This is a genomic window from Micromonospora sp. NPDC049497 (assembly GCF_044465805.1).
In the GTDB taxonomy this organism is placed as follows: domain Bacteria; phylum Actinomycetota; class Actinomycetes; order Mycobacteriales; family Micromonosporaceae; genus Micromonospora.
This window is the reverse complement of record NZ_JBITMC010000002.1, coordinates 193,874-306,194: the sequence shown is the minus strand read 5'-3', so window position 1 is coordinate 306,194 and position 112,321 is coordinate 193,874. Positions and strand designations below refer to the sequence as shown.

Annotated in this window: 103 protein-coding genes, 1 tRNA gene, 1 other RNA gene and 6 pseudogenes (1 of these 111 only partly in view); 49 read left to right on the top strand and 62 right to left on the bottom strand. The window is 73.1% G+C overall.

What is annotated here, in order from left to right:
- Nucleotides 1-5, bottom strand: partial view of a glycine cleavage system aminomethyltransferase GcvT gene (gcvT, locus tag ACIBR0_RS04695; protein WP_396712699.1) — the beginning only. Its footprint begins 1,120 nt before the window's first position; 5 of the gene's 1,125 nt are visible here — the first part of the coding sequence; it begins with the start codon at nt 3-5; the stop codon falls past the left edge of the window.
- Nucleotides 6-165: 160 nt separating this feature from the next.
- Between gcvT and ACIBR0_RS04690 the strand changes: the two genes are divergently transcribed.
- A complete protein-coding gene (locus tag ACIBR0_RS04690; protein ID WP_396712698.1) occupies nt 166-1,737 on the top strand; it encodes a leucyl aminopeptidase in 1,572 nt (523 codons plus the stop codon).
- A gap of 51 nt (nt 1,738-1,788) precedes the next feature.
- On the opposite strand, the gene ACIBR0_RS04685 is transcribed toward ACIBR0_RS04690, so the two are convergent.
- Complete coding sequence (locus ACIBR0_RS04685) at nt 1,789-2,118, bottom strand: hypothetical protein (RefSeq protein WP_357040396.1); 330 nt, start codon at nt 2,116-2,118, stop codon at nt 1,789-1,791.
- Nucleotides 2,119-2,295: 177 nt separating this feature from the next.
- On the opposite strand from ACIBR0_RS04685, the gene lpdA reads away from it, so the two are divergent.
- The 5 genes from lpdA to ACIBR0_RS04660 all read left to right on the top strand — a co-directional run bounded on the left by lpdA (nt 2,296) and on the right by ACIBR0_RS04660 (nt 8,677).
- On the top strand, nt 2,296-3,687 hold the full coding sequence (gene lpdA / locus ACIBR0_RS04680; RefSeq protein ID WP_396712697.1) for a dihydrolipoyl dehydrogenase: 1,392 nt from the start codon (nt 2,296-2,298) through the stop codon (nt 3,685-3,687).
- Between the two features lie 72 nt (nt 3,688-3,759).
- Nucleotides 3,760-5,619, top strand: coding sequence for a 2-oxoglutarate dehydrogenase, E2 component, dihydrolipoamide succinyltransferase (sucB, locus tag ACIBR0_RS04675; protein ID WP_396712696.1), 1,860 nt, complete (start codon nt 3,760-3,762; stop codon nt 5,617-5,619).
- Nucleotides 5,620-5,747: 128 nt separating this feature from the next.
- Nucleotides 5,748-7,079, top strand: a complete 1,332-nt coding sequence (locus tag ACIBR0_RS04670) for a low temperature requirement protein A (RefSeq protein WP_396712695.1) — start codon at nt 5,748-5,750, stop codon at nt 7,077-7,079.
- Nucleotides 7,080-7,185: 106 nt separating this feature from the next.
- Nucleotides 7,186-7,671 (top strand): hemerythrin domain-containing protein, encoded by a 486-nt coding sequence (locus ACIBR0_RS04665; RefSeq protein WP_396712694.1) that lies wholly within the window; start codon nt 7,186-7,188, stop codon nt 7,669-7,671.
- 67 nt (nt 7,672-7,738) lie between these two features.
- On the top strand, nt 7,739-8,677 hold the full coding sequence (locus ACIBR0_RS04660) for a TIGR03621 family F420-dependent LLM class oxidoreductase (RefSeq protein ID WP_396712693.1): 939 nt from the start codon (nt 7,739-7,741) through the stop codon (nt 8,675-8,677).
- Here the strand turns inward: ACIBR0_RS04660 and ACIBR0_RS04655 are convergent.
- Nucleotides 8,659-8,800 (bottom strand): annotated as a pseudogene (locus ACIBR0_RS04655) (MerR family transcriptional regulator); the annotation flags it as partial. The gene ACIBR0_RS04660 and the pseudogene ACIBR0_RS04655 overlap by 19 nt on opposite strands.
- 65 nt (nt 8,801-8,865) lie before the next feature.
- On the opposite strand from ACIBR0_RS04655, the gene ACIBR0_RS04650 reads away from it, so the two are divergent.
- On the top strand, nt 8,866-9,876 hold the full coding sequence (locus tag ACIBR0_RS04650; RefSeq protein WP_396712692.1) for an aldo/keto reductase: 1,011 nt from the start codon (nt 8,866-8,868) through the stop codon (nt 9,874-9,876).
- 278 nt (nt 9,877-10,154) lie between these two features.
- Nucleotides 10,155-11,054, top strand: coding sequence for a TIGR01777 family oxidoreductase (locus tag ACIBR0_RS04645; RefSeq protein ID WP_396712691.1), 900 nt, complete (start codon nt 10,155-10,157; stop codon nt 11,052-11,054).
- Between the two features lie 92 nt (nt 11,055-11,146).
- On the opposite strand, the gene ACIBR0_RS04640 is transcribed toward ACIBR0_RS04645, so the two are convergent.
- Nucleotides 11,147-12,373 (bottom strand): alpha/beta hydrolase family esterase, encoded by a 1,227-nt coding sequence (locus ACIBR0_RS04640; RefSeq protein ID WP_396712690.1) that lies wholly within the window; start codon nt 12,371-12,373, stop codon nt 11,147-11,149.
- A gap of 231 nt (nt 12,374-12,604) precedes the next feature.
- Here ACIBR0_RS04640 and ACIBR0_RS04635 point away from each other — a divergent pair, with 231 nt between their 5' ends.
- The 5 genes from ACIBR0_RS04635 (at nt 12,605) to ACIBR0_RS04615 (ending at nt 17,217) form a co-directional block, all read left to right on the top strand.
- Nucleotides 12,605-14,425, top strand: a complete 1,821-nt coding sequence (locus ACIBR0_RS04635; protein ID WP_396712689.1) for a DUF2079 domain-containing protein — start codon at nt 12,605-12,607, stop codon at nt 14,423-14,425.
- Nucleotides 14,426-14,463: 38 nt separating this feature from the next.
- A complete protein-coding gene (gene lipB / locus ACIBR0_RS04630; protein WP_396712688.1) occupies nt 14,464-15,105 on the top strand; it encodes a lipoyl(octanoyl) transferase LipB in 642 nt (213 codons plus the stop codon).
- 110 nt (nt 15,106-15,215) lie between these two features.
- Nucleotides 15,216-15,920, top strand: a complete 705-nt coding sequence (locus ACIBR0_RS04625; protein ID WP_396712687.1) for an SRPBCC domain-containing protein — start codon at nt 15,216-15,218, stop codon at nt 15,918-15,920.
- Nucleotides 15,917-16,591: a DUF4166 domain-containing protein gene (locus tag ACIBR0_RS04620; protein ID WP_396712686.1), complete on the top strand. Its 675-nt coding sequence runs from the start codon at nt 15,917-15,919 to the stop codon at nt 16,589-16,591. The genes ACIBR0_RS04625 and ACIBR0_RS04620 overlap by 4 nt, the downstream gene beginning before the upstream one ends.
- 14 nt (nt 16,592-16,605) lie before the next feature.
- Nucleotides 16,606-17,217, top strand: coding sequence for a TetR/AcrR family transcriptional regulator (locus tag ACIBR0_RS04615; RefSeq protein ID WP_396712830.1), 612 nt, complete (start codon nt 16,606-16,608; stop codon nt 17,215-17,217).
- A gap of 120 nt (nt 17,218-17,337) precedes the next feature.
- On the opposite strand, the gene aspS is transcribed toward ACIBR0_RS04615, so the two are convergent.
- Nucleotides 17,338-18,522: an aspartate--tRNA(Asn) ligase gene (gene aspS / locus ACIBR0_RS04610; RefSeq protein ID WP_396712685.1), complete on the bottom strand. Its 1,185-nt coding sequence runs from the start codon at nt 18,520-18,522 to the stop codon at nt 17,338-17,340.
- A 404-nt stretch (nt 18,523-18,926) separates the two neighbouring features.
- On the opposite strand from aspS, the gene lipA reads away from it, so the two are divergent.
- Nucleotides 18,927-19,979 (top strand): lipoyl synthase, encoded by a 1,053-nt coding sequence (gene lipA / locus ACIBR0_RS04605; RefSeq protein ID WP_357040168.1) that lies wholly within the window; start codon nt 18,927-18,929, stop codon nt 19,977-19,979.
- Between the two features lie 64 nt (nt 19,980-20,043).
- Nucleotides 20,044-21,645 (top strand): hypothetical protein, encoded by a 1,602-nt coding sequence (locus ACIBR0_RS04600; RefSeq protein WP_396712684.1) that lies wholly within the window; start codon nt 20,044-20,046, stop codon nt 21,643-21,645.
- 203 nt (nt 21,646-21,848) lie between these two features.
- Here the strand turns inward: ACIBR0_RS04600 and ACIBR0_RS04595 are convergent, their stop codons facing one another.
- Nucleotides 21,849-24,980, bottom strand: coding sequence for an ATP-binding protein (locus ACIBR0_RS04595; RefSeq protein WP_396712683.1), 3,132 nt, complete (start codon nt 24,978-24,980; stop codon nt 21,849-21,851).
- Nucleotides 24,977-25,183 carry a hypothetical protein gene (locus tag ACIBR0_RS04590; RefSeq protein ID WP_396712682.1) on the bottom strand — a complete coding sequence of 69 codons (207 nt, stop codon included), beginning with the start codon at nt 25,181-25,183 and terminating at the stop codon, nt 24,977-24,979. The genes ACIBR0_RS04595 and ACIBR0_RS04590 overlap by 4 nt, the downstream gene beginning before the upstream one ends.
- Nucleotides 25,184-25,342: 159 nt before the next feature.
- Here ACIBR0_RS04590 and ACIBR0_RS04585 point away from each other — a divergent pair, with 159 nt between their 5' ends.
- The gene (locus ACIBR0_RS04585; RefSeq protein ID WP_396712681.1) at nt 25,343-26,032 is read left to right on the top strand and encodes a DUF4191 domain-containing protein; all 690 of its coding nucleotides are present in this window, start codon (nt 25,343-25,345) and stop codon (nt 26,030-26,032) included.
- Nucleotides 26,033-26,129: 97 nt separating this feature from the next.
- Here the strand turns inward: ACIBR0_RS04585 and ACIBR0_RS04580 are convergent, their stop codons facing one another.
- Complete coding sequence (locus ACIBR0_RS04580) at nt 26,130-26,537, bottom strand: RDD family protein (protein ID WP_396712680.1); 408 nt, start codon at nt 26,535-26,537, stop codon at nt 26,130-26,132.
- A 291-nt stretch (nt 26,538-26,828) separates the two neighbouring features.
- Here ACIBR0_RS04580 and glnA point away from each other — a divergent pair, with 291 nt between their 5' ends.
- From glnA to ACIBR0_RS04565, 3 genes are all read left to right on the top strand, one after another.
- Complete coding sequence (gene glnA, locus ACIBR0_RS04575; RefSeq protein ID WP_357039741.1) at nt 26,829-28,253, top strand: type I glutamate--ammonia ligase; 1,425 nt, start codon at nt 26,829-26,831, stop codon at nt 28,251-28,253.
- A gap of 560 nt (nt 28,254-28,813) precedes the next feature.
- On the top strand, nt 28,814-29,179 hold the full coding sequence (locus ACIBR0_RS04570) for a PadR family transcriptional regulator (RefSeq protein ID WP_396712679.1): 366 nt from the start codon (nt 28,814-28,816) through the stop codon (nt 29,177-29,179).
- Nucleotides 29,176-30,159 (top strand): hypothetical protein, encoded by a 984-nt coding sequence (locus ACIBR0_RS04565; RefSeq protein ID WP_396712678.1) that lies wholly within the window; start codon nt 29,176-29,178, stop codon nt 30,157-30,159. The genes ACIBR0_RS04570 and ACIBR0_RS04565 overlap by 4 nt, the downstream gene beginning before the upstream one ends.
- Before the next feature lie 43 nt (nt 30,160-30,202).
- Here the strand turns inward: ACIBR0_RS04565 and mptB (ACIBR0_RS04560) are convergent, their stop codons facing one another.
- A complete protein-coding gene (mptB, locus tag ACIBR0_RS04560) occupies nt 30,203-31,687 on the bottom strand; it encodes a polyprenol phosphomannose-dependent alpha 1,6 mannosyltransferase MptB (RefSeq protein ID WP_396712677.1) in 1,485 nt (494 codons plus the stop codon).
- 17 nt (nt 31,688-31,704) lie between these two features.
- Nucleotides 31,705-33,123, bottom strand: a complete 1,419-nt coding sequence (gene mptB, locus ACIBR0_RS04555) for a polyprenol phosphomannose-dependent alpha 1,6 mannosyltransferase MptB (protein WP_396712676.1) — start codon at nt 33,121-33,123, stop codon at nt 31,705-31,707.
- Nucleotides 33,124-33,145: 22 nt separating this feature from the next.
- Here mptB (ACIBR0_RS04555) and ACIBR0_RS04550 point away from each other — a divergent pair.
- A pseudogene (locus ACIBR0_RS04550) lies at nt 33,146-34,800 on the top strand (hypothetical protein).
- 98 nt (nt 34,801-34,898) lie between these two features.
- Nucleotides 34,899-35,540 carry an SAM-dependent methyltransferase gene (locus tag ACIBR0_RS04545; RefSeq protein WP_396712675.1) on the top strand — a complete coding sequence of 214 codons (642 nt, stop codon included), beginning with the start codon at nt 34,899-34,901 and terminating at the stop codon, nt 35,538-35,540.
- A gap of 33 nt (nt 35,541-35,573) precedes the next feature.
- Here ACIBR0_RS04545 and ACIBR0_RS04540 read toward each other — a convergent pair whose 3' ends face one another.
- Nucleotides 35,574-38,585 (bottom strand): bifunctional [glutamine synthetase] adenylyltransferase/[glutamine synthetase]-adenylyl-L-tyrosine phosphorylase, encoded by a 3,012-nt coding sequence (locus ACIBR0_RS04540; RefSeq protein ID WP_396712674.1) that lies wholly within the window; start codon nt 38,583-38,585, stop codon nt 35,574-35,576.
- Nucleotides 38,585-39,352, bottom strand: coding sequence for a type 1 glutamine amidotransferase (locus tag ACIBR0_RS04535; protein WP_396712673.1), 768 nt, complete (start codon nt 39,350-39,352; stop codon nt 38,585-38,587). Before ACIBR0_RS04535 ends, ACIBR0_RS04540 begins: the two co-directional genes overlap by 1 nt.
- 53 nt (nt 39,353-39,405) lie before the next feature.
- Between ACIBR0_RS04535 and ACIBR0_RS04530 the strand changes: the two genes are divergently transcribed.
- Together ACIBR0_RS04530 and ACIBR0_RS04525 are read left to right on the top strand one after the other, a co-directional pair.
- Nucleotides 39,406-40,335: an LD-carboxypeptidase gene (locus tag ACIBR0_RS04530; protein ID WP_396712672.1), complete on the top strand. Its 930-nt coding sequence runs from the start codon at nt 39,406-39,408 to the stop codon at nt 40,333-40,335.
- 246 nt (nt 40,336-40,581) lie between these two features.
- A complete protein-coding gene (locus tag ACIBR0_RS04525) occupies nt 40,582-41,016 on the top strand; it encodes a hypothetical protein (protein WP_396712671.1) in 435 nt (144 codons plus the stop codon).
- A 130-nt stretch (nt 41,017-41,146) separates the two neighbouring features.
- Here ACIBR0_RS04525 and ACIBR0_RS04520 read toward each other — a convergent pair whose 3' ends face one another.
- The 3 genes from ACIBR0_RS04520 to ACIBR0_RS04510 all read right to left on the bottom strand — a co-directional run bounded on the left by ACIBR0_RS04520 (nt 41,147) and on the right by ACIBR0_RS04510 (nt 45,979).
- A complete protein-coding gene (locus tag ACIBR0_RS04520) occupies nt 41,147-44,146 on the bottom strand; it encodes a carbohydrate binding domain-containing protein (RefSeq protein WP_396712670.1) in 3,000 nt (999 codons plus the stop codon).
- Nucleotides 44,147-44,373: 227 nt separating this feature from the next.
- Nucleotides 44,374-44,754, bottom strand: coding sequence for a VOC family protein (locus tag ACIBR0_RS04515; RefSeq protein WP_396712669.1), 381 nt, complete (start codon nt 44,752-44,754; stop codon nt 44,374-44,376).
- A gap of 226 nt (nt 44,755-44,980) precedes the next feature.
- Nucleotides 44,981-45,979, bottom strand: a complete 999-nt coding sequence (locus ACIBR0_RS04510; RefSeq protein WP_396712668.1) for a zinc-binding alcohol dehydrogenase family protein — start codon at nt 45,977-45,979, stop codon at nt 44,981-44,983.
- 88 nt (nt 45,980-46,067) lie between these two features.
- Between ACIBR0_RS04510 and ACIBR0_RS04505 the strand changes: the two genes are divergently transcribed.
- Nucleotides 46,068-46,490, top strand: a complete 423-nt coding sequence (locus ACIBR0_RS04505) for a MarR family winged helix-turn-helix transcriptional regulator (protein ID WP_396712667.1) — start codon at nt 46,068-46,070, stop codon at nt 46,488-46,490.
- Nucleotides 46,491-46,580: 90 nt separating this feature from the next.
- Here ACIBR0_RS04505 and ACIBR0_RS04500 read toward each other — a convergent pair whose 3' ends face one another.
- From ACIBR0_RS04500 to ACIBR0_RS04490, 3 genes are all read right to left on the bottom strand, one after another.
- Nucleotides 46,581-47,273: a helix-turn-helix transcriptional regulator gene (locus ACIBR0_RS04500; RefSeq protein ID WP_396712666.1), complete on the bottom strand. Its 693-nt coding sequence runs from the start codon at nt 47,271-47,273 to the stop codon at nt 46,581-46,583.
- 35 nt (nt 47,274-47,308) lie between these two features.
- On the bottom strand, nt 47,309-47,734 hold the full coding sequence (locus tag ACIBR0_RS04495) for a DUF350 domain-containing protein (protein ID WP_396712665.1): 426 nt from the start codon (nt 47,732-47,734) through the stop codon (nt 47,309-47,311).
- Between the two features lie 91 nt (nt 47,735-47,825).
- On the bottom strand, nt 47,826-49,175 hold the full coding sequence (locus ACIBR0_RS04490; protein WP_396712664.1) for a glutamine synthetase family protein: 1,350 nt from the start codon (nt 49,173-49,175) through the stop codon (nt 47,826-47,828).
- Between the two features lie 229 nt (nt 49,176-49,404).
- On the opposite strand from ACIBR0_RS04490, the gene ACIBR0_RS04485 reads away from it, so the two are divergent.
- The 3 genes from ACIBR0_RS04485 (at nt 49,405) to ACIBR0_RS04475 (ending at nt 52,802) form a co-directional block, all read left to right on the top strand.
- Nucleotides 49,405-51,165, top strand: a complete 1,761-nt coding sequence (locus tag ACIBR0_RS04485; protein ID WP_396712663.1) for an NAD+ synthase — start codon at nt 49,405-49,407, stop codon at nt 51,163-51,165.
- A gap of 146 nt (nt 51,166-51,311) precedes the next feature.
- On the top strand, nt 51,312-52,157 hold the full coding sequence (gene panB, locus ACIBR0_RS04480) for a 3-methyl-2-oxobutanoate hydroxymethyltransferase (RefSeq protein ID WP_396712662.1): 846 nt from the start codon (nt 51,312-51,314) through the stop codon (nt 52,155-52,157).
- A 126-nt stretch (nt 52,158-52,283) separates the two neighbouring features.
- A complete protein-coding gene (locus ACIBR0_RS04475; protein WP_396712661.1) occupies nt 52,284-52,802 on the top strand; it encodes a hypothetical protein in 519 nt (172 codons plus the stop codon).
- A gap of 132 nt (nt 52,803-52,934) precedes the next feature.
- On the opposite strand, the gene npdG is transcribed toward ACIBR0_RS04475, so the two are convergent.
- Both npdG and ACIBR0_RS04465 read right to left on the bottom strand, forming a co-directional pair.
- A complete protein-coding gene (npdG, locus tag ACIBR0_RS04470) occupies nt 52,935-53,633 on the bottom strand; it encodes an NADPH-dependent F420 reductase (RefSeq protein WP_396712660.1) in 699 nt (232 codons plus the stop codon).
- Between the two features lie 67 nt (nt 53,634-53,700).
- Nucleotides 53,701-55,134, bottom strand: a complete 1,434-nt coding sequence (locus tag ACIBR0_RS04465; protein WP_396712659.1) for an RNB domain-containing ribonuclease — start codon at nt 55,132-55,134, stop codon at nt 53,701-53,703.
- Between the two features lie 96 nt (nt 55,135-55,230).
- Between ACIBR0_RS04465 and ACIBR0_RS04460 the strand changes: the two genes are divergently transcribed.
- On the top strand, nt 55,231-56,046 hold the full coding sequence (locus tag ACIBR0_RS04460) for a hypothetical protein (RefSeq protein WP_396712658.1): 816 nt from the start codon (nt 55,231-55,233) through the stop codon (nt 56,044-56,046).
- Between the two features lie 58 nt (nt 56,047-56,104).
- Here the strand turns inward: ACIBR0_RS04460 and ACIBR0_RS04455 are convergent, their stop codons facing one another.
- The gene (locus tag ACIBR0_RS04455) at nt 56,105-56,308 is read right to left on the bottom strand and encodes a hypothetical protein (protein WP_357038854.1); all 204 of its coding nucleotides are present in this window, start codon (nt 56,306-56,308) and stop codon (nt 56,105-56,107) included.
- 210 nt (nt 56,309-56,518) lie between these two features.
- Here ACIBR0_RS04455 and ACIBR0_RS04450 point away from each other — a divergent pair, with 210 nt between their 5' ends.
- Genes ACIBR0_RS04450 through ACIBR0_RS04440 form a run of 3 tightly spaced genes read left to right on the top strand, consistent with a single transcriptional unit; the run spans nt 56,519 to nt 59,173 of the window.
- A complete protein-coding gene (locus ACIBR0_RS04450) occupies nt 56,519-57,784 on the top strand; it encodes a M48 family metallopeptidase (RefSeq protein ID WP_396712657.1) in 1,266 nt (421 codons plus the stop codon).
- Nucleotides 57,785-57,843: 59 nt separating this feature from the next.
- A complete protein-coding gene (locus ACIBR0_RS04445) occupies nt 57,844-58,401 on the top strand; it encodes an NUDIX hydrolase (protein ID WP_396712656.1) in 558 nt (185 codons plus the stop codon).
- Nucleotide 58,402: 1 nt separating this feature from the next.
- A complete protein-coding gene (locus ACIBR0_RS04440; protein ID WP_396712655.1) occupies nt 58,403-59,173 on the top strand; it encodes a nucleotidyltransferase domain-containing protein in 771 nt (256 codons plus the stop codon).
- Between the two features lie 9 nt (nt 59,174-59,182).
- Here ACIBR0_RS04440 and ACIBR0_RS04435 read toward each other — a convergent pair whose 3' ends face one another.
- Together ACIBR0_RS04435 and ACIBR0_RS04430 are read right to left on the bottom strand one after the other, a co-directional pair.
- Nucleotides 59,183-60,157: a hypothetical protein gene (locus ACIBR0_RS04435; protein WP_396712654.1), complete on the bottom strand. Its 975-nt coding sequence runs from the start codon at nt 60,155-60,157 to the stop codon at nt 59,183-59,185.
- Complete coding sequence (locus tag ACIBR0_RS04430; protein WP_396712653.1) at nt 60,151-60,483, bottom strand: PadR family transcriptional regulator; 333 nt, start codon at nt 60,481-60,483, stop codon at nt 60,151-60,153. Before ACIBR0_RS04430 ends, ACIBR0_RS04435 begins: the two co-directional genes overlap by 7 nt.
- Nucleotides 60,484-60,559: 76 nt before the next feature.
- Here ACIBR0_RS04430 and ACIBR0_RS04425 point away from each other — a divergent pair, with 76 nt between their 5' ends.
- Nucleotides 60,560-61,393: an endonuclease/exonuclease/phosphatase family protein gene (locus ACIBR0_RS04425; protein ID WP_396712652.1), complete on the top strand. Its 834-nt coding sequence runs from the start codon at nt 60,560-60,562 to the stop codon at nt 61,391-61,393.
- Nucleotides 61,394-61,396: 3 nt separating this feature from the next.
- On the opposite strand, the gene ACIBR0_RS04420 is transcribed toward ACIBR0_RS04425, so the two are convergent.
- Complete coding sequence (locus ACIBR0_RS04420) at nt 61,397-62,263, bottom strand: helix-turn-helix domain-containing protein (RefSeq protein ID WP_396712651.1); 867 nt, start codon at nt 62,261-62,263, stop codon at nt 61,397-61,399.
- A gap of 97 nt (nt 62,264-62,360) precedes the next feature.
- A complete protein-coding gene (locus tag ACIBR0_RS04415) occupies nt 62,361-62,741 on the bottom strand; it encodes a VOC family protein (RefSeq protein ID WP_396712650.1) in 381 nt (126 codons plus the stop codon).
- Nucleotides 62,742-62,858: 117 nt separating this feature from the next.
- Here ACIBR0_RS04415 and ACIBR0_RS04410 point away from each other — a divergent pair, with 117 nt between their 5' ends.
- A complete protein-coding gene (locus ACIBR0_RS04410; RefSeq protein WP_396712649.1) occupies nt 62,859-63,548 on the top strand; it encodes a VOC family protein in 690 nt (229 codons plus the stop codon).
- A gap of 8 nt (nt 63,549-63,556) precedes the next feature.
- Here ACIBR0_RS04410 and ACIBR0_RS04405 read toward each other — a convergent pair whose 3' ends face one another.
- The 6 genes from ACIBR0_RS04405 to ACIBR0_RS04380 all read right to left on the bottom strand — a co-directional run bounded on the left by ACIBR0_RS04405 (nt 63,557) and on the right by ACIBR0_RS04380 (nt 67,877).
- Nucleotides 63,557-64,018, bottom strand: coding sequence for a DUF1707 domain-containing protein (locus ACIBR0_RS04405; RefSeq protein ID WP_396712648.1), 462 nt, complete (start codon nt 64,016-64,018; stop codon nt 63,557-63,559).
- A gap of 35 nt (nt 64,019-64,053) precedes the next feature.
- Complete coding sequence (locus ACIBR0_RS04400; RefSeq protein ID WP_396712647.1) at nt 64,054-64,530, bottom strand: GNAT family N-acetyltransferase; 477 nt, start codon at nt 64,528-64,530, stop codon at nt 64,054-64,056.
- Between the two features lie 51 nt (nt 64,531-64,581).
- On the bottom strand, nt 64,582-65,514 hold the full coding sequence (locus ACIBR0_RS04395; RefSeq protein WP_396712646.1) for an NAD-dependent epimerase/dehydratase family protein: 933 nt from the start codon (nt 65,512-65,514) through the stop codon (nt 64,582-64,584).
- 111 nt (nt 65,515-65,625) lie between these two features.
- Nucleotides 65,626-66,309, bottom strand: coding sequence for a DUF1345 domain-containing protein (locus ACIBR0_RS04390; protein ID WP_396712645.1), 684 nt, complete (start codon nt 66,307-66,309; stop codon nt 65,626-65,628).
- A 446-nt stretch (nt 66,310-66,755) separates the two neighbouring features.
- Nucleotides 66,756-67,268, bottom strand: coding sequence for an NUDIX domain-containing protein (locus tag ACIBR0_RS04385; RefSeq protein ID WP_396712644.1), 513 nt, complete (start codon nt 67,266-67,268; stop codon nt 66,756-66,758).
- A 378-nt stretch (nt 67,269-67,646) separates the two neighbouring features.
- Complete coding sequence (locus tag ACIBR0_RS04380) at nt 67,647-67,877, bottom strand: hypothetical protein (protein WP_396712643.1); 231 nt, start codon at nt 67,875-67,877, stop codon at nt 67,647-67,649.
- 222 nt (nt 67,878-68,099) lie between these two features.
- On the opposite strand from ACIBR0_RS04380, the gene ACIBR0_RS04375 reads away from it, so the two are divergent.
- The gene (locus ACIBR0_RS04375) at nt 68,100-69,422 is read left to right on the top strand and encodes an IS110 family transposase (protein WP_396712642.1); all 1,323 of its coding nucleotides are present in this window, start codon (nt 68,100-68,102) and stop codon (nt 69,420-69,422) included.
- A gap of 21 nt (nt 69,423-69,443) precedes the next feature.
- Here the strand turns inward: ACIBR0_RS04375 and ACIBR0_RS04370 are convergent, their stop codons facing one another.
- The 3 genes from ACIBR0_RS04370 to rnpB all read right to left on the bottom strand — a co-directional run bounded on the left by ACIBR0_RS04370 (nt 69,444) and on the right by rnpB (nt 72,341).
- Nucleotides 69,444-69,794 carry a hypothetical protein gene (locus ACIBR0_RS04370; RefSeq protein WP_396712641.1) on the bottom strand — a complete coding sequence of 117 codons (351 nt, stop codon included), beginning with the start codon at nt 69,792-69,794 and terminating at the stop codon, nt 69,444-69,446.
- Between the two features lie 431 nt (nt 69,795-70,225).
- A complete protein-coding gene (locus ACIBR0_RS04365; protein WP_280841131.1) occupies nt 70,226-71,416 on the bottom strand; it encodes a low temperature requirement protein A in 1,191 nt (396 codons plus the stop codon).
- A 509-nt stretch (nt 71,417-71,925) separates the two neighbouring features.
- Nucleotides 71,926-72,341: RNase P RNA component class A (rnpB, locus tag ACIBR0_RS04360), an RNA gene on the bottom strand.
- Nucleotides 72,342-72,463: 122 nt separating this feature from the next.
- On the opposite strand from rnpB, the gene ACIBR0_RS04355 reads away from it, so the two are divergent.
- Nucleotides 72,464-73,054 carry a GNAT family N-acetyltransferase gene (locus ACIBR0_RS04355; protein ID WP_396712640.1) on the top strand — a complete coding sequence of 197 codons (591 nt, stop codon included), beginning with the start codon at nt 72,464-72,466 and terminating at the stop codon, nt 73,052-73,054.
- A gap of 22 nt (nt 73,055-73,076) precedes the next feature.
- Nucleotides 73,077-73,838: a sulfite exporter TauE/SafE family protein gene (locus ACIBR0_RS04350; protein ID WP_396712639.1), complete on the top strand. Its 762-nt coding sequence runs from the start codon at nt 73,077-73,079 to the stop codon at nt 73,836-73,838.
- A 98-nt stretch (nt 73,839-73,936) separates the two neighbouring features.
- Here the strand turns inward: ACIBR0_RS04350 and mctP are convergent, their stop codons facing one another.
- The 7 genes from mctP to ACIBR0_RS04315 form a co-directional block, all read right to left on the bottom strand.
- Entirely contained in the window at nt 73,937-75,583 is a 1,647-nt protein-coding gene (gene mctP, locus ACIBR0_RS04345; protein WP_396712638.1) for a monocarboxylate uptake permease MctP, read from the bottom strand.
- Nucleotides 75,583-75,840 carry a DUF3311 domain-containing protein gene (locus ACIBR0_RS04340; RefSeq protein ID WP_396712637.1) on the bottom strand — a complete coding sequence of 86 codons (258 nt, stop codon included), beginning with the start codon at nt 75,838-75,840 and terminating at the stop codon, nt 75,583-75,585. Before ACIBR0_RS04340 ends, mctP begins: the two co-directional genes overlap by 1 nt.
- Nucleotides 75,841-75,998: 158 nt before the next feature.
- A complete protein-coding gene (locus tag ACIBR0_RS04335; protein WP_396712636.1) occupies nt 75,999-77,213 on the bottom strand; it encodes a bifunctional RNase H/acid phosphatase in 1,215 nt (404 codons plus the stop codon).
- A 3-nt stretch (nt 77,214-77,216) separates the two neighbouring features.
- The gene (locus ACIBR0_RS04330) at nt 77,217-77,954 is read right to left on the bottom strand and encodes a C4-type zinc ribbon domain-containing protein (RefSeq protein WP_357038619.1); all 738 of its coding nucleotides are present in this window, start codon (nt 77,952-77,954) and stop codon (nt 77,217-77,219) included.
- A complete protein-coding gene (locus tag ACIBR0_RS04325) occupies nt 77,951-78,781 on the bottom strand; it encodes a Nif3-like dinuclear metal center hexameric protein (protein WP_357038631.1) in 831 nt (276 codons plus the stop codon). The genes ACIBR0_RS04330 and ACIBR0_RS04325 overlap by 4 nt, the downstream gene beginning before the upstream one ends.
- Before the next feature lie 127 nt (nt 78,782-78,908).
- Nucleotides 78,909-79,484, bottom strand: a complete 576-nt coding sequence (locus ACIBR0_RS04320) for a flavoprotein (RefSeq protein WP_396712635.1) — start codon at nt 79,482-79,484, stop codon at nt 78,909-78,911.
- A gap of 16 nt (nt 79,485-79,500) precedes the next feature.
- On the bottom strand, nt 79,501-80,730 hold the full coding sequence (locus ACIBR0_RS04315; protein WP_357038625.1) for a helix-turn-helix domain-containing protein: 1,230 nt from the start codon (nt 80,728-80,730) through the stop codon (nt 79,501-79,503).
- Between the two features lie 239 nt (nt 80,731-80,969).
- Here ACIBR0_RS04315 and ACIBR0_RS04310 point away from each other — a divergent pair, with 239 nt between their 5' ends.
- Both ACIBR0_RS04310 and ACIBR0_RS04305 read left to right on the top strand, forming a co-directional pair.
- The gene (locus ACIBR0_RS04310) at nt 80,970-81,650 is read left to right on the top strand and encodes a bifunctional DNA primase/polymerase (protein WP_396712634.1); all 681 of its coding nucleotides are present in this window, start codon (nt 80,970-80,972) and stop codon (nt 81,648-81,650) included.
- 104 nt (nt 81,651-81,754) lie between these two features.
- Entirely contained in the window at nt 81,755-81,916 is a 162-nt protein-coding gene (locus ACIBR0_RS04305; protein ID WP_396712633.1) for a hypothetical protein, read from the top strand.
- A 112-nt stretch (nt 81,917-82,028) separates the two neighbouring features.
- On the opposite strand, the gene ACIBR0_RS04300 is transcribed toward ACIBR0_RS04305, so the two are convergent.
- Genes ACIBR0_RS04300 through ACIBR0_RS04280 form a run of 5 tightly spaced genes read right to left on the bottom strand, consistent with a single transcriptional unit; the run spans nt 82,029 to nt 88,359 of the window.
- The gene (locus tag ACIBR0_RS04300; protein ID WP_396712829.1) at nt 82,029-82,748 is read right to left on the bottom strand and encodes an FAD:protein FMN transferase; all 720 of its coding nucleotides are present in this window, start codon (nt 82,746-82,748) and stop codon (nt 82,029-82,031) included.
- Nucleotides 82,749-82,794: 46 nt separating this feature from the next.
- On the bottom strand, nt 82,795-83,376 hold the full coding sequence (locus ACIBR0_RS04295; RefSeq protein ID WP_396712632.1) for an FMN-binding protein: 582 nt from the start codon (nt 83,374-83,376) through the stop codon (nt 82,795-82,797).
- A gap of 14 nt (nt 83,377-83,390) precedes the next feature.
- Nucleotides 83,391-84,869, bottom strand: coding sequence for a ferric reductase-like transmembrane domain-containing protein (locus ACIBR0_RS04290; RefSeq protein WP_396712631.1), 1,479 nt, complete (start codon nt 84,867-84,869; stop codon nt 83,391-83,393).
- A complete protein-coding gene (locus tag ACIBR0_RS04285) occupies nt 84,866-86,230 on the bottom strand; it encodes a DUF1501 domain-containing protein (protein ID WP_396712630.1) in 1,365 nt (454 codons plus the stop codon). The genes ACIBR0_RS04290 and ACIBR0_RS04285 overlap by 4 nt, the downstream gene beginning before the upstream one ends.
- Before the next feature lie 20 nt (nt 86,231-86,250).
- Complete coding sequence (locus ACIBR0_RS04280; protein WP_396712629.1) at nt 86,251-88,359, bottom strand: DUF1800 family protein; 2,109 nt, start codon at nt 88,357-88,359, stop codon at nt 86,251-86,253.
- 450 nt (nt 88,360-88,809) lie between these two features.
- Here ACIBR0_RS04280 and ACIBR0_RS04275 point away from each other — a divergent pair, with 450 nt between their 5' ends.
- Nucleotides 88,810-89,067, top strand: a complete 258-nt coding sequence (locus ACIBR0_RS04275) for a DUF3040 domain-containing protein (protein WP_396712628.1) — start codon at nt 88,810-88,812, stop codon at nt 89,065-89,067.
- Nucleotides 89,068-89,080: 13 nt separating this feature from the next.
- On the opposite strand, the pseudogene ACIBR0_RS04270 reads toward ACIBR0_RS04275, so the two are convergent.
- The 4 pseudogenes from ACIBR0_RS04270 to ACIBR0_RS04255 form a co-directional block, all read right to left on the bottom strand.
- A pseudogene (locus ACIBR0_RS04270) lies at nt 89,081-89,320 on the bottom strand (hypothetical protein); the annotation flags it as partial.
- 77 nt (nt 89,321-89,397) lie between these two features.
- Nucleotides 89,398-89,998, bottom strand: a pseudogene (locus tag ACIBR0_RS04265) (SWIM zinc finger family protein); the annotation flags it as partial.
- Nucleotides 89,995-92,136, bottom strand: a pseudogene (locus ACIBR0_RS04260) (DEAD/DEAH box helicase); the annotation flags it as partial. The pseudogenes ACIBR0_RS04265 and ACIBR0_RS04260, both read right to left, overlap by 4 nt.
- Before the next feature lie 71 nt (nt 92,137-92,207).
- Nucleotides 92,208-93,162 (bottom strand): annotated as a pseudogene (locus ACIBR0_RS04255) (ATP-dependent helicase); the annotation flags it as partial.
- A 63-nt stretch (nt 93,163-93,225) separates the two neighbouring features.
- Here ACIBR0_RS04255 and ACIBR0_RS04250 point away from each other — a divergent pair.
- Both ACIBR0_RS04250 and ACIBR0_RS04245 read left to right on the top strand, forming a co-directional pair.
- Nucleotides 93,226-94,098, top strand: coding sequence for a carbohydrate kinase family protein (locus ACIBR0_RS04250; protein ID WP_396712627.1), 873 nt, complete (start codon nt 93,226-93,228; stop codon nt 94,096-94,098).
- Nucleotides 94,099-94,253: 155 nt separating this feature from the next.
- The gene (locus ACIBR0_RS04245; protein WP_357034396.1) at nt 94,254-94,460 is read left to right on the top strand and encodes a hypothetical protein; all 207 of its coding nucleotides are present in this window, start codon (nt 94,254-94,256) and stop codon (nt 94,458-94,460) included.
- Nucleotides 94,461-94,483: 23 nt separating this feature from the next.
- Here the strand turns inward: ACIBR0_RS04245 and ACIBR0_RS04240 are convergent, their stop codons facing one another.
- Together ACIBR0_RS04240 and ACIBR0_RS04235 are read right to left on the bottom strand one after the other, a co-directional pair.
- Nucleotides 94,484-95,635, bottom strand: coding sequence for a polysaccharide pyruvyl transferase family protein (locus tag ACIBR0_RS04240; protein WP_357034398.1), 1,152 nt, complete (start codon nt 95,633-95,635; stop codon nt 94,484-94,486).
- A gap of 72 nt (nt 95,636-95,707) precedes the next feature.
- Nucleotides 95,708-96,289 (bottom strand): TetR/AcrR family transcriptional regulator, encoded by a 582-nt coding sequence (locus ACIBR0_RS04235; protein WP_396712626.1) that lies wholly within the window; start codon nt 96,287-96,289, stop codon nt 95,708-95,710.
- A gap of 76 nt (nt 96,290-96,365) precedes the next feature.
- On the opposite strand from ACIBR0_RS04235, the gene ACIBR0_RS04230 reads away from it, so the two are divergent.
- Together ACIBR0_RS04230 and ACIBR0_RS04225 are read left to right on the top strand one after the other, a co-directional pair.
- On the top strand, nt 96,366-96,944 hold the full coding sequence (locus ACIBR0_RS04230) for a dihydrofolate reductase family protein (RefSeq protein WP_396712625.1): 579 nt from the start codon (nt 96,366-96,368) through the stop codon (nt 96,942-96,944).
- A gap of 41 nt (nt 96,945-96,985) precedes the next feature.
- Nucleotides 96,986-97,909, top strand: a complete 924-nt coding sequence (locus ACIBR0_RS04225) for a phosphotransferase family protein (protein ID WP_396712624.1) — start codon at nt 96,986-96,988, stop codon at nt 97,907-97,909.
- Between the two features lie 28 nt (nt 97,910-97,937).
- On the opposite strand, the gene ACIBR0_RS04220 is transcribed toward ACIBR0_RS04225, so the two are convergent.
- The 5 genes from ACIBR0_RS04220 to ACIBR0_RS04200 all read right to left on the bottom strand — a co-directional run bounded on the left by ACIBR0_RS04220 (nt 97,938) and on the right by ACIBR0_RS04200 (nt 102,498).
- Nucleotides 97,938-98,942 (bottom strand): CehA/McbA family metallohydrolase, encoded by a 1,005-nt coding sequence (locus ACIBR0_RS04220; RefSeq protein ID WP_396712623.1) that lies wholly within the window; start codon nt 98,940-98,942, stop codon nt 97,938-97,940.
- 60 nt (nt 98,943-99,002) lie between these two features.
- Nucleotides 99,003-99,800, bottom strand: coding sequence for an alpha/beta fold hydrolase (locus ACIBR0_RS04215; RefSeq protein WP_396712622.1), 798 nt, complete (start codon nt 99,798-99,800; stop codon nt 99,003-99,005).
- Between the two features lie 34 nt (nt 99,801-99,834).
- Nucleotides 99,835-100,449, bottom strand: coding sequence for a dihydrofolate reductase family protein (locus tag ACIBR0_RS04210; RefSeq protein WP_396712621.1), 615 nt, complete (start codon nt 100,447-100,449; stop codon nt 99,835-99,837).
- A 292-nt stretch (nt 100,450-100,741) separates the two neighbouring features.
- Nucleotides 100,742-101,518, bottom strand: coding sequence for an ABC transporter permease (locus tag ACIBR0_RS04205; RefSeq protein ID WP_396712620.1), 777 nt, complete (start codon nt 101,516-101,518; stop codon nt 100,742-100,744).
- Between the two features lie 53 nt (nt 101,519-101,571).
- On the bottom strand, nt 101,572-102,498 hold the full coding sequence (locus ACIBR0_RS04200) for an ABC transporter ATP-binding protein (RefSeq protein ID WP_396712619.1): 927 nt from the start codon (nt 102,496-102,498) through the stop codon (nt 101,572-101,574).
- A gap of 373 nt (nt 102,499-102,871) precedes the next feature.
- On the opposite strand from ACIBR0_RS04200, the gene ACIBR0_RS04195 reads away from it, so the two are divergent.
- Both ACIBR0_RS04195 and ACIBR0_RS04190 read left to right on the top strand, forming a co-directional pair.
- On the top strand, nt 102,872-104,128 hold the full coding sequence (locus ACIBR0_RS04195) for a sensor histidine kinase (protein ID WP_396712618.1): 1,257 nt from the start codon (nt 102,872-102,874) through the stop codon (nt 104,126-104,128).
- A complete protein-coding gene (locus ACIBR0_RS04190) occupies nt 104,125-104,829 on the top strand; it encodes a response regulator (protein WP_396712617.1) in 705 nt (234 codons plus the stop codon). The genes ACIBR0_RS04195 and ACIBR0_RS04190 overlap by 4 nt, the downstream gene beginning before the upstream one ends.
- Nucleotides 104,830-104,945: 116 nt before the next feature.
- Here the strand turns inward: ACIBR0_RS04190 and ACIBR0_RS04185 are convergent.
- The 5 genes from ACIBR0_RS04185 to ACIBR0_RS04165 form a co-directional block, all read right to left on the bottom strand.
- Nucleotides 104,946-105,020: transfer RNA gene (locus ACIBR0_RS04185), tRNA-Val, on the bottom strand.
- An 89-nt stretch (nt 105,021-105,109) separates the two neighbouring features.
- The gene (locus tag ACIBR0_RS04180; RefSeq protein WP_357034415.1) at nt 105,110-105,577 is read right to left on the bottom strand and encodes a peroxiredoxin; all 468 of its coding nucleotides are present in this window, start codon (nt 105,575-105,577) and stop codon (nt 105,110-105,112) included.
- Nucleotides 105,578-105,658: 81 nt separating this feature from the next.
- Nucleotides 105,659-106,096 carry a DUF3052 domain-containing protein gene (locus ACIBR0_RS04175; protein ID WP_357034416.1) on the bottom strand — a complete coding sequence of 146 codons (438 nt, stop codon included), beginning with the start codon at nt 106,094-106,096 and terminating at the stop codon, nt 105,659-105,661.
- 111 nt (nt 106,097-106,207) lie between these two features.
- Nucleotides 106,208-108,613, bottom strand: a complete 2,406-nt coding sequence (locus ACIBR0_RS04170; protein ID WP_396712616.1) for a thiamine pyrophosphate-dependent enzyme — start codon at nt 108,611-108,613, stop codon at nt 106,208-106,210.
- Nucleotides 108,614-108,669: 56 nt separating this feature from the next.
- Nucleotides 108,670-109,149, bottom strand: a complete 480-nt coding sequence (locus ACIBR0_RS04165; RefSeq protein ID WP_396712615.1) for a MarR family winged helix-turn-helix transcriptional regulator — start codon at nt 109,147-109,149, stop codon at nt 108,670-108,672.
- A 93-nt stretch (nt 109,150-109,242) separates the two neighbouring features.
- Between ACIBR0_RS04165 and ACIBR0_RS04160 the strand changes: the two genes are divergently transcribed.
- The 4 genes from ACIBR0_RS04160 (at nt 109,243) to ACIBR0_RS04145 (ending at nt 112,200) form a co-directional block, all read left to right on the top strand.
- On the top strand, nt 109,243-109,827 hold the full coding sequence (locus ACIBR0_RS04160; RefSeq protein WP_396712614.1) for an NADPH-dependent FMN reductase: 585 nt from the start codon (nt 109,243-109,245) through the stop codon (nt 109,825-109,827).
- 205 nt (nt 109,828-110,032) lie between these two features.
- Complete coding sequence (locus ACIBR0_RS04155; protein WP_396712613.1) at nt 110,033-110,512, top strand: GbsR/MarR family transcriptional regulator; 480 nt, start codon at nt 110,033-110,035, stop codon at nt 110,510-110,512.
- Nucleotides 110,505-111,416, top strand: a complete 912-nt coding sequence (locus ACIBR0_RS04150; RefSeq protein WP_357034428.1) for an ABC transporter ATP-binding protein — start codon at nt 110,505-110,507, stop codon at nt 111,414-111,416. The genes ACIBR0_RS04155 and ACIBR0_RS04150 overlap by 8 nt, the downstream gene beginning before the upstream one ends.
- A complete protein-coding gene (locus tag ACIBR0_RS04145) occupies nt 111,403-112,200 on the top strand; it encodes an ABC transporter permease subunit (RefSeq protein ID WP_396712612.1) in 798 nt (265 codons plus the stop codon). The genes ACIBR0_RS04150 and ACIBR0_RS04145 overlap by 14 nt, the downstream gene beginning before the upstream one ends.
- The last annotated feature ends 121 nt before the right edge of the window (nt 112,201-112,321 follow it).

Genomic DNA, 112,321 nt, shown 5'->3' with positions numbered 1-112,321 from the left:
GTCATGGGTGGCAACTTACCGGGACCTGAACGGCTGGTTAGCATCGGCGGGACCCGCCGAAGAAGTCGGCGGGACAGCCAGACGTCCGGCAGGTACCGTCCGCCGGAGACCTTCACCGCCGGTACGCGACGACGCGACCGGCCCGGCCCGCCCGGAGTAGCTTCAGTGACATCGCCCAGCACCACCCTGAGCCTGGTCGACAGCGACCCCGCCGAGCTCGCCGTCGACGCCATCGTGATCGGCGTGCACAGCCAGACCGGAGAGCAGGACGCCACCAGCGGCCTCGCCGGGACCCTTCTGCTGGCCAGCGGCGCGGAGAGCATCGCCGCCGCCTTCGACGGCCGGCTGACCGAGACGCTGGCGCTGCTCGGCGCGACCGGCGGCCCCGGCGAGGTGATCAAGCTCGCGACCCTGGGCACCGTCACCGCTCCGGTCATCGCCGCGGTCGGCCTCGGCCCCGAGCCGACCGGCGCCGCACCGGCGCCGGAGACCCTGCGCCGGGCCGCCGGCGCCGCCGTCCGCGCCCTGGCCGGCGCCGGCCGGGTGGCGCTCGCCCTGCCGCTGCCCGACGACACCGACGCCCCCGCCGCGCTGCGCGCGGTGGCCGAGGGCGCGCTGCTCGGCGGGTACCGCTTCGCCGGCTACAAGACCCGCCCGCAGCCGGCCCGGCGGGAGCCGGTCGCCGAGGTACTGGTGGCCGTGCCGGACGTCGCGGACGCCACGGCGACGGCCGAGGTCGCCCGGGCCAGGGCCGTCACCGACGCGGTCCGGCTCACCCGGGACTGGGTCAACACCGCCCCGAACGAGCTGCGCCCGCCGGCGTTCGCCGACGCCGTGGCCACCGCCGCCCGGGAGGCCGGGCTGGACGTCGAGGTGCTCGACGAGGCGGCCCTGGCCGCCGGCGGCTACGGCGGCATCATCGCCGTCGGGCAGGGCTCGGAGGCCCCGCCGCGCCTGGTGAAGCTCAGCTACACGCCGGCGGGTGGCGGCACCGGCAAGCGGGTCGCGCTGGTCGGCAAGGGGATCACCTTCGACACCGGCGGCATCTCGATCAAGCCGGCGCAGGGCATGTGGGAGATGAAGTCCGACATGGGCGGCGCCGCCGCGGTCGCCGCCACCATGCTGGCGGTCGCCGCGCTGAAGCCGTCGGTGCCGGTCACCGCGTACCTGCCGATGGCCGAGAACATGCCGTCCGGCTCGTCGTACCGGCCGGGAGACGTGATCAGCATGTTCAACGGCAAGAAGGTGGAGGTGCTCAACACCGACGCCGAGGGCCGCATGGTCCTGGCCGACGCGATCGCGCGGGCCTGCGCGGACGGCTGCGACTACCTCTTCGAGACCTCCACCCTGACCGGCGGCCAGGTCGTCGCGCTCGGCAAGCGCATCGCCGGCGTGATGGGCACCCCGGAGGTCTGCGAGCGGGTCCGGACGGCCGGCGACGCGGTCGGCGAGCCGGCCTGGCCGATGCCGCTGCCGGATGACGTGCGCAAGGGCATGGAGTCCGACGTCGCGGACATTTCCCAGGTCAACGCGGGGATGGACCGGGCCGGGCACATGCTCCAGGGCGGGGTGTTCCTGCGCGAGTTCGTCAGCGAGGACGTGGCGTGGGCGCACATCGACATCGCCGGCCCGAGCTACCACTCGGGTGAGGCGACCGGCTACTGGACCAAGGGCGGCACCGGCGTCCCGGTCCGCACGCTGCTCCAGCTGATCGACGACGTGGTCGCCAACGGCTGAGGCGTACGCGGAACGGACGGGGCGCCCCTGCCGGGCGCCCCGTCCGCCGTTTCAGAACAGCTCGGGGCGGCGCTTGCGGCGTTCGTTGTAGTCCCGCATGCGTTGCGGGTACCCGACCAGGCGTACGTCGTAGACCGGGATGCCCACCCGGTACGCGAAGCGCCGCGCCCCGTCCGGCCCGTCGACGCGGCGGCGGGTCCACTCCCCGTCGTCGGCGATCAGCATGACGGTGGTCTCGGTGACCGTGGTGCGGGGTTCGATGAACGCCTCGACGCCCCGTCGGGTCCGGACGAAGGTCTCGAGGTGGTCCAGATCGGCACGGTCGGCCGCCCGGTCCAGGCTGACCGCGCCCGCCTTCTTCCGTCGTCGGAACAGTCCCACCGGTCGTCTCCCCACACACCGCGTCATCGAAGCCGGTGACAAGCGTACGTGTCGACGACGTGTCGTTGGGCACCTCGGTACGCGGGCTGCGGCCGGTGGTGACAAGATGACCGAGGTGGGGTGTGTCTGTTACTCCGCCGTAACCCCCGATGCAGCGACGCGACCTGGGAGTTGGACGTGAGCGAGCCGAACGAAGCGACCTTCGACATCGTCATTCTCGGAGGTGGCAGCGGCGGCTACGCGGCGGCGCTGCGTGCCGCCCAGCTGGACCTCTCCGTGGCCCTGATCGAGAAGGGCAAGCTCGGGGGCACCTGCCTGCACAACGGCTGCATCCCCACCAAGGCGCTGCTGCACGCGGCGGAGATCGCCGACCAGACCCGCGAGTCGGAGCAGTTCGGCGTGAAGGCCGAGCTGCACGGCATCGACATGACCGCCGTCAACTCGTACAAGGACGGCGTGGTCGCCCGTCTCTACAAGGGCCTGCAGGGCCTCGTCGGCGGCGCGAAGAACATCACCTTCGTGGCCGGCGCCGGCAAGCTGGTCGCCAAGAACACCGTCGAGGTCGACGGCAAGCGCTACACCGGTCGCAACATCATCCTGGCCTCGGGTTCGTACGCGAAGAGCCTGCCCGGCCTGGAGATCGACGGCGAGCGGATCCTGACGAGCGACCACGCCCTGACCCTGGACCGGGTCCCGGCGTCGGCGATCGTGCTCGGCGGTGGCGTGATCGGCGTCGAGTTCGCCAGCGTGTGGAAGTCCTTCGGCGTGGACGTGACGATCGTCGAGGCACTGCCCCGGCTGGTCGCCGCCGAGGACGAGGAGTCGTCGAAGGCGCTGGAGCGGGCCTTCCGCAAGCGGAAGATCAACTTCAAGGTCGGCAAGCCGTTCGAGAAGGTCGAGAAGACCGACAACGGCGTCCGGCTGACCATCTCCGGCGGCGAGACGGTCGAGGCCGAGCTGCTGCTGGTCGCGGTCGGCCGGGGCCCGAACACCGCCAACCTCGGGTACGAGGAGCAGGGCGTCAAGATGGACCGCGGCTACGTGCTGACCGACGAGCGGCTGCGCACGAGCGTGCCGAACGTCTACGCCGTGGGCGACATCGTGCCCGGCCTCCAGCTCGCCCACCGCGGCTTCCAGCAGGGCATCTTCGTCGCCGAGGAGATCGCCGGCCAGAACCCCGCCGTGATCGACGAGGCCGGCATCCCGCGGGTCACCTACTCCGACCCGGAGCTGGCGTCGGTCGGTCTGACCGAGGCGAAGGCCAAGGAGCAGTACGGCGCCGACAAGATCAAGACCTACAACTACAACCTGGGCGGCAACGGCAAGAGCCAGATCCTCAAGACCACCGGCTTCGTGAAGCTGGTGCGCGTCTCCGACGGGCCGGTCGTCGGCGTGCACATGGTCGGCGCCCGGGTCGGTGAGCAGGTCGGTGAGGCCCAGCTCATCTACAACTGGGAGGCGTACCCGGCCGAGGTGGCGCAGCTCGTGCACGCCCACCCGACGCAGAACGAGGCCCTGGGCGAGGCGCACCTGGCCCTCGCCGGCAAGCCGCTGCACGCGCACGCCTGATCGAGAACTGATTCCGCGGCGTCCGGCGGCAGACGGGCGAGATCGCACCAGGGACTGAAGGAGTTTTGGAAGATGCCGGTATCGGTCACCATGCCCCGGCTCGGCGAGAGCGTCACCGAGGGCACCGTCACGCGCTGGCTCAAGCAGGAGGGCGACACCGTCGAGGTCGACGAGCCGCTGCTCGAGGTGTCGACCGACAAGGTCGACACCGAGATCCCGTCCCCCGCGGCCGGCGTGCTGACCCGGATCGTGGTGGGCGAGGACGAGACCGCCGAGGTCGGCAGCGAGCTGGCCGTCATCGACGGTGAGGGCGGCGCGGCCGGCGGCGGCGAGGCCCCGCAGGAGGAGCCGGCCGAGCAGGTCGAGCCGGCCGCGGAGCCGACGGCCGCCGCCGAGGGCACCGCCGACCAGGTCGCGCAGGACGAGGCCCCCGAGGCCCCGAAGGCCGAGGCGCAGGCCGCTCCGACGCCGTCGGGCGGCGGCACCCCGGTGACGATGCCGGCCCTCGGTGAGAGCGTCACCGAGGGTACGGTCACCCGCTGGCTGAAGCAGGTCGGCGACACCATCGAGGTGGACGAGCCGCTGCTGGAGGTCTCCACCGACAAGGTGGACACCGAGATCCCGTCGCCGGTCGCGGGCACCGTTCTCGAGATCAAGGTTCCCGAGGACGAGACCGCCGCGGTCGGCGCCGAGCTGGCCGTCATCGGCGCCGCCGTCGCGGCCCCGGCCGAGGCGAAGCCCGAGCCCAAGCCGGAACCGAAGCCCGAGGCGAAGCCGGAACCGAAGCCCGAGCCCAAGCCGGAGCCGAAGGCCGAGGCGAAGCCGGAGCCGTCGGTGTCCGAGCCGACCCCGGGCCTGTCGTACAACGAGCCGGCCGCGGAGGCCGAGGTCGCCGCCGAGCCGGTCAAGGCCGAGCAGGCCGCCCAGCCGGCCGCGCCGACCACGACCCCGCAGCGCCCGACCGCCCCGGTCTCCGGCGGTGGCGAGGAGGCCGCCGGCTACGTGACCCCGCTGGTGCGCAAGCTGGCCGGCGAGCACGGCGTCGACCTGTCGTCGGTCAACGGCACCGGCGTCGGTGGCCGGATCCGCAAACAGGACGTGCTGGACGCGGCCGAGAAGGCCAAGGCGGCGAAGGCCGCCCCGGCGCCGCAGCAACCCGCCGCGGCGGCGGCCCCGGCCCAGCCGGCGGCGAAGCCGCAGCCGAGCACCAAGCGCGGTACGACCGAGAAGCTGCCCCGGATCCGTGCGGCCATCGCCAAGCGGATGCACGAGTCGCTGCACGAGATGGCGCAGCTCACCACGGTCGTCGAGGTGGACGTCACCAGGATCGCCAAGCTGCGGGCGCGGGCGAAGGACTCCTTCGTGCAGCGGCACGGCGTCAAGCTGTCCTTCCTGCCGTTCTTCGCCCTCGCCGCCGTCGAGGCGCTGCAGACCCATCCCATCGTCAACGCCCGGATGGACCTGGCGGGCGGGACCATCACCTACCCGGAGGCCGAGCACCTCGGCATCGCGGTCGACACCGAGCGCGGTCTCCTGGTGCCGGTCATCCACAACGCCGGCGACCTCAACCTCGGCGGCATCGCCAAGCGGGTCGCCGATCTGGCCGAGCGCACCCGGACCAACAAGATCAGCCCGGACGAGATCGCCGGCGCGACCTTCACGCTGACCAACACGGGCAGCCGGGGCGCGCTCTTCGACACCCCGATCGTGCCGTCGCCGCAGTCGGCGATGCTCGGCACGGGTGCCGTGGTGAAGCGGCCGGTCGTGGTCAACGACCCGGACCTGGGTGAGGTCGTCGCCGTCCGGTCGATGATCTACCTGGCCCTGTCGTACGACCACCGCCTGATCGACGGCGCCGACGCCGCTCGTTTCCTGTCGACGATCAAGGAGCGCCTGGAGGCCGGCAACTTCGAGGCCGAGCTGGGCCTGTAGCACCGCGTACGACAAGAGGGGCGTCCCGGACGGGGCGCCCCTCTCGCGTACCCGGTCAGGACCCGAGCGTCTCCACCGGCTGACCCGATTCGGGCCCACCCCGCGCGACCCGCTGAGAGAGTGGGTCGGTGGGCGGTCTCCGGTGGCGCAGTCGGCTGGGGCCCGCCGTCGCCGTCGCCCCCGGCGCCCGGGTGGACAAGTTCGAGGTCTTCTTCGACCTGGTCTTCGTCTTCTCGTTCTTCATCATCACGCGGGCCACCGCCATGGACATCAACGGCCGGCAGCTCCTGCACGCGATGCTGGTGCTCGCCGTGCTCTGGTGGTGCTGGGTGATCCACAGCGTGGTCGCCACCCGGGTCCGGCTCGGCGTCGGGTTCGTGCCGGTGCTGATGGTGATCGGCATGGCGGCGCTGTTCTGCTTCGCGCTCGCCCTGCCCCAGGCATTCGGTGACCCGCGCGCGGGGGCGGCCGGGCCGGCGGTGGTGGCGATCAGCTACGTGGTGATCCGCGCCGTGCACCTCGTGCTCTACCTGCACATGGTGCAGGACAGCCCGGACGAGCGCCGGCAGCTGCGCCACTTCACCCCGGAGATCTTCGTCAGCACCCTCCTGCTGGCCGCGGCGGCGCTGGTGCCCCCGCGGATCGACGATCCGGGCCAGGCCACCATGGTCCGGGACATGCTGTGGCTGGCGGTCGTGGTGCTCCAGTACGCCACCGGGCTGATCGCCGGCACCTGGGGCTGGGGGATCACCTCGGCCGAGCACTGGACCGAACGGTACGACCTCATCCTGATCATCGCCCTGGGCGAGTCGGTCATCTCCGTCGGCGTCGGCAGCAACCTCCTCGGCCAGCCACCCACCTGGTCGGCGGTCACCGCGGCCGTCCTCGGCATCGTCTTCACCGCCGCCCTCTGGTGGGCGCACTACGACATGATCGGGCCGGCCGCGCGGATCGCCCTGCACGCCGCGGAGGGCCGGCCACGGGTGGCGATGGCCCGCGACGCGTACGCCTACCTGTACCTGCCGATGATCGCCGGCATCATCCTGTTCGCCCTGGGCGCCGAGGAGATCGTGCACGAGATCGCCGACCCGAAGATCCCGATCGCCGAGCCGGCACACGGGCCGGCCGTGCCGCTGCTCTTCGGCGGGGTGGCCTGCTTCCTGTCGGCGAACATGCTGTTCCAGCTGCGCACCCTGCGGACGGTGTCGTGGACCCGGGTCGTCACGGTGCTGCTGCTCCTCGCCGCCATCCCGGTCGGCATGCACCTGCCGGGGCTCGCCACCCTCGGCCTGCTCACCGCGATCTGCGTCGGGCTCGTCGCGGCGGAGGTGGTGGTCTTCGCCGAGGGGCGGCGGGCCCTGCACGCGGTCGTCTTCGAGGAGCGGACCACCCACGAGACGCACGAGGCGGCGTGGCGCGCGCGCTGGAAGGAGAAGCCCCCCGAGGACCCCTCGACCTGACGCCCCCACCGTCGGGGCGTGCTCGCGTAGGTTGGCGGAAGCGTCGCGGTGTACCCGGCACGGAGACCGCCGAGGGCACGGAGGCGCGCGACCGCATGGGAACCACATGCCACCACCCCCGCCGTACGGGCGCCTGCGCGCCCTCGGCCACCACCTCGTCGAGATCCACCTCTGGCTCCGCGAGGAGCTGGACCGCATCCGCGACAGCCTGGACGGGGACGGCCCCGGCGTACGCCCTCGGGAGCTGCGGGCCCACTGCCTGGCCTTCTGCGCGAGCCTGACCCGGCACCACACCGGCGAGGACACCGGGGCGTTCCGGGTGCTCGCCGCGCAGGTGCCGGAGCTGCGGCCGGTGCTGCGCGAGCTGGAGGCCGACCACCGGCTCGTCGAGGCCGCGCTGCGTCGGGTCGAGGACCTGCTCGGCTCCCGCCACCCGGTCGAGGAGGTCCGCAACGAGCTGGACACGCTCGCCGCGCTGCTGGAGACCCATTTCCTCTACGAGGAGAAGAAGCTGACCGCGGCCCTCAACGCGCTGGAGGACGGCCGCACCGAGGAGCTGCTCGGGGTCCCGCTGCCACCCGAGGACCGCTGATCTGCCGGTAGCAGAAACGGCCCGCGCGGGCTCGCCGCCGGACCGCGCCGACGGCAGGCTGGGACGGGTGACGACCTTCTCGCTCCAGGCCTCCCCCACCGACGCCGCCGACTGGCTGGACCTGGCCCGCCGGGCGGAGGCGGCCGGCTTCGACGCCCTGTTCGCCGCCGACCATCCGGGGGCGGTGGCGTCGCCGTTCGTCACCCTCGCCGCCGCGGCGGCGGTGACGAGCAGGCTGGGCCTCGGGTCGTACGTCTCGAACGCCGGCGTCCGTGAGCCGGCCCTGCTCGCCGCGGACGTCGCCACGCTCGACCTGGTGTCCGGGGGGCGGGCCCGGCTGGGTCTGGGCGCCGGGCACACCCCGGCCGAGTGGCGGGCCGTCGGCCGGGAGCGCCCGGACGTGGCGGGCCGCGTACGCCGGTGCGTGGCCGTGGCCGAGGCCGTGCGCGCCCTGCTCGACGGCGAGGAGGTCACCGTCGACACGCCGGACCTGGTCATGCGCGGCGCACGGCTGGACCGGCCCCGGCCCGTCCAGGCCCGGATCCCGCTGACCATCGGCACCGCGAACTCCCGGCTGCTGCGGTGGGCGGGGGCCCACGCCGACGTCGTCGGGCTCGCCGGTCTCGGGCGCACGCTCCCCGACGGGTACGCCCACGAGGTCCGCTGGCGGGAGGCCGACACGGAGGCGCAGGTGGCGCAGGTGGCGGCGGGCGCGGCGGGCCGGGCCACCCCGCCCGTGCTGGAGGCCCTGGTGCAGCAGGTGGTGGTCACCGACGACGCCGAGGCCGCCGCCGCATCCACCGCCCGGGACACCGGCCTGACGGTGGAGGAACTGCTCGCCACGCCGTACGTGCTGATCGGCACCGAGGACGAGATCGTCGCGGCCGTCGCCGCGCACGAACGCCGCTGGGGCATCACCCGTTTCGTCGTACGCCGCGACGCGCTCGATCCGCTCACCCCGGTCCTCGGCCGCCTCGCCGCGGACGCTCAGGCGAGCCGCTCGTAGAAGCGGATCTTCTCCCGGAGGTGGTCGTACTGGCGCTCGAGCAGGCGCATCTGCTCCTCCACCCGGGCGGCGTGCCGTTCCAACAGGGGCCCGGCGGTCGGCGCTGGTGTGCTCGCCCTCCCGGCGTGCGTACATGTCCGCAGGCTAGTGCTTGACCTGGAGCGCACTCCAGGCTGAAGGCTGTACGCATGAGGACGACACGGACACTGGGACGCAGCGGCATCGAGGTCAGCGCGCTCGGCATGGGTTGCTGGGCGATCGGCGGACCGTTCTGGGAGGGTGACCAGCCGCTCGGCTGGGGCGAGGTCGACGACGACGAGTCGGTGCGCACCATCCACCGGGCGCTCGACCTGGGGGTGACCCTCTTCGACACGTCCAGCAACTACGGCGCGGGGCACAGTGAGCGGGTCCTCGGCCGCGCCCTGGCGGGACGCCGCGACCGGGTGGTGATCGCCACCAAGTTCGGCTACCCGACCGACGAGGCCACCCGTCAGGCCACCGGCACGGACGCCAGCCCCGAGTACGCGCGGCGGAGCCTGGAGGGTTCGCTGCGCCGGCTCGGCACCGACCACGTCGACCTGTACCAGCTGCACGTCAACGCGCTGCCGGCGCCGCAGGCGCTCGACCTGGTCGACACGTTGGAGGACCTGGTCGCCGAGGGCAGCATCCGGGCGTACGGCTGGAGCACCGACGACCCGGAGTCGGCGCGGGCGTTCGCGGCAGCGGGACGGCACTGCGCCGCGATCCAGCACGACCAGTCGGTGCTGAGGGACAACGCGGCGATGCTCGCCGTCTGCGACGAGTTCGACCTGGCCAGCCTCAACCGGGGACCGCTGGCCATGGGCCTGCTCACCGACCGGTACCAGGGCTCTCCGGCGGTCCGGGGCCGTGACGACGTGCGCGCGGTGGCCCCCGAGTGGTTGCCCTGGTTCACCGACGGCGTGCCGGACGCCGAGTGGGCCGACCGGGTGGCGCGGGTCCGCGAGGTCCTCACCGCCGACGGGCGCACCCTCGCCCAGGGCGCGCTCGGTTGGCTGCTGGCGCGCAGCCCGCGGACGCTGCCGATCCCCGGCTGCCGCACGGTGGCCCAGGCGGAGGAGAACGTCGGCACGCTGGCGTACGGTCCGCTGCCGGAGGCGGCCTTCGCCGAGGTGGAAACACTCCTCGCCGACCTGCGCGCCGCCCCGGCGACGGCCTGACCGCGCGAGGGTGCCCGCCGGCCGCGGCCCGACGCCCGGCGAGGGGCGTCCGGACCCGGCGTCCGCCCGCGCCCTGAGGAGACTCGGCCCTACCGACCGGCGGACGCCACCGGTGAGTGGAACACCATGGCTGTCTCCGCAGCGCCTTGACGTGCATGGTGTTCCACTCACCGCCGCCACCGGCCGACCGCCGCCGACGGCCGCCGGACGCAGGCGACAGGTGGGTGCTCATGCCGCGCACCGCATCCAAATCCGGCCGGGTGGCCGAAGATAGGGGCATGCGGATCCTCATGGCCGGCGCGTCCGGCTTCCTCGGCACCCGGCTGGTCGACCGGCTCACCGCGGACGGGCACCACGTCGTCCGGCTGGTCCGGCGGGCACCGCGCACTCCCGACGAACGGCAGTGGAACCCGTCCGCCGGTCAGCTCGACCCGGCGGTGGTCACGGAGGCCGACGCCGTGGTCAACCTGGCCGGCGCGGGTGTCGGCGACAAGCGGTGGACCGACGAGTACAAGCAGCTCATCCGGACCAGCCGGGTCGACACCACCACCACGCTGGCGGTCACGATCGCGGGCCTGCCGGCCGCCGACCGGCCGACGGTGCTGCTGAACTCCTCGGCGGTGGGTTGGTACGGCGACACCGGTGACCGGTCGGTCGAGGAGGACGCCCCGGCGGGCGAGGGTTTCCTCGCCGACGTGTGCCGGGTGTGGGAGGCCGCGACCCGGCCGGCCGAGGACGCGGGCGTACGGGTGGTGCGGCTGCGCACCGGCCTGCCCCTGCACCGCGACGGCGGGCTGCTCAAGCCGCAGCTCCTGCCGTTCCGGCTGGGCATCGCCGGGCGGCTCGGCAGCGGCCGGCAGTGGCTGCCCTGGATCTCGATGACCGACTGGCTGGACGCGACCCGGTTCCTGATCGACCGGGACGACCTGGCCGGCCCGGTCAACATGGTGGGGCCCGCACCGGTGACCAACGCCGAGTTCACCAGGGAACTGGCTCGACAGCTGCACCGGCCGGCGGTCATCCCGATCCCGGCCCTGGCGTTGAGGGTGGCGCTCGGTGGCTTCGCGCAGGACGCCCTCGCGAGCACCCGGGTGCTGCCGGGCGTGCTGACGAGGGCCCGCTTCGCCTACCGCCACCCCGACCTGTCCAGCGCCCTGCACGCCGCCCTGACGGAGTAAGGAAGGGCCCCCTGTTAACGCCTGGCGTAGAGCAGGGGGCCCTTCTTAACAGCACCCGACGATGGGACGCCGCGCCGGGTCGGTGTGGTGGGTCAGCAGCCGATCACCCAGTAGCCGGGGCCGGTCTGCTTGAGGGTGCTGGTGTAGAAGGTGTTGTAGAGGCCCATCCGCTGGTTGGAGCCCTTGGCGTACGCGTAGCCGCCGGAGGCGTACGCGCGGCCGGCGGTGACGTGCGCGTAGTTGCTGGCGGTGACGCACGTGGGGCTGGTCGTCGGGGTGGGGGTCGGCGACGCGGTCGGGGTGGGCGTCGGGCTGGTGGTCGGCGTCGGGGTGGGGTTGGTGCCGCCACCGTTCAGGCCGAAGAAGACCGCGTCGTAGTACGTCGAGCAGATGGTGTCCAGGATGTACGCCCCGGCGGTGCCGCACTGGTCCTGCGCCGAACCCGGGTCGACCGGCGTGCCGTGGCCCATCCCGGAGACGCGGTAAAGCCGCACGTCGTTGTTGCCGTACACCTCCAGGCTGGTGCTGGCGGGCAGCGACGCGGTGCTGGTGGGGGTCTGCGACACGCCCCGGACATTGGTCCACTGGTCGCGCAGTTCGGTGGCGTTGGCGGGCACCACGACGTAGTCCGACGTGCCGTGCCAGATCGAGACCCGGGGGTACGGGCCGGTGTAGCCGGGGTAGGCGTTGCGTACCAGGTCACCCCAGGCGGCCGGGGTCTTGTCCACCCCGCTGTACTGGCAGGTGGAGGTCGTGGCCGGCGGCGAGCAGCGGTACGGCAGGCCGGCGATGACCGAGCCGGCGCGGAAGACGTCCGGGTAGGTGGCGAGCATGACCGCACTCATCGCCCCACCGGCGGAGAGCCCGCTGACGAAGACACGTCCCGCGTCGGTGCCGTAGTTGGTCTTGGCGTAGTCGACCATCTGCTTGATCGACAGCGCCTCGCCCTGGCCGCGCTTGATGTCGCCCTCGACGAACCAGTTGAAGCAGGAGTTGCCCTGGTTGGCGCTGGACTGCTGGGCGACGAGGACGGTGAACTTCCACTGGTCGGCGTACTTCTGCCAGCCGGTGCCGTTGAAGTAGCCGGGGCCGTTCTGGGTGCAGCCGTGCAGGAGCACCACGGCGGGGGCGTTGGCCGGCAGGTTGTCGGGGCGGTAGGCGTACAGGGAAAGGTTGCCGGGGTTCGAACCGAACCCGGTGACCTGGGTCAGGCTGGCGGCCTGGGCGGGGGCGGACACGGCGACGACCGCCGCGGCGGCCAGGACGAGCCCGGCTGCCGCGCCGGCCAGCCGGGCGAAGATGGTGGGGTTGCGGCGCACGGGGGCCTCCTGTCGGGGAATGTGAACTGGGTCACCCGCGAGTTGCCGCGACGTTACGTCGGCGTGTCAGTCATGTGACATGGGCCACGGTCACACATTCGTCGTTGTCGAGGTGTGCGTGCGGGTCCGGCGGGTTAAGCGGGGGCCCTTCCACAACGCGAGGCGTTAACGGCGGGCCCTTCCTTGCACGTCTGCCGGGCGTGTCCAGATCCGGTTGGTAACGTCCGCTGCGTGCCGACCTCCCCGTCCCTGGCTCCCTCGCCGGCCTCCGTGCCCCGTGCCGTCCGCGACCGCCGGGCCGACCTGGTCGTGGTGCTGGCCGCGCTGGCCCTGGCCGTCTGGGTGACGAGCGGCCTCTGGCGGGACCCGAACGGCCGCGCCATCACGGTCAACTCCAGCGACCAGGCGCTCTTCGAGTGGCTGCTGGCGTTCGGCGGCCACGCGCTCACCCACGGCGAGAACCCGCTCTTCACGTACCTGATCAACGTCCCGGACGGGGTCAACCTCGCGGTCAACACCTCGATCACCGTGTACGCGGTGGTCTTCGCGCCGCTGACGTACCTGATCGGGCCGCCGGCCACCTTCCTGGTGATCCTCACCCTCAACCTCGCCGCCACCGCGCTGGCCTGGTACTGGCTGCTCTCCCGGCAGTTCGGCCTGGGCGGGCTCGCCGCCGGGGTGGGCGGGCTGTTCATCGGCTTCTCCCCCGGCATGGTCTCGCACGCCAACGCCCACCTGAACTGGACCGCCGGCTGGCTGGTGCCGCTGCTGATCTGGCGGGTGTTCGCGTTGCGCCGCCCGGAACACCGGCTGCGCGACGGGGTGATCCTCGGCGTGCTGGTCGCGGTCGCGTTCTCCATCGCGGCCGAGGGGCTCTTCTTCACCGCCCTGGCGCTCGGCGTCTTCGTCGCCGTGTGGGCGCTGCACCCGGCCACCCGGGATGAGGCGCGGGCGGTGCTGCCCGGCTTCCTGGGCGGGCTCGCGGTGACCGCCGTGACCGCCGGCGTGCTGCTGGCGTACCCGCTGTGGCTGCACTTCGCCGGCCCGCAGCGCTTCCACGGCACCGGCTTCGACGCCGTGATCCACTCCGAGGACGTCGCCGCGTACGGGGCGTTTCCGAGCCGGTCCCTCGCCGGCGAGGCCGGGCTGGGGACCCAACTCGCCCCGAATCCGACCGAGGAGAACTCGTTCTTCGGCTACCCGCTGCTGGTGCTGACGGTCGCCTCCTTCGTGCTGCTGTGGCGCCGGGCCGCGCCCGGCCGTCGGGCCACCCTGTGGGCGTTGGGCGTCGTCGCGGTGACCTTCGCGGTGCTCTCCTTCGGGCCGGTGGCGAAGGTCGAGGGCCGCCGGGTCGACCTGCCGCTGCCGTTCGACCTTCTCGGGCACCTGCCGGTGGTGAACGCCGCCCTGCCCGCCCGGCTGGCCCTCGTGGTGGCACCGGTCATCGGGGTGCTGCTGGCGTACGCGGTGGACCAGCTCCGCGCCCACCCACCCCGGCGGCGGCCCGCGCGGCTGGCGTGGGGCGCGGGGTTCGCGGCGGCGCTGCTGCCGCTGCTGCCGATGCCGCTGCTGACCGTCGAGCGCGAGCCGATCCCGAAGTTCATCACCTCCGGCACCTGGACGGAGTACGTCTCCCCGGGCGGCGTGCTCACCCCGCTGCCCCTGACCCTGGACGTGTACCCGGACGGGCAGCGCTGGCAGGCGTACGCCCTCGCGCACCAGCAGGGCGAGTTCACCATCCCGGCCGGGTTCTTCCTCGGCCCCGGCGGCCCGGACGGCCGGGGCCAGATCGGCCCGCCGCGCCGGCTGCTGAGCGACCTGATGGACCAGGCCGGCCGGACCGGCCTGGTGCCCATCATCACCGCCGGCACGGTCGCCGTGGTCCGGGAGGACGTGCGCCACTGGCGGATCGAGACGCTGGTGCTCGCCGACGAGGTGCACGGGGCCAAGTGGCCGGTCGACGAGGACGCGATCCGGCGTACCGCCACCGTCCTGTTCGGCGAGCCGCAGCGGGTCGAGGACGTGTGGGTGTGGCGGGTACCGCAGTCGTGAGCAGGGGTGACCGGCCGGTACGGGTCTAGGCTTGCAGCGTGACCGCCACGACCTCCGGCCTGACGGCCGTCCGCGCCGGTGTCCTCGACTACCAGGCCGCCTGGGACGAGCAGCGACGGCTGCACGAGTCCGTGGTGGCCGGCGAGCGCGGGGACACGGTGCTGTTGCTGGAGCACCCGAGCGTCTACACCGCCGGCAAGCGCACCGAGCCGTGGGACCGTCCGATGGACGGCACGCCCGTCGTGGACGTGGACCGGGGCGGCAAGATCACCTGGCACGGTCCGGGTCAGCTGGTCGGCTACCCGATCCTGCGGCTGCCCGACCCCGTCGACGTGGTCGCCTACGTCCGGCGCACCGAGCAACTGCTGATCGACGTGTGCGCCGAGTTCGGGCTGACCGCCGGCCGCGTCGAGGGGCGCAGCGGCGTGTGGGTGCCCGAGGACGACCGGGGCCCGGCCCGCAAGGTGGCCGCCATCGGCATCCGCGTCGCCCGGGGCGTCACCCTGCACGGCTTCTCCCTCAACTGCGACTGCGACCTCGCGTACTTCGACCGGATCGTGCCCTGCGGCATCCGCGACGCCGGCGTCACCTCGCTCACCGCCGAGCTGGGCCGGCCGGTCACCGTCGCCGACGCGCTGCCGGTGGTCGAGCGGCACCTGCCGACCCTCGTCGAGGGCTGAGAAGAAATCCCCTCGCGGATCCCGCCGGGCGGGCCCGCGCCCCCTATTGAGCGATCGCTCAAATGCCGCTAGCCTCCCTCTTGAGCGATCGCTCAAGAACGGGGGCCGGCATGCGCGCCATCTATGTCGAGACACGTGTCGACGCACCGATGGAGCATGTCTGGCGAGCGACGCAGGACCCCGGGGCCCACCGTCGGTGGGATGCCCGCTTCGGCCGGATCGACCCGGTCCCCGGCAGCACGCCGGCCCGGTTCCGGTACGCGACGACGGTGGTTCCCGGGGTGTCGGTCGGCGGCTGGGGGGTGCACGCCGGGGAGCGGTCCCGCCCGGACGGCACCCGCACCTCCGCGCTGCGCTTCGGCTCGGACGACCCGCGCTCGCTGATCGCCGTGGGCTCGGGTTACTGGCGCTACGTGCCCGGCCCGGCCGGGGTGCGGTTCCTGACCGGCTACACCTACACCCCCCGCTGGGGACCGGTGGGCCGCCTGGTCGACCTCGCCTTCCGTCCCGCGTTCGGCTGGGTCACCGCCTGGTCGTTCGACCGGCTCCGGCTCTGGCTGGAGCACGGTGTACCGCCCGAGCGGGCCCGGCGCAACGCGGTCCGGGAGGTCGCCGTACGCCTGCTCGGCGTGGTGTCCGTCGGCCTGCTGGCCGGCGGGGCCGGTCGCACCCCGGCCGCCGTCGCGGTCCTCGCCGCCTCGCTCGTCGTGGCGGTGCTGCCGCCACACCCCCACACCCCGGCCGCCCGCCGCTGCCGGCGCCGCCCGCCGGACCGTCTCGCCGCCCGTCCCCCCGCGCTGTTGGAGAAGCTGTGACCTCGGTGTTCCGTCGCGCCCTCGGCGCCGACTTCGACCGGCTGCACCCGGAACTGCAACGCCGCTTCGGCGTCGACGGCGCCACCCACGTCGGGTGCGTGGGCACCGGCGTGATGGAGCGCGTGTGGCGGGGCGCCGCGTTCACCGCCCCGTTCCTGCACCTGGGCACCCTGCGGCACGTCCTGTTCCCGGAGACCGGGGAGCACGTGCCGTTCACCATCGAGAACTACGCCTACACCGACTCGTACGGCCGGCCCACCCTCACCTTCGTCCGCACCTTCCAGGTGTCCCCGCACCGCCGTCGCCGCTTCGACGCCACCATGGTGTGGAGCGAGCAGCGCGGCGTCCTGGTCGACTACCTCGGCACCCACCAGCATCTCGCGGTGGACCTGCACCTCGGCGTCGACGTCACCGGCGCGCTCACCATCCGCAGCGGCGCCTACCGCTCCCGGGGCGGCCTGCGCTGTCCTGCGACGCTGACCGGCGAGGCCCGCCTGCGCGAGTGGTACGACGAGGGCACCGGCCGCTTCGGCATCCGGGTGGCGGTCACCAACCACCGGTTCGGGCCGCTGTTCGGCTACACCGGCAGTTTCACCCTCCGGTACCTGCGCCCGGACCGGGCACCGGTGCCCGCCGCCGTACGACCGCTGCGGGAGAATCCTCGGGAATGACCGAAGGGACCCGCATGGCCGCCACCCGCGACAAGCTGATCGACGGCGCGCTCGCCGCGATCCGGACCCACGGCATCGCCGGGGTGTCGGCCCGGACCATCGCCGCCGCCGCCGGGGTCAACCAGGCCCTGGTCTTCTACCACTTCGGCAGCGTCGACGACCTGCTCACCGAGGCGTGCCGCAGCGCGACCGCCGCCCGCGTCGCCGTCTACCGCGAACGCTTCGCGGACGTACGCTCGCTGCGCGAACTGCTCGACCTCGGGCGCACGCTGCACGAGCAGGAGCGCGCCGAGGGGAACGTGGCGGTGCTGGCCCAGATGCTGGCCGGCGCCCAGACCGACCAGCGGCTCGCCGAGCCCACGGCGTCGGCGCTGCGGCTCTGGACGGCGGAGATCGAGACCGTGCTGCGGCGGCTGCTGCGCGACTCCCCGCTCGCCCCGGTCACCGACCCGGCCGGGCTGGCCCGTGCGATCTCCGCCGCCTTCGTCGGCCTGGAACTCTTCGAGGGCGTCGACAACGCCGGCGCGCGGGACGCGTTCGACGCCCTGGAACGGCTGGCCGTCCTGGTCGAGGTGGTCGACGACCTGGGCCCCCTGGCCCGCGCCAAACTCCGCCCCCCAACCTGACCCCCACCCCCTCCCCCACCCCCACCCCCTCCCCACCCCCACCCACGCCGACCGGCGTTGATCAAGGGGTTTGCGTCAGGATCCGCGCGCGATCCGGCGCAAACCCCTTGATCAACGGGGTCATGGTGGGGAGGGGGTGGGAAGGGGGGGGGGGGGGGAGGGGCCCGCGTACGGCTCGACCGGCTCGCCCCGGGCCGCGAGCACCGCCAGGTAGTCGGCGTGCCGGTGCAGCCGCTGCCCGCCGGTGACCAGCTCCAGGCCGCGGAAGAGCAGGTCGAAGCCGTTGGAGTACGCCGGCCGCGCCGGGTCGGGGTGGGTGTAGAAGGGGCGTTTCGCCATCGGGTACCCGGTGACGAAGAGGAAGTCCGAGCCGTGCTCGGCGCGCGCCCACTCCCCCAGCGCCCGCTCGTGGACCGGGGCCAGGTCCGGCTCGTCGGCGGGCGCGCCGGCGATCTTCAGCGCCTCGGTGAAGTGCACGGCGGGGATCTCCGCCGGCACCTCCGGCACCGCCACGTCCAGCGTCGCCAGCGCGGCGCCCGCCCGGTCGGCGACGGTGTCGAGCATCCCGGCGAGGGTGTCCCGGAGCACCGCCATGACGTCCCGGTGGTCGGTGACGAAGCCCAGCTCGGCGTCGAGCGACGTGTACTGCGCCAGGTGCCGGACGGTGTCGTGCGGCTCGGCCCGGAACACCGGCCCCACCTCGTACACGCGCTCGAAGACGCCGACCATGAGCTGCTTGTAGAACTGGGGCGACTGGGCCAGGTAGGCGGGCCGGCCGAACCAGTCCAGCGCGAACACGTTCGCCCCGCTCTCGGTGGACGAGCCGACCACCTTCGGGGTGTGGATCTCGACGAAGTCGCGGGCGTCCAGGGCGGCCCGGAAGCCGGCCACCGCCGCCGCGGAGATTCGCAGTGCGGCGGACCGGGTCGGGTGCCGCAGTGCGACGGGCGCGTTGTCGAGCTGGGTGGGCAGGGTGGCGGTGAGGGCCGGCCGGTACAGGTCGAAGGGCGGTGGCTCGGCGGGTGCGCCGAGTGGTCGTACCGTCGGCGCGGTCAGCTCGACCCCGGCGGGCGCCGTCGCGTTGACGACGACCGTGGCGACCACCTCGACGACGGTCTCCTCGGGCAGCGTCTCCACGGCCGCGCGCACGGCGGCGTCGGTGACGACGACCTGGGCGAGCCCGGCGGCGTCCCGCACGATCAGGAAGGCCACCGACTTGAGCAGCCGGCGGCGGTGGACGTGACCGGCGATCCGCACGGTCTCGCCGACATGGGCGGTGAGTTGGGAGGACAGGATGCGTTGCACGGCGGTTACCTCCTTGATCAATCGCAACGCGATCCCCAGGGAGGTGTGGGCGAGCGGGAACCTCGCGGTGCCACCACACCTTCGCCCCCGCCGGAGCGGGAGCCTCGTTCGTCGCCTTTTCACCGGGGCCGGCCGGGCGGGGTCTACTGGGCGTTAAAAGGGGGCCCTTCCTCTACCGGAGGCGTTAAGAAGGGGCCCTTCCTTACCGTTCTTCCCGCAGCTCGGGAGGGTCTTCACGCACCGGCGCCAGACCGCCTCGCAGCAACCGGCGGCTCTCTTGAAACTGGCGTCCCGGTGCCCTACTCGGCTCCGTCACAGCTCTGCGGCGCACGCTAGCACCCCCGGGGCCGTCGGTGTGACGGGGTTTTTTCGCCCCCGGTGTCCGGCGTCACAAGATTCGGGGCGTGACGGCGGTCGCCCGACGTGCATCGACCACGGCCGACGGGCGTAGGCTCGGTTTTGTGACGATCGAGCACTCCGCGCCGACGACCGGCCAGGCAGCGCGCCCCGCGACCGCCGCCCCCGAGGGGCGACGGCTGCTGCGGATCGAGGCGCGCAACGCCGAGACGCCGATCGAGCGCAAGCCGCCGTGGATCAAGGTCAAGGCCAAGATGGGGCCGGAGTACACCCAGCTGCGCGGGCTGGTCTCGCGCGAGGGGCTGCACACCGTCTGCCAGGAGGCCGGCTGCCCCAACATCTACGAGTGCTGGGAGGACCGGGAGGCGACGTTCCTCATCGGTGGCGACCAGTGCACCCGGCGCTGCGACTTCTGTCAGATCGACACCGGCAAGCCGGCCGAGTTCGACGCCGACGAGCCCCGCCGCGTCGCCGAGTCGGTCGTGTCGATGGGCCTGCGCTACGCCACCATCACCGGTGTCGCCCGGGACGACCTGCCCGACGGCGGCGCCTGGCTCTACGCCGAGACGGTCCGGCAGATCCACGCCCTGCAGCCCGGCTGCGGCGTCGAGCTGCTGATCCCCGACTTCAACGCGGTTCCCGAGCAGCTCGCCGAGGTCTTCGGCGCCCGGCCGGAGGTGCTGGCCCACAACGTGGAGACGGTGCCGCGGATCTTCAAGCGGATCCGGCCGGCGTTCCGCTACGAGCGGTCCCTCGACGTGATCCGGCAGGCCCGCGCGGACGGCCTGGTCACCAAGAGCAACCTCATCCTCGGCATGGGCGAGGAGCGCGCGGAGATCTCCCAGGCGCTGCGTGACCTGCACGACGCCGGCTGCGAGCTGATCACCATCACGCAGTACCTGCGCCCCACCCCCCGGCACCACCCGGTCGAGCGCTGGGTCAAGCCGGAGGAGTTCGTGGAGCTGCGCGAGGAGGCCGAGGAGATCGGCTTCGCGGGCGTGATGAGCGGCCCGCTGGTGCGCTCGTCGTACCGCGCCGGCCGGCTCTACCGGCAGGCCCTGGACGCCCGCGAGGCCACCCCGGTCGGCACCGCCGGCTGAGGAAACCCGCCGCCGCACCGGCACCGCGCCACGCGGGCCGACGGCCGGGTGCCATGATCGGCCCATGACCGCCGGGGTACGCCAGGAGCGACGCCACGCGCTGCGCGCGCTCCCGGTTTCCTGGCCCCGGCTGCCCACGCTGCTGACCGTTCTCGCGATCGTGGCCGGTGTCGCGTACCGGCTCGGGCTGCTGCTCTCCGACACGCCGCAGACCAACAGCGACGAGGCCACGATGGGGTTGGCCGCCCTGCACATCGCGCAGGGGCGGGACTTCCCCGTCTGGTTCTACGGCCAGCGGTACATGGGGACGCTGGAGGCGTACCTGGCCGCACCGGTGTTCGCCCTCGCCGGCCCGTCGACGGTCGGCCTGCGGCTGCCCACCCTGGCCCTGTACGCGATCTTCCTGATGCTCGCCTGGCGGCTCGCGCTCCGGCTCACCGCCGACCGCTGGTTCGGCCTGCTGGTCGTGGTGGTTCTCGCCCTCGGCTCCGACCGGGTGGTCAAGAACCAGCTCATCGCCGGGGGCGGCTACCCGGAGATGAACGCCGCCGGGATGGCGCTGGCCGTCCTCGCGTACGACCTGGCGACCGGCCGGCCCGGGCGCCGACTCCCCCGGTGGCTGGGCTGGGGCCTGCTGGCCGGACTGCTGCTCTGGGTGGACCCGCTGGTGCTGCCGTACGTGGCCGGGATCGGGGCGGTGCTGGTCGCGTACCGGTGGCGGGAGCTGCGCGGCCGGGCCGGGGCGCTGCTCGGGCTCGGCGCGCTGGTCGGGGCCGCCCCGCTGCTCGGGGACGCCCTCGCCGCCGGCCGCAACCCGCTCGACGCGGTGCTCGCCGCCGCCGGTTCCGGCCAGTCCGCCGGGTGGGCCGACCGGCTGCACGGTGCGCTCGTGCTCGGGCCGCCGCTGGGCATGGGCTTCTGCTCCCCCGGGCGGTGCGCCGGGTGGCAGCTCTGGTGGGCGCTGGCGCTTCCGGTGCTCCTGCTCGTCGCCGGCCTCGCCGCCCGGCGTGCCCTGCGGGTCTCCCCCACACCGACCGCGCCGGCCCCGCCGGTGCGGGCCGCCCTGTCGCTCGCCCTGGTCGGGGCGGCGGTCGCCACCCTGGCCGTGTACGCGGGCAGCAGCGCGTCCGGCCGTACCCCGATCGAGAGTTCCCGGTACCTGTCCTGCCTGCTGATCTCCGTACCGGTGCTGCTGTGGCCGCTGTGGGACGCGGCCCGGCGGCGGCCCGCCGAGCCCGGCCGGGCAGCCACCGTGCGCCTGGTCGCGGCCGGGGTGCTCGTGGCGGTCCTCGGCACCGGGGCCGTCGCGACGGCCGGTGCGATCGCCACCGCACCGGCCGCCCGGGCCGAGCAGGCCCGACACGACGCCCTGGTGGCGGCCCTGCGCGAGCGGGGCGTCCGGCACCTGTACGGCGGCTACTGGACCTGCAACCGGCTCACCCTCGCCAGCGGCGAGGACGTCGTGTGCGCGGTGGTGGACGACGACCTGAGCCCCGGCCACGACCGCTACCGGCCCTACCGCACGACCGTCGGGTCGTCCCCGGGCGCGGTGTGGCTCGCCCGGTCCGGCTCACCGCTGCACGACCGCCTGCGGACCGACCCCCGCTTCCACGAGGCACTCACCCTCCCCGACTGGCACGCCTACCTCCCCAGCGCCAACCCCTGACCCGCCCCCGCCCCGCCCCGCGGCGCGCCGCCCCGCCCCGCGCCGCCCCGCCCCGCGCCGCCCCGCGCCGCCCCGCGCAGTTTCGGGGAAAGAGTGGCTTCACCGGCTCGAATGGCCACTCCTTCCCCGAAACTGCGCGGCGGAGCGGGGGAAGGGCGAGTGGGGCGCCGGTGGGTGGGTGGGTGGGTGGCGGTCAGTGGGGGTCAGTGGGGGTCGGAGAGCAGGTTCAGGCGGTGGGCCAACGCCGCCGCCTCGACACGGTTGTGCACGTCGAGCTTCGCGATGATCCGGGACACGTGCACGCTGGCCGTCTTCGGCGAGATGAAGAGCTGCTCGGCGATCCGGCTGTTGCTGTGCCCCTCGGCGACCAGCCGCAGCACCTCCCGCTCACGGGCGGTCAGCAGGTCGGCGCCGGGACGACCCCGGGTGGCCCCGCGCAGGCCGACGCGGCGGGCCAGCGTGGCGGCCCGCCCGGCCAGCGGGGTCGCGCCGAGCCGGCCGGCCAACGCCGTCACTTCGGCGACCGCCTCGGCCACCTCGTCCCGCTCCCCCTTCGCGGCCGCGGCCTCCGCGAGCGCGAGCAGCGCCCGGCCGAGCGGCCACGGCTGGCCGTCCACCCGCCACGCCGCGACCGCCGTACGCCACGCCGCCAGCTCGTCGTCGCCCGGCGCGACACTCGCCGCGACCTGTGCCGCGTGCGCCCGCTCGGCGGGGAACCGGACCGGTACGGCGGCGGCGAGCGCGGCGACCCGGCCGGCGAGCCGGTCGTCGCCGAGGTGCCGGGCGACCCGGGCGAGGGCGGTCAGCAGCGGCCATCCGTAGCGGGGGCAGTCGACGAGGCTGGTGTCGGCGAGAGCCGTCTCCGCCGCACGCCGGGCCTCGGCCTCGTCGTCGGCGGCGAGGGCCGCCTCCAGGCGCAGCTCGATCAGCGGCAGCCGCTGGTTCGGGTGCAGGTAGGGTTTGGACAGGAAGCTCAACGCCCGGCCCACCGACTCGTCCGCGCCCGGGTGGCCCTGGGCCAGTCGCAGGCCCGCCCGCAGTTGCTGCCAGTGGGAGCCGGTGACGCCGGGGGGGTCGATCCGCGCGGCCTCCGCGCAGATCTCCTCGGCCTCCGTCCAGCGGCCCAGCGCGAGCAGCGCCTCGGCCCGGTTGGAGAGCAGGTACGCGCCGGTGGACCGGCTGATCCCCACCCGACGGGCCTCGCTCACCCCGTCGCTGGCGGCCCGGGCCGACTCCTCGTACCGGCCCAGCTCGAAGAGCACGTCGGAGATGTGGACCAGGACGCTCACCAGGGCCGGCACCGTGTCGGTGGCCCGGGCCAGCGCCTCGCAGCGGCGTAGCTCGGTCAGGCCCAGGTCGGGCTCGCCGTCCCGCCGGTTCGCGACGGCGAGCTGGATCGGCAGTTGCGCGCCCAGCCCGGCGGCCCGCGCCACGGCGGTCACCTCCGCGGCGATCCGGGCCCCCTCGGCGCGGTCCACCCGGCCCAGGTGGGCGGCGACGTCGGCGAGCAGCCGCAGCCGCTCCGGGCCCTCCGGCCCCTGGTTCGCCAGCCGGTACGCCTCCCGCAGCTCGGCGGCACCGTCGCTCTTGCCGAGGATGGACAGCATCCGGCCGCGCCGGTCCAGCAGTCGCGCCGCGCGCAGTGGTTCGGCGCCGGTGTCCACCTCGGCCAGTGCCGCCCGGGTCAGGGTGAGAGCCCGCTGGTAGTCACCCGCGGTGGTGGCCGCCGCCAGGGTCTCCTCCAGTACGGCCAGGTGGTCCATGTCGAGCCGGTCGGCGGCGTCGGGCACCAGCTCCCACAGCTCCAGCACCCGTTCCAGCAACCGGCTCTGCTCGGCGTACGCGTACCGGTCGGCGGCCGCGCAGGCGGCGGTGCGGGCGGCCACCAGGGCACGGGGGTGGTCGTGTGCGGCGTACCAGTGGTGGGCGATCTCGGCCGGCGCGCGCCCGGCGGCGACGAGGTACGGCTGGGCCTCGATGGCGGCGGCGTAGCGGGCGTGCAGACGGGCGTGCTCGCCGGGGAGCAGCTCGTCGTGGACGGCCTCGCGGACCAGCGCGTGCCGGAACTCGTAGTCGCCGTCCGGGTCGGCCACCACGAGTTGGGCGGCGACGGCGGCCCGCAGCGCGTCCTCCAGCTCCGCCTCGGGCAGCCCGGCGACCTCGGCGAGGAGCTGGTGGGCAAAGCGGGTGCCGCCGGCGGCGGCCATCCGCAGCACCCGTTGGGCCGCGTCGGGCAGCCGGTCCACGCGGGCCAGCAGCAGGTCGCGCAGGGTGTCCGGCAGCACCGCACAACCGACCGGGTCGCCGGCGGCGGCCAGCTCCTCGATGAAGAGCGGGTTGCCCTGGGTGCGGTCGTGGACGTCGTCGACGGACCGGGCGGCCGGCTCGGCACCGAGCAGGTCGGCCAGGATCGCCGCGGTGCCGTCCCGGTCCAGTCGGCCCACCTCCACCCGCTCGACCCCACGGGCGCGGTCCAGCTCGGCGATGAACGGGCGCAGCGGGTGGCCCCGGTGCAGCTCGTCGGTGCGGTACGTGCAGACCAGCAGCAGGCGGTCGGTGCGCGCCGCGCGGACCAGGAAGCCGATCAGGTCCCGGGTGGAGCGGTCGGCCCAGTGCAGGTCCTCGATCACCAGTACCAGTGGCTGCTCGGCGGCGAGCCGGCCGAACAGCTGCGCGACCAGGTCGAACAGGTACCCGCGCGGGGCGTCGGAGACACCGGCGGCGGCCGGTGCGGCGGCACCGAGCGGTCCCCGGGCCAGCTCGGGGAGGAGGCGGGCGAACTCCGCCTCGTACCCGTCGAAGGCGCCCGGGCCGTCGTGCCGCAGCACCTCGCGCAGCGCCGCCGCGAACGGCGCGAAGGGCAGGCCCGCCTCGCCGAGTTCGAGGCACTGCCCGACCAGCAGCCGGGCCTCACCGGCGCCGGCCCGGTGGCCGAACTCCTCCAGCAGCCGGGTCTTACCCACCCCGGCCTCACCGCCGACCAGGACGGTGGTCGGTTCGCCGTCGCGGGCCCGGGCCAGGGCGTCCCGCAGGGCCGCGAGCTCGCGCTGGCGGCCGACGAGAACGGTGCGGGCGGCGCGTGCGGTCACGGCACCGAGCATGCCACGCCGCCCGTCGTGCCCCTGCCCGCCGGTCGGCCCGTCCCCGGCGGTACCGCCGGGCCGCTCCCGGTCCCCGGCGGTACCGCCGGCCGGCTTCCCGTCGCGGGACGCGTCGCCGGAGAGGCGACCGGCCCCGGACACGTCGCCGGAACGCATGCCGGCCCCGCCGCCCGGGTCGGGCTGCGGGGCCGGGTGTCGCTCGACGGTCGCCGCCGTCGGACCGGGGGCGGTCACCGGGCGGCTGCGTCGCCGCGGCCGGCGTGGTGGCGGCGACTGAGCCAGCCGCGCGCCGACCGGCGGGGCAGCGTCCGGGCCAGCCGGTCCGCGGCGGCCTCCGCGCGCAGCTCGGAGGCGTGCGTACGGTGGACGCTGAGCAGGTACTCGGGGTCGGTGGTGAACATCTCGGGCTCCTCGCGGTCGTCGTTCTCTGCCGACACCGACTCTCCGCCCGAAGGTGCCCACCCGGCATGGGTGCGCTGCCTGATCTTCGTACGCCGCACCTCCTTACCGGCCACCCCGGGAGGGCGTACGGCGGCGTAAGGTACTCAGCCGCCCGCGGATCACCCTGCGCGCGGGGCACCACTAGACTCTGGGTCATGGCAAAGCCCCAGGAGAAGGTCTCGTTCGGCCAGCGGCTGAAGCAGATCGGGATGGTGTTCCGGTTCACCGCCAAGCAGGACAGGTGGTTCGCGCCCCTGGCCTTCGCCGCGGTGGTCATCCCGCTCGCGCTGACCGTGGTCGCGTTCCTCGCCTGGGGCTGGATCTGGATCCCGCTGGGCATCCTGATCACGCTGCTCTGCGTGCTGATCGTGCTCAACCTGCGGTCGAACCGGGCGATGATGAACGCCGCGGAGGGGCAGCCCGGCGCCGCGGCGCAGATCATGGAGAACATGCGCGGCGACTGGCGGGTCACCCCCGCCGTCACCTCCACCACCCAGATGGACATGGTGCACCTGGTCATCGGCCGGCCCGGCGTGATCCTGCTGGCCGAGGGCAACCCGCAGCGGGTGCGCGGCCTGCTCGGTCAGGAGAAGCGCCGGCTCGCCAAGGTGATCGGCAACGCCCCGCTGCACGACTACGTGATCGGCACCGAGGAGGGTCAGCTGCCCATCCGGAAGCTGCGGATGACCCTCATGCGGCTGCCCCGCAGCCTCAGTGGCAAGGACGTCAACTCCCTCGACAAGCGGCTGAAGGCCCTCACCGCCCGCCCGCAGCTGCCGAAGGGCGCGATCCCGAAGAACATGCGGCCGCCGCGCGGCGCGTTCCGCCAGTCGCGGGGCCGCTGACCCCGCAGGCGTACGCACGAGAGCCGGGCCCCGCGAGCGGGGCCCGGCTCTCTCCGTTCCGCCGCCCTTGCGATCTTGCGCGGGCGACGGGGAGCGTTCAGGCGGCGCGGCGGGGGGCGTCGACCATCACCGAGCCGGTGAGGCGGTCGTGCAGGCCGCGACGCTTGTCGTCCATCAGCAGGGCGGGCACGACCAGCGCCAGCAGCAGGCCGCGCAGCAGGCCACGGATCACGCCGATGCGACCGCCGTCGGTCCACGAGACGCAGCGGACCTTCGTGATGTACATGCCGGGGGTCTGCGCGAAGAGGCCGAGGAAGAAGCCGTACTCCAGGATCAGCACCAGGACCGGGGCCCAGCCGTCGGTGACCGGGTCGGCGAAGCCACGCGCGACGAGCAGGCAGAGCACCCAGTCGATGATCAGCGCGCCGAACCGCCGGCCCAGGGTGGGCGGCGTGAAGGTCGGATCCGAGGCGGGCGGTCGGGGGCGTTCCTGCGGCGTGGTCACAGCGGTCAAGGGTATCCAGGGCGCCGGGACGCTCCGGAACAGGAGTGGAGGATGCGCGTCCGCGCCGGGTGCGGCCGTGCCGAGGACGCAAAAAGGGGCCAAACAGAGCAAGTGTCCCTAGAATGGCACAGCCGGCGGCGTCCCGCCGGGCGGCCGGGACCGGCCAGAAGGGCGCGGATGACGCTCCGCGAGGGACGTAACACGGCAGAAACACTCAAGACACGGCCGGGCAACCGCCTGGCCATAGCGTCGCCAGGAGCCTAGCCACCCGTGGACGTGCCAGGAGGACGTGTGTTCGCCAATTCCGAGGAACTCCTGCGATACCTCAAGAACGAGGACGTGAAGTTCGTCGACGTACGTTTCTGTGACCTGCCCGGCGTGATGCAGCACTTCAACATGCCGGTCGAGTCCGTCGACGACGCTCTCCTCACCGAGGGCCTCGCCTTCGACGGCTCCTCGATCCGCGGTTTCCAGGCGATCCACGAGTCGGACATGCTCCTGCTCCCGGACGTCGCCACCGCGTTCATCGACCCCTTCCGGGCCCAGAAGACCCTCGCCCTCAACTTCTTCATCCACGACCCGTTCACCCGTGAGGCGTACTCCCGGGACCCCCGGAACGTGGCCAAGAAGGCCGAGGCGTACCTCGCCGCCAGCGGCATCGCCGACACCGCCTACTTCGGCGCTGAGGCGGAGTTCTACATCTTCGACTCGATCCGCCACGAGACCTCGGCGCACCAGTCGTTCTACTACATCGACTCGATCGAGGGCGCGTGGAACACCGGCCGCGAGGAGCCGGGCGGCAACCGCGGTTACAAGACCGCCTACAAGGGCGGCTACTTCCCGGTGCCGCCGGTGGACCACTACGCCGACCTGCGCGACAGCATGGTCCGCCGCCTGGTCGACGCCGGGTTCACCGTGGAGCGCTCGCACCACGAGGTGGGCACCGCCGGCCAGTCGGAGATCAACTACAAGTTCTCCACCCTGCTGCACGCGGCCGACCAGCTCCAGCTCTTCAAGTACCTCATCAAGAACGAGGCCTGGAACGCCGGCAAGACCGCGACCTTCATGCCGAAGCCGCTCTTCGGCGACAACGGCTCCGGCATGCACACCCACCAGAGCCTGTGGCTGAACGGCGAGCCGCTGTTCTACGACGAGACCGGCTACGCCGGCCTGTCGGACACCGCCCGCTGGTACATCGGCGGTCTGCTGCACCACGCGCCGTCGCTGCTGGCCTTCACCAACCCGACGGTCAACTCGTACCGCCGCCTGGTGCCGGGCTACGAGGCTCCGGTCAACCTGGTCTACTCGCAGCGCAACCGCTCCGCCTGCACCCGCATCCCGGTGACGGGCAGCAACGCCAAGGCCAAGCGGGTCGAGTTCCGGGTGCCGGACCCGTCCAGCAACCCGTACCTCGCCTTCTCGGCGATGATGATGGCCGGCCTGGACGGCATCAAGAGCAAGATCGAGCCGCCGGCGCCGATCGACAAGGACCTGTACGACCTCCCGCCGGAGGAGTGGGGCGACGTCAAGCAGGTGCCGGGCTCGCTGTCGGCGGTGCTCGACTCCCTCGAGGCCGACCACGACTACCTGCTCGACGGTGGCGTCTTCACGCCCGACCTGATCTCGACCTGGGTCGAGTGGAAGCGGACCAACGAGGTCGACCCGGTGCGTCTGCGCCCGACCCCGCACGAGTTCGCCATGTACTTCGACTGCTGAGCCTGATCAAGGCTCTGACCTGGACCAACAGGATCGCTACTGATCTTGGGTACAGGTTGGGTACAACGTCGCGGACGGCGGTCATGCCCGGCTCACAGCCGGCGTGGCCGCCGTTCCGTGTTGTCCGAGCGCGCCGTCAATGAGCAGCCGGGTCCGGTCGAGCACGTCCGGCCACTCGTGGACGTAGGTGTTGAGTGTGACGGTGGGCGTGCTGTGCCCAAGCGAGAGTTGGACCGTCTTCACCGAAGCCGAGGCAACTCGCAAGGCAGCGTTGCAAAGCCCAGCGCCACCCTTATCGGCGGCACTGGGCAATCAGCCTGAGCGTGCACAGCGGAACTACGGCGCAGCGACTGATGGACTGCTGACCGGGCAGGCGACAACAAGGAAGGCCCCGGCTTCGTCCGGGGCCTTCCTTGTTGTCGGGTCACTCCGCGACCCACACGGTCGGTGGAACACCATTGCTGTTATGACCCTGCGGTGACAGCGATGGTGTTCCACTCGCGCCGAGCCGCCCGCCTGGATGACCCCCGCAATACCTTCGCGTCCGATATATTGCCGGTGTGGACACGCCACTGCGGGAACCGACGTTCCTCATCCTGACCGCGCTCGCCCGCGAGCCGATGCACGGCTACGCGATCATCGGCGAGGTCGCCGCCCTCTCCGACGGGCGGCTCTCCCTGCGCCCCGGCACCCTCTACGGCGCCCTGGACCGGCTTACCGACGCGCACCTCGTCGAGGTGGACCGGGAGGAGACCGTCGACGGCCGGCTGCGCCGCTACTACCGCCTCTCCCCCACCGGCGAGGCCGTCCTCACCGCCGAGACCGAGCGCCTGCGCCGCAACGTCCAGGCCGCCACCGCCCGGCTGGGCGCCCGCTCGCGCGCCGCCCGGCCGGTGGCACCGCGTACCGCCGGAGGGCTGGCATGAGCGACCTGGAGCGCCGCTACCTGCGCCTGCTGCGCGCGTACCCGGCGGACTACCGCCGCGAGCGGGGCGACGAGATCGTCGGGACGTACCTCGACCTGGCCGGACCGGGACGGCGCCGGCCCTCGCCCGCGGACGCCGCGGACCTCGTGCGCGGCGGCCTGCGCCAGCGGCTGCGGGCCGCCGGCGCCACCGACCTGGCCCCCGGCGTACGCCTCGCGGCGGTGCTCGCCCTGGCCACGGCCACGTTCCTGGCCGGCTTCTGGATGATCAACGAACTCCGGCCGCCACCGGCGGACTGGGGGGTGCCGCGATTCGGGCCGTTCGTGTCGGTGGGCGTCATCGCCTGGCTGGGATGGCTGACGGTGCCCGCGCTGGCGCTCGTCGCGCCGGGCCGGCCCACCCGTGCGGTGACCGCCGTCGCGGTGCTGGCGACCGCGGCGGTGCCCGTGGTGAGCGTGCTCACCGGGTCTCCCCGGCCGCCGCTGTACGCGCTGGTGCCGCAGGTCGCCCTGGGCATGCTGGCGCTCGCGGTGGACGCCCGCCCGGCGCTGCCGGCTCGCGCTCTCCCCGGCGCGGCGGCGATCGGCGGTGCCGCGGCGGCGGACGTCACGACCTGGCACGGCTCCTACTGGGGCTGGGACGAATACGGCACCGAGCAGCTTCTTCCCTGGGCCGGCGGGACACTGCTCGTGGTAGCCATGCTGCTCGCCGTCGGTCTGGCCATGCGTCACGACGGCCGGGGCGGCTGGGCAGCCCTCGCCCTACTCACCCCCGTCGGCCTACTCGGCGTGCACCCGCTCGCCGGCGCAATAGACGGCCTCGACGGTGCGCCCCAGCCGACCTATCCGACCATGCTCGGCACCGCCGTCGTCATCGGCCTGCTCGGGCCGCTGATCCTGCCCCTCACGGTGGTCCTGCGCCGCCGCCGGCGGCCGGCCGCACCGGCCCGCTCCTGCCCGACCTGCGGCGCGCAACGCTGACACCCGGCCGGGCCCACCGCCCCAGGCATCTCAGCGGAACGGGTCAGCGGGCATCGCCAGAGGGTGATCCGGCGCGACGCAGGCGGGGTAGACCCCACACCGCCACGGCAATGACCAGGGCCGTCATCGCCACCGCACCCGGTGCCTTGGTCAGGCGCGCCAGGTTCGTGCCGTCGGGCAGCGCGAGGAAGGTCGCCACCGCGGCGGGCACCACGAACCACGTGGTGCGCCGGGCGGCGACGGCGAGCAGGGCCAGCGGCCAGGTCGCGTACCAGGGGTGGAAGACCGGGGCCAGCACGACCGTGGCGGTCAGCCCCAGCCCGGCGCCGAGCAGGGCCACCCGGGGGCGGGCCGCCTCCAGGCGGGTCACCCGCTGCCGGACGTCGTTGAGCCCGCGCAGCGCCGACCAGGCGCGGCACCACAGCAGCACCAGCAGCACGGCGAGCAGCACGAGCGCCACCGCACGGGCGACCGGCACCGCCGGCCGGTCCCACCCGACCAGCTCACCGAGGTAGTCGACGACCATGCCGACGGCGGTCGGCGGCGACGTCCACTGCTGCGTGTCGCCGCTGCGGTGCAGGCCGGCGACCCAACCCAGCCCCAGGCCGGAGAGCAGGGAGGCGCCGAGGAGGGCGACCAGCACCCCGCCGGCCAGCCAGCCGCCGTCGCGCAGCAACGCACGGACGGTGTAGCGGCCCAGCACGGCGGCCAGCGCCGCGAACGGCAGCACCACCACGGCGGTGGCCTTCACCGCCACCGCCAGCCCGAGCAGCACCCCGGCCACCACCAGCGCGCGGGGCCGGCCGGGGAAGCGGACCAGCACCAGCAGGCCGAACAGGAGCAGGCCGAGCATCACCGCGTCGTTGTGCGCGCCGGCCACCAGGTGTACGCCGACCAGCGGGCTGGCCAGCGCCAGCCAGGCCGCCCGCCGGGTCGGTACGCCGGCCGCGCGGGCCAGCCCGGGCAGGCAGAGCGCGGCCAGCAGCACCCCGAGGGTCGCGACGGCCCGCAGCAGGACGACGGTGGCGGTCAGGCCGCCGCCGACCGTCGCCGCGAGCGCCGCGAGCACCACGAACACCGGCCCGTACGGTGCCGGGGTGTCCCGCCAGATCGGCGCGACCGCGTCCACCCAGGGACACCCGGCCCCGGCCACCCCGGTCGCGTACGGGTCGACGCCGTTCGCGTACGCCCAGCCCTGGCACGCGTACGAGTAGACGTCCCGGCTGCCCAGGGGCGGGGCGACCAGCATCGGCGCCGTCCACAGCCCGGCGGTCAGGTACGCCCACCGGGTCGACGGCGCGCCCCGGCGCAGCGCCCACCAGGCCCCGGTCAGCAGCAGCGTGCCGGCCAGCCACAGCGCCACGGTCAGCGGGCCGTCCCCGGAGTTCCACACCTTGGTCGCCGTGGCACCGGGCAGCGCACCGCCGACGTACCCGGCGACGGCGAGCAGCACCGCGCCCGCCAGCCCGGCCCAGCGGGCGAGGCCGGCGGCCCTGGGTGGTGTCTCCGGCGCGTCGGGGTGCGTCACCGGCGTACCGGGTCGGATCACCGGTGCGCGTCTCCCGCCTCGACGGTGGCCGGCCGGCGGCGGGCCCGGGCCGACCGTACCAAGCGGACCGTCACCACGATGACCAACAGCGTCATCAGCGGCGCGCCGGCGGTCTTCGTGTACCGGGCCAGGCCGGTGCCGTCCGGCAGCAGCAGGAACGAGGAGATCAGGGTGACCAGCGCGAACCAGCCGGTGCGCCGCGCGGTGGCCGCGAGCACGGCGAGCGGCCACATCCAGTACCAGGGGTGGAACAGCGGGGCCATCGCCACCGTGGCGGTCAGCGCCAGGCCGGCGTGCCACAGCGGCTCGCGTGTCCGCGCCCGCCACCAGAGCCACACCAGCAGCAGCGCGAGCACCGCCATGCCGATGCCCCGGGTGGCCGGGAGGGCGTCGACATGCCAGCCGAACGGCAGCGCCAGGTACCCGACGGTCTGCCCGACCGCGGTCGGCGGTGAGGTCCACGCGATCACGTCGCCGCCCTGGGCGAGGCCGGTGATCCAGCCGAAGTCCAGCCCCGCGCCGAAGGTCGCGCCGACCACGGCCGCGAGCGCGCCGCCGGCCACCCACCCGCCGTCGCGCACCAGCGCCCGCACCGAGTACGCCCCGGCGATCGCGGCCAGGGCCGCGAACGGCACCACCACCAGCGCGGTCGCCTTGAGCGCCCCGGCCAGGCCGAGGATCACGCCGGCCGCCAGCAGCGGACCCGGGCGACCCGGCCGGGACGCCACCAGGGCCAGCCCGGCCACCAGCAGCCCGACCATCATCGCGTCGTTGTGCGCGCCGGAGACCAGGTGCACCCCGACCAGCGGGGAGCCCAGCGCCAGCCAGAGCGCCCGGCCCTCGGGGATCCCGCAGCGGCGGGCCAGCACCGGCAGGCAGGCCGCCGTCAGGGCCAGCCCGGCCAGGGCGAGCAGACGGAACAGCACGATGCTGCCGACCAGCGACCCGGTGATCTTCACCACCGCGCCGGCAAGCAGCACGAACAGCGGCCCGTACGGTGCCGCGGTGTCCCGCCAGATCGGCGAGACCGTCTCCAGCCAGGGGCAGGGCAACGCCGACACGCCCTGCTCGTACGGGCTGAACCCCGCGGCGTAGGTGGCGCCCTGGCAGGCGTACGCGTAGACGTCCCGGCTGCCCAACGGCGGCGCGACCAGCAGCGGGACCAGCCAGAGCCCGACGGTGACCAGGGCCCAGCGCGCGGACGGCACCCGGTCGCGCAGCGCCCACCACGCGTAGCCCATGAGGCCGAGGCCGACCGACCAGATCGCGATCAGCAGCGGCCCGTTCGGGCCCTGCCAGATGCTCAGCGGGTTCACTTTGTGCGGCGACGAGGGCAGGGCTCCGCCGACGAATGCGGCGACGGCGAGCAGGGTCGATCCGGCCAGGCCGGTCCAGCGCGCGAGGTGGAGGGGCACGGAAGGACATGCTGCCAGTACGGTGGTCGCGGTACGGAGGTGGGCATGCGGCACGGTCGGGTGGTGGCGGTGGCCGCGGGTTTCGCCGCGGTGCTGGCAGCGGCGTACCTGATGCTGCCCCCGACGGGCTCGGACCTCGCCGCCCAGGTCGCCCGGGCGGACTTCTTCGCCGCCCACGGATTCTCTCCGGTGGACCTGCGCTGGTACGGCGGGGTGCAGCAGTTCGGCTACAGCCTGCTGTCCCAGCCGTTGATGGCGACGCTCGGTGTGCGGGTCGTCGGGGCGCTGGCGCTGGTGGCGGCGGCGAGCGCTTTCGCCGCCCTGCTGGTGCGTACGCGGGTGCCCCGCCCGCTGCTCGGCGGCCTCGTCGGGGTGGTCACGATCGCCGGCAACCTGGTCTCCGGCCGGGTCACGTACGGCCTCGGGGTGGCCTTCGGGCTGGCCGCCCTCCTCGCGCTCACCCTGCCTGCCCGGGGCGTCCGCCGGCCGCCGGCCCGGCTGGTGCTGGCGGCGCTCGGCGCGCTGCTCGCCTCGGCCACCAGCCCCGTCGCCGGGCTCTTCGTCGGCCTGGCCGGCGCGGCCCTGCTGCTGTCCCGCCGGTACGCCGACGGCCTGACCCTCGGGGTCGCGACGGCGCTGCCGCTCGGCGTCACCGCGCTGCTGTTCGGCGACGGCGGGTGGATGAACATCAGCCGCACCGACACGCTCCGCGCGGTGGTGGCCAGCCTGCTGGTGGCGGCGCTGGTGACGTACCGGCCGGTGCGGGTGGGTGCGCTGCTGTCGGCGGGCGGGGTGCTGGCGGCGGCGCTGGTGCACACCCCCGTCGGGCTCAACGCGACCCGGCTGGCGGTGATGTTCGCGTTGCCGCTGCTCGCCGCCGCAGCGCGGCTGCCGGCCGGCGCCGCGTCGATCGGCGCCCGGAGCCGGCCGGCCGGCGCCGGCGCCGCGTTAAGAGGGGGCCCTTCCTCTACGGCAGGCGTTAAGCGGGGGCCCTTCCTTGCACTGCTCGCGCTGCTGGTGGGGGTCGCGTGGTGGTTGCCGCCGGTGCCGCCGGCGGACCTGCGCAGCGTCGGCGACCCGACCAACCGGCCGGCCTACTTCGCGCCGCTGCGGGACTTCCTCGGGGGGCAGCGGCTCACCGGCCGGGTGGAGGTCCCGCCGACGCGGAACTACACCGAGGCCGCCGCGCTGGGCGAGGTGCCGCTGGCGCGGGGCTGGCTGCGGCAGGCCGACATCGACCGGAACCCGCTGTTCTTCACCACCGTCCCGGGGGCGGCCGGTACGGGTGTCCCGCTGACCGCCGACACGTACCGGGCGTGGCTGGCCGACAACGCGGTGCAGTACGTCGCGGTGCCGGACGCCCCGCTGTCCTGGGTGGGGCGGGCGGAGGCGGAGCTGGTCCGGGGCGGCCTGCCGTACCTCACCCCGGTCTGGTCCGGTCCGCACTGGCAGGTCTGGGCGGTGGCCGATCCGACGCCGGTCGTCGGCGCCCCCGGCGAGCTGGTGCGGGCGGACGGGGCGTCGGTCACCTTCCGCACGGCGCAGGCCGGCACGGTGCCGGTCCGGGTGCGGCACAGCCGGTGGCTGCGCGCGTCCGGCGGGGCGACGGTCGCCGCCGACGGTGACTGGACGACGGTCACCGTCCCGCGCGCCGGGGAGTACACCCTCGGCAGCTGACGTTGCCGCTTTGGCAACGGCGCTTGCCGATCGCCACGTCACCGGCCCACCATCGTCGTCGACGGGCCGACCGGACGCCCACCACCGCAGGAGGAACCGTGCACGACAGCCACGACCACACGGAGACCGCCCGGTTCTGGGACGACCTCTACGGACAGCGCGGACAGCTCTGGAGCGGACGGGCCAACCCGCACCTGGTCGACGTCGCCGGCCCGCTGCCCGCCGGCACCGCCCTGGACCTCGGCTGCGGCGAGGGCGGCGACGCGATCTGGCTGGCCGGGCAGGGCTGGCAGGTCACCGCCGTGGACGTCTCGGCCGTCGCCCTCGACCGGGCCCGGGCCGCCGCGACGGACGCGGGCGTGGACTCCCGAATCGAGTTCCGCCGGCACGACCTCACGCGCGGCTTCCCCACCGGCACCTACGACCTGGTCTCGGCGCAGTTCCTCCAGTCGCCGCTGGACTTCCCGCGTCTGGACGTGCTGCGCGCGGCGGCGCGGGCGGTGGTGCCCAGGGGCCGGCTCCTCGTGGTCGAGCACGGCGCACTGCCGCCGTGGGCCAGCGCGGACCACCACCACGCCGCCCACCACTTCCCCACCCCGCAGGAGACCCTCGACGGCCTCGACCTGGAGCCCGGCGGATGGGAGACCGAGCGGCTCGACGCGCCGCGCCGGACCGCCACCGGCCCGGACGGCGAGACCGGCGAACTGGTCGACCACCTGGTGCTGGTCCGCCGTCGGTAGGGCGGGATGAGCCGCGGCCCGGCGGCGCGCGGGTCAGCCCTCCAGCACCCGTTCCGTCGCGGCCCGGGAGCGGCGGCCGGTGCGCAGGTACTCGTCGAGGAACTCCCCGGGGTCGTCCCGCCCGAGCAGCCGGACCACGCCGGCCAGCTCCACGCCGTGCCGGGGCAACTGGTCGCCGGCCCGGCCGCGGACCAGCATCAGCGCGTTGCGGACCTGCGCGGCCAGCGTCCAGCCGGCCGCCATCTCCGCGGCGTCCGCCGGGTCGACCAGGCCCGCGTCCCGCGCGGCGATGAGCGCGTCGAGGGTACGCGTGCCGCGCAGCTCCGGGTACGCGCCGGCGTGCCGGAGCTGGAGCAGTTGGGCCGCCCATTCGACGTCGGCCAGGCCACCCCGCCCGAGCTTGGTGTGGGTGGCCGGGTCGGCGCCGCGGGGCAGCCGCTCGGTCTCCACCCGCGCCTTGATCCGCCGGATCTCGATCACCTGCTCGCGGGTCAGCCCGTCGGCCGGGTACCGGACCGGGTCGACAAGCGCCACGAACTCCGCGCCGAGGTCGGCGTCACCGCACACGAACCGCGCCCGCAGCAGCGCCTGCGCCTCCCACACCCGCGACCAGCGGGCGTAGTACTGGGCGTACGCGGCGAGGCTGCGGACCAGCGGACCCTGCCGGCCCTCCGGCCGCAGGTCGGCATCCACGCCCAGCGGCGGGTCGGGGGCCGGCATGCCGAGCAGCCGGCGCAGCTCCTCGGCGATGCCCTGCGCGGCGGCGCTGGCCGCGCTCTCCGGGGCGCCCTCCGGCGGGTCGTACACGAAGAGCACGTCGGCGTCGGACAGGTAGTTCGACTCGTACCCGCCGAGGCGGCCCATGCCGATGACGGCGAACCGCAGGCCGGGCATGTCCGGCTGCGTCGCCCGGGCGGCCCGGAGGGCGGCGGCCAGGGTGGCGTCGGTGACGTCGGCCAGGGCGGCGCCGACCGCGGTCACGTCGGCGAGGCCGAGGGCGGCCCGCCCGTCGCCCCGGGGCAGCGACGGTGCGAGGGAACCGGCGCGGCTGAGCAGGTCGGCGCAGGCGAGCCGGACCAGCTCGCGGCGGCGCAGCGCGCGGACCGCCCGGGTCGCCTCGACCGGGTCGGCGTGCCGGGCCGCCGCCGCGGCGAAGCCCTCGCAGAGCACCTCCCGGGGGCGGGGCGTCAGCTCGCTCTCCTCGGCCAGCAGCCGCAGCGCCTCCGGCTCCCGCGCCAGCAGGTCGGCGGCGTACCGGGAGGAGGAGAGCACCCGGGCCAGCCGGCGGGCGACGGGGCCCTCGTCGCGCAGCAGCCGCAGGTACCAGGGCGTGCTGCCCAGCTTGTCGGAGACCTGGCGGTAGTTGAGCAGTCCCCGGTCCGGCTCCGGCGCGTCGGCGAACTCGCTGAGCAGCACCGGCAGCAGCGTGCGCTGGATCGCCGCGGTGCGGCTCACGCCGCCGGTGAGGGCCTGGAGGTGGCGCAGCGCCCCGACCGGGTCGGCGAAGCCGAGGATCTCCAGCCGGTGCCGGGCCGCCTCCGGGGTCAGCCGCAGCCCGTCGGCGGGGACCCGGGCCACCGACTCCAGCAGCGGCCGGTAGAGGAGCTTGGCGTGCAGCCGGCGTACGTCGGTGGCGTGGGTGACCCACTCGGCGCGGAACGCCTCGACGGCGCTGCGCCCCGGCGAGGCCGTGTAGCCGAGCGCGCCGGCCAGCCACCGCAGCGCGGTGGGATCGGTGGGCACCGTGTGGGTGCGGCGCAGGCCCTGGAGCTGCAGGCGGTGCTCGACGCCGCGCAGGAAGCGGTAGCCGCGCAGGAGCGCCTCGCCGTCGGCCCGACCGACGTAGCCGCCGGCGACCAGCGCGCGCAGCGCCGGGATCGTGCCGGGCACCCGCAGCGACTCGTCGCCGCGGCCGTGCACGAGTTGCAGCAGCTGCACCGCGAACTCGATGTCGCGCAGCCCGCCGGAGCCGCGCTTGATCTCGCGTTCCTGCTCCTTCGGCGGGATGTTGTCGATGATCTTGCGCCGCATCGCCCGGACGTCCTCGACCGCCTCGGGACGCTCGGCGGCCCGCCACACCAGGGGGGCGAGCTGGTCGATCCACTCCTGGCCCAGGTCCAGGTCGCCGGCGGCCGGCCGGGCCTTGAGCAGCGCCTGGAACTCCCACGTGCGGGCCCAGCGCCGGTAGTACGCCAGGTGGCTGGCGAGCGTCCGCACCAGCGGGCCCCGGTTGCCCTCCGGGCGCAGCGCGGCATCGACCGGCCAGGCGACCAGGCCGCAGACGTGGATCAGCCGGGTCGCGACCGTGGTGGCGGCCGCGAGGTCCTCGTCGGCGGCGCCGACGAAGATGACGTCGACGTCGGAGACGTAGTTCAGCTCGTCCCCGCCGCACTTGCCCATCGCCACCACCGCCAGGCGCGGCCGGGGCGTACCCTCGGGCAGCTCGTCGAGGGCGATGTCGTACGCCGCCGCCAGGGTGGCGTCGGCCAGCGCGGACAGCGCGGCCATGGTCTGCTCCAGGCCCCGGCCCCCGGTCAGGTCGGCCGCCGCGATCCGCAGCAACGCCAGCCGGTACGCCCGCCGCAGCACCGCCACCGCCGGGCCCTCGCCGGACAGGTCGAGCCGCCCGTCGGCGGCCGGCGCCAGCCCGTCCGACGCGGTCCGCAGCGCCGGCCACTGGTCCGGGTTGGCCACCAGGTGGTCGCCGAGCGCCGACGAGGCGCCGAGCACCGCGAACAGCCGGCGGCGCAGCCCCGGGTCGTCGTGCAGGGCGTCCAGCAGCGTCGGACCGCCGTTCGCATCGGCCCGGCGTTCCGCCTCGACGATCCGGTGGAGCTGGCGCAGCGCCAGGTCCGGGTCGGCGGCCCGGGACAGTGCGGACAGCAGCTCCCCGGCCCGCTCGTCGGTGGGCTCCTGCTCGTCCGGGCGCCACAGCCCCAGCCCGTCCGGGCCCAGCAGGTCGGCCGCGCGGGACCCGCCGTCGCCCTCCGCGCCGCCGAAGCCGTACCGGGCGAGCCTGCCGGGCCCCCTGGTCGGTCGGCTCATCAGTGTCCGAGCAGGGGCAGGCTGCGGCGGGTGGCGTCGTCGTCCAGCTCGCCGAGGGCCAGCGCGGCGAACCGGGCGGCGAACGGCTGCCAGACCTCCTCGACGTCGACCATCACCGCGTCGCAGGCGGCCACCACCAGCGCCGGGTCGTAGCCCAGCTCGGCCAGCAGCTCGGAGCCGCTGGCCCAGTCGGCGATCATCGCGGTGTCGCACTCGATGTGGAACTGCAGACCCCACGCGCGGTCGCCGAGGCGGAACGCCTGGTGCGGGTAGCGGGTCGAGGCGGCCAGCAGGGTGGCGCCGGCGGGCAGCTCGGTGATCTCGTCGGAGTGCCACTGGAGCACGTCCGGGATCAGCGGAACGTAGCGGAACAGGGGGTCCCGCTCGGCGGCGTCGCGCCGGCCCACCACGCCGGGGCCCACCTCGGGCCCGGACCGGCTGCGCTCGACGGTCCCCGCGTGCGCGGTGGCCAGCAGCTGCGCACCGAGGCAGACCGCGAGGGTGGGGACGCGGTGCCGGACGGCCTTGCGGAGCAGCCCCTCCAGGGCCGGGAACCAGGGCGCGCCGGGCGAGCCGTCGGCCCGCGGGTACGCCTGCTGGTCGCCGCCGAGCACCACCAGCGCCGACCAGCCCTCCAGGTCGGCGGGCAGCTCGTCCCCGGCGTGCGGGCGGACCACCCACAGGTCCAGGCCGGCCTCGGCCAGCCACTCCCCCAGCCGGCGCAGGTCGTCGGTCGGGTCGTTCTCGATCACCAACGCGGTTGCCACGACGTCGAGGCTATCCCCTACCCGCGGCCGGGAGCTGACTAGGCTCGTCGGCTGTGATCACCGACGAGGTCCTCCGCCCGCCAGCGCTGCGCCCCGGCGACACGGTGATGCTGGTGTCCCCGTCCGGGCCGACCAACCCGGAGCGGGTGGCCCGGGGCGTGGAGCTGCTGACCGGCTGGGGCCTGCGGCCGGTGCCCGCCCCGCACGCGTACGCCCGGCAGGGCTATCTGGCCGGCGCGGACGAGCTGCGCGCCGCCGACCTGAACGCGGCCTTCGCCGACCCGGACGTGCGCGGGGTGATCTGCACGCGGGGCGGCTACGGGGCGCAGCGGGTGGTGGACGCGATCGACATGGCGGCGGTCCGGCGGAACCCGAAGGTGGTGGCCGGCTTCTCAGACATCACCGCTCTCCAGTTCGCGCTGTGGCGGGGCGCCCGGCTGGCCACCGTGCACGGACCGGGTGCCGCCTGGCGGGACGAGCGGACCCCGCTGGACTCGGCGGAGTCGCTGCACCGCGTCCTGACCGTCGCCGAGCCGGTGACCGTTCCCGCCATGGACGGGCAGGAGACCTCGGCCGTACGCGTGCCGGGGCGGGCGGAGGGGCGCCTCCTCGGCGGCAACCTGTGCCTGGTGGTGGCCTCCCTGGGCACCCCGGACATGCCCGACCTGACCGGGGCGGTGCTGCTCGTCGAGGACGTGCAGGAGCCGCCGTACAAGGTGGACCGGATGCTCACCCAGCTGCGCCGGGCCGGCGTCCTGGACGGGGTGGCCGGGGTGGCGGTCGGCCAGTTCACCGGCTGCGCCGACGGCTGGGCGGTCGACGTGGCCGACGTGCTCACCGACCGCCTGGGCGACCTGGGCGTACCGGTGCTGGGCGGCCTGCCGATCGGCCACGGCCCCGGCCAGCTCACCGTGCCGGTGGGCACCGGGGCCGTCCTCGACGCCGACGCCGGCACCCTCACGGTCTCCCCCGCCGTCCGCTAACCACCCCCGTCCCACCCCACCCCGCCCCGCCAGAACAGGGTTGATCAAGAGGTTTGCGTCAGCGGAGGGCTCGCCCGTGACGAAAACCCCTTGATCAACGGGAGGGGAGAGGGGGTGTGGCCGGTTTGCCCCTGTCCTCGGGTCGAATTGCCAGCTCGCTGACAGGGTCGCCACGGGTTTCCTCCAGCCGCGCTGGTCACCGTCGGTGAGGTCATCGCACCACCCACCGACGATCCGGAGGACGACATGTCCCGCATGATGACGAAGAAGCGCCTGCTGGTCGGGCTCGCCGCGGCTGGCGTGCTCGGCGTGGGCGTCGCGGCGCCGACCGTCGCAATGGCGGCCGACAACGGGACCCCGTCGCCGAGCGCCAGCGCCGGCGAGGGCACCGACCGGGAGCAGCGGCACGCCGAGCGGCACGCGGCGTTCGCCGAGGCCCTCGCGAAGGAACTGGGCGTGGACACCGACAAGGTCACCGCCGCGCTGGAGAAGGTCCGCGAGCAGCAGCGGGCGGACCGTCCGGAGCGGCCGGACGCCGCCGACCGGAAGGCCGCGCTCGCCGAGCGGCTCGACCAGGCCGTCGAGGACGGCAAGCTGACCCGGGAGCAGGCCGACGCCATCACCGCGGCGGCCGAGGCCGGCGTCCTCGGCGGCGGCCCCGGCGGCCACCGCGGCAAGTGACCCGGTGAAAGGAAGGGCCCCCCGTTAACGCCTGGCGTTGTACAGGGGCCCCTTCCTAACGCCGCACGCCGCACGCGGCACGCCGCACGCCGTCCGCCCCGGCCACGCTGCCGGGGCGGACGGCCGCGTCTCACCTCAGGTACGGCCCGGCGGTGCCGATCTTGCCGGGCGCCGGGTTGCCGGGCAGGTTCAGCACGTAGACCCGCAGGTTGCCCTTGCCGCTGACCGAGGCGGTGAGGGTGCCGTTGGTGACGGTCCGGGTGTCCCCGGTGACCGCGTCGGTGTAGACACCGTTGGGGATGCCGCTGAACGTGGCGCCACCGGACACGGTCACCAGGGCGAAGCTGTCCATCCCGCCGGAGGTGAACCGGCGCTTGAACGCCATCGCGCCGCCGCTGATCCCCTGGGTGGAGTACTGGCCCTTCTGCAACGCGGGGATGGCGCGTCGGATCTGGTTCAGCCGCTGCACGTGCCGGACCAACGGCTGGTCCAGCGTGGTCGCCACCGCTCCGGTGGCGCCGCCCACCACACCGAAGTCCGGGGCGGTGACGGTCCCGGCGAGGTGACCGCCGTAGTAGGCGCGGCCGGTCGTCGCCAGCGGGCAGGTCGGCCCGCAGTCGATCTTCGCGCCCTTCTGGAACTCGATCTCCGAGCCGTAGTAGAGCGTCGGGATACCGCGGAACGTCCACATCAGGCTCATGTTCTCCGCCCAGGCGTCGGTGCCCTCGGCGTAGCGCACCGAGGACTTGTTGGGCCCGTAGTCGTGGCTGTCGACGTACACGACGTTGTAGGTAGCGTCGTTGTAGCTGTCGTCGGAGTCCCGGCCGTTGCCGAAGGCGTTCGTCGCGTCACCGAAGTTCATGTGCATCCGCATGTCGATGACGTTCATGCCCGAGAACCGCGAGTGGTCCGGCACGTGGTAGTCGTTGCCGCGCAGGAACGCGTTGTCGCTGGTCGGCTGGCCGTTCGGGCCGAGCAGTTGCTCGTGGTCGTACTGCTCGATCGCGGCGCGCACGTCGTCGGGGCTGTACTCCTTCCGTTCCTTCCAGGTGAAGAACTGCGCGGAGTGGTTGACCGAGCCGCGGTTCCACTTGTCGTTGACGAACGCGGCGACCTCGCCGAAGACGTAGAAGTTCTTCCCCTTCTCGCCGTGCCGTGCGACCGCGTGCTGCTGGATGGCCGGCAGGAAGCGGCGGTTCCAGGTGACCCGCGGGATGTGCACGGCGGTGTCGATGCGGAAGCCGTCGACGCCCATGTCGATGTACCGGTTGTACGCGTCGATCAGGTACTTCTGCACGGTCGCGTTCTCGGTGTTGAAGTCGGCCAGGTCCTCGTGCAGCCAGCAGCTGCGCGAGTCCTCGCCCTCCCAGTTGCCGATCCAGCACTGGTGGTAGAGGTCGGCCGGGAACAGGCCGCTGGTCGGGGTCGGCCACTGGCAGTGGTGGACCGTGTAGCCCTCCTGGCTGTACGACCCGTTCGGGGTGCCCCAGCGCAGGCAGCGGTTGCCGGCCGGGGCGGTGGACGACCACAGGTCCCCGCTGTACGGCCGGCCCTTGGCCTTCGCGTTCTGCGCCGCCGTCAGCGTCGGGTCGTTCCCCTGGTGCTCGACCATCGGGTCGTACTCACGGCCGGCCTGCGGCTGGTCGTAGTACCAGGTCCACTGCTCGTCGCGGACGCCGTACACGGTCGGGGTGAAGAGCCCGCGGGCGCCCCACCGCGAGCTGTGGTTGTAGACCACGTCCTGGAAGATCTTGATGCCCCTGGCGTGCGCGGCGTTGATCAGGTCCTGGTAGCTGGCGCCCGGGCTCTCCAGTCGTGGGTCGATCCGGTGGAAGTCCCAGCCGTGGTAGCCGTGGAAGTCGTAGTCGGAGCGGTTGAGCACGACCGGGGTGATCCAGAGGGCGGAGAAGCCCAGACCCTTGACGTAGTCGAGCTTGTCGATCAGCCCCCGGAAGTCGCCCCGGAACATCGGGTCGTCGTTGGCGGCGTTTCCCGACTTCACGTGCTGGCTGCCACCCCGATTGTTGCCGCTGTCGCCGTCGGCGAAACGCGCGGTCATGACGAAGTAGATGCTGTCCTCGCGGGGGTCGCCGCCGAGCGGCGAACCCCCCACCGGCGGGGCGGTGCCGGTGATCGCGGTCGCGGGGGCACTCGCCGCCGACCGGTTGCCGGCCGCGTCGAGGGCCTGCACGGCGAAGGTGTACGCGGTGGACGGCACGAGACCGTACGCCACGTACCGGGTGCCGGTGGCGGTGACCGTGGTGGCGCCACCGGTGCCTCCGGTGCGGGTCAGCTCGTACCCGGTGACGCCCCGGTCGTCGGTCGACGCGGACCACTCCAGTGTCACCGACAGCCCGTCGGCGGTCGTGGTGAGCCCGGCCGGCACGGACGGCGGCGTGGTGTCCGGGCTGACCGGCGCGCACGGGTCGACGGCGTCGGCGGTGACCACCCCGCCGGAGACGGTGCTGCGGCCGGCGCCGAGGGTGTAGTCGGCGCCGTTGTTGTTGTCCCAGGAACCGGCGTTGTTGAATGCGGCGGTGAGGCCGGTCGCTGCACCGAGGTCGACCACCTTCTTCGCCCAGCCGGCGCAGGCGGCCTGCATCGCGACGCCCGGGACGGTCGTCCACGCGCCGCCGGTGGGCCGGTAGTGCAGGTTCGCGGTGGACCAGCCGCGCGGCGTGAGGTGGTAGTACACCTCGGCGATGGCGCCACCCGGAGCCGGCGTGGGGGACGGAGTGCCGGTCGCGCACGGGTCGCCGGAGCTGATCCGCCCGGCGGCGACGGTGATCGCGCCGGTGCCGAGCCGGTAGTTGGCGCCGTTGTTGTTGTCCCAGACGCCGGTGCCGTTGGTGAAGACGACCTGGAGCCCGGTCGCGGCTCCGAGGTCGATGGTCTTCCGGCGCCAGCCGGTGCAGCCGGCGTCCATCGCGACTCCCGGCACGGCGGTCCAGGCCGCGCCGTCGACGCCGTAGTGGATGTTGACCGAGGTTCCCCAGGCGGTCGGTGGTTGGTAGTGGACGGTGACGGTGTTGGCCGCGGCGGCCGCCGTGAACGGCAGCAGGGCGACGGCCGTGCCGGTGGCGAGCGCGATGGCGCCCCAGCGGCGACGGGTGGTGGTGGTCCGCCTCATGACAGGTCTCCTGACACCCACGCCCGTCGGGGCGGGCGCAAGTCACTGAAGGCGTTGCAAGAACTTGCGAACGTGGTGCCAGGAAGTTACCAGCTTCGATGGGCCGAAACCAGGGGTTCACAATCGACAGACGGGAAAGAGTTCGGGCTTCCGATCTGGAAAAGTTTGCACCGGCGGAAACGTCTTCCGGGGACGATCGCCGACGACCGCCCCCGGAGCGAGCATCGTCAGGCGTCGGCCGGCGGTGCCGCGAAGACGCCGAAACGGTTCCCGGCCGGGTCGGCCAGGTGGGTCAGGGTGAGCCCCGCGGGGGTGGTGGTCAGCGGCGCCAGCACCGTCCCGCCGGCCGCCTCGGCCTGCCGGCATGACTCGGCCACGTCGACCACCTGCACGTAGAACACCGCGTAGTTCGGGCCCACCCCGCCGGTCGCCCGGACCGCACCCTGGATCGACCCGTCCGGCCCCGGCTCCACCACCCGGTACGACGCCTCCGGCGTGCCCTCCTCGGCGAACGCCCAGCCGAACACGTCGGCGTAGAACCGCTCGGTCTCCACCGGCCGGTCCGTACCGACCTCGAACCAGGTGACCGCGTTGCTGATCGTGGACATGTGGCGCCTCCCGTTCCGCGCCGGCCGGTCGGCCGGCGTCGTCAGGAGTCAGCCTCGACCACGTCCGCGACACCGTCCTGTCGGTGTTTCCCGGCGTTCTCACACGCACCGGCCTCCAGCGACGCAGCCAGGCCGACGCCCGCCGCGACGCGTTGCCGTGGATCGCCTTCCACGACCACCGTCGACGCCACTCCGCACGCGGCCACCTCAGCCCGAGGGTTCGGTCCTATCCGACCTTGAGGGCCAGCTTCCCGACATAGTGATCATTCAGGGCGCGATGCGCATCCTCGACGCGCTCCAGCGGGAAGGTCTGGGCGACGTGGACCGCGAAGGAACTCGCCTCGATGATCGCGTTCAGCCGATCGGTGGCGGTGCGGCTCCGATCCCCGTCGTAGTAGGACACCGTCGCGCCCGGCGGCGTCACGGGCACGGGCAGGACACCGTTCGGCCAGGCGATCCGCCCCGATTTCTTGATCGCGCGAAGAGACCGTTCGGCAGTCTCGCCTCCCGCGGTTACCAGCGCCGCATCGAGCCCGCCTGGCGCAAACTCGAATGCCGCAGCCAACACATCGTCTCTACGGCCGTCGATGGCCTTGTCGGCTCCCAGCCGACGGGCCAGCGCGACACCGTCGTCACCGGAGGCCACGGCAAACACTCGGATGCCGCTGTGCCGCGCCAACTGCACGGCCAGGTGCCCGATGCCGCCGCCGGCCCCGAAGACCATCAGTGTCTCGTCCGGCCGCAGGCCGAGCAGATCGAGGCCGCTCAGTGCGGTCAGGGCATCCCACGCCATCGCACCGGCCTGTTCGGTCGGCACCCGGTCGGGCACGCGCGCCACGAACTCCGCCTCAAGGACGCCGTACTCGGCGTAGAAGCCGCCACGCGGCACTGGCATCGTCGCGGCATAGACACGCTCGCCCACGTCGAACCGGGTGACGTTTCGCCCGACCGCGGCCACCGCGCCTGCCGCGTCCCAGCCGAGGACGTAGGGGAAGGTCGACGCGACGCCGAAAGCGCCGTCGTAGTCCCCCTCCCGCTCGGCCGCGTCCCAGGACCCGACCCCCGCGAACTCCACCCGGATGAGGACATCGTCGTCGCCGACCTCGGGGAGCGGTATCCGTCGCGACGAGAGTTCGTCGACTCCGCCGAACCGGTCGAGGACGACCGCGTTCATCTGCGGCACCGCGATCGCGCCGCCCGCCGTGCGCTCAACTCTGCCGGCCATCTGAGCCTCCTCGCGTACTTGATTGGATCAAGGATTATTCGATCACAGCTGTTTGAGCGGATCAAGTAATCTCTCTAGACTGGGCGCCATGGCACTGCCGAACGGACCCGTGACCACCTCGTCCGAGGCCGAGGCCGTCTTGTTCGACCTGGTCGACGTGTACGACCGCGCCTACGAGGCGGCCGCGGCCGAGCTGTCACTCAGCCCGGCGCAGGCATGTGTGCTCGGGCGACTCGATGAGCGACGCGGCATGGGCGCCTTGGCCGAGGAGCTCGGCTGCGATGCCTCGAACATCACCCAGATCGTCGTGCGTCTCGAAGCGCTCGGCCTCGTGACCCGCGAACCACATCCCCGGGACCGCCGCGCGCGCCTCGTCGCGCGGACCCCCCGAGGAGACGAGATCAACCGCCGATTCGAAAGAGCCTTCACATTCGCCCGCACGGCGGTCGGACGACTGTCACCCGACGAACAGGACCAGTTGACGGCGCTGCTGCGCAAAGCACTTGGCTGACACGTACCCGCAGCCCACCCGCCCAGCCCGCTGTGTCTCCACCTGGGCCTGATCGACAACCTCTCAGAAACGCTCTGAGCGCAAGGTTGCTCACACCAGGCTGAGCGGGCGCACCCGCTCCTGCGGGATGTCCATGTCCTCGGGACGCAGCTCGCGCCGCACCTCCTCGCCCAGCGGCACCACGCCGAGGATCCGGTCGGTGCGGAAGCAGCGCAGCTCGTCGCGCAGCCGGCACCACGCCAGCAGGTACCAGTGCCGGGAGTTGCCGAGGTAGCCCAACGGCTCCACCTCGCGTCGGGACGAGGAGCCGTCGCGGTCGGCGTACGACAGGCGGAGCACCCGGCGCGCGGACACCGCGTCGGCGACGGCGGCCGGGACGGACGTGCCCGGCCCGTCGCCGATCAGGTGCACCCGGCCGGCGAGGTGGTGCGCCTCGGCGGCGTCGGCGGCCGGCATGACCGCGAGCACCTTGCGCAGCGCGGTGCCGGCCGCGGCGGCGAACGGGGTGCCGCGCAGCCGGTGCAGGGCGACGGCCATCGCCACCGCCTCCGCGGCGGTCAGGTTGACCGGCGGCAGGGTGCGGGCGCGATCCACCACGTAGCCGCCGGCGCGACCCGACTCGGCCCAGATCGGCACGCCGGAGCCCTGCAACGCGGCGATGTCCCGCTCGATGGTGCGGGCACTCACCTCGAAGCGCCCGGCCAGCCAGCGGGCGCTGCGCGGCCGTGGCGACACGGCGCGCAGCTCCTCCACCAGGGCGTAGAGACGGTCCGTGCGGTTCACCCCCGGACGCTAACCCGGGGGTACGACGACGGCGCTCAGGCGATGCAGGCGCAGACGATCAGGGCTGCCCCGAAGTGGGTGGCGGCGCTGACCCGGGCCGCCGGGTGCGGCTCGTCCGAGCAGATGATCTCGCCGAGCTTGCCGGGGGTCAGCAGGTCCAGCACGAAGAAGGCCAGCGCCATGATGAACAGGCCGATCAGCCCGAAGATCACTGTGGACGCGAGACCCTTGCCGAAGTCGCTGTAGCTGGTCAGGATCGCGGTGAACACGATCCCGGCGATGCCGAGCTGGTTGGCGGCCAGCAGCAGCGCGGCGTTGCCGTTGCGCCGCACCCAGATCAGCTCCCGCAGCCTTCCCGGCGTGAGCAGGTCGACCAGCAGGAACCCCGCCGCCATCAGGCCCACCCCGACGACGCCGAACACGACGCTCTGCCATGCTCCGCTGAACAGGTCCTCCAGCACCGATCGCCTCCCGGGCTCCACCGCCCGACGGGGGTGCCGGCGCGGGTGATCGAGACGATAGCGGTCCCGCGCCAGCCCGGCGATCCCCCGATCAGAGCGAGAGGTAGCGCTGCCGCTCGTACGGGGTGACCTCGCGGCGGTACTGCTCCCACTCGGCCCGCTTGTTGCGCAGGAAGAAGTCGAAGACGTGCTCGCCGAGCACCTCGGCCACCAGCTCCGAGCCGGCCATCACGTCGATCGCCTCGGCAAGGTTCTCCGGCAGCGGCTCGTACCCCATGGCCCGGCGCTCGGCGCTGGTCAGCGCCCACACGTCGTCCTCGGCGCCCGGGGGCAGCTCGTAGCCCTCCTCGATGCCCTTGAGTCCGGCGCCGAGCAGCACCGCGAAGGCCAGGTAGGGGTTGGCGGCCGAGTCGGGCGAGCGGACCTCGACCCGGGCCGAGTTCGGCTTGCCGTACGCGGGCACCCGCACCAGCGCCGACCGGTTCAGGTGACCCCAGCAGACGTACGCGGGGCTCTCGGTGACCCGGTCGGGCAGGTGCTGCGGGAACAGGCGCTTGTAGGAGTTGACCCACTGGTTGGTGACGGCGGTGTACTCCCGGGCGTGCACCAGCAGACCGGCGATGAACGCACGGGCCACCTTCGACAGCTTCATCGGGTCACCGGCGTCGTGGAACGCGTTGCGCTCGCCCTCGAACAGCGACAGGTGGGTGTGCATGCCGCTGCCCGGCTGGTCGGTGAAGGGCTTCGGCATGAAGGTGGCCTGCACGCCCGTGGAGAGCGCGACCTCCTTGATCACGTGCCGGAAGGTCATGATGTTGTCGGCGGTGGTCAGCGCGTCGGCGTACCGCAGGTCGATCTCCTGCTGGCCCGGGGCGACCTCGTGGTGGCTGAACTCGACCGAGATGCCGATCCGCTCCAGCGCCAGGACGGCCTGGCGGCGGAAGTCCCGGGCGACGGCGTGCGTGGTGTGCTCGAAGTAGCCGCCGGTGTCCACCGGGATCGGCACCGAGCCGTCCATCGGGCCGTTCTCCAGCAGGAAGAACTCGATCTCCGGGTGGGTGTAGAAGGTGAAGCCCTTCTCGGCGGCCTTCGACAGCGCCCGGCGCAGCACGTGGCGCGGGTCGGCCCAGGAGGGCCCGCCGTCGGGGAGCAGGACGTCGCAGAACATCCGGGCGCTCTCGCCGCTGACCCCGCCCTCGAACGGGAACACCTGGAAGGTGGTCGGATCGGGCATGGCCACCATGTCCGACTCGAAGACCCGGGCGAAGCCCTCGATCGCCGAGCCGTCGAAGCCGATGCCCTCCTCGAAGGCCGCCTCCAGCTCCGCCGGGGCCACCGACACGCTCTTGAGCGTGCCCAGCACGTCCGTGAACCAGAGCCGGACGAACCGGATGTCCCGCTCTTCCAGCGTACGGAGGACGAACTCCTGCTGACGGTCCACTTCCACTCCTCGCGACACCTTGTCCGCCTTGGTCCGGTTCTACCGGCCTGACCGACCAGTTTCCACCGGCCCGGTTACGCCGACGTTACGCGACCGCCCCGCGCGCGTCCCGTCCTGTCCCGGGTGCGGGTCCTCCCGGCGCGGGCGACCCGGCGGCGCCCGGACGGGGTGGCGGCCGTCTCGCCCGGGCCTCCGTGTCCACGCCCGGACGCTGGGGCAAGATGAGGACATGCCCACCCTGCGTCTCGCCCTGTGCCAGGTGAACCCGACGGTCGGAGACCTGACCGGCAACGCCGAGCTGGTCCGGGCCTGGACCCGCCGCGCCGCCGACGCCGGCGCCCAGCTCGTCGCGTTCCCGGAGATGATGCTGACCGGTTACCCGGTCGAGGACCTGGTCTTCCGCCGGTCCTTCGTGGCCGCGTCGAAGGCCGCCGTCGCGCGGCTCGCCGCCGACCTGGCCGCCGACGGCCTGGGCGGGGTGCCGGTGCTGGTGGGCTACCTGGACGCCGACGGTCCGCCGCAGGTCAGCGGTGACGCCGAGCCGGGCCGCGGGGCCCGCAACGCGGCGGCGCTGCTGCACGACGGCGCGGTGGTCGCCACCTACTTCAAGCACCACCTGCCCAACTACGGGGTCTTCGACGAGGACCGGTACTTCGTGCCCGGTGACATGCTCACCGTGGTCCGGATCGGCGGCGTGGACGTGGCGCTGACGATCTGCGAGGACCTGTGGCAGGCCGGCGGCCCGTTCGCCGCCGCCCGGCAGGCCGGCGTCGGCCTCGTGCTCAACATCAACGGCTCGCCGTACGAGCTGAACAAGGACGACATCCGGCTGCCGCTGGTCCGTCGCCGGGCCGCCGAGGCCGGGGCCACCATCGCGTACGTCAACATGATCGGCGGCCAGGACGAGCTGGTCTTCGAGGGCGACTCGATGATCGTGGGCGCGGACGGCGAGCTGCTCGCCCGGGCCCCGCAGTTCGTCGAGCACCTGCTGGTGCACGACGTGGACCTGCCGGCCGCCGCGTCCGCCGCGGGCGACGGCGCCGAACTGGCCGACGGGTTGCGGGTGGTCCGCGCGGCGGTGCCGGGCGACCTGCCCACCCCGGACGGTCCGGCCGTCACCGGCGGGGTCATGGAACCGGTCGCCGACGAGGCCGAGGTGTGGCACGCGCTGGTGCTCGGGTTGCGGGACTACGTCGACAAGAACAAGTTTCCCTCGGTGGTGATCGCCGTCTCCGGCGGCATCGACTCGGCGGTCGTGGCCGCCCTCGCCGTCGACGCCCTCGGCCCGCAGCGGGTGGTCGGGGTGTCGCTGCCCAGCCAGCACTCCTCCGAGCACTCCCGGTCCGACGCCGCCGACCTGGCCAAGCGCACCGGTCTGGACTACCGGGTCGAGCCGATCCAGCCCATGGTGGACACGTTCCTGGCCAACATGTCGCTGTCCGGCGTGACGGTGGAGAACCTCCAGGCCCGGGTGCGCGGCGTCATCCTCATGGCCCTGTCGAACCAGGAGGGCCACCTGGTGCTGACCACCGGCAACAAGAGCGAGCTGGCCGTCGGCTACTCGACGCTCTACGGCGACTCGGTCGGCGGTTTCAACCCGGTCAAGGACGTCTGGAAGACGCTGATCTGGCGGCTGGCGAAGTGGCGCAACGCCGACGCCACCCGGCGCGGCGAGACGCCCCCGATTCCGGAGAGCTCGATCAGCAAGCCCCCGTCGGCCGAGCTGAGCCCCGGACAGCTCGACAGCGACACCCTGCCCGAGTACGACGTGCTGGACCCGATCCTGATCGGCTACGTCGACGGCGACCTGGGCCGCGACGGCCTGGTCGAGTCCGGCCACGACCCGGCCGTGGTCGACCGGGTGCTGCGGATGGTGGATACCGCCGAGTACAAGCGCCGCCAGTCCGCCCCGGGCACGAAGATCTCCATGAAGGCGTTCGGTCGGGACCGGCGGCTCCCCATCACCAACCGGTGGCGCGAGGACGGCTGAGCCGGTGGCACGGCGCGGCCTCGACACCGTCAGGTCGCGTCGGGAGTGAAATCCTCCACTCCGCCCTGCCGTCGCGCCGTCGGGTGGTGCGACGATCGCGACGGAACCCGGGGACCGCGTACGCGGCCTCGAGGAAGGAGAGAACCATGGTGGAGTCCACCCCGTCCGAGGTGACCGCCCTCTACGGCGGTCCGGCCACCCGACGGGTACGCACCCGTGATCTGATCGCCGCCAAGGAGCGCGGCGAGAAGTGGTCGATGCTCACCTCGTACGACCAGTACACGGCGGCGATCTTCGACCAGGCCGGCATCCCGGCGCTGCTGGTCGGCGACTCGGCCGCGAACAACGTCTTCGGCTACGAGACGACCCTGCCGGTGACCGCCGAGGAGCTGCTGCCCCTGGTCCGCGCGGTGGTCCGGGCGACGAAGCAGGCGCTGATCGTCGGCGACCTGCCGTTCGGCTCCTACGAGGAGGGCCCGACGCAGGCGCTGCGGACCGCGGTGCGGTTCATGAAGGAGGGCGGCTGCCACGCGGTGAAGCTGGAGGGCGGCCGGCGCTGCGCCGAGCAGATCGCCGCGATCGTCGGCGCCGGCATCCCGGTGATGGCGCACATCGGTTTCACCCCGCAGAGCGAGCACACGCTGGGCGGGTACCGGGTGCAGGGGCGTGGTGACACCGCCGAGGAGGTGGTCGCCGACGCGCGGGCGGTGGCTGAGGCCGGCGCCTTCGCGGTGGTGCTGGAGATGGTGCCCGGCGAGGTCGCCAAGCGGATCACGCACGAGCTGTCGATCCCGACCGTCGGCATCGGCGCCGGACCGGACACCGACGCGCAGGTGCTGGTCTGGCAGGACATGGCCGGTCTGCGGACCGGGAAGGCACCGCGTTTCGTGAAGCGCTACGCCGACCTGGCCGGCGCGCTGACCGAGGCGACCCGCCGCTTCGCCGACGAGGTCCGCGACGGCGAGTTCCCCGCAGCGGAACACACCTTCTGAGGTGAAAGGAAGGGCCCCCTCTTAACGCCTCGTGTAGAGGAGGGGGCCCCTCTTAACGCCACCACCAGCCGGGGCGGCCGCCCGCCGGTGCGGAGCGTCCGGGGGAAGCGGCTAACGTACCCGCCCGTGACTCGTTCTCGTCTTCTTCCGGTCGTCCTGGCCTGCGTCTCCCTGATGGCCCTCGCCGCCTGTGGTGGCGAGGAGACCGGCACGACGGTCGGGGCAGCGCCGTCGGCCACCGCGCCGTCCGCCACCGCGCCGTCCCCGACGCCAGCCCTCCCCTCCCCCTCCGCCGCCGTGTCGACGACGGCGACCGTCAGCGACAAGAAGCTCTGCGAGACGGCGAAGAAGGCCAGCGCCGACATGAAGGGCGCCCTCACCGCCGCCCTGAGATCCGGCGAGGCACCGTCGCCGGCCCTGTTCGGGAAGGTCCTGAGCGGGCTGGAGAAGAACATGACCGCGGCCGCCGCCACCGGCAACCCCGCGAGTCCGGTGACCGCTGCCCTGACCGCGTTCAGCGCCGAGGCCGGCGAAGCGGCGAAGGCCGCGGATCCGGCGACGGCCGCAGCCGACCCCGCCTTCGAGAAGGCCGGCACGACGCTCTCCGCCGCCTGCAAGAAGGTCGGCGTCACCGTCACCTTCTAAGCCTCAGCCCGTCCGCCAGGCCCCCCTGCCCCGGCGATCTTGCACTTTCGGTCGCGGCATATACGACGAAAGCCGCAGATCATCGACCCAAAGTGCAAGATCGCGGGGCGGGGCGGGGCGGCGAGCGCCGCGTCAGAGGTCCGTGACGCGGATGCCGGCGTGGGCCTTGTAGCGCTTGTTGATGGCGATCAGGTTGGCCGTGAACGCCTCGATCTGGTGGGCGTTGCGCAGCCGGCCGGCATAGATGCCGCGCATGCCGGGGATGCGGGCGGCCAGCGCGCCGACCACGTCGACCAGTTCCCGGTCCTCGGTGCAGATCAGCACGTCCAGCTCGATCCGGTCGATTTCCGGGTCGGCCAGCAGCGGGGCACTGACGTGGTTGAACGCGGCGCACACCCGGGAGTCGGGCAGCAGCGCGGCGGCCTGCTGCACGGCGCTGCCCTCCTCGACGCGCAGCGCGTACGGGCCCTGCTTGTCGAAGCCGAGCGGGTTCACGCAGTCGACCACGATCTTGCCGGCCAGCGGCTCGGCGAGCGCGGCGACGGTCGCGGCGTGCCCGTCCCACGGGACGGCGATGACGACGACGTCGCTGCGGCGGGCCACCTCGTCGTTGTCCGCCCCGGTCACCACGACTCCGGCGGGCACCCCGGGAAGGGCCGTGATCTCCTGCGCCGACTGCGCGGCACGCTCGGCGGACCGGGACCCGATCAGCACCGTCTGGCCGGCCCGGGCGAACCGGTAGGCGAGACCTCGCCCCTGGTCACCGGTGCCACCGATGATGCCGACGGTGAGCCCGGAAACGTCGGGCAGTGTGCTCGCGTCGTATGCCATACGCCCATCCTCGCAAAACCGCCGCACCGGCAGCAGTATCGGGCGCTGTGACAAACCCCGCCCGAGGTCAGGCGCGTTCGAAGGCGACCGACCGGGCGGACGGGTCGGCGGTGACCAGGCGGACCCGGATCCGCTCCCCCAGTGGCAGGTCGCCCAGGCAGCGGGCGCGTACCGGCGGGTCGTCCAGGGCGACGGTGCCGCCGGGGCGGCGGCCCGGCCGGGACCGGGGGTAGGGCGGCGAGTCGACGTCCACGACGGCCGCGTCGAAGACCTCACCGACCCGGTGCTCCAGCAGGACCGCTTCGGCGAGTTCGATGGCGCCGCGGGTGGCCGTCGACGCGGTCCGGTCGGTCGCGGCCATCACCTCCGGCAGTTTCGGCAGCGCCGCCCGGGCCCAGTCGGGTATCTCCCGGCCGTCGTGCAGGGCCAGGCAGACCTCGGTCGCGTACCGGTCGGCCAGGCGCCGCAACGGCGCCGTGACATGGGCGTACGCGGCCGCGACCCCGCCGTGCGCGGACTGCTCGGGCAGCGTCCCGTCGAAGGCGGTGTACGCCGCCCCGCGCATCAGCTCGGCCGCCTGGTCCACGAAGGCCGCCGCCCGGGGGTGCGCCGGGTCCAACCCCGCGATGACCGCACCGGGGCCGGCCCCGTCCGGCCAGTGCACGCCCAGCGGGGCGGCGGCGGCGCGGAGCCGCTGCACCGCCTCCGGCTTCGGCGCGGGCATCGTCCGCAGCAGGCCGATCCGGCCGGCGAGCAGGATGTCGGCGGCGGCCATCCCGGTGAGCAGGGAGATCTGGGCGTTGTGCTCCTCCATCGGCACCGGGCCGCGCAGCACCAGCCGCCAGCCGTCGCCGTCGGGCTCGACGTCCTGCTCCGGCAGCGGCAGGTTGATCGCGCCGCGGCGCAGGCCCCGGGCGGTGAGCAGCGCGCCGATCTCGGGCAGCAGGGCGAGGGGCTCGGGCAGGCGACCGGCGTCGGCATCCGCCTGCACCGTGACGTAGTCCAGTTGGGCCCGGCTGCGCACCAGCGCGCGCTGGAGATCGACGGCGACGGTCGCGCCGTCGGCGTCCAGGTCGATCGTCCACACCACGGCGGCCCGGTCGACGTCGGGCAGCAGGCTGGCCGCGCCCTCACTGAGCGTCTTCGGGTGCAGCGGCACCGTGCCGTCGGGCAGGTAGATGGTCTGCCCGCGCCGCCAGGTCTCCTCCTCCAGCGGGCCCCCGGGGCGTACGTGGGCGGCGACGTCGGCGATCGCGTACGTCACCCGGAACCCGCCACCCGGACGGCGCGCGAGGTGCATCGCCTGGTCGAGGTCCCGCGAGCCGGTGGGGTCGACGGTGACGAACGGGACGTCGGTGCGGTCGACGGCCGGTCGGGGCGGCGCGGACGCCGCCTCGTCCGCCTCCCGCTGCGCGGCGGCCGGGAAGCTCTCGGCCAGGTCCAGTTCGCGGCGCAGGGCGCCGAAGTCGATGCGGGGGGCGAGGACGCGTCTGATCACCACGCCGCCCATCCTGACAGCGCGGCGCACGATCCGCCCTCCGACGACGCGCCGGTCCTCGACCGCCGGCACGTCCCGCGGAGCGGCTCGGGTCAGCCGGTGGCCTTGCGGGCGGTCGCGCGTACGCCCCGGGGCGTGGTGGCCCGTGCGGCGACCGGCCGGGCCGGGGTCTTGCGGGCGGTGACCTTCTTCGCGGGGGTCTTCGCGGCGACGGTCTTCTTCGCGGGGGCCTTCTTCGCGGTGGCCTTGCGGGCCGTGGCGTTCGACGTCGCCTTCCGCGCCGGGGCCTTCGTGGCGGTGGCCGTGCCGCCGGGGCGGGTCGCGGGGGCCTTCCTGGCCGGTGCCTTCTTCGCGGGCGCCTTCTTGGCGGCGGTCTTCTTCGCCGTCGAGGTGACCTTGCGGGCGGCCGTGGAGGTCTTCGCGGGGGCCTTCTTCGCCGCCGTGGTCTTCTTCGCCGTCGCCGTCTTCTTCGCCGCGGCCGTCTTCTTCGCCGCCGTCGTCTTCGTCGCGGCGGTCGTCTTCTTGGCGGTGGCGGTGGCCTTCTTCGCGGTGGCGGTGGCCTTCGTCGCGGCCTTCTTCGCGGGCGCCGTCGCCGCGGTCGTCTTCTTCGCGGCGGTCGTCTTCTTCGCGGCCGTGGTCTTCTTCGCGGCGGTCGTCTTCTTCGCCGCGGTCGACTTCGCCGCGGTGGTCGTCTTCGCGGTGGTGGTCTTCTTCGCGACGGGGGACTTCTTCGTCAGGGCACGGCCGGCGGAACCGGCCGCCTTCGTGGCCGGCGCCCGCTTCGCTGAGATGGAGGTGGACGGGCGGGTCGCGCCCGCGGTTCGCTCCGCCGCGGCGGTCTTCTTCGCGGTGCTGCGCCGGGCGGCCGGGCGGGTGGTGGCCTGCTGCGCTTCGGCCATCTCGGTTCCCTCCTAGGGGCGTGCTTCGCCCTCGCGGAGCACGGAGTACCTCGGCGCGGGCCGTCCCGCGCCGCCTATCTGCCCTCCCCGGCCCAGCGGGCGTCCTCGGCGTCCCATGCCTCGTTGCGCTCCCGCACCTGCTGGAGCGCGTTCTCCGCGTCCGCCGGTGAGGCGTACGGGCCGAGAACGTGCCGGGCGGGGCACACGTCGGCATCGGTCTCGACCCGGTGGTGTCGGGTGCACCAGTAGTAGTGGCCACCGCTTCCGCTGTCACTCATGCGATCACTGTGCACCGCGACGCACCCGGACGCCACCGGAACACCGCAAGCGCCGATGATCTCCACAGTAGAGGCGCTCCCGGCGGTAGGGGGCGCGAACAGCGAAAACGGTTGAAGGCGACGTCCGGATGACGCCGGTGCACGCCGGAGCCGGAGGTCGGCTGAACGGCCACTTCCGATCGGTGGGCGATCTCACAAGAGTCGACCCTCATGATCGACACAGAGGCGGGCAGCCGGCTCTGCCCGGCCTGCAGCACCGCGACGGTCTCGCAGCTCGACGCAGTGCCCTGGTGTCCCGCGTGCGAGTGGAACCTCGACGCGTACGACGCCGACCGGACGGGGCCGCTGTTCGGCTGGGCGTGGCTGGACCGGTGGACGCACCGTCTCGGGTACCGGATGATCCGGCGCCAGTTCGAGCGACTCCTGGGGCGCCCACTCGGCACGACGGGTGCCGACCTCGCGACGGTGTTCGTCCTGCTCGCCTCCGCCCTGCTGCTGACCTCGGTCGTCACGCTCGGGGTCACCGGGCTCTGGCTGGTCGTCGCGTTTCCCTTTCCGAGCCCGCAGACCGTGCTCGGTGTGCCGCTGATCGCGCTCGCGATCGGGCTGCGTCCCCGGTTCGGACGGATCGGCCCGGACGTCGAGGTGCTGTCCCGCGACCGGGCACCTGAACTGTTCGCCCTGGTGGACGAGGTGGCCTCGGTGACGGGTGCGCCCGTGCCGCACGTCATCGGGGTGAGCGACGACCTCAACGCGTACGCCGGGACGTTCGGCATCCGGCGACGGCGGGTGCTCTGTCTGGGACTGCCGTACTGGGGCGCACTGGGGCCGCAGGAACGTGTGGCCCTGCTCGGTCACGAACTCGGCCACTTCGTCAACGGCGACCCGCGTCGGATGCTGCTCACCCAACCCGCCTTCACCATTCTCGGCTCGGCGGCGGACCTGGTCCGACCGGTGCAGACGATCCGGGGTGGCCTGCTGGAGACGGTCGGCGCCGCCCTGGGAAAGATCTTCCAGTGGATCCTCGCCCGGTTGCTCTTCGCCCTGCACCTGGCCCTGGTGTGCGTCGCCCTGCGGGACAGCCAGCGCGCCGAGTACCTCGCCGACGAGATGGCCGCGAAGGCGGCGGGCTCGACGGCGGCGACCGACCTGCTGGACGGTCTGCTGCGGATGGAGTCGCTGCACCAGACCGTACGCCGGGAGGCCCGCAACGGACACGGGCCGCAGCGATGGCGGACCGCGGTGGCTGAGGCTCGGAGTGCCGCCGCCGCCCGGCTGCCCCAGCTGCGTCAGCTGTCGCTGCGCGAGGAGGCGTCACTGTTCTCCACGCACCCGCCGACGGGGCTGCGCCGGCTCATGCTCGAGCAGAGGGGGTGGCAGGGGGCCCTGGTCACGCTCACCGAGGCCCGCTCCGCGCGGATCGACGACGAGCTGACGAAGGAGTACGAGCGGGTGCGCCTGACGCTGGTCTGGTGAGCGGCGATCCCGTCGGCCGCACGGCGGGGCGTGCCCTCGGGCCCGCATAGGATCGCCGGATGGCCGTACCGGAGTACATCCACCGCATCCGCCGGCACGTCGGCACCGAGCTGCTCTGGCTTCCGAGCGTCAGCGCCGTCGTCCGCAATGACGCCGGTGAGCTGCTGCTAGGGCAGCGGGCAGACGACGGGCGCTGGTCGGTCGTCAGCGGCATCGTCGAGCCGGGTGAGCAGCCGGCCACCGCCGTCGTGCGGGAGGTCCGGGAGGAGACCGGCCTGGAGGTCGAGCCGGCCCGGCTGAGCAGCGTCGTCGCCCGCCCGCACACCTACCCCAACGGGGACCGCTGCGAGTTCCTCAACATCGGCTTCCTCTGCCACCTGCTCGGCGGCACGGCCCGGGTGAACGACGACGAGTCGGTGGCCGTCGGGTGGTTCCCGCCGGACGCGTTGCCGACGCTGGACCGGCACGCCCGGGTGGTCATCGCGCACGCGCTGGGCATCACCGAGAAGGCGCTGGAGGCCGGGGAACACCGGCCGGCCCCGGCCGCGTCGGACGGGGGACGGCCGGCCTGGTTCCTGCCCGCCGGCACCGCCTGGTCCGAGTCGCCGGAGGACTGACGTGGACCAGGCCGTTCAGGACTACCTCGCCGCGCTGGTCGTCCGGGCCCGCGCGGTGCTCGGCGACGACCTCGTCGGGGCGTACGCGGCCGGTTCGGTGGCGCTGGACGCGTACGAGCCGGGGCGCAGCGACGTCGACGTGGCCCTGGTCTGCGCGGCGGCCCTGGACGACGGGCGGAAGCGCGCACTGGTGGGCGCACTGCGGCACGAGGCGTTGCCGTGCCCCGCACGCGGCCTGGAACTGGTCGTCTACCGCCGGGACGTGGCCCGCTCCGGCACCCCGGAGCCCGGCTTCGAGGTCGAGCTGAACACCGGGGCCCGGATGCCGTTCCGGGTCACCTGGTCGCCGGGCGAGCGGCCCGTCGAGGACGGCCGCTTCTGGTACGGGCTGGACCGCAGCATCCTGCACCAGGGCGGGCACGCCCTGCTCGGCCCGCCGGCGGCGGAGGCGTTCGCCGACCTGTCCCCCACCGACCTGCGGGCCCTGCTGGTCGACGCGTTGCGCTGGTGGCTGGCCCTGCCGCTGCCATCCGGCGACGAGCCGGCTCCCGGCGCCGAGGACGCGGTGCTCGGCGCGGCCCGCTCGCTGGTGCGGGTCCGCCACGGCGAGTGGCTGTCGAAGGTCGACGCCGGCCGGCGGCTGGTCGCCGACGGATGGCCCGCCGACCTGATCGACCGGTCCGTCGCGGCGCGCACGGGCGGACCGCCGCCGAGCGGTCCGGAGGCCCGCGCCTTCCAGCGCCGCGTCCTGGCCGAGGTCCTGGCCGGCTGACCCCGGTGCTCAGGGGGCCAGGACGGCCGGGGCCGCGACGGCGAGGCCGGGCTCCCGGCGGCGCCGGGCCGCGCGGATCACCCAGGCCAGCGCGTACGGGGTGGCGGCCAGGAAGAACAGCGGTTCCATCAGCACGTCGTCGGTGATCAGGAAGATCTCCCATTCGGTGGGGCGCGGCAGCCCCAGGGACGAGTTGGTGTAGACGGCGAACAGCCACAGCGGCGCCGAGACCGGATCGATGGTGTCGCCCTGCGGCACCCCGTCCACGACGCTCTTGGGGCCGGTCGGGACATCGCCCAGCACGGCGAGCACCACGGCGAGGTCGGCGACGACCAGCGCGCCGAGCACGCCGGCGACCCACGCCGCACGGATGCGTCCCCGCTGTGCAAGGGCCGTCGCGGTGCGCAGCACCACCGCCAGGGCGGCCAGCCAGAACATCAGGACGAAGGCGATGTCCAGGAGCTGGTCGGAGCTGTTGCTCAACGCGTACGCGATGAGCAGGGCGGTGGCCGCGAGCGGTGCCGTCACCGCGGCGACCGCGCGCCACCCGCCCGCCGGGCCTCCGCGGCGGGCGAGCCGATCGGCGAGGATGGCCGGGCCGACCGCCGCCGCCGCCGCCATGGTGCTGGCGATGGGCAGTTGCATGTCGAAGGCCCAGGCGCCCGTCCACGCCAGGGTCTCGACCACCAGGTTCATCACCGTCAGCGCGGCGAGCACGATGGCGGCGCACGCCGTCGGCGCGAGCAGGAGCGGCAGCGCGGTGCGCAGCACGCGCCGGCCGAGTGGCGCGCGGTCGGCGGCCGGGACACCCGAGCGGCGGGCGGCCAGGCTGGCGGCGAAGAGCAGCATCCGGGCCCGCCGCCCGTCCGACGCCAGGACGTGCAGCTCGGCCTCCCACTCCCGGTGCAGCTCGTCGCGCAGGTCGACCGGCCAGCGGCGGCGGGCGAGCGCGAGCAGCAGCCCGGCGATCCGGCGGGTCACCACGCCGGTGCCTCGCCGGGCCGGGCGCCGCCGAGGCCCGGACGCTGGTCGGCCGCGAGGGCCCGCAGCTCCGCGAGCGCCCGCCGGGCCTCGACGACGCCCTCGGCCGTGAGCCGGTAGTAGCGCCGCGCCGGCCGACCCACGGTGGACGGGTCGACCGCCTCCCACTCGGCGGCCAGCCAGCCGGCCCCCCGGAGCCGGTGCAGCACCGGGTAGAGGGTGCCGCTGGGCAGGTCGGTCGTCGCCATGAGGTCCAGCCCGTAGTGCTCGGTCTCCGGCTGGGCCAGCAGCGCGGCGAGCACCCGCGCGACCGGGATGGTGATCCGCATCCCGGGACTATATCGGAACTCTACATAGGGGGGTGTCCCGTTCCGCCTCCCCCGGGCGGGGGTAACTCCGTACGGCATGGAACACGACCTACGCGTGGTGACGATGAACCTGTTCGCCCCGGACAACGCCGACTGGGACCGCCGCCGGCCGGTGCTGGCCGACGGGCTGGCCCGGCTGCGACCCGACGTCGTCGCACTTCAGGAGACCGTCTGGGGCAACGGCTACGACCAGGCGGTCGACCTGCTCGGCGACGGCTGGCACGTCGCCCGGCACAGCGGACGGTCCGCCGACGGCGTCGGCGCGGCGCTGGCCACCAGATGGCCGCTGGGCACCGTACGCGAACTGGACCTGCACGTCACTGAACGCGTCGACCTTCCCTGGTCCGCCGTGGTGGTGGCGGAGGCCGAGATGCCGCCACCGGTCGGGACGGTGCTGGTCGTCCACCACAAGCCGGCACACCAGATCGGGTACGCCCACGAGCGCGAACTCCAGGCGGTGGCGGCCGCCCGGTTCGTCGAGCGGCTGCTCGGCGGCCGGGACCTGCACGTCGTCCTCATGGGTGACCTCGACGACACCGACGACTCCGCCAGCGTCCGGTTCTGGACCGGCCGGCAGTCCCTGCACGGCTTCAGCGTCGCCTACCAGGACGCCTGGGCTGCGGTCCACCCGCACGACCCGGGTCACACGTTCACCCCGGTCAACCCGCTCCAGCGGACCGGCACGATGCCGCTGGAGACGGGCCGCCGGATCGACTACGTCATGGTGCGCTGCGGCACCCACGGGCCGAGCCTGGAGGTGGTCGACTGCCGGCGGATCTTCGACCGGCCGGTCCACGGCGTGTGGGCGAGCGACCACTTCGGTGTCCTCGCGGACCTGCGGGTCCCCGCCCGCCGCCCCGGTGACGGCTGAGCATCAGATGGGTACCCGCTCGACCGGGATCCACAGCTCGGCGTCCGCGTGGGTGCCGTCGGCCGAGACCCGCGTACGGGAGATCTCCGGTCCGGGCCGGCTGCGGTACGGGTTGGACGGGAACCACTGCGTGAACACGTCCCGCCACAGGTGCTGCACCGCCTCCGGGAACGCCCCGGAGGTCTCGAACACCGCCCAGTTGCCCGCCGCCACCGGCAGGGCGTCCAGGTCGTCCGGTGCGTCCGCGCCGGTCACCACGCCGTACCAGTAGTCCAGTTCGGTGCCCTCCTCGCGGCTGCCGGTCAGGCCGTCACTGACGTTGACGACGCCCCGCGGCTCCTGGTCGGACAGCGCCTCGATCCGTCCCTTCGTCTCCGGGTCGAGGCCCCGGACGAAACTGACGATCGCCGGGTTCATGCCCTCGTGCACGAGCGGAACCCGGGCCTTCCGGCCGACCAGCCGGAACCCGTCCTTCTGCACGATCCGGTATCGCATGCTGCTGCTCCCTTCGACGATGAGTCGGAAGGACATCCGGGGCTGGGAGCGCAGTGCCGCCCCCGTACGCCTGGCCTCTCCCGGGCCCACGCCGTGCACGGCCTGGAACGCGCGGGCGAACGCCTCGGTGGAGCCGTAGCCGTAGCGGACCGCGATGTCGAGCAGCGTCCGCTCCCCCGCGAGCACCTCCGCGCCCGCGACCGTGAGCCGCCGGCGACGGACGTACTCGGACAGCCCGACGCCGGCCAGCGCGGAGAAGAGCCGCCGGAGGTGGTACTCCGACGTCATCGCGATCCGCGCCAACTCGGCCACGTCGACCGGCTGGCCGAGGTGCCGCTCGATGTGGTCCATGACCTGGTTCAACCGCTCCAGCACCCGGACCTCCTTCCCTGTCGCCGACCACGCTAGGTCGGCGGGAGGGTCCGAGACCCGACATGCCGTGCCCGCTCCGGTCGGGTGGTGGCTGCCCCGGTCAGGGCCAGGTGCGCGCGTCGGCGTCGAAGACCTCCGGCGGCGTCTCCTGGGGCAGGACACAGAGCAGGTGCCCGCCCGGCGCCCGGAGTACGCGGCACTCCTGCCACCGGGCCACCTGGACAGCGCCGAGGGCGAGCAGCCGGGCGGTCTCCGCCTCGACGTCGTCGGTCTCGATGTCCAGGTGGAACCGGGGTGCGTCGTCGACCGCCTGGACGGCGGTGACGATGCCCGGCAGGGCCTCGTGCAGGCTGGTGAACTGGGGCTCCGGCGCGTACGGCTCGGCCCGGGCACCGAGGGCGGCGGACCAGAAGGCCGTCGCCTGCGCGGCCTCGTCGGTGGGGGCGTCGATGATCAAGGCGAACACGCGGCTTCGATGCATGCCGCGCAGAGTATCGACGGCTCTTCCTCCTTGCGATCCCGACAGAGGGTGTCGGGAACCGGGGTGACACTCGTCCGGGGGGTGCCGCACGGGCACCCCGGATCGGAGGGCGGAGACGTGACCGAGGTGGCGAGCGGTACGACCGGACGGCTCACGCCGGAGCAGTTCCACCAGGCGTCCGGTGTCGAGGACTGGCGGGTGGTGGGTGAAGGCGCGTGCGCGTGCTTCCGTACCGGATCCTTCCCGGTCGGCGCGCGGCTGGTCCAGGCGATCTCCGGGCTGTCCGACCTCGACGCCCACCATCCCGACGTCGACGTACGCCACGACGCCGTCACCGTCCGGCTGGTCACCATCACACCCGACCATTACGGACTGACCGGACGCGACGTGGAGCTGGCACGACGGATCTCGGCGGCGGCCCGGGACCTCGGGATCCCCGCCGACCCGTCGGCCGTGCAGACCGTCCAGGTCACCGTCGACGCTCTCGTCGGGCCCGACGTGCTGCCGTTCTGGCGTGCCCTGCTCGACTACACCGACCGCCCCGACAGCACAGAGGATCTGATCGACCCGCGCGGCCGTGGCCCGATGCTGTGGTTCCAGACGATGGACGCGCCCCGCCCGCAGCGCAACCGGATGCACATCGACGTCTGGGTCCCGTACGACCGGGCCGGGGCGCGGATCGCGGCGGCGCTGGCCGCCGGTGGCCGACTGGTCAGCGACGCGGCGGCGCCGTCGTTCTGGGTGCTGGCCGACGCCGAGGGCAACGAGGCGTGCGTCGGTACGGCCGGCTGGATCGGTCCGTCGTGACGTGTGTGTCAGTCCTGTTCGCTGCTCTGGATCGGTGCTCGGGGCGGCTGACGCAGATGTTCGACGTAGGTCATCGCCACCGTCACCGCCACCGGTACGGCAAGGGCCCACCAGGTGCCGTAGGCGAACCCGAGCACGACGGCCACCGGCAGGCCCAGCCCCAACGTCAGGCAGCCCGCCACCGCGACAGCGGGGATGTCGATGTCCTGGTCGGCTTCGGTCGGCGGAACGGTGGACGACGGCAGCTCCGGGTGGGGCGCGGGAAGGTCGGCGAATATCCGGGACAGCTCCGCCTGGTTACGTGCGTGCTGGCACGCCTCCACCCGCCGCTCGAACTCGTCGGGGTCCAGGCGCTTCTCGCTGAGGTGGACCTCGAGCGCGTCCTCCGCCGCCCGACGTTCCGGGGTGCCGATTCGAACATCCTGCGAGGGGCCGCTCGGGTCCGTGTCGTGGTCGTCGTGGCTGTTCACGGCAGGAGCCTAGCCACGAGCCGGACGACGCGGCATCAGAGTTCCCTGCCGTACCAGACCTCCATGTACGGACCGGTGCAGTAGGCCGGGATCTCGGCGTATCCGTGGCGGACGTACAGCGCGCGGGCCTCGGTCAGGTCGAGGCGGGTGTTGAGGACCATCCGACGGGCGCCGAGCGTGCGCGCGTACTCCTCCAGCAGCTTCAACAGGAGGCCGGCGCCCTGTCTCCCACGGAAGGCCGGACGCACGTAGACACGGGTGAGTTCGGCGCGCTCGGCGTCCAGCATCAGCACCCCGCCGCAGGCCGCGGCCTCGCCGGCGTAGCGGCCGACCACGAACTGGCCCGTGGGCGGGGTGAGCAGTTCGGCACCGTCCCCGGTCAGGCCCTGTGCGATCTCCCGCGCGGTCGCGGGCCGCTTCCAGTACCGGCTCGCGACCTCGTCGTAGTAGTCACGGCGCAGGCTGCTGGCGGCGGGCGAGTCGAAGGCTTCCGGGGCCAGGGTCCAGGTCATGCCGCTTTCTACCGTCGGGCAACATGCCATGACCACCGAGTTCCGACGGTGTCAGCTGAACAGCTCGCGGAACCCCTCCCGCCATGACGGGTACGCGAGGCTCAGCCCCAGCTCAGCCTTGGCCCTGGCGTTGCTGGCCGCCCGGAGCTGGGTGCCGTAGTACACGGCCTGAACGCCGATCTGCTCCTCGGCCTCCTCCTCGGACATGCGCCGCGGCGGAGGGGCGTCCAGGATCTCGGCCAGGTAGGGCAGCCACTCGGCCTGGGGGGCGGGCTCGTCCCCCACGACGTTGTAGATGCCGGGGCTTCCCCGGTCGACCGCCTGCACGGTGGCCGACACCGCGTCGCGGACGTGAACGAACGGATACCGGCCGGCGCCCTCGCCGACGATCGGCAGGTCGCCCGACCCGACCCCGGTCGCCCATTCGCCACCCGGCCCGATCGCGGTACCCGGACCGTAGAGAAACCCGTAGCGCAGGACGACTCCGTCGATTCCCGGTGTGCCCAACACCAGGGCCTCGGCCGCGACGTTCGCCTGGACGTGGCTTCGGATCGGCTCCGGAGCCTCCAGGTACAGCGGCGCCGACTCGTCCGTGGGCCCCGATCCGACCGGCTGGGTCATGAAGCTGGCGCTCTGCGCGACGACCCGACGGGTGCCGGCTTCACGGGCCGCCGCCATCAGCGACCTGGTGCCCTCGCTCCGCAGCCGGTTGGTCACCTCCAACCACTTCCCGTAATCCCTGGACGGTGCGGAGAGCGCCGTGATCTGGTTGACGACCACCTCGGGTTCGGCCCCGAGGATGGCCTGCCGCACCTCGGCATCGTCCAGCCCGTTCATCAACGCCGGCCGCGCCCCGAGCGCCTCCACGACGGAGAAGTTCTCGCTCCGATGGGTGCTGGCCGTGACCTCGTGGCCGAGTTCCACCAGCGCCTCGACGAGGGGCCGACCCACGACCCCTGTTCCCCCGGCGACGAAGATCCGCACCACCGTCTCCCTACTGCCGCGGCCTGCTCGTCGCCGACGGTCGTCGAGTGACCGTACCGCCGGTCCCGCGTCCGGCGGCGTGACCTCGCCTCCGGTGCGCCGAAAGGGGATTCAGCGGGCCAGGTCGGCGACGAGGTTGACGGAGCCCGCCACGATCACCACACCGAAGACGTACGACAGGACGGCATGGGACAGCACGCTGCCCCGGATCCGCGGATCGCTGATGGTCGTGTCCGACACCTGGTACGTCATGCCGATCGTGAAGGCGACGTAGGCCAGATCGCGGTAGGTGGTCGGCCCCCGCTCAGACTGGCCGCCGAAGCCGATCCCCCCGGTCGTCGACCCGAACTGCAGGTCGGCGTAGCGCAGGGTGAACACGGTGTTGACGACGGTCCACGACAGCAGGACGGTCAGCATTGCGACGCCCACGAGCAGCATCCGGAGTGAGCCGCCCTGCCGGCCGGCGAGGCTGAGAGCGAGGCCGACACCCAGCAGGCTGATGACGCCCGCCCCGACCAGCAGCACTGCTGCGGTCACCCGCGTCTCGTCCTCACGCATGGCGAGCATCTCGGTGTGGGAGCTGTCCGCTCGGAGGATGACCGGCCAGATGGTGACGAGGAAGGCCAGTGCGGCGGCGTCCCAGCCCCCGACCGCGGCCAACTGCCACGTCATGAACGGCAGGAGCGCGAGTGCGACGACGAGCCCGATGGAGGCGACGATGACGGCTCGCCGCAGGGCAGGGGCGTGCCAGCCCAGGCATCGGTGATACCACGTCTCCGGGGGCATTCCGGTCATTGCCCGAGTTTCCCCCACCGCGCCGCCTGGGCGTACGCAAAGCCGCGCACGCGAGCCCGTTCGTCACCTGGACGACCGACTGATCCGGCAACGGCATGCCTCTGGGCGCCGTACGCGACAATCAGGGCGGCCCGCGCCGGCCGGGCCCCCGCCTACGGTGACCTCCTGCGACCCAGCCGCCCTGAAGGGGGACGGTCGGGGACTGTCCGACGACGAGACGGAGGAAGCGTGACAGCGCTCGCTGACGCGGGAGTTCCCTACCAGGCATCCGGTCTCGCCCTCACCTGCCCCCTGGTCATGACAGCCGCGTCGTGGCTCGTCGCCCATCGCCTCGTGGGTCAATTGGAAGACCTACTCCGCGAGTGGACACGAGGACAGGGTGGTCGTTGCGATCGCCCCCTCAGCACTGCCCATTCGGACAGCCAGCTGGCCGGGCTGCCGGGTGTCTAGTCCCACCACCTGCTTGACGAATCCGTCCCAGCACATGCACGACAGTCGGCCTTGGTTTCTCGGTCGTCCTGGTTACAGTCGGTTACATCTGAGTGCCTGCGGGCGCACTCAAACTCAGGCAGAGAACGAACCATTGCCGCCAAGACGCCATGCACGAGGGGAAGGCCGCCCAGCTCGCTGATCCCGACCCATGCGATGTCGTCATGCTCGTCAGGTGCACGGTTGGTCGGAGAGCCAACCCAGTCTCCAATTTGCCAGACGCCCACGTGAACGGCGTCCTCACCACTGCCGGCATGCAAGACGCCCAACCGTGAAGCGGACTCCGCCACAATGTGAACACCGAGCTCCTCGTGCATCTCACGCGCGAGGGCTTGTAGTTCCGACTCACCCGCTTCGACTTGTCCCCCAGGCAGATCCCATACGTTCGGGTATGCCCGTTTGGTCGGCCTGCGGTGTACTAGCAGGACCGTGTCGTTTTCAACGAGTGCGCCTGTGACGACGACATGCATGGCGGGATTAGAGCAGAGGGATAGGACAAGCTCGCTCCAGCCAGAGGGGACGCCCAGACGTCCGGCTCTGCAGCGATCCGATCACTACGGGGCGTGGCAGCCCATGGCAGCCCATCACCGGCGGTCCGGCCATGCCGCGATGCGCGCCGTGTCGCGGACCGTGAAGGCTTCCGCAGCGCCCCTTGAGGATCATGTCGGGCATCAGGTGGGACGTGAGCGTCAAGTATGTCCCGTGACAGGACAGAGAAGTTGCTCGCACCACTGCCGAATTAGCCTCTTAAGGATCAAGGCGCCGCGCGAGCGCGGCGCACCGCGCCCGCTCGCGCCAGCCTGCTGGCGACCTCCGGCCGGCATCGGCCGGCGCGGCGGGCCGCACCCTCAAGCGTCGCTGTGACGAGGCTCCGACAGCGGCGATGCCGGACCGTGATCGCCGACGAGCCGCCGTTTCACGCCGAGCTTCGTCAGCAGCAGCAGCGAGACCAGCGCCGACGAGCCGATGAATGAGGCGGTCGACCCGTCGATCCAGTCGTGCCACATCGCCAGGCCGCAGATGAGCCACACGGCCCACGCCGTGGCCACGATGCTGCGCCAAGTGATACGACCCACCATGAGTTCAGTAAAGCATCGGCGAGCCGGGCCGTGTCGTTGCGGTGCCTCCGGCGGGAGCACTTCGGGCTTCTGGGATGCGGGCCATCCCGACCACCGCCGACCCAGGCGGAGCCGAGCAGACCTGCCCTGCGGTGACAAGGTCGTTCCTTAGGGTTTCTGCGTCTGGATGGTGTTCCGGGCCGCCGGGCTGGTTGGGTGTGGCTCAAGGTCGTTTGCCGTCAGGTGGCCATGGACGAGCGGCCGCCCAGCCAGCTCAGGGCGCCTTGGCCGCTGATTGAGATCTGCGAATTGTCGCTTGCTAAGGAACTGCTGGCGGGGTCGTCCGAGGTGACCTGGATCTGGGTGCTTCGGGAGGACGGCTTGGTGCAGGTATGGGTGGGCGTCGACGCGGGCAAGCAGGCTCACCACGCTGCGGCTGTTGACGTGGCCGGGCGGGTGCTGTGGTCGACGCGGGTGGCCAATGATCAGCAGGCGATCGCTGACCTGGTCGACCGGGTCGGCGCGGATGACGAGGTGGTGTGGGCAGTTGACCTGGTCGGCTGCGAGACCGCGCTGCTGCGGGCCATGTTGGCGCTGGCCGGGCAGCGGGTCGTCTATATCCCGGGCCGCACGGTCAAGACGATGGCTGCTGGGTTCGCCGGCGAGGCCAAGACCGATGCGCGTGACGCGGTGGTCATCGCGAACACCGCGCGGATGCGGCGTGACTTCCTGCCGGTGGAGACTCCGACGGAGCTGATCGCCAGGCTGGCGCTGCTGGTGGCGCACCGCGCCGACCTGGTTGAGGACTGGGTCCGCACCGTGAATCGGCTGCGCCGGCTGATGCTGGGGATTTCCCCGGTGTTGGAACGGGCGCTGACGTTCACCAACCACGCAACGTTGGTCCTGATCTGCGCGTATCAGACGCCCGAGCAGATCCGTGCCGCCGGACGCGACCAGCTCATGGCTCATCTGCGCCGGCACCGGGCTGTGAACGCCGCGAAGGTCGCCGATCAGGCGTTGGCTGCCGCGGCTGAGCAGGATCTCATCCTGCCAGGGCAGGACACCGCTGCTGCTCTCGCCGCCGAGCTGGCCAGCCACCTGCTGCAACTGCACGAGCGTAAGAAGAACACCGACAAGGCCATCGAGCAGGCGTTCGCTGCGCACCCGCAGGCCGGCGTCATTCGCAGCCTCCCAGGCATGGGGGCACTGGCGGCGGCGGAGTTCGTCGTCGCGGTCGGGGACCTGTCGACCTTCGCCAGCCCTGATCACCTGGCCGCCTACGCGGGTCTGGCGCCGGTGGCCCGTGACTCTGGCAAGCGCGTCGCTAACCTGCGCCGCCCACAGCGCTACAACCGACGGCTGCGCCACGTGTTCTACATGTCCTCGATGAGCACTCTGCGGATGAACGGCCCGAACCGGGACTACTACCAGCGCAAACGCGCTGAGGGACGCAAGCACCAGCAGGCGTTGATAGCCCTCGCCCGCCGTCGAGTCGACGTGCTGTGGGCCCTGCTGCGCGACAACCGGTGCTTCCAACTCCAACCACCAGCGACGGCCCCCGCCTGAGCTGCACGCTCAGTTGGCCCATCAGGTCGGCGAGGAGCCATCCAGTTGGTCGGCACGACGCAGCAGCTTCTCGGCGTGCTCGTCCCAGTCAGGCCCATGGAAGTAGAGGTCCGCGGCGGCTGCACGCAGAAGCTCAGCATCGTCGGGCCGCTGCAAACACGCCAGGCGGAAAGCGAGGTTTCTCGCCCAAACCGGAAGGTCGCCCGTGAGGTCAGGGATGATCTCACGGATCATCACCATGATCGTGTCAGCGTCCGCAAAGGTCAGCGCCTCGATGAAGTCCCAGGTTGCCTCGTTCATATGGTTCCCCGGACGCTCGGGATGTTCCGGATCAGCGCAGAGGTCCACGGCAAGCTCGGTGAGGCTCTTCACGAACTGATCATCCCCGCCGCCGACCCTCGGCGGGGCCCTGCCCCGCACCCCGACCCTCCCTCAGAGACCTCAACGGATCTCCTCGGCCGGGCATCCCAAGGACTGCCCGAGAACCTCGGCCAGGTCAAGGCCAAGCCGCTACGCGGCCGCCTCCGGCGAACCTTGACCCGACCGAGAACCCCGGGCAGGGGCAAGCCTGCCCGACCGAGGAGACCCAACACGCTCACCAACCCTTGACACGCGCCATTGAGACTCGTCCGGTAGGGCGCTCCACCTTGTCCCCGTCCGGGAAGGCTGGACGGTCTACGACTGCCCGACGAGGAGATCCTTCACCCCCACCGCGCACGCCAAAAGCCCTGTTCCCCGCGCATGAGCTCCCCCGCCCTTTAGCCATCAGCTCGCCCGTTCTGCCGGCTTTGTGTATTCGTGGGTCATGTTGGTCCGCCCGGTGGCATCGGCAGTTCGGATGGTCTACGTCGGGAGCGGGCGGCGTCGGCGACGGCGATCCCGGCCAGGACCACCGTGGCGGCGGTGCTGACCAGCAGCGGCGGTGCATCCTGCATTGCCGGCAGCAGGGCGGCCAGCACGAGCAGCCCGATCCACCGGGCCCAGGACACTCGATTGAACACCGCGTACTCGAAACCGGCCCGCCCGGCGAGGAACAGCGCGGGTCCGCCGAGGATAACGGTGATCCAGGCCGGTGGGGCGTGCCCGAGCGGGTGGGCGATGACGAGTTCGGCGCCGACGGCGATTGCGACTACGCCAGCCACCATGACCAGGTGGGCGACGAACGTCGCCCGGGCAGCGCGTTGCGGCTTGCGCGCCGCTGTGAGCGCCGTGGCCAAGACCTCCCCGGCGCGGTAGATGTAGATGCGCCAGAGCAGCACGGTGGTGGTGATTGCCAGCAGGAAGGCTGCGGTCCGGTCGGGCGGGAAGCCGGAGCCACGCAAGGCCAGTCCGGTGACCAGGATCAACTCGCCGAGCGCGATGATGAAGAACTGCCGGTGACGCTCGGCGAAATGCCCGGACACGAGCGAGAATTCCGGCTGGGACGTAGGGCCTAGCCCCGGCGTGGGCCAGCGGAGGACGAATCCCGTGTAGTCCACGACCACGGCCAGGGCCCACAGCACCTCCCGCCCGGTACCCGGCGCGAGCGCCCCGGCGATCCACGGCACCGCGGACACCCCAGCCCAGGCGAGTACCCGTAGGGCGTCGCGCTGCCGCTCCCGGACCCGCGCGGCGACCAGCAGGAGGAAGCACCGACCGACCCGGATGGCGAGGTACACGCCAGCGAAGACCAGGCCCTGCGCGCCGAACGCCTCGGGCAGTGCGACCGCGACCAATACCGTGCCCACCATGCTGACGGTGACCAGCACCTGGACCACCGACCGCTGCGGGCTGTAGACGTCGGTTAACAGCGCCGTGTCGGACCAGATCCACCACACTGCCAGCAGCAACAGCAGCGTCTGAAAGGCGCCGCGCCAGGTGAGGTTCTGGATCAGCCCGAACGAGAGCTGGGTGAGTGCGAAAACGAATGCCAGGTCGAAGAAGAGTTCCAGGAACGTTGCCTCTCGCGGATCCTCGGGTCTCCGTACCAGGTCGGCTGCCTCATTGCTGGCCATCTCGTCCGTCCTGTCGTATTCGCGCCCCCCGAAGGTGCGGCATTCGGACCACGCCGCTGGCTGCGGGTAGCTGGCGTGCGGCTACCCGTTGCGAACACACATCAGGCATGCCGTTTCGTCTCGGCGCGGTCCGCGTCTGCTGGAGAGCCGGCCTGTCCAGGGCGGAGTGCGCCCCGGAAGCGCGCTTAGCCTCTGGACAGCGTCGCCGAGGCTACGGATCAGATGGCTGTGTGCCAGCCACGTGCCAGTAGCCGGTGCACGGAAGGGGCACGAGCGGGCAGGAGTTGTAACCCACTCCCCTGCCATGAGCAGGCGTATCGGGCATCCCGGGGCCGTGATCTTCGTCCTTCCAAACTGAAGCTTTCACGCCCTCAAGATCAGGGCGTCCCCAGGGCGTCAGGGCGTCTCCAGGGCGTCGAACGCCAACCAATGATGACCGCCAACGCCCATAGACAGCCTGAAATACAACCAGGTCGCAGCCTTGATCGAGGCTGCGACCTGGCGGGCGACGGACGAGTCGACCTGTACGCCGGATTCTGTGCGCGGCGCGTACCCCGAAGGGGTCCGCACCGGCGGCGGTCATCCATCTCGGCCTGCCGTCGCCGACAGGCTCATGCGGCCTACCCGCAGACATCGGGCGGGCCGCCCTCGAACGTCTGCGCCGGGTCGTCATCTTGCGGTGACGGCCCTTGCTTGGCCTTGCTCCGGGTGGGGTTTACCGAGCCACCCCGGTCACCCGGGGTGCTGGTGGGCTCTTACCCCACCGTTTCACCCTTACCGTCCCGTTCGGGCCGGCGGTCTGTTTTCTGTGGCACTGTCCCGCGGGTCACCCCGGGTTGCCGTTAGCAACCACCCTGCCCTGTGGAGTCCGGACGTTCCTCGGCGGCGGGCCGGAGCCCGCCGACGCGACCGCCCGGTCGACTCGTCCGTCGCGCTCTCATCCTAACGACGCCGGGGCCGCGGCTATTGCCGCCCCGGCACGGCCGTCAGGTGGGCCTGGCGGAAAAGGCGATGATCGCCGTACGTGTCGGGGCGTACCCTGCGCGGATGTTGAAGCCCTCGTTCCCGATGCGGACCGGACGGTTGGACCTGCGGCCGTTCGCCGCCTCGGACCTGGACGCCTTTCACGCCTACTTCTCCGACCCCGAGCAGCACCGCTACGTGAGCATCGGCGGGCCGACCGACCTGGAGGGCACCCGGGCGGTGCTGGAGCGGCGGCAGGGGCGTACGGCCCTGACGAAGGAGGGCGACTCCCTCCAACTGGCGGTCGTCGTACGGGAGACCGGTCAGCTCGTGGGAGACGTGGTGCTGATGTGGCGGAGCGCCGAGCACCGGCAGGGCGAGGTCGGCTACATGCTCCACCCCGACCACCGCGGGCGGGGGTACGCCGGCGAGGCGTCGACCGCGATGCTGGCGGTCGGCTTCGACGGGCTGGACCTGCACCGGATCGTCGGTCGGATCGACCCGCGCAACACGGCGTCGGCCCGGGTCCTGGAGCGGCTGGGCATGCGGCGGGAGGCACACCTGCGGGAGAACGAGTTCACCGAGGGCGAGTGGACCGACGAGGCGGTCTACGCGATGCTCGGCCGGGAGTGGCGGGCGGCGCAGCCGGACACCGGCGCCGGGCGCCCCGCCTGAGGCCGTACTAGCCTCACCGATCATGGAGTTCTCCGACGCCGCGCTGCTGCTCGCCGCCGGCCTCGCCGCGGGCACGGTCAACGCGGTGGCCGGCGGGGGTTCGCTCATCACGTTCCCGGCGATGATCGCGGTGGGCCTGCCGCCGGTGCCGGCCAACGTGAGCAACTCGGTGGCGGTGTTCCCCGGGTACGTGGCGAGTGTCGCGGGCAGCCGGCAGGACCTGCCGCGCCGGCGAGCGGTGGCGACGCTCGTGCCGGCCACCGTCCTCGGGACGATCGCCGGGGCGTTGCTGCTGCTGGCCACCCCGGCGCGGGCGTTCGAGCTGGTCGTACCCTTCCTGGTGCTCGGGGCGACCGCGATGCTGGCCTTCCAGGACCCGCTGCGCCGGCTCGTCGGGCACCCGCGCGACCTGGCGCCGCGCCGCCGTACGCTCACCGTGCAGGTCATGGTCGGGGTCGCCGCGGTGTACGGAGGCTACTTCGGCGCGGCGCTCGGGGTCATGCTGGTGGCGGGCCTGGCCCTGGTGCTCGACGCGACCCTGGCGCGGGTCAGCGCGATCAAGAACCTGCTCTCCGCGGTGGTGGGCCTCACGACGCTGGTGGTCTTCGCGCTGCTCGGCCCGGTCAACTGGGCGGCGGTCACGCTGGTCGCGCCCGCGACGCTGGCCGGGGGGTACGCGGGCGCCCGGCTGGTCCGCCGGCTCCCGCCGGTGGTGCTGAAGACCCTGATCGTGGTCTTCGGCACGGTCATCGGCCTCTACCTCCTGTGGCGCGCCCTCCGCTGACTCCCTCCGCGCACCGCCACGGCGAGCGTGCGCGTTAAGAAGGGCCCCCTGTACAACGCCAGGCGTTAACGGGGGGCCCTTCCTTACACCCTTACACCTCAGGCGACGGGTTCCGGGGCCGCGTCGGCGTCGCGGGTCGTGCCCGCCGTGACGCGGGGATCGCCCTCGTCGGCGAAGTAGTCGTCCGGCGTGGTGCCGTCGCCACCGTCGTGCGCCTTCGCCGCCCGCAGCAGCAGCGTCAGCAGGGCCGCGACCAGCAGGTTGACCAGGACGGCCACGAAGCCGACGTAGATGGTCATCGTGGTGTCGAAGCCGAACTTCTCCAGCGGGAACGCCGAGCCGCCGAAGTGCTTCCGGGTCGGGCTGGACACCTGGTAGAGCATCCACATGCCGACCGCCATGCCGACCGCCCAGCCGGCGATCAGGGCGGTGCGGTGGAACCAGCGGGTGTAGAGGCCCAGCGCCACCGCGGGCAGCGTCTGGAGGATGATCACACCGCCGATCAGCTGGAGGTCGATGGCGTACTGCGGGTTGAGGAAGACGATGAACGCCACCGCCCCGACCTTGACCAGCAGCGACGTGATCTTGGAGACCTGCGCCTCCTGCGCCGGGGTGGCGTCCCGCCGCAGGTACTCCTTGTAGATGTTGCGGGTGAACAGGTTCGCCGCCGCGATCGACATGATCGCCGCCGGCACCAGCGCGCCGATGCCGATGGCCGCGTACGCCACGCCGGCGAACCAGTCCGGGAACTGCTGGTCGAACAGCACCGGCACGATGGTGTTGCCGTCCACTGTGCCGTCCGGACCCGCCAGCGGCTTCACGCCGGAGGCGATGGCCATGTAGCCGAGCAGCGCGATCAGCCCGAGCAGCAGGCTGTACGCCGGCAGCGCGGACATGTTCCGCTTGATCACGTCCCGGTTCCGGCTGGCCAGGACGCCGGTGATGCTGTGCGGGTAGAGGAAGAGCGCCAGCGCCGAGCCGAACGCCAGGGTGACGTACTGGAGCTGGTTGTTCGCGTTCAGCAGGATGCCGTCGTTCGGGTTCGGCGAGGCGTCGAACTTGGCGTCCGCCGCGTTGAAGATGTCGCCCCAGCCGCCGAGCTTGTACGGCAGCCAGATCACCGCCACCAGGATCACGATGTAGATCAGCGTGTCCTTGACGAACGCGATGAGCGCCGGCGCGCGCAGCCCCGACTGGTAGGTGTACGCGGCGAGGATCGCGAACGCGATGATGATCGGCAGGTGCCGGGCGACGGTGCTCTCGCCGGTCACCCCCATCGTCTTCAGGACCGCCTCGATGCCGACCAGTTGGAGCGCGATGTAGGGCATCGTGGCGACGATGCCGGTGATCGCGACGAGCAGCGCGAGGACCGGCGAGTCGAACCGGTTGCGGACGAAGTCCGCCGGGGTGACGAAGCCGTGCCGGTGCGAGACCGACCAGAGCCGGCAGAGCACCAGGAAGACCAGCGGGTAGATGACGATGGTGTACGGCACCGCGAAGAAGCCCATCGCGCCCGCGCCGAACACCAGGGCCGGCACCGCCACGAAGGTGTACGCCGTGTAGAGGTCACCGCCGACCAGGAACCAGGTGATCCAGCCGCCGAAGCTGCGACCGCCCAGCCCCCACTCGTCGAGGTGCGCCATGTCCTTGGGCGCCCGCCACCGGGCCGCGACGAATCCCATGGCGCTGACCAGCAGGAAGAGCGCCGTGAAGACGATGATCTCGGTGAGGTGGTCGCGCCACATCAGCGGTCCCCCCGCTTCTTGGTCATCTGGTAGACCAGCGTGGTCGTCGCCACGCCGAGCAGGATGTAGGCGAGCTGGAGCCAGTAGAAGCGCGGGAAGCCGAAGACCCGGGGCGAGTCGGCGTTGAAGAACGCCGGGATCAGCGGCACCAGGATCGGGATGAAGAGCAACCAGTTCCAGCGGCTCTTGTCCTTCGCCCGGGACGACGCCGTCAGGCGCGTCTCCGGATCGGGCGTAGCCGGTTCGGGTAGGGCCATGCGACACACCTCCGGGTCGTGATCCGCGTGTAACGGCCGGAGGCTATGACCTTGTGAACGCCGTCACAGCCGAGCGGTGGACCCCGGTGCGCCGAACGGCCGGTCGGCTGCGCCGAACGGCTCGGCCTCCGGGAGGGGCCACGGAGGTGGCTGGGCGCTCAGGCGTCGGTGAGGTGCGCGGTGTCGTTGACCGAACGGACCGCGACGCCGCCGTCGGGCCACATGTCGACGACGGAGACGCCGGCCGCGTCGAGGAAGAGGCGGTGCAGGAACGCGTCACCGGCCGCGAGGGCGTCGCGCAGCACCAGCTTGATCGGCGAGACGTGGGAGACGACCACCACGGTCTCGCCACGGTACGCGTCGAGCAGCGCGGTGATCGCCCGGCGGGCGCGCTCGGCGACCTCGGTGAACGACTCACCGTCCGGCGGAGCCACCCGGGTCGAGGCGAGCCAGGCGTCCATCTCCCCTGCCCAGCGCTCCCGCACCTCGGCGAAGGTGCGCCCCTCCCAGGCGCCGAAGTCGCACTCGATCAGGTCGTCCTCGCGACGTACCGGAAGGCCGCCGAGCGCCTCGGCGATCGCCTCGGCGGTGGTCGTACACCGGGAGAGAGGGGAACTGACGACGGCCGCGGCGGACGGGGCGAGCGCCGCCACCCGCGCGGCCGTGGCCCGGATCTGGGCCCGGCCCCGCGCGGAGAGCGGGACGTCGCCACGGCCGGAGTAGCGGCGCTGCTCGGTGTACTCGGTCTCGCCGTGCCGGACCAGGATCAGCCGGGTGGCGGTGAAGCTGGGACGCGGCTCCCAGGAGGCCGGCGCGGTCGCCGGGTCGGTGCCGGTGGTCCGCGCGGTGGACGCCCGGGCCGCCGCCTCGCGGGCCGCGGCCCGTGCCGGCGAGTCCGCGGCGGCGACCTCACGCGGCGGCTCGGCGACCGGAGGCGCCGCCGGGCGGGCCGGGGCGCCGCCGGCGGCAGCGTCCATGGCGGCGTTGGCGAGCGCGTCGGCGTGCCGGTTGCGCTCCCGGGGGATCCAGCTGAACCGGACCGCGGCGAAGCGACCGACCAGCCCGGCCGCCTGCGCGGCGAGCGGGCGCAGGCCGGGGTGCTTGATCTGCCAGCGGCCGCACATCTGCTCGACCACCAGCTTCGAGTCCATCCGGGCCTCCACCTCGGTGGCGCCCAGCTCGGCGGCGGCCTCCAGGCCGGCGATCAGCCCCCGGTACTCGGCCACGTTGTTGGTGGCCCGACCGATCGACTCGGACCGCTCGGCCAGCACCTCGCCGGTGTCCGCGTCACGAACCACCGCGCCGTAGCCGGCCGGGCCGGGGTTGCCCCGGCTCCCGCCGTCGGCCTCGACGACCACCACGCGCGGCGCCATCGGCTACAGGCCGGACTCGTTGGTGCGGACCATGATCCGCCGGCACTCCTCGCAGCGGACAACCTCGTCCGGGTCCGCCTTGCGGATCCGGGCCAGGTCGGCGCCGGAGAGGTCCAGGCGGCAACCGCCGCAGCGGGCCCCGGTGAGCAGGGCCGCACCCAGCCCGCTGTCCTCGCGGATCCGGTCGTAGAGGGTCACCAGGTCGCTCGGGAGGTCCGCGGCGAGCGGCCCCCGGGCGCCCCGCTTGAACTCCTCCTCCTTCGCGATCTCGGCCAGCGCCTCGTCGCGGCGCTGCTCGACGGTGGCCCGCTTCTCCCGGGCGGCGGCGATCCGCTGCTCCACCCCGTCGAGCACGGACTGGGCGGTCTCCCGCTGCTCCATCAGCTCCAGCTCGGCGTCCTCCAGGTCGCCCTGGCGGCGGTTGAGCGAGACCAGCTCGTGCTGGAGCGCCTCCAGCTCGCGGGCCGGGCCGCTCCCGGACGCCAGCCGGTTCTCGTCCTTGGTCTTGCGGGCGCGGACCTGGTCGATGTCCTTCTCCAGCCGGGCGATGTCCCGGTCCAGGTCGTCGACGGCGACCTGGGCGCGGACCCGCTCGTCCTCCAACGCGGACAGCTCCCGGGCCAGCGCCTCCAGCTCCGCCCGCTCGGGCAGCGCGCGCCGGCGGTGGGCGAGCTGGGCGAGGGCGGTGTCGATCGCCGCCAGATCGAGCAGCCGGCGTTGGACCTTCGGGTCAGCCTTCACGGTCGGGGCTCCTTCTCGTCCGCCGCGGGTGGGGCGGCGTGTACGGTCCACGGGTCGGTGTCCAGGTCGGACACCAGCGTCTCGACGCCCGGCGACTCCCGCAGGAGCGCGGCCAGGTCGTCCAGCCACGGTCGTTCGGTCGCCCAGTGGGCGGCGTCGAGCAGGGCGGGGCCGCCGGCGGCGAGGTGCTCGCCGGCGGGATGGTGGCGCAGGTCGGCGGTGAGGAAGGCGTCCACCCCGGCGGCGGTCGCGTCGGTGAGGAAGCTGTCCCCCGAGCCGCCGCTGACGGCGAGGGTACGAACCATACGCCGGGGGTCACCCGCGGCGCGAACTCCCCAGGCCGTGACGGGCAGCACCGCGGCGGCGTGCCGGGTCAGCTCGGCGAGGGTCATCGGCTCGGGCAGCTCACCGATCCGGCCGATGCCCCGCCCGGCGCCGTGTGCGGGGGAGCCGGGCGCGGGCCGGTGCAGCGGGCGCAGCCCGGTCAGCCCGAACCGGGCGGCGAGCGCGTCGGAGACGCCCGGGTCGGCCACGTCGGCGTTGGTGTGCGCCACGTACAGTGCCACGTCGGCCTTGATCAGCTGGTGGACGATCCGGCCCTTGAACGTCGTCGGGGCGACCGAGGACACCCCGCGCAGCAGCAACGGGTGGTGCGCGACGATCATGTCGGCGCCTGCCGCGATCGCCTCCGCCACGGTCTCCGGCACCACGTCGACCACCAGGAGCACCCGACGTACGGGGGCGCTCGGCTCGCCGAGCACCAGTCCCACCCGGTCCCACTCCTCGGCCCAGGACGGCGGGTAGCGCCGCTCCAGCTCGCCCACCACGTCGGTGACGGTCGGCGGAACTGCGGGTGTGCTCACGGCGGGCCAGCTTACCGTCGCCGGGGACGTCCCGGGGCCGCGCCACCCGGAGCCGACGGCGGTGGCCGACGCCGGGTGGCGGGTTCCGGCGTCAGGCGGCGGCCCGGTAGTGCCGGTCCCGCACCGCGGCCAGGGGCAGGCCCCACGGGAACTCGTGCTGGTGCCGCTCCCCCGTGCCCGGCGGGTGCAGCGGGACGACGTCGTCCCCGAAGAGCACGGTCACCCCCCACTCCGCCAGCCGGGCCAGGCCGGCCCGGAACGCCGGGTGGCGGGCCATCGCGGTATTCGTGTACGGCACCGCCACCAGCGGAACGCCCAGCCCCTGCCCCTCCACGAGCAGGCCGAGGGCGAGCGTGTCGGTGATCCCCGCGGCCCACTTGTTCACCGTGTTGACCGTGGCCGGGCAGACGATCATCGCGTCGGCCGGTGGCAGCACGTCCAGGTCACCCGGGTTCTTGTAGTGCGTGCGTACCGGATGTCCGGTCTGCCGGGCCACCGCGGCCCGGTCGACGAACTTGGCGCCGTCGGGCGTGGTGACGACACAGACGTCCCAACCGTCCTCCTGGGCCAGCTCCACGAGCCGACCCACATGGCGTGCCAGCGGCGAACCGCAGGCGATGACGTAGAGCACCGGCAGGTGCCCGCTGGTGCGGCGCGGCCCGGTCATCAGGCCGACTCCGCGCTCATACCCCTACTCCCATGTGTCCAGCCAACTCCGCGATCGGAGAAGGCGGCGCACCACGTGTGCGACGGAGGATGTCGGACATCACCTCGTGGGCGATCGGACGGCACCGGATCTCCGACGGCGCCAGCCGGTCGCCGCGCAGCAGCATCTCGCCGGCGTTGGCCACGTCCCCGACCTGGGCGAAGCCCCGGGCGATGTCGAGCAGGTGGTGGGCCCGCCGCTCGGGTAGCAGCGCGTTGAACGCCGGCTCCGGGATCCGCTGCTGGTGGATCTCCACCGCCCGGCCGCCGTCGCCCAGCTCGACCGCCGCGGCGGCCCGGTGCAGCTCCACGTTGGTGGGACCGAACGACGTCCAGTAGTGGTTCTCGTCCGCCCCGAGCAGCGTGGCTGCCTCCTGGGCGCCGTTGAGCAGGTCGTCGACGGTGGCCGAGTCGCCGATCCGGGCGGCGGCCATCGCGCCCTGCAGCAGCAGCATCCCGTAGACGGAGAGGCGCTCCGGTGTCGCGTCGTTGCCCCCGCCCGGGGTGAGCCGGTTGGCGATGGTGACGTTCAGCTCCAGGGCCGGACGGGCGCGGCCCATCGCCGCCAGCGCGTTGCACACCCGGGTCGTGGCGATGCCGGCCAGCAGCGGGTCGTCTGCGCGCTGGCAGACCGCCATCGACCGGTCGGCGGCGAGCCAGGCCAGCTCGCACTCCCCCAGCTTCCGCAGCACCGAGGAGGCGATCTGGTAGACCTGCCCCAGCAGGTGGGCGGCCTCGCGCGCGTCGTCGCCGCCGTAGCCGGCGTCCGCCGCCTGGGCGTCGCGCAGCAGCTTCGGCAGCGCGCGCGTGAGCATGCCGTACCGGCCGTACTGGTAGGTCAGCCAGGCGTGCGTCACGGCCTTGCGCATGTCGGTCAGCGGCGGCGGGTACGGCGCCGCGTCGAAGTACGCGCTCATCGAGTCGTACCGCTCCAGGGCCGCGCGGATCTCCTGCACCTCGACCTGGTCGATGCAGTTCAACGCATCGGTACGCCGCTCGGGGTCCTTGCCGAGCAGCAGCTGCACGTCCATCTGGAGAATGTCGGCGATCTCGTAGACAACCGAGAACTTGTCGAGCCGGCGCACGCCGCGCTCGACCTTGTCCACCCAGCTCTTCGACTTGCCCAACCGGTCCGCGAAGACCTGCTGCGACATCTTGCGTCGCCCCCGCCAGTAGGCCACCCGCCGCCCAATGGGTAACTCGTCCATCTCCCCATCCCTCCCCCTGCCGTCCACTCCGGATGGTGCACCGGAGGGTCTCCGCGGGCGCGGTGATCCGTGCTCTTCAGGTTTTACCTGGTCGCACAGCCTGTACGTCGGCCGTACAGCCAGTCCTCATAGCTTTCGTGCAAGTTGCATCAGCCGTTCGTCAACTCAACGATCGCGGGTTACGGCAGTGACGGTGCTCGACATGCGACCCGGGCGCCGGCCGGGTCAGCCGGAGGGAGATGACACACATGTGGGGGAATGTCGGACCACGCGTGGCCAACCTGCCGTCGCTGGAGCGGGTGCGACTGCGCCGGGTGGCCGTCCGCTACGCGATGCACGGGTGGGAGGTGACACCGGGCGCGTGCCTGGCCCGTAGCCGCTTCGTCTGCGGCCGGCCCGGCTGTCCGACGGTCGGCTGTCATCCCGCGCTGGAGAACTGGGAGCGCGCGGCGAGCGCCGACCCGGCGCGGGTCGCGACGTGGTGGCGGGACCGGCCGCACGGCGTACTGCTGGCCACCGGCCGGACCTTCGACGTGCTGGAGGTTCCCGCGCACCTGGGGCGGCACGTCCTCGACGTCGTCCGGAGCCACCCGGCCGGGACGGGCGTCCGCGGCCCGGTGCTGGCCACCCCCACCGGACGGTGGATGTTCCTGGTCCGGCCGGGCGACCCGCTGCGTCCGGAGCTGGACCACTGCTTCCACGTGGTCCGGCACGGGCCCGGCTCGTGGATCCCGGCGCCGCCCACCCGGCTGCCCGAGGGCACCGTCCGCTGGGTCGTCGCACCGGAGCAGGCCCGCTGGCAGTTGCCCGACTCGTACCTGGTGCAGAACGCGCTCATCGGGGCGTTACGGGCCGCCGGGGTCAGGCTCACCTCCGAGCTGCTCCCCGGCCACCTGCCCCTGCCCCGCCGCGGCGCCTGAGGCGCCCCACCGGCGCGCCGCCCCGCCACCGGGGCAGCGTCGTCCGCGGGCCTCCGGTCGTTGAACCTCACGACGGCGCGGACGCGCCACGAGCGGGGGTTGAAATGTCCACCGACGACACCACGCGCCAGCCGGGCGGCGCCGAGCCGCCGCGCCAGCACCGTCCCCGGCACCGCTGGGCCGGCACCCGGCCGGCCGGATCCCGTCCGGGCCGTCCCCGGCCCGCCGGCTCCCGCCCCGCCGGCACCCACCGCCCCGCCCGCTGACCCCCGCACTGCGCACCGCGCACCCGCCGCGCGCAGGGCGGTGCGCGGTGCGGGTGCGACGTGTTAAGCGGGGACCCTTCCTCTACCGCAGGCGTTAAGCGGGGGCCCTTCCTTACTCCAGCGGCAGGTTGGTGGAGTGCAGGCAGCGGCCGTCGTCGGTGACCACCGCGTGCCGGTGACCCGGTAGCCGGTCCAGCCAGCCGATCCCGGCGACGCCCATCGCGACGGCCGCGGTGGCGTACGCGTCGGCGACGCCCAGGTCCGGCCCGACCACGGTGACCGAGCGCAGCCCCCGCCCGGGGGTGCCCCGGCGCGGGTCGAGCACGTGGTGTCCGCGCTCGTAGACGCCGGAGGTGGCCACGGCCAGGTCGGTGCCGGTGAGGATCAGGCAGGTGGCGGTCTCCTCCCACGGGTGCCGGACGCCGATCCGCCACGGCCGGCCGGACGACGACCGGCCCCGGACCCGCACGTCCCCGCCCGCGTTCAGGCAGTGGTTGGCCGCCCCGGCGGCGAGCAACCGGTCGGAGGCGACCTGCGCGGCCCAGCCCTTGACGTACCCGGACGGGTCGAGGCGACCGGTGGCGTACGCGTCGAAGAACCCGTCGGTGGCGCCCCACAGGTCGGCGCAGCGTTCCAGGACCAGCCGCAGGTCCGCCGACGCCTCGGAGAGCAGCAGCTCCCCCCGGCCGAAACGGCACACCTCGCTGTCGGCGCGGTACGTGCTGAACCGGGCGTCCACCTCACGCAGCCAGCCGAAAACGTCCTCGGCCAGCTCGTGCAGCCGGTCCGCGGGCAGGTCGTCGGCGAGGTCCAGGCTGATCGCCGTACCCATGATCTGCTCGACCCGGCGCAGCCCGGGGCGGGTCAACGCCGGCACGTCAGTTCGCCCGGTCGATGGCCGCCTGCAACGACTGCTTGTACGAGGTGCTGGTGGCGGTCGCGCCGGAGACGGTGTCCAGGTCGGCGCTCTGCCGCTGCACGACCATGCCACCGGTACCGCTGTACCGGTCGTCGACCTGTTCGCTGCGCAGGTCGGACTGGGCGGTCTCCTGCGGCAGCTCCAGGGCGGTGGCGTTGATGATCCTCGATCCGGACAGCACGATCTGGACCTGGACGTTGCCGTACTCGTTCTCCACCACCGGGCCGGTCACCGTACGGGTGGTCGGCTGGTCCGGCGGCTTCGTGGTGGTCCGCGGCGCGGACGGGGTCCGGGTGGTCGAGCCCGAGCCGCTGGTGGGCCGCGCCGACGGGGCACGGCTGGGCCGCGGGGAGGCGGCGGTCGGCGACGGATCGGCGGTCACTTCGCCGGTGGCCGTCGGGCCCGCGGAGCCGGGGACGACCGCCGGGCGGTCGGCGGGCAGGTCCTGGGCGACCTGGCTGGCACCCGGCGAGCCCTTGAGCACCACCAGGACGGTGGTGCTGGCCGCCAGGCCGGTGATCGCGAGCAGGGCGCGGCGCATGGGAGGGTGCCTTCCTACAACTCGAAGGTGGCGAGGTGGATCTGCCGGCGGGGCACGCCGGCCCGGCGCAGCACGGCGAGCGACTGCTCGACCAGGCCGGGTGGCCCGCAGAGGTAGACGTCCCGGCGGACGAGGTCCGGGACCAGCCGGCTCAGGCCGTCCGGGCTCAGCACCTCCCGGGGGCCGGGGTCGTGCCGCGAGCCGACGACGTACCAGATGCGGACGTCCCGGGCCTGGGCGAGCCAGTCCAGCTCCCGGTGCAGCAGCACGTCGGCGGGGGTGCTCGCGCGGTAGATGAGCGCCGCGCCCGGCGGCAGTTCCTCCAGCATCGCGCGGATCGGGGTGATGCCGCTGCCGCCGGCGATCAGCAGGGCCCGCTCGCGGACGCGGTGGGCGGCGGTGAACGTGCCCGACGGCCCCTCGGCCCAGACCCGGGTGCCGGGGTCGAGGTCGCGCAGGTCGCGGGTGTGCGCGCCGACCACCTTGACGGTGAGCCGCAGCCAGCGGCCGTTGGCGGCGGCGGAGACCGAGAACGGGTGGGACTGCCACCACATGCCGGGGGTGAGGAACCGCCAGCGGAAGTACTGGCCACCGAGCAGCTCCAGCCGGCCGAGCCGGTCCCCGGTCAGGTAGACGGAGATGGTGTCCGGGCTCTCCGCGACCACGTCGGCCACCCGCAGGTTGTGCCGCAGGTTCAGTCGCAGCGGGGCGACCACGCGGCCCCAGAGCAGGGCGGCCACCACGATCGCGTACATGGCGATCCACATGGTCCGCACCGGACCGGGCCGGAACAGCTGGGCGCCGTTGCTGAACTGGTGGGCGAAACCGAGCAGCAGCACCAGGTAGCTGGACAAATGCAGCGCGTGCCAGAGCTCGTACGGCAGGGCGGCACGGACGGCCCGGACGCTGGTGAAGCCGACGACGACCATCAGGCCGGCCGCCGCGAACGCGGACACCATGTCCTCGTAGTCGCGCAGCAGCACGCCCGCCTCGGTGAGCACCGAGTTGTTCTCCAGGTCGGCGTACCCGACGAGGATCAGCGACGCGTGCGCGAGCACCGCCACCAGCAGGGTGGCGCCGACGTCCCGGTGCCAGCGGGCCAGGTTCTCGCCGCCGATCCAGCGCTCCAGGGCCGGGAGGCGGCTCATCATCAGCACCTGCACGAGCAGCAGGTAGCCGGCGACGAGGCCGGTGATCCGGCCGGCGGCGGTGACCATGGCGGCGGAGTTCTTCAACGAGCCGGCGGGGGTGTCGAGCCACCAGGGCAGCACGCTGGCGAGCAGGCCCACCACGAGCAGCACGGCCACCGCACGCCGGCCGCCGGGTCCGCGCCGCGGCGGCACGCCCGGCGGGACGTCCGCAGCCCGGCCTTCCTTCGTTCGCGACTGCGGGGCTCGCAGACCCGGCTCACTCCTCGCGCTCACCGACCGGCCGCCGTGCCGGGACGAGGTCCCGGTGCGGCGGCCGGAGGCGTGCGTGTGCGGGTACGTCACGCGTACAGCTTCATCGGGGTGTACTTCTGCCGGGGGAAGATCTTGTCCACCTCCGCGTTGGTGAGCCCGAAGCGGCCCTGCGCCACGGCCCCGTAGACGTTGAACATGTTGTTGTACTCCGGTACGTCGCCCGAGTCCAGATCGTTCAACCCGTTCCAGGTACCGAGCAGCGACCCGGCGAGCTTGCGGCCGGACAGCACGGTGACCACGCCGCCGTGCCCGTGGTCGGTGCCGCCGCCGTTGGAGGCGACCCGCCGGCCGAACTCGCTGGACACCATGACCGTCACGTCGTCAGCGCGGTCGCCCAGGTCGGTGAAGAACGCGGCCAGCGCCGAGGCCAGCTCGTTCAGCCGCCGCCACAGCTGGCCGCCCTCGCCGGTGCCCTGGTTCTCGTGGGTGTCGTAGCCGCCCATGCCGACGGTGGCGACCCGGACGTTCGCCCCGCCCTTGATGAGCTGGGCGAGCTGCTGGAACGCGTTGCCCACGCCCCGGTACTCCACACCCTCGGCCGGCTGGTAGGGCTTCGCGGCGAGCCGCTGCGCGGTGGACAGCGCCCCCAGGCCGTCCTGGACGGCCTCCTCGACCGGGTGGTTGATGCCGGTGAAGAGACCCTTGATGGCCTTCTCGGTCGCGGCCCGGAACTTCTCGTCGCCGTTGAGCCGCAGCGAGCCGACGCTGTTGAGGGACAGCGCGCCGTTGGTGCCGACCAGCGACCGGGGCAGGGTGCTCCCGATGCCGACGCTGCGGAACGCGGTGCCGGTGCCGAGCGCGTCCACCAGGCTGTCCAGCCAGCCCCGCCCGCCGGTCTCGCCGGGCAGACCACCCAGGTTGCAGGCGTCGGCGGCCTGGAAGTGGCTGCGGGACAGCCGCTCGTCGGAGACCGCCGGGATGAAGCCGAGCTGGTTGGACCTCAGCCACGGCTCCAGCGGCTTGAAGGCGCTGGTCAGCTTGAAGTTGCGCCCGAGCGCGAGGGAGTCCCCGCCCAGGAGCAGGTCGGGACGGGCCTTGGCGAGCACCGGGTCGTCCGGGGCGACCAGGCTCAGCCCGTCCAGTCCGCCGTAGAGGAAGACGTGGATCAGGGTGCCGGTCTTGGTCGCCGCGAACGACGCCGAGGTGGTGACGAACTGGGCGGTGGCCAGCGCGGTCGCGGTGGCGGCGGCGCCGGCGACGAAGGTCCGCCGGGTCACCCCGCGACCGTCCTGCTGGGCCTCCTCCAGGTCCTCGAGCCGGCGGTAGCAATCCCGCTCGGCGGCGTTCTCGGCGGTGACGATGTCGGCCTCGGCCCGCAGCAGCGCCTCGGCCGGGTTGTCGGCCAGCCGCCGCACGTCGGGGCAGTCGGGGTGCAGGGGGAACGTGTGCACAGTTTTCTCCATGGGAGGCCTCAGCGGAGGTGGTGCTGGGGGGAAGCGAGGATCGCCCGCGCGACGGCGTTGACGGCCCCGTTGAACGTCGCGTCGACGCGGGCGCCGGAGGCGACACCGGCCACACCGAGGATCAGCGACTTCTCCTTGGCGCTGAGCTTCTGCCCCACCAGGCGCAGGGCGAGCGCGTCCACGTACGCCCCGGCGGTGGTGGGCGGCTTCGCCACCAGCTTCTCCGCCTTGGTGTAGGTGAAGGCCGTCCGGTAACCGGCGAGGATCTCGCCGGCCTCGTTCCAGCCGTTGACCATCGTGCCGGCCGAGGTCCACGCGACGTAGACGTCGGGGTAGCCGTCCGGGGTGGGCTGGCCCATCGGGTACTGGCCCAGCTCGCGCATCTTGTCGTGGATCTGCCGCAGCCCGCGGGCGTACGGGGTCCGCTTGCTGTCGCCGTTGTCGTGGTTCGGCGCCGCTTCCGGGGAGACGCCCGCGGAGCGGTACGTGGCGACCACGTACTCCATCGGCCGGCGCACCTTCTGCCCCACGGCCGCCCAGAACTCCGAGGAGCTGAACAGCGTCATGAGCAGCGGCTTGACCATGCCCTTGTTGACCGTGTACGCCTTCGCCAGGCGCTCCACGAGGGACTTCGGCGGGGTGTCCGACACGAAGCGGGTGGCCAGGCTCTGCGCGACGTACCGCGCGGTCGACGGGTGCAGCGCGATGTACGTGAGGTACGCGTCGATCGCCGCCTCGGCCTTCTTCGGGTCCGAGGAGTTGTTGGCGTGGGTGAAACCGAGGATCTTCACCTTGCCGACGTAGTGCCGCTCCGGGCGGAACACGTACTTCCCGTCCTGCACGCCACGGCCGGTCTGCAGCATCGCGGCCTGCCGCACGTCCTTCTCGGTGTAGCCGCCGTCGACGCCCACCGAGTACAGCTCCAGGTTCTCCCGGGCGAGGTTCTCGTTGACCGCGTCGGCGCGGGAGTCGTTCTGGTTCAGGTAGAGCAGCAGCGCCGGGTGCCTGTTCGCCGCGAGCAGCATCTGCGGGTAGCTGCCCAGCGCGTGTGCCCGGACGACGTCCCGGTCGAACGAGTTGCGGTAGACCTCGCCGCCGTCGAAGTCGGCGGCGACGTGCAGGAAGTCGTTCCAGAAGTCGACCATCACCTCGAAGAGCTGGCGGTCCGACCAGATCTGCCGGGCGATGGTGGCGTCCACCATCTCCCGCTCCGGCTGGGCGCCGCGCTCGTTGAGCTGGTCCCGCTGCTCGCGCAGCTGCTCGGAGCTGAGCTTGAGGGTCGACAGCTCGGCGAGCTTCAGCTCGGCCTTCGTCGGCGCGATCTTGTCGGGGTCCATCTGCCAGCGCAGCCACCCGTCGATGCCGCGCTCCTTGATCTCGGCGAGGACCTTCGGGGTGGCCCCGAAGGTGGCGCGCCGGGCCAGGTGCAGGACCGGGTCCTTGGCCAGGACCGTCTTGACGGTCACCTTGGTCTCCGCGGCGGCGGCGGCCGGCCCGGAGAAGGTACGACCACCGGCCGGGCTGTTCTTCTTCAGCGCCTCGCCCGCCCGGGAGCCCATGTAGCTCTCGTTCTGCTCGGTGTAGGTGCGCACCGTGCTGGGTTGCTGGCCACTGGGGCGGGCCGCGGTGCCGTCGGTGACGGTGGTGCCCGTGGCGTCACCGGCCGCCGCGGACTCGTCGCCGAAGAGGCCACGGATCTGCGGGGTCATCGCCAGCGCGGCGCCACCGGCGACCACCGCGGCGGTGCCGCCGATCGCGGCCAGCGCCTTGCGCCGGTCGAGCTTGCGACCCGGCTCACCGTCGTCGTCCAGGTTGGGCAGTCCGGGACCGGCCGCCGGGACTCGGGCGGGCTGGCCGAAGCCCTGCGGGCCCACCCACTGCGAGCCCTGCGGAGCGGGCTGGGCGTACGGGCTGCGGGAACCGGTCTGTGCCGCGTACCCGGGCTGGGCGTCCTGCCCCCGGGGGTCGGTCTGGGGCGGGTAGCCACCCTGCTGGGGGGAGTCGTAGCCGTACGGCGTGGACGTGTAGCCGTCGTACGCCGGGGAGGTGGGGTGCTGGGTTCCGTCCCACCCGCGGTCGTCCCGCGGTCGACGTGGTGGCACATTCTGGTCGGCCATGTACCAATCCTGTTTTCTCTTGCGCCGCAACGACCGGGACCGGGGAGGGTTCGGGTGCGGCGGCTGATGCCTGAGGAGGTTGCTACGGGAAGGTAGCCAAGGGGTCGAGCGCCTACAAGCAGCGCCGGAGGGCCGCGAAACGTCACTTAAGACGGTGCTGAGCGCCCCGCCGCGACCCCCGACCGCGGCCCGTTCGGCGACAGACCTCGCGAGCAGGGCGGACGCGACACATCGGGGGCCGGACGTAACGTTTTCCGCACACGCGGCGCTTTTAGCGCCGTTCATCGCAACAGGCAAACTTAAGGAAGTGCTAAGCCCGGGCTCACCGGCCGCACGGGCGTCCTGCCGTGCTACACGGGTGCCGTCGGCAAAGTAGCAGCAGAGGGGGAGCGTGAGCCACCGTCGCAGCGGGTATGCCGCCGGACCGCTGAACGCGTGAGGGGAAGGCACATGCTCAGCAAAGAGGATCAGCGTAGGTTCGAGCAGATCACCCGTCATCTCCGGGAGAGCGACCCGGCGTTCTTCGCCAAGGTGGACAACCGGGCCCGGGCCCACCGCGGCCGCTACCTGATGCTGTTGACCATCGTGCTGTGGGCCGCGCTACCGGCGATGACCGTACTGGCCGGGAGGCTGGCCGGTGCCATCTGCGCGGTGGTGCTGATGGCCAACGCCGCGCTCATGTGGCGGTACCGCCGGCGCTGGCTCTGAACGTCCGCCGCTCTCACCGGCCGAGCTGCCGGTACGCCCGGCGCAGCCGTTCCACCAGACCGGGACCGCCGATGGCGGGGGCCGGTGCGCCGAGCTGCCGCAGCAGCAGGTCCGGGCCGGTCACCAGGGTGGGCGGCCGGTCGGGCAGCGGGACGGGCGGCACCCAGAAGCGGTCCACCGTCTCGGCCAGCGGCGCCGGGGTGAGGCCGGCGAGCGCCCGCGCGGCGCCGACGGGGGCGACGGGAATGGCGGGTGCGGCCTCCGCGGCGGCGCCGGCCACCGCGTCCGCAGTGGTGGGAGTGAACCCGTCCGCAGTGGACGGTCCGCCGGCTCCACGCAGTGCCCGCAGCCGGTCCAGCAGCTCGGCGCGGCTTCGGCCCCGCCAGTGCAGCAGCTCGAACGGGTCGGCGTCGAACGCCTCGGCGAGCAGGTAGAAGGTGGCCGCCAGGTGTTTGCAGGGCACCGCGAAGTCCGGGCAGCTGCACCGCTGGCGAAGCTCGGCCACGCCGGTCGGGAAGAGCGGCGCGCCCGCTTCGGCGAACAGCTCCTCCAGCTCGGCCGGCAGGTCGCCGGCGAGCAGGCGGGCGCTGAAGAACGCCTGTCCGGCCACCTGCTCCTCTATCCGGGACCAGAGGGCGGGCGGGAAGGCCGGTAGGGCGACGCGGACCTGGTAGGGCTCCGCCCGGGACCCCTGCACCACGGCCGTGACCTCGCCGGGCGCGACGTCCAGGCGGAGGACCTGGCCGGCCCGGGCGTACGACCGGCCCCGGGTGAGCCGGGTGCCCAGGGCGAAGGACTCCAGCACCTCCAGGAAGCGGCGCGACCACCACGACCGGCCGATGGCGCCCCGGGTACTGCGCGCCTTCAGGCCACCGTCGACCCGGCGGGGCCGGCCGTAGTCGGCGAACCGGCCGCCCTCGGACCCGGTCACCCCGCCACCGTCCCGTCGTCCAGTGTGAACAGTTCCCGCAGCTGGGTGGTGGACAACTCGGTGACCCACTGTTCGCCGCTGCCGACGACCCGGGACGCCAGGCTCCGCTTGTCGGCGATGAGCGCCGCCACCTTCTCCTCCACCGTGCCGGCGCACACGAACTTGCGGACCTGGACCCGTCGCCGCTGACCGATCCGGTACGCCCGGTCGGTGGCCTGGTCCTCGACGGCCGGGTTCCACCACCGGTCGACGTGCACGACGTGGTTGGCGGCGGTGAGGGTGAGCCCGGTGCCGCCGGCCTTGAGGGACAGGACGAACAGCGCTGGCCCGTCCGCGGACTGGAACCGGGTGACCATCGCGTCCCGGTCGGCCTTGCCGACCCCGCCGTGCAGGAAGAGCACCTCCCGACCGAAGCGGGCCGACAGGTGACCGCGCAGCATGCCGCCGAACTCGGCGTACTGGGTGAAGAGCAGCGCCTTCTCCCCCGCCGCGAGGACCTCGTCGAGGATCTCCTCCAGCCGGGCCAGCTTGCCGGACCGGCCGTCCAGCGCCGACCCGTCGCGCAGCAGCTGCGCGGGGTGGTTGCAGACCTGCTTGAGCCGGGTCATGGTGGCCAGCACCAGACCGCGCCGTTCGATGCCGTCGCTCGCCTCGATCTTCGCCAGCATGTCGTCGACCACCGCCCGGTAGAGCGCGGCCTGCTCGGCGGTGAGCGTGCAGACCACCTCCATCTCCAGCTTCTCGGGCAGGTCGGAGATGATGGAGGAGTCGGTCTTGAGCCGGCGCAGCACGAACGGGCCGGTGATGCGGCGCAGCCGCTCGGCCGCCTCGGCGTCGCCGTGCCGCTCGATCGGTTCCGCGTACCGTTTCTTGAACGTCGCCGCCGGGCCGAGCAGGCCGGGGTTGGCGAACTGCATGATCGACCACAGGTCGGCGAGGCGGTTCTCCACCGGTGTGCCGGTGACCGCGATCCGGTGCCGCGCGGGCAGCGCCCGCACCGCCTCCGCCTGCCGGGTGGAGGCGTTCTTGATGGCCTGCGCCTCGTCCACCACCACCCGGTGCCAGTCGATGCCGGCGAGGTCCACCGCGTCCCGGGCCGCCACCGTGTAGGTGGTGACGACCAGGTCCGCGTCGTGCACGGCCGTGGTGAAGGCCACCCCGCGCGCCCGCTCCGCGCCGTGGTGCACGTGTACGCGCAACGCGGGCGCGAACTTCGCCGCCTCCCGCTGCCAGTTGCCGACCAGCGACATGGGGCAGACCAGCAGGGTCGGACCGGCGGTCGGCGGGTCACCGGCGAGGAGGGCCAGCAGCTGCACCGTCTTGCCCAGGCCCATGTCGTCGGCGAGCACGCCACCGAGGCCGAGCGACTGGAGGAAGGCCAACCAGGCCAGCCCCCGCCGCTGGTACGGGCGCAGGGTGCCCTGGAAGGCCGGCGGCGGGTCGAGCGGGGTCAGCCGGCGCTCGACCGCACCGGCCAGCAGGTCACCCAGCGCCCCGTCGGCGGCGATCTCCAGCACCGGCAGGGCGTCCGGCTGCCCGTCGTCGGCCAGGCCGAGCCGGAGCAGGTCGCCGACGGTCAGCTCGCCGGACGACCGGAGCAGCCGGAGCCCGGCGGCGAGCCGCTTCGGGTCCAGCTCCACCCAGCGGCCCCGCATCCGGACCAGCGGCGTCTTCAGTGCGGCCAGCGCGGTCAGCTCGTCGGCGGTCAGCGGCTGGTCGCCGAGGGCCACCTCCCACCGGTAGTCGACCAGGGCGTCCATGCCGACGCCGCCGCCGGTGGTGGCGACCGTGCCCGGAGCGGTACGGCTGCGGGCCTGCAACCGGGCGCCGAGCCGGGACGACGGCCGCTGCCACCAGGACGGCAGCAGCACCGTGAAGCCGGCCGCGTGCAGCACCGGCGCACCCTCGCGGAGGAACCGGTGCGCGCCCTCGACGTCCAGCTCCAACGCCTCCGGGGTGGCGGTCCGTAGCGCCCCGTCCACCTCCGGCCAGAGCCGGCTGGCCCGGCCCAGCTCCGCGAGGAGGGTCTCCTGCGGAGCGGCGAGGCGGGTCACCGTCTCCGGGGCGGACCAGATCGTGTCGGCGTCGACGTGCAGGCCCGGCTCGTCGGCCGCCTGGAGGCCGAACTCCACCCGCCACCGGTCGGCCACCGGCACCGGCGTGCCGGGGTCGGCCGGCACCACGACCAGCGGTCCGTCGACCTCACCGGCCGGCGGCTCGACGAGGCGGAAGCTCGCCCGGACCGCCCCACCGGCCGCGTCGCGTTGCCAGGCGTCCAGCTCGCTCCGCAGGGTCTCCAGGGCCGCCGGGTCGGCGGTGAAGTCGCGGCGCGGGCCGCTGAGCGCGGCCAGCCAGTCCGGCACCGCGCCGAGGCGCCGTACGCCCCGGGCCAGCGCGGCGTCGGCGAGGCGGGCCCGTACGGCGGCGTCGGTGAGCGCGTCGAGGACCTCGGCGACGAGCGCGCCGGGTTGGGGCTCGGCGCCGCCGCCGGGTGACCGGGCGGCCCGGGGTGCGACGGTGGGGTCCTGTGGGCGTACCTCGGTGACCGCGCGGGCCGCCGGGGGCAGGGCCAGCGCCAGCGACCGGGCCCAGGCCGCGTCGGTGCCGGTGAGCAGGGGCCGCCACACCGCGCGGGCGGTGACCGTCCCGCCGGCGTCGGTCGCACGGGAGCCGTCGGGCTGTCGTGGCGCCGGCTCCGGGTCGGTCACGCCGGGCAGGACCCGGCCCCGGGCGGCCAGGTCGACGGCGAACGCGGCCACCTCGGCGAGGTGCCGCAGGGTCGCGCCGGGCACGGCGGCCAGCTCGTCGAGGCGTACCAGCAGGCTCAGCGCGGCGTCCGGGGCGTACACCAGGACCGGGACCCGCCACCCGGCCAGGGTGGCCGGCCCGCGGACCGGTTCGGCGACGTCGGTCCGGACCAGTTCGGGCGAGTCGAGCGGCGAGCCGGCCCGGGTGGGCAGGGTGACCAGCGCGGTGCCGGGCCGGGTCGGCTCGGCGGCCCCGGCGGACGCGCCGACCAGGGCGGCGTGGTCGGCGGCGAACGGATGCGGGCGTTCCCGGGGTGCGCGGCCGGGTCGCCGCGGCGCCCGGGGCGGCAGGGCGCTGTCCTCCGCCCACAGGGCCAGCCCGCCGCCGGACCACCACACGCCGTGGATGACCAGCACGCACTCCCCCTCGTCGACACCCGCGCCCAGGATAGGCCCACCCCACCGGCTACCGTCGGCGCCATGTCCGACCTCCTCGTGATCGGCGGCCTGGGCGTGGACATCCGGGTCCGTGTCCCCGCGCTCCCGCTGCCCGCCGCCGACTCCGCCACCGTCGACCCCATCGACCTGCGCATCGGCAACACCGGAGCCGGCGTCGCCCTCGCGGCGCACGCGCTCGGGTTGCGGGTGACGCTGGTGGACGTGCTCGGCGCGGATCCGGCCGGCGACGTGGTACGGGCGGCGCTGGACCGCACGTCGGTCCGTACGGTGCTGGTCGACGCCCCGGCCGGCACCCGCCGCTCGGTGAACCTGGTGGACCCGGCCGGCCGGCGCAGCTCCCTCTACGACCCCCGGCCGTGGCAGGGACCGGCCCCGTTCACGGCCGCCGAGCTGGGCGCCCTGGTCGGCGAGGCGGCGCACGTGCACGTTTCGATCATGGATTGGACGGTGGGTCTGCTGCCGGACGTCCGCGCCGCCCTCCGCGAGGGAGCCACGCTCTCCACCGACCTGCATGACTGGGACGGCGCGAACCCCTACCACCGCCCGTTCGCCGAGGCCGCCGGCCTGGTCTTCGTCAGCGGGGTCCGGCTGGGCGACGGTGCGGGCGCGCTGGCCGCGGCCCTGGCGCCCCGCACGGCGGTGGTGACCCGGGGCGCCGACGGCGCCGACCTGTACCCCGCCGGCGCCGGCCCGGTCCGGGTGCCGGCGGCCGACCCGCCCGCGCCGGTGGTGGACACCAACGGTGCCGGGGACGCCTTCGCGGCCGGAGTGATCGCCGGCCGGCTGGGCGGGGCGTCGCTGCCGGACGCGGCCCGGTACGCGGCCCGGGTGGCGGCCGCGGCCTGCACCCACGACGGCATGGAGTACCCGCCGGGCCTCCTCCCCCGCCCCTGACTCCCCCGCCCCTCCCTCGCGGGCAGTTTCGGGGAAACAGGTGGCTCGCGGGCGCCCGAGGCCACACTTTCCCCGAAACTGCGGGCGACGGGTGGGTCACGCGCCGCCCCGCGCTATCCGCTGCGCGCCCGCGCCGGCCGGTGCAGGATGGGCGCATGGCATCAACGGTAGAGATTCCCCTGGTGGGCGGCACGGCCGACGGGCAGAGCGTCACGGTCGAGCTGGACCCGAACGGCCGACCGCCGTTGACCCACCACCACATCGGTGCCGAGGGTCTGGCGGGAGCGGAGATCTACGAGCTGGAGTCGACCGACGCGGGCAGCGGCCAGTGGCGCTACTGCTGGCGGGGCCCGGCGGTCTGACCCGGGCGGGGCCGCCGTCCGACTCAGGCGGCGCTCGAGCGGGTCAGGGCCCGACTGCGGATGCTGTCCAGGACGGCCCGGGTGACTTGGGAGGTGCCGCGGGCGTCCTCGCAGACCTCGGCCACCCGCCGCGCGGTGGCCTCGGCGCGCTGCTCCCGCTCGTCCCAGAGCCGGTCGACCTCGGCCAGCAGCGGGCCCTCGACCTCGCGTTCCACGCCCCGCAGGGCCGGCACGCCGAGGCGCTGGGCTAGGTCGAAGACCTTGCCGGCGTACGGCAGCGGCAGGAACGGCGTGCCTACCATCGCGGCGAAGATCAGGAAGTGCAGCCGCATGCCGACGGCCAGGTCGAAGTGGCGCATGAGACCGAGCACCTGTTGCGGCGAGTAGGTGCCGTGCAGGATCCGGCCGTGGTCGGCGGAGGTCATGTGCGACAGCACCCCGTGTGAGTGGCGGATGTCGTCGCGTTCCATCGGGACGAACAGCACGTACGCGTCGATCCGGTGCACCAGGAAGTCGCCGATCTGGGCGAGCAGGCGGTGGTAGCCGTCCACGTCCAGGCGTTCGGCGGCCCGCCCGGGCTCCCGTACGCTCATCCCGACCAGCCGCTTGCCGGCCGGCACCCCCTCCTCGCGGAGCAGGTGCGCCGGGAAGTCCTCGGCTTCGAGCAGGAACGCCGGGTCGGCGGTGACGGTGATCGGGTTGAGCAGGCCCGCCTCCTCCAGCGCCATCCGCGACTCCTGGTCCCGGACGGTGACCTGGGTGGCGCTGGCCAGGGTCTCGCGCACCATGCCGGTGTCGATGCCCTCGCTGAGCGGCCCCACCCCGACCGCGTACGTGAGCAGGGGCAGGCCCCGCTCCTGGGCCACCCGGACGACCCGCAGGTAACGGCGGGCCTCACGGTCGTAGAGGATGCCGCCGCCGCCGAGGATCAGCAGGTCGAGCTGGGCCAGCACGAGCGCGGAGTCGGTGCGGCTCACGCCCTCCCAGGGCACCGCCTCCACGTGGGGGTGGACGACACGGGTGTGGGCGGGGTTCCGGGAGAAGACGATGATCCTCGCGTTGGGCTCCTGCTCCCGGAGGTCGGCCAGGAGGCCGGTGAGGATCGCCTCGTCGCCGAGGTTGCGACCGCCGTACGAGCCGAGAATCCCGATGGTCAGACCGGCGCCATGCGTCATCCGTCGCCCCTCCCCGGAGTACGTCGCGGGCCGTTTTCCCGGTGCGCCGGGGAACAGTCCTCCGCCGGGGCGTCACCGCGCGTCGGCCGCCCCCACCAGGCGCGACACGAGGGCCGCCACCACGTCGTCGGGTTCGAACCCGGCCCCGATCGACGTGGTGAGCAGGTCGAGGAGGAGCCCGTCGACCGCGTAGTGCAGCAGCGCCACCTCGAACGCCCCGCCGGGCAGCCCGGCGGCGACGTGGAAGGCGACGTCGTCGCGGTAGCCCCGGCGCAGCGTGTCGCCGAGGATCGCGGCCAGGTCGGGACGGCGGGCGGCCTCCAGCCGGAGCTCGATCAGCGCCCGGGTGAGGTCCGGCTGCCGGGTGGTGCGCTCGACGATGTAGCGGACGTAGTCGGTCAGCAGCTCCGGTGAGGGCTCCCGGGTGGCCAGACCGGCCAGCACGGCCTCGTCCGGGGCGAACCGCTGCATGATCCGCTCCCCGAGCGCACCGAGCAGCGCGTCGCGGGACCGGAAGTAGTTGGAGGCGGTACCGATCGGCACGCCGGCCTCGGCGTCGACCGCGCGGTGGGTGAGACCGCGCGCGCCGGTCGCGGCGAGGACCCGCAACCCGGCGTCCGCCAGGGCCGCCCGCCGCTCCACGTTCCGTGCCACGAAAAGACCCTAGCAACAACCACGACAGTTGTCGTACGCTCTCAACCACAACATCCGTAGTGAATCAGGAGTCCGCTTGCGCAAGCTCGTGTACTACGTCGCCAGCACCCTCGACGGCTTCATCGCCGCCCCGGACGGGTCGCCCGACTTCTTCGGCCTCGAACCCGACCTGGCCGCGCACATCGCGACCCACTGGCCGCAGACCCTCCCCACGTTCACCCACCCCCAGTTCGGCGTCGAGAACCCGCAGGGCCGCTTCGACGCGCTGGTGATGGGCCGCGCCACGTACGACCCGGCCCTGAAGATCGGGATCACCAGCCCGTACGCGCACCTGCGGCAGTACGTCTTCTCTCGCTCGCTGCCCCCGTCCACCGAGCCGGAGGTGGAGATCGTGGCCGGCGACCCGGCCGAGTTCGTGCGGGCGCTCAAGCGGGAGCCGGGCGGGGACATCTGGCTCTGCGGCGGCGGGCAGCTGGCCGGTCAGCTGCTGCCGGAGGTGGACGAGTTGGTGCTCAAGCTCAACCCGGTCCTGGTCGGCAGCGGCGTACCGCTGGCCTCGCGCGGCTTCGAACCGCACCGGTTCAGGCTGGTCGAGAGCCTGCCCCTCGCCAGCGGGACCGTCGTCCTGCTTTACACGCGCCCCGAGCCGGCGTAATCCGCTTGCCCGGCGTCCGCCGGTCCGGCCACGGTGGAGCCATGGGGACCCGGATCGGCTGGACGAACCTGCCCGGCGACGTGCGCGCCGCCGTCGAGGACGTGCTCGGCGACCGCGTGGTCGAGGCGGTCTCGCAGCCCGGCGGCTTCTCCCCGGGGACCGCCGACCGGGTCCGTACGGCCGGCGGGCAGCGGGCGTTCGTCAAGGCGGTCAGCCCGGCACAGAACGCCGACAGCGTCCGCCTGCACCGCGCGGAGGCGCGCAACACCGCCGCCCTTCCCGCGTACGCACCGGCCGCCCGCCTGCTCGGCGTCCACGACGACGGCGAGTGGGTGGCGCTGGTCCTGAGCGACGTGGACGGACGACACCCGGTCCTCCCGTGGCGCCCGGACGAGCTGGCCGCCGTGCTCACGGCGCTGGAGGCCCTGGCGGTGGCCGTCACCCCGAACCCGGTCCCGCACGCGCCGACCGTGGCGGCGCAGCTCACCGACGACTTCGCCGGCTGGCACCGGATCGCCGCCGACCCTCCGCCGGACCTGGACCCCTGGGCCCGGGCCCACCTGACCGAGCTGCGCGAGGCCGCGGGCCACGGTCTCGCCGCGCTCGACGGTGACACGCTCTGCCACCTCGACCTGCGGGCCGACAACCTCCTGGTCGACGACGCCGGCCGGGTCACCGTGGTGGACTGGCCGCACGCCGGGTGCGGTCCGGCCTGGCTGGACACGGCGATCCTGCTGGTGAACGTCGCCCTGCACGGCGGACACGACCCCGAGGCGGTGCTACGCCGCTCCCCGCTCACCGCCGACGTCGACCCGGCCGCGCTCACCGGCGTGTACGCCGGGATGGCCGGCTTCTTCACCGACGGTGCCCGGCGACCGCCGCCGCCCGGCATCCCGACCGTCCGCGCGTTCCAACGCGCCCAGGCCGAGGCGCTGCTCCCCTGGGTCGCCCGGCGGCTCGCCTGACGGCGGGCGGCGGCGCCCGCCTGACCCGTCAGGCCAGCACGACGGGGTTGGTGAGCGCCGCCGGGTGTCCCGCGGCGTCGCGCACCTCGACCCGGACGAAGGCCGACTCCTCGGCGCTGGTGAGCCACTCCACCGAGCCCGTGCCGCCGCCGGGCAGGGACTCGCGGTGCGCCGTGCCCCGCTCGGTGTGCATGCTCACCGTGCCGGACGGCACACCGTCGACGTGTACCCGCACCTCCACCGGCCGGCCGCCGGTCTCCAGTCGCTCACCGAGCCCGGCGTGACGTCCGCCGGCGACGACCGTGAGCGCCAGCTCGACGTCGGCGGCCCCGGCGATCCAGCTCCGGCCGGCCCGGATGCCGGCGAGGATCGCGGCCGTGCTCAGCTCGTCGGCCAGCACAACCGTGTGCGGTACCCCGATCTGTCCCTCCAGATGGGTATCGCTGTTGCCCATCGCCGGCCGGAGCCGCCCCCGGTGCAGATCGACGGCCAGGTTGCGACCCCACTCGGCCAGGGCCGCCTCGTTGTCGGCGTTCCAGGGCAGATCCGAGGTCCACAGCCCGTTCCAGACCTCCACCACGTCGAAACCGTCCCACGGATACATGAAGACTCCGGAGGGGTAGGGCGCGTGCGGATGAGCCGCCACGCAGAGGCCACCGACGCGACGGACCTCATCGAGATGGCGACCGACCACATCGTCCCGGACGCCGTACCGCCAGTCGACGAGTTGCCCCGGCTCGATGCCGAGCGCCAGCCAGTGCCCTGTCCGCGTGGTGACCTCCTGGCCGAGGATCACCAGCAGGTCGTCACCGGCGAGTGGGCCCCACGCTCCGTGGGTGTCGGACGTGTTGTGTTCGGTGACGGCGATGAAGTCCAGCCCGGCCGTACGGGCGGCGGCGGCGAGGTGCGCCGGCGTCAGGTCCGCGCCGTTCGACCGCGCCGAGTGCACGTGACAGTCTCCCCGGTACCAGCCCCTCCCCCGCCCCGCCGCCCGTACCGGCGGGAACCGAGGTGGCGGGATCCACTCCGTCACCCCGGCAGCGTACCCATCGCCGGGTCCGGCCGGCGGTCCCGCGACCCCGTCGCCGGCGGCTCAGCCCGGCGCGGTCGCGGGATGGGTGAGGAACGGCAGGACCGCGGCGGGCAGCGCCGGTGAGCCGACGATGTCGTAGTGGGTCAGCCCCGGCAGCACCGCCAGCCGGGCGGCCGGCCGGTCCGTACCGTCCCACCCGGCGTCCCGGTGACCGCCCCCGAGCAGGCCGAAGAACTCCACCATGTGCGCCGTGGTGACCGAGTCCGCGTCGGCGAAGACCAGCAGTGTCGGCAGGGTCAGCGCGGCCACCTCGGCGCACCAGTCGTAGTCGCGGCGCAGCAGGTCGCCGGTCTTCGCCCAGAGCCGCGGCCAGTCCTCCGGCCGGGGCGCCACCCGGGCGTAGAGCTGGTGCGGCGGCGTGCCGCGCATCCGCTCGCCGAACGCCTCGTCCTGGTGCGCCATCGCGGCGAGCACCTCCGGGTACCAGCCGCTCCGCCGGCAGGGCGCCGACACGACCACCAGCCGGCGGACCAGCGCCCGGTGCTGGACGGCGGTCCGCAGGGCCACCCCGCCGCCGAGCGAGTAGCCCATGACGTCCGCCCCGGTGAGGCCGAGACGGGTGATCAGCGCGGCGACGTCGTCGGCCAGCGACTCGTACCGCAGCGGTCGGTCGACGTCGGCGGTGCGCCCGTGCCCCTGCAGGTCCACCGCGACCACCCGGCGGCGCTCGGCCAGGGCGGGCAGGATCGGCGCGAACATCTCCACCGCGCCGTACCCGCCGTGCAGCAGCACCAACGGGCGACCGGTGCCGTGCTCCTCGTACCACAGGCGCAGCCCGTCGATCTCCGCGTAGCTCATGCCTCCCATCCAAGCCGAGCGGTGCGGCCGGGGCTCAGCCGCCCACCGAGCCGAACGTCGGTGCGCCGGCCGCGTCGTAGGTCAGCATCAGCACGCCGCTGCCGGACGTCCGGCTGTCGGTGAGCCGCAGGCCCGCCGGGGGCACGCCGTCGGCGAAGAGTCGCCGTCCGCGGCCCAGGACGACCGGAAAGACCAGCAGCCGGTACGTGTCGACCAGCCCCTCCCGCATCAGCGACTGGACGAGCGCGGCGCTGCCGTGCACCTGGAGTTCGCGGCCGGGCTGGTTCTTCAGCTCGGTGACCGCCTTGCCGAGGTCGCCGTCCAGGGCCCGGGCGCCGTTCCAGGGCGCCAGGTCGTCCGGATGGCTGGTGGCGACGTGCTTGGGCAGCCGGTTGAGGGCGAGCCCGACCGGGTCGCCCGCTTCCTCCGCGTTCGGCCAGTAGCCCGCGAAGATGTCGTACGTCCGTCGGCCGAGCAGGAACGCGTCGGCCTCCTCGAAGATCCCACTCATGTACGCGCCGACCGCGTCGTCGAAGTGCGGCGGCAGCCAGCCACCGAGGTCGAACCCGCCGCTGCGGTCCTCGTCGGGTCCTCCCGGCGCCTGGTGGACGCCGTCCAGGGTCAGGAAGCTGGTGACCGTGAGTCGCATGATTCTCCTCCTGGTGTCGCCGGTACCGTTTCCGGCTCTCACCCTGTCGACGGTCGGGCCCCCGCCGATCCGACACTCCGCCCACATCTGCCCTGTGATCTGGGTCACGGCCTCACCGCCGTCGGTGACCTGGCCATGCCGCCGACAGGGTGAGCGCCCAACACCCATGATTTCGAAGACCGCGCGGAGGCCGGACGGCTCGGCCAGCGGGCCAACGCCCACGACCCCGGGCGGCAGGCTGCCCCAGGGAAACAGCCAGTAGCCGCTGTTGACCCGCGCATGGTCACTACGACTAACCGTCCCGCTTCCTGAGCAACACCGCGGCAACCGTCAACGCGACACCGATATACAGCGCGAAGACGGCGAAACCTTGCCACGGGGCGAGTGCCTGCGGCACTCCAGCAACGCTGTCGGTGGCCTCCGGCGCGGCGATCCGCTCCCCAGCGACCGACGGCAGATAGGCGTAACTCCTGGTGAACCAGTCGGAGGTCATCATCAGCAGCTGCCACAGTGTCGAGAGCAACAGGAGCACACCGAGCACGAGGGTGATCGCGCCCGCGCTGTGCCTGATGATCGCCCCGATTGCCAGACTGAGCAGACCGACACCCGCAAGGTAGAGGCCGCTACCCCAGAAGATCCGTCGCACTTCCGCATCGGCAAGGCTCGCCACGTTGTCCGGTCCCAGCAGGGGATAGCTGGCCAGATAGGAGACCGCCACCCCCACCACACCCAGTGCGAACCCGACCGTCGCGACCAGGACCGCCTTGGCCGCCAGGACGGGCAGCCGGGTGGGTACCGCGGCGAGGGTGGACCGGATCATGCCGGTGGAGTACTCGCCGGTGATGGTGAGTACTCCGAGCACGGCGACGACGACCTGGGCGAAGCTGTAGCCCAGCCCGATCGCCATCCGACCATCGGGACCTGCTGCACCTCCATCCGTCAGCGATGCGACGCCGAGCATGACGCCGATGAGCACCATCGCGGCGAGAGTGGCGAGGATCGTCCAGTAGGTCGAGCGCAGACTCCAGAGCTTGATCCATTCAGCATGAAGTACGCGTCCGAAGGACACCGGTCGGACAGTAGGCCCGGGAGCGCCGTATCGCTGGATGGTGGCGTGGGTGGTCATCGGCTGGCTTCCTTCATCGTCGTCTCGGATCGGTACTCGACCTCGTCCCGGGTCAGCGAGAGATAGGCGTCCTCGAGAGAGGCGTTGATCGGCGTGAGTTCGTGCAGCGCCATGCCACGGTCGGCGGCGAGTTCGCCGACCTCGATGCTGGTCAGGCCTGCGACCTCCAGCTTTCCCGGGGCCACGGTGGTGACGGTGGCGCCTCGGGCGGTAAGGAGCTCGGTGAGCTTCACATGATCAGGTGCCACGACCCGCACGGTTGGCTGTGTGCTGCTCTCGATGACGTCCTTCAGGGGCCCATCGGCAACGATCTGCCCTCGACCGATGACGAGCAGGTGGTCGGCGGTCTGCGCCATCTCGCTCATCAGGTGCGAGGAGACGAAGACGGTGCGTCCTTCGCTCGCCAGGTGACGGAGCATGGTGCGGACCCATCTCACGCCCTCGGGGTCGAGGCCATTGACCGGCTCGTCGAGGATCAGCGTCTGTGGGTCACCCAGTAGCGCGGCGGCGAGGCCGAGCCGCTGACCCATACCGAGGGAGAAACCCCCGACCCGTTTGCCGGCCACCGCATCCAGTCCGGTCATCTCGATAACCTCCCGCACCCGGCGGTTCGAGATGCCATGCGTAGCGGCCATGGCGCGCAGATGGTGGTAGGCGCTGCGACCGGTGTGAACGGCCTTCGCATCCAGTAGTACGCCGACCTCCTTCAACGGTGCGGCGTGAGCGACGTACGGCCTTCCGTTGACAGTCACGCCGCCTGCTGTCGGCCGGTCCAGCCCGACAATCATGCGCATGGTCGTCGATTTCCCCGCCCCGTTGGGGCCCAGGAAACCCGTCACGGTTCCCGCCCTCACCGTGAATGAGACGCCGTCGACGGCGGTCTTGTCGCCGTAGCGCTTGGTAAGGTCACGCGCCTCGATCATGCCCTCTCCTCGAACACGTTGCGTAGTCGTATTCGATGGTATGGAGCTGGCCGACGGCGACGGACAGACCGCAGGATGAATCGGACTGGGAGGGTCTCCTTCCTAAGGAGGAGCGGCTCCGCCGTTGGTAGCAGTGCACAGGGCGCCGCCGCAGCGTCCGGCAGGCGGGGGCCGGGGGCCAAAGACCTCATACCGCTCGTCAACGTGGCGCGGCGACCGGCTACGTCGCGGAGGCCCGGCAGCGTGAGCATCGGCAGGTCCCGCCATCAGAACGACGCGGACATCAGCACGGAGGGTAACGGGTATACCGACGGTCGAGGGCAGCAGCCGGCGTGGTAGTCGTTGGCGTCAATCGGAATCTCTGGAGAAGCGCATGGCCACGATCCACACGACGGTGGTGGCGCCGGCGAAACTGGCGTACGGGCTGCGGGAGTGGTTCACCGCCGATCGCCGGCGCGGCGACTGGGCGGCTGCCATCTGCCTGTTGGCCGTGGCCGCGCTGACCATGACGGGGCCGGGGACGGATCTGACGGCCACCGATCAGGTGGTGGCGGGCACTGGTTCGCTGGTTCAGGCGGCGGTGCTGCTGGTGCGACGGCGGTTGCCACTCTTCACCTTGGCGGCTTCCACAGCGGTGCTCGTGGCTACGGTGGCCATCATCGGGGACCCCATCGCCACTGAAGTAGGTGTCGCCTTCGCGGTGTACGCCGTGGCCGTCGACCGAGCACCGAGCGTGACCTGGGTGGCGTGGGTGACGGTCCTGGTGGTCTCGTGGCTCACCTACCTGGCCGCGCTGCGGATTCCTGCCGTCGCGCCGGCCACCACACGTGGGCAGGCGCTACTGACCGCCGTGCTCGGGGTGCTGTTGGCCACTCTTGTCGCTCTCGCCCTGGGGCTGACGGTCCGGGGCCGGCGGGTCCAGGTGACGGCGCTGGAAGAACGCGCACAGCGGCTGGCGTTGGAGCGTGACCAGCGTGAGCAGTTGGCGGCGGCCACCGAGCGGACCCGGATGGCCCGCGAGATGCACGACGTGGTGGCCCACTCTGTCGCGGTGATGGTGACGCTCGCGCATGGTGCAGCCGCCGCCTTCGACAAGCGGCCGGAACGGTCCCGAGAGGCGTTGGCCGAGATCAGCAGTACCGGCCGAACCGCTCTGCGCGACATGCGCCGCATCGTGGGGGTGCTGCGCGAGGACTCCGGCCAGGCGAGGGAGACAGCCGGAGGCCCGGCTGCTGTTTCGGCGCCTGACGACGTCGCGACCCTGGTGAAGACCTTTCAGGAGGTAGGGCTGCCCGCCCGCCTGGTGGAACGTGGTCCGGCACTGCCACGAGATTTCCGCTTGCGGCACACGCTGTACCGCGTCGTGCAGGAGTGTCTGACCAACGTCCTGCGGCACGCTCCCTACACGAGCTGTGTGGAGGTGACCCTCGACCGGTCAGATCAGTCGGTAACGGCAACGGTGTCGAATACTGGTGGAACTGCCGGCCCGGTGGCTTCCGGTTCCGGATACGGGCTGGCCGGCATGCGGGAACGTGTGGCGGTGCACAGAGGCACGGTGGAGGCCGGTCCCACTCCTGACGGCTGGCGGGTACGGGTAACGCTGCAGTACGACCAGGAGGTGCCGTCATGACGAACACCGGCCACGACGGGGTCCACTGCCCCATCCGCGTCCTGCTGGTCGACGACCAGAGCCTGGTTCGGATGGGGTTCCGGCTCGTGCTGGAAAACGAACCGGACATCGAGGTCGTGGGTGAAGCTGGCGACGGAAACGCTGCGGTGACCATGACCCGTGCCCTGCAACCGAACGTCGTCCTCCTCGACGTGCAGATGCCCGGCGGGTCCGGGCTGGAGGCGACCGCCCGCATCACCGGCGAGCTACCGGACTCGAAGGTCTTGATCCTGACCACGTTCGACCTCGACGAGTACGTATACGCGGGCCTGCGGGCAGGCGCGAGCGGCTTCCTGCTCAAGGACGCGGAGCCCGCCGACCTGGCCGGTGCCGTGCGCGCTGTTGCTGCCGGCGATGCCGTCATCGCTCCTCGGGTCACCCGCAGGCTGGTGGAGAGGTTCGCCCAGCGGCTTCCCGCCACCACAGATGATCATGACTTGAGGGCTCGTACGCATCCCCGCCTCAGTCTTCTGACAGAACGGGAACTCGACGTGTTGACGCTCGTCGCCCGCGGTCTGTCAAATGCGGAAATCGCCGCCGATCTGTACGTGTCGGAGACGACGGTGAAGAGTCACGTCGGCAGGATCCTGGCCAAGCTCGGGCTACGGGACCGGGTGCAAGCGGTGATCGTCGCATACCAGACCGGGTTAGCGACGGTCTGAGGGCCTGCCTGCCCGAAACAGGTGCCCGCCTGGGTGCTCCTGCGCTGCTGGGAAGAGCCGGCTGGCCGGAGGTCCGACTGCACGATCTCCGGACTGGTCTTGGTGCTGGTGGCACATGGTGGGCGCGGCAGGTTTCGAACCTGCGACCCCTCGCTTGTAAGGCGAGTGCTCTCCCACTGAGCTACGCGCCCGGAACGCCCGTACGGCGGGCCGGAGGCTGGCAAGCTTACCCTGCCCTCCGCCGGCCCGTTCGTACGGTCGTGCGCCCGGATGGGACGGATCAGCCGGCGACGGCGTCGGCCAGCGCCTTGCGCCAGCTCTGCTGGTCGCGCGCCTCGCCCGGCATGTTCATCTCGGCAAAGCGGACCACGCCGTCCCGGTCGATGACGAAGGTGCCGCGGTTGGCGATGCCGGCGACCTCGTTGAACACCCCGTACGCCTGGGCGACCCCGCCGTGCGGCCAGAAGTCGGCCAGCAGCGGGAACTGGTAGCCCTCCCGGTCGGCCCAGATCTTGTGGGCGTAGACCGAGTCGACGCTGACCGTGAGCACCTGGACGTCGTCGTTGACGTAGTCGTTCAGGTTGTCCCGCACCTCGCACAGCTCGCCCTGGCAGATGCCGGTGAAGGCGAGCGGGTAGAAGACCAGCAGCACGGTGCGCCTGCCACGGAAGTCCGAGAGCCGGACCTCCTGGTTGTTCTGGTCCTTGAGCACGAAGTCGGGCGCCTCGGCGCCAACCTCGATGGGCATGCGAGCTCCTCGGGTCGGGTCTGGGTGGCACCAGCCTGTCACACCGGCGGGACCGGGCCGCCGGGTGCGGGGGATGTCCGGCTACTTCTTGGCCTTGGCCCCCCGGCGCAGCACGAGACGGGCGCCGCTCCAGTCGCGCCCGGCGTTGATGGTCGAGGTCTGCTGGAGGCCGGCGGTGGGCGCGGACTCGGCGACCTCGCTCGGCTCGACGTGCCCCTCGCGCCCGGCCTTGGGCGTGAGCAGCCACACGACACCGTTGTCGGCCAGCGGGCCGAGGGCGTCCACGAGGAGCTCGAAAAGATCACCGTCGCCGTCGCGGTACCACACCAGCACGGCGTCGACCACCTCGTCGGTGTCCTCGTCGACCAGCTCTCCACAGCGGTCCGTCAGGGCGTCCCGGAGATCCTGGTCGACGTCGTCGTCGTACCCCATCTCCATGACGACCATCCCCGGTTCGATCCCGAACCGGTCCGCCAGGCTGCGTACCCCGTCGGCGGCCTGACCAGCGGTCGCGCTCACTGTCGCGTGCCTCCTCATCTCATCCCTGCTCGCGGCGTCGTGCGACGCCATCAGGCAAAGTCCACACAGTTGTGGCTCCCCGCGCAAGTGGCGCACCGGGTGGAACGGAATTTACCGTGCCAGCAGTGTGCGGGCACCCTGGGTGATGGCTTCCTCGGAGACCAGTACCTGATGCGCGGCCGGGCCTAATGGTACAAACGAGTCGACTCCGGCAACCCGCCGCGCCGCTCCGACGTATCCCGCGTCCACCAGGGCGGCGATCACTCCCTCCCCGACCCCTCCGGACCGGCGTGTCTCGTCGACCACCAGCACCCGGCCGGTCGCGGCGGCCTCCCGGATGAGGTCGCCGACCGGCAGCGGGGCGAGCCACCGCAGGTCCACGACCCGGGTGCCGACTCCCTCCTCGGCCAGGGCGGCCGCCGCCCGCAGCGACATCCGGACGCCGTTGCCGAACGTCACGATGGTCAGGTCCTCGGCGGAGCCGACGCCGTAGACCCGGGCCCGGCCGACCGGCACGTGCCCGCTGCTCCAGGCTCCCGGCTCCGGATACTCGGCCAGCCACTGGTTGTCACCGTCCGCGTACAGGTCGCGGGTGTGGTAGAGCGCGATCGGCTCCAGGAAGACGCAGACGCTGCCGTCGACCGCGGCGCTGGCCAGGCAGGTCCGCAGCATGGCCGCCGCGTCGTCCGGCCGCGCCGGCACCGCGATGAGCAGGCCGGGCACATCCCGGAGTACGGCCACCGAGTTGTCGTTGTGGAAGTGCCCGCCGAAGCCCTCCTGGTACGCGAGCCCGGCCACCCGCACCACCATCGGGTTACGGAACGCGCCGGAGGAGAAGAACTGCATGGTGGCCGCCTCGCCGCGCAGTTGGTCCTCGGCGTTGTGCAGGTACGCGAGGTACTGGATCTCCGGCACCGGCAGCATCCCGGCCAGCCCGGCACCGAGGCCCAGCCCGAGGATGGAGGTCTCGTCGAGGAGGGTGTCGAAGACGCGGGCCGGGCCGAAGCGGTCACGTAGGCCCTTGGTGACCCCGTACACCCCGCCCTTGACGGCGACGTCCTCGCCGAAGACGGCCATCTGCGGGTGGTCGAGCATCCCGTCTGCGAGCGCCGCGTTGATGCTCTGCGCGAGCGTCAGCGGGCCGGACAGCTCGGGTGGCTTTCCGCCGAACGCCTCGGCCCGCGCGGCGGCGCCGGGGCCGCTGGCCCGCGCCGCCGCGTCGGCCACCGCCCGGCCGACCCGCACCGGCCGGCGGGGCGCCAGCGGGGTGACCACCTCGGCCGGGCTGGCGAGCTTCGGCTCGTCGAGCACCTCCTCGGCGATGCGGCGCACCTCCCAGCCGATCTCGTCGTAGCGGGCCAGCAGCTCCGCACCGGTGGCGACACCGGCCCGCGCCAGCAGGGCCGCGGCGGCGACGACCGGGTCCCGGTCGAGGTCGGCGTCGATCTCGGCGGTGGTGCGGTAGGCGGTCTCGGCGTCCGCGCCGGCGTGGCCCATCAGCCGTACGGTCGACAGGTGCAGGACCGCCGGGCGCCGGTGCCGGCGCACCCAGGCCGCCGCCTCGGTCGCCACCGCGTACGCCTCGACGAGGTCGCCGCCGTCGGCGGCGAAGTAGCGGATCCCCGGCCGGGACCGCAGCGCGGTCTCCACCCAGCCCTTCGGCGAGCGGACGCTGATGCCGAGCCCGTTGTCCTCGCAGACGAAGAGCACCGGGATGCGCAGGCCGGCGTGGTCGGACCAGCCGGCGGTGTTGAACGCGGCGGTCGCGCTGGCGTGGTTGACGGAGGCGTCGCCGAACGAGCAGACCACGATCGCGTCGGGCGGCCAGGGTGCGTGCTCCGCTCCCCCGCCGCCGCCGATGCGGACCCCGTTGCCGGTACGCCGGCCGGCCGGGTCCAGCCGACGCAGCCGCTCCACGGCGAGACCCAGGCCGACCGCGCGGGGCAGGTGCGAGGCGATGGTGGAGGTGGTGGGGACGATGGCCAGGTCGGCTCGACCGAAGACCTTGTGCCGGCCGCCCGCGATCGGTTCCCGGCTGGAGGCGACCATGCCGCGCAGCACGTCGCGGGCCGCCTCGGCGTACGCGGGGGTGAAGGGCCCGTCCCCGACGAGTCCGGCGGCGTCGATGGGCGCGTCGCCGCCTTCCCCGGCGTCCTCCTCGGACACCGGTGGCGTGGCCTGGGCGGCGCGGACGCAGTAGAAGGCCCCCGAGCGGTAGTGCAGCAGGGCCGGGTCGGTGGGCCGCAGCGCCGCCGCCACCGCGGCGTTGCCCTCGTGGCCGGCGGAGCCGATCGTGTAGAAGCCCTCGGAGAAGCTGCGCAGCCACCGCCCCGCCAGGTCCAGCTGACGGCTGACGACCTGGGCGTCGAAGAGGTCGAGGGCCCGGGCGCCGGTCAGGAGCGCACCGTCGCCGACCGGCTCGGCCCGGTCACGCCGCTCGTCAGCGGCGTCCAGCGCGGTGAGCCTGTCGCGGAACCGGTCGTCGAGATCTTGCGGGGTGGTCACGTCGGACAGCATTACCGACGAGCGCCGTCCCCGCCCACTCGGACACGATCCACCGCCGGCGTGGTGACCTAACTGCCGCAGTCCGTCTCCGGGCAGCCGCCGTCGGATACCTTCCACACCAGCTCACGCAGGGTGGCCAGCTCGTCGGTGGTCAGACCGGCGAGGAGACGGGAGTCCGACATCACCTGGTGGACCCGCGCCCGTGTCCGCCGGCCGGCGTCGGTGACCACCAGCGTCTTCTGCCGCCGGTCGGCCGGGTCGACGCGGCGCTCCACCAGCCCGGCCTGCTCCAGCTTGTCGACCAGGGCGGTCACGTTGGACCGGTCACAGCGCAGCTGCTCGGCCAGGTCACGGGCGGGCAGCGGACGGTCCGGGTCGAGCTGGTGCAGCGCGCGGGCGGCCGCCGGGGTGAGGCCCAGCTCGGCGATCTCCACGTCCTGGTAGTGCCGGATGGCCGAGGCGATGTGCATGATCCGGCGCACGGCGTCGCCGGCGACCACGGTCCGGTCGCCCACGTCGGATCCCGCCGGGACGGTGTTCTGCGCCATGTCTCACATCCTACTTGCCATTCAACAGTTGAGCATCTCTACTATTGACCTGCTCACGCGCTTGGCGATGGGCCACGAACAGAGGAGATTCCCATGTCCGACTTCTCGATCCTCGCCATCTCGGGGAGCCTGCGGGACGCGTCGTTCAACACCGCGCTCATCCGCGCCGCCCAGCGGGTCGCCCCCGAGAGCCTGGCCATCGAGCAGTACGACAACCTGGGCGCCATCCCCGCCTTCAACCAGGACATCGAGGCGGAGCCGCCGGCACCCGTGGTCGACCTGCGGGAGAAGATCGCCGCCGCCGACGCGCTGCTGATCGCCACCCCGGAGTACAACTACGGCGTGCCCGGCGTGCTGAAGAACGCGCTGGACTGGGCCTCCCGGCCGACCTTCCCGGTCACCTCGTGGGTGTCGCCGCTGGCCCACAAGCCGGTCGCCATCATGGGCGCCGCCCCTACCGGCATGGGCACCGTCCGCGCCCAGCTCCAGCTCCGGCAGCTCTTCCTGTGGACCGACTCCGCCGTGCTCAGCAAGCCGGAGGTCATCGTCACCAACGCCCACGAGAAGCTGACCGTCGACGGTGAGATCAAGGACGAGACCACCGAGGCCCTGCTGCGCGGCCTGCTCGACGCCCTGGCCAACCGCATCCGCATCGCCCAACTAGCCGCCGCCGCCTGAGGTGCAAGGAAGGGCCCTCGCTTAACGCCTGCGGTAGAGGAAGGGCCCCCGCTTAACACCCGCCATGAGCAGAACGGACGTGGTGGTCCCCACCGGACCACCACGTCCGTTCTGTTCATGGGCCGGGGGCGTTCGGCTCTGGGCAAACGGGCGACGGCGGTGTACCGTATGTTCAGAACCTATTGAACGTTCGAAACGAGGAACGATGTCGGAACTCTCCGACCAGCGCCGGTACGCCGAGGACGCGGCCGTGGTGCTGGGCGGGCTGGGCCTGCCGCCCGCGTACGGCAAGCTGCTCGGCTGGCTGCTGATCTGCGATCCGCCGTGGCAGACCAGCACGCAGCTGGCCGCCGCGCTCGGGCTCTCCAAGGGCTCGGTCAGCACCGGCATGCGGCTGCTGGAGACCAGCGGGCTCGCCCGCCGGGTGCCGGTGCCCGGCCACCGGGGCCACGCGTACGAGGTCCGGCCGGACGCGATCATCCGCATCGCCGCCGACGCCACCAAGTTCCGCGTGTTCCGCGAGCTGATGGAGCGCGGCCTGGACGTCGTCGGCGGCGAGGACGCCCCGGGGACCGAGCGGCTGCGGATGATGCGGGACTTCTACGCCTTCATCGAGCGCGAGATGCCGCAGCTCGTCGAACGTTTCGAAGCCGAGTACGGGGCGAAGGGAGACCGCGATGGCTGAGCCCGCCATCCACACCGAGGGCCTGGTCAAGACGTACGGCCGCAACCGCGGCCTGACCGGCCTGGACCTGCGGGTCGAACCCGGGGAGGTGTACGGGTTCCTCGGCCCGAACGGGGCCGGCAAGTCCACCACGATCCGGCTGCTGCTCGACCTGATCCGGCCCACCGCCGGCCGGGTACGCGTGCTCGGCAGCGACCCGTACCGCGACGGCGTCGCCCTGCGACGGAGGATCGGCTACCTCGCCGGTGACTTCGTCGTCGACGGCCGGCAGACCGCCCGGGAGCTGTTGACCTACCTCGGCAACCTGCGCGGCGGGGTGCCCCGCGCCCGGATCGACGACCTGGCCGCCCGGCTGGACCTCGACCTGGGTCGGCCGATCCGGGGGCTGAGCAAGGGCAACCGGCAGAAGGTCGGCGTGGTGCAGGCGTTCATGCACTCCCCCGAGCTGCTGATCCTCGACGAGCCGACCAGCGGGCTCGACCCGTTCCTCCAGCACGAGTTCCTCGCCATGGTCCGCGAGGCGCGGGCCGACGGCCGTACGGTCTTCATGTCCTCCCACGTCATGAGCGAGGTCCAGCAGACCGCCGACCGGGTCGGTATCGTCCGCGAGGGTCGGATGGTCACCGTGGCCCGGGTCGAGGAGCTACGCGAACGGGCCGTCCGGAAGGTGGAGGTCACCTTCGCCGGCCCCGTCGACGCGGCCGAGTTCGCGGCCCTGCCCGGCGTGAGCGAGGTCCACGTCAGCGGCGCCGTCCTGCGGTGCCGCCTCGACGGTCGCGCCGACGCGCTGGTCAAGGCCGCCGCCGGGCACACCGTCGTCGGGCTGCTCAGCGAGGAGCCCGACCTGGAGGAACTCTTCTTCGGCTACTACTCCCGCGAGGAGGCCACCCGTGCTGCTGCGTGACCCCTTCACCAAGGCGCTGCACGACGCGCGGCGGTCGCTGGTCGGCTGGGCCGTCGCGATCGCCGCCGTGGGCACCATGTACGCCGCCTTCTGGCCGACCATGCAGACCCCGGAGATGACGAAGGCGCTGGAGGCGTACCCGGAGGGGCTGCTGGAGGCGCTCAACTACAGCGACCTGACCAGCGCGGCCGGGTACCTCGGCAGCGCGGTCTACGGCCTGCTGGTCCCGCTGCTCGTCGCGGTCTTCGCGATCGCCGCCGGCGCCCGGGCGGTGGCCGGCGACGAGGAGGCCGGCACCCTCGACCTGGTGCTCGCGCACCCGGTGGGCCGGGTCCGGCTGGCCCTGCTCCGCTTCGCCGCCGTCGCGGCCGGAGTGGTGCTGGTGACCGTGCTGCTCGGGCTCGCCCTGGTCGCCCTGCGCGGGCCGGCACAGTTGGACAGCATCACCCTCGGTGGCTTCGCCGCGATGACCCTGCACCTGGCGCTGTTCGGGCTCGCCTTCGCCGCGCTGGCCTTCGCCGCCGGGGCCGCGACCGGCCGCCGGGCCATGGCCCTGGGCGCCGGCGCCGGCGTCGCCGTCCTCGGCTACCTGGCGAACTCGGTGTTCCCCCAGGTGGAGGGGCTCAGGTGGGCGCAGGAGCTGTCGCCGTTCCACTGGTACCTGGGCGGGTCCCCGCTGGTCGACGGTGTGCAGCCGGCCGGCGCCCTGCTGCTGCTCGGCAGTGCCGCCCTGCTCGTCGCCGCCGGTACCGCCGCCTTCGCCCGCCGCGACATCGCCGTATGACGGTGTAAGGAGGGGCGCCCGCGTAACACCCCCCCGGGGGGGGGGGGGGCGCCGGACCCCCCCGGGGGGGGGGGGCCGCGCGGGGGCGCGCCGGGGGGGGGGGGGGGCGGGCGGGGGGCCG

Coding starts and splice junctions, on each gene's coding strand:
- sucB (WP_396712696.1), top strand. CDS start 3,760: ATGCCGGTATCGGTCACCATGCCCCGGCTCGGCGAGAGCGTCACCGAG.
- ACIBR0_RS04665 (WP_396712694.1), top strand. CDS start 7,186: ATGCCACCACCCCCGCCGTACGGGCGCCTGCGCGCCCTCGGCCACCAC.
- ACIBR0_RS04650 (WP_396712692.1), top strand. CDS start 8,866: ATGAGGACGACACGGACACTGGGACGCAGCGGCATCGAGGTCAGCGCG.
- ACIBR0_RS04645 (WP_396712691.1), top strand. CDS start 10,155: ATGCGGATCCTCATGGCCGGCGCGTCCGGCTTCCTCGGCACCCGGCTG.
- ACIBR0_RS04625 (WP_396712687.1), top strand. CDS start 15,216: ATGCGCGCCATCTATGTCGAGACACGTGTCGACGCACCGATGGAGCAT.
- ACIBR0_RS04615 (WP_396712830.1), top strand. CDS start 16,606: ATGGCCGCCACCCGCGACAAGCTGATCGACGGCGCGCTCGCCGCGATC.
- ACIBR0_RS04600 (WP_396712684.1), top strand. CDS start 20,044: ATGACCGCCGGGGTACGCCAGGAGCGACGCCACGCGCTGCGCGCGCTC.
- ACIBR0_RS04585 (WP_396712681.1), top strand. CDS start 25,343: ATGGCAAAGCCCCAGGAGAAGGTCTCGTTCGGCCAGCGGCTGAAGCAG.
- ACIBR0_RS04565 (WP_396712678.1), top strand. CDS start 29,176: ATGAGCGACCTGGAGCGCCGCTACCTGCGCCTGCTGCGCGCGTACCCG.
- ACIBR0_RS04540 (WP_396712674.1), bottom strand. CDS start 38,585: ATGAGCCGACCGACCAGGGGGCCCGGCAGGCTCGCCCGGTACGGCTTC.
- ACIBR0_RS04525 (WP_396712671.1), top strand. CDS start 40,582: ATGTCCCGCATGATGACGAAGAAGCGCCTGCTGGTCGGGCTCGCCGCG.
- ACIBR0_RS04520 (WP_396712670.1), bottom strand. CDS start 44,146: ATGAGGCGGACCACCACCACCCGTCGCCGCTGGGGCGCCATCGCGCTC.
- ACIBR0_RS04515 (WP_396712669.1), bottom strand. CDS start 44,754: ATGTCCACGATCAGCAACGCGGTCACCTGGTTCGAGGTCGGTACGGAC.
- ACIBR0_RS04510 (WP_396712668.1), bottom strand. CDS start 45,979: ATGGCCGGCAGAGTTGAGCGCACGGCGGGCGGCGCGATCGCGGTGCCG.
- ACIBR0_RS04505 (WP_396712667.1), top strand. CDS start 46,068: ATGGCACTGCCGAACGGACCCGTGACCACCTCGTCCGAGGCCGAGGCC.
- ACIBR0_RS04485 (WP_396712663.1), top strand. CDS start 49,405: ATGCCCACCCTGCGTCTCGCCCTGTGCCAGGTGAACCCGACGGTCGGA.
- panB (WP_396712662.1), top strand. CDS start 51,312: ATGGTGGAGTCCACCCCGTCCGAGGTGACCGCCCTCTACGGCGGTCCG.
- npdG (WP_396712660.1), bottom strand. CDS start 53,633: ATGGCATACGACGCGAGCACACTGCCCGACGTTTCCGGGCTCACCGTC.
- ACIBR0_RS04455 (WP_357038854.1), bottom strand. CDS start 56,308: ATGAGTGACAGCGGAAGCGGTGGCCACTACTACTGGTGCACCCGACAC.
- ACIBR0_RS04450 (WP_396712657.1), top strand. CDS start 56,519: ATGATCGACACAGAGGCGGGCAGCCGGCTCTGCCCGGCCTGCAGCACC.
- ACIBR0_RS04445 (WP_396712656.1), top strand. CDS start 57,844: ATGGCCGTACCGGAGTACATCCACCGCATCCGCCGGCACGTCGGCACC.
- ACIBR0_RS04430 (WP_396712653.1), bottom strand. CDS start 60,483: ATGCGGATCACCATCCCGGTCGCGCGGGTGCTCGCCGCGCTGCTGGCC.
- ACIBR0_RS04425 (WP_396712652.1), top strand. CDS start 60,560: ATGGAACACGACCTACGCGTGGTGACGATGAACCTGTTCGCCCCGGAC.
- ACIBR0_RS04415 (WP_396712650.1), bottom strand. CDS start 62,741: ATGCATCGAAGCCGCGTGTTCGCCTTGATCATCGACGCCCCCACCGAC.
- ACIBR0_RS04400 (WP_396712647.1), bottom strand. CDS start 64,530: ATGACCTGGACCCTGGCCCCGGAAGCCTTCGACTCGCCCGCCGCCAGC.
- ACIBR0_RS04390 (WP_396712645.1), bottom strand. CDS start 66,309: ATGACCGGAATGCCCCCGGAGACGTGGTATCACCGATGCCTGGGCTGG.
- ACIBR0_RS04385 (WP_396712644.1), bottom strand. CDS start 67,268: ATGCATGTCGTCGTCACAGGCGCACTCGTTGAAAACGACACGGTCCTG.
- ACIBR0_RS04380 (WP_396712643.1), bottom strand. CDS start 67,877: ATGGTGGGTCGTATCACTTGGCGCAGCATCGTGGCCACGGCGTGGGCC.
- ACIBR0_RS04365 (WP_280841131.1), bottom strand. CDS start 71,416: ATGGCCAGCAATGAGGCAGCCGACCTGGTACGGAGACCCGAGGATCCG.
- ACIBR0_RS04355 (WP_396712640.1), top strand. CDS start 72,464: ATGTTGAAGCCCTCGTTCCCGATGCGGACCGGACGGTTGGACCTGCGG.
- ACIBR0_RS04350 (WP_396712639.1), top strand. CDS start 73,077: ATGGAGTTCTCCGACGCCGCGCTGCTGCTCGCCGCCGGCCTCGCCGCG.
- mctP (WP_396712638.1), bottom strand. CDS start 75,583: ATGTGGCGCGACCACCTCACCGAGATCATCGTCTTCACGGCGCTCTTC.
- ACIBR0_RS04340 (WP_396712637.1), bottom strand. CDS start 75,840: ATGGCCCTACCCGAACCGGCTACGCCCGATCCGGAGACGCGCCTGACG.
- ACIBR0_RS04335 (WP_396712636.1), bottom strand. CDS start 77,213: ATGGCGCCGCGCGTGGTGGTCGTCGAGGCCGACGGCGGGAGCCGGGGC.
- ACIBR0_RS04320 (WP_396712635.1), bottom strand. CDS start 79,484: ATGACCGGGCCGCGCCGCACCAGCGGGCACCTGCCGGTGCTCTACGTC.
- ACIBR0_RS04315 (WP_357038625.1), bottom strand. CDS start 80,730: ATGGACGAGTTACCCATTGGGCGGCGGGTGGCCTACTGGCGGGGGCGA.
- ACIBR0_RS04310 (WP_396712634.1), top strand. CDS start 80,970: ATGACACACATGTGGGGGAATGTCGGACCACGCGTGGCCAACCTGCCG.
- ACIBR0_RS04305 (WP_396712633.1), top strand. CDS start 81,755: ATGTCCACCGACGACACCACGCGCCAGCCGGGCGGCGCCGAGCCGCCG.
- ACIBR0_RS04300 (WP_396712829.1), bottom strand. CDS start 82,748: ATGGGTACGGCGATCAGCCTGGACCTCGCCGACGACCTGCCCGCGGAC.
- ACIBR0_RS04295 (WP_396712632.1), bottom strand. CDS start 83,376: ATGCGCCGCGCCCTGCTCGCGATCACCGGCCTGGCGGCCAGCACCACC.
- ACIBR0_RS04280 (WP_396712629.1), bottom strand. CDS start 88,359: ATGGCCGACCAGAATGTGCCACCACGTCGACCGCGGGACGACCGCGGG.
- ACIBR0_RS04275 (WP_396712628.1), top strand. CDS start 88,810: ATGCTCAGCAAAGAGGATCAGCGTAGGTTCGAGCAGATCACCCGTCAT.
- ACIBR0_RS04250 (WP_396712627.1), top strand. CDS start 93,226: ATGTCCGACCTCCTCGTGATCGGCGGCCTGGGCGTGGACATCCGGGTC.
- ACIBR0_RS04245 (WP_357034396.1), top strand. CDS start 94,254: ATGGCATCAACGGTAGAGATTCCCCTGGTGGGCGGCACGGCCGACGGG.
- ACIBR0_RS04240 (WP_357034398.1), bottom strand. CDS start 95,635: ATGACGCATGGCGCCGGTCTGACCATCGGGATTCTCGGCTCGTACGGC.
- ACIBR0_RS04225 (WP_396712624.1), top strand. CDS start 96,986: ATGGGGACCCGGATCGGCTGGACGAACCTGCCCGGCGACGTGCGCGCC.
- ACIBR0_RS04215 (WP_396712622.1), bottom strand. CDS start 99,800: ATGAGCTACGCGGAGATCGACGGGCTGCGCCTGTGGTACGAGGAGCAC.
- ACIBR0_RS04210 (WP_396712621.1), bottom strand. CDS start 100,449: ATGCGACTCACGGTCACCAGCTTCCTGACCCTGGACGGCGTCCACCAG.
- ACIBR0_RS04200 (WP_396712619.1), bottom strand. CDS start 102,498: ATGATCGAGGCGCGTGACCTTACCAAGCGCTACGGCGACAAGACCGCC.
- ACIBR0_RS04195 (WP_396712618.1), top strand. CDS start 102,872: ATGGCCACGATCCACACGACGGTGGTGGCGCCGGCGAAACTGGCGTAC.
- ACIBR0_RS04190 (WP_396712617.1), top strand. CDS start 104,125: ATGACGAACACCGGCCACGACGGGGTCCACTGCCCCATCCGCGTCCTG.
- ACIBR0_RS04180 (WP_357034415.1), bottom strand. CDS start 105,577: ATGCCCATCGAGGTTGGCGCCGAGGCGCCCGACTTCGTGCTCAAGGAC.
- ACIBR0_RS04170 (WP_396712616.1), bottom strand. CDS start 108,613: ATGCTGTCCGACGTGACCACCCCGCAAGATCTCGACGACCGGTTCCGC.
- ACIBR0_RS04165 (WP_396712615.1), bottom strand. CDS start 109,149: ATGGCGCAGAACACCGTCCCGGCGGGATCCGACGTGGGCGACCGGACC.
- ACIBR0_RS04160 (WP_396712614.1), top strand. CDS start 109,243: ATGTCCGACTTCTCGATCCTCGCCATCTCGGGGAGCCTGCGGGACGCG.
- ACIBR0_RS04155 (WP_396712613.1), top strand. CDS start 110,033: ATGTCGGAACTCTCCGACCAGCGCCGGTACGCCGAGGACGCGGCCGTG.
- ACIBR0_RS04150 (WP_357034428.1), top strand. CDS start 110,505: ATGGCTGAGCCCGCCATCCACACCGAGGGCCTGGTCAAGACGTACGGC.